We start from the raw sequence: 113,419 nt of genomic DNA, 5'->3' as shown, positions 1-113,419 counted from the left end.
CCCTGGGGCATCTGGTGGTCGACGTGAATCAGGGCTCGCTGCCCGCGATCCTGCCGTTCCTCAAGGCGGCCCATGCGCTGTCGTACGCGCAGGCCGGCATGATCGTGCTCGCCGCCACCATCGCCTCGTCGATCGTGCAGCCGGTCTTCGGCTATCTCTCGGACCGCACCGCGCGGCGCTGGCTGCTGCCCGTGTCCGTGCTCGTGACCGGCGTGGGCCTCGGCCTCATCGGCGTGGCGCCGGGGTACGGCACGCTGCTCCTGCTCGTCATCGTCATGGGGCTCGGCGTGGCCGCGTACCATCCGGAGGGCTATCGGACGGCGGCCAGCGTGGCCGGGGATCGCCGGGCCACGGCGCTCTCGTGGTTCTCGCTGGGCGGCAATGTCGGGGTCGCGCTCGGGCCGCCGGTGATGACGGCGCTGCTCGCCGGGATGGGGCTCGCCGGCAGCCTGGGCATGCTGGTGCCCACGGCCGCGATGGGAGCGCTGCTCGTCGCCGCGCTGCCCGTGCTCGGCCGGCCGGCCGCCGGCGCGGCGGGAGCGACGCGCGCGGTCAGGACCGGAATCGACATGCCGCAGGCCATGGCGCTGCTGATGCTCATGGTGACGATCCGCTCCTGGGCCCAGCTCGGGTTCATCACGTTCGTCCCCTTCTACTACATCGACTACCTGGGGGCGGATCCCCGGCTGGTCGGCCCGCTGCTGTTCGTGTTCCTGGGCGCGGGCGCGCTCGGCACGGTGATCGCCGGCCCGCTGGCCGATCGCTGGGGGCCGCGACCGCTCATGAGGTGGGCGCTGCTCGTCGCCGCCCCGCTGGGCGCCCTCTTTCTCGTCTCCCGCGGGATCTCCGCCTTCGTCGCGCTCGGACTCTTCGGCGCGGCGCTGGTGTCCAGCTTCACGGTGTCCGTCGTGCTGGGCCAGGCCTATCTGCCTCGCCACGCCGGCATGGCGGCAGGCCTCATCGTGGGGCTCGCCATCGGCGCGGGTGGGCTCGGCGTGGCCCTGCTCGGCGTGATCGCCGACCACTGGGGGCTGCCCGCGGTCCTGTGGACCTGCGCGCTGATGCCGCTGGCGGCGTTCGGCGTGACCCTCGCCCTGCCCGCCCCTCGTCACGGCCAGTGAGCGAAGCGCTGCCCTTCCAGGACGGCGAGCAGGTGCTGCTGATCGACCAGCGCGGCAATCGCCATCTGCTGTTCCTGCGCAAGTCCGAGACCTTCCATTCCGACCGCGGATGGATCTCGCACGACGCCATCATCGGCCAGCCGGAGGGGAGCTGGGTCCGCAGCTCGCTCGGCCTGCGCTACCTGGCCCTGCGGCCGACGCTGGCCGAGTTCGTGCTCGAGATGCCGCGGGGCGCCCAGGTCATCTACCCCAAGGACCTGGCCATGATCCTGTTCTGGGCCGACATTGGCCCCGGCTGCCGGGTGCTGGAGGCCGGCACCGGCTCGGGCGCGCTCACGCTGGCCCTGCTGCGGGCCGTCGGTCCCGAGGGCCACGTGGTGACGTACGAGCAGCGCGACGAGTTCGCGCGCCGGGCCCTGGCCAACATCCACATGCGACTGGGCGAGGTGCAGAACCTCACCGTGCGGCTGCGGCCGGTGGAGGACGGCCTCGCCGACGAGGCTCCCGTGGATCGCGTGCTCCTGGATCTGCCCGAGCCGTGGACCCTCACGTCCCTGGTCGCCCGCGTCCTGCGGCCGGGCGGGATCTTCGTGGCCTACGTCCCCACCATCATTCAATCGCACCAGCTCTGCGAAGCGCTGCACCGGGAACCCTGCTGGGCCCTGGTCGAGACGTTCGAGACGCTCATGCGCCCGTGGAACATCGAAGGGTCGTCGGTGCGGCCCTTTCACCGCATGGTGGCCCACACCGGCTTCATCACGGTCGCGCGCCGGGTGGTCCCCGAGGAACCCGTGAGCAAGGAGTCTCGATGATCACGTTCATGCGCCGCTACCGCCGGACCCTCCAGGTCGCGCTCTTCGTCGTCATCGCGGCCTTCATCGGGTCGCTGTTCATCTTCGGCGCCATGGGCCCGGACGGCGCCGGGCGGGACAGCGTGGCCACCGTCAACGGCGAGGAGATCTCCACCGAGCGCTACCAGCGGCGCTATCAGGAGATGCTCGACATGTACGCCCAGGTCCTGCGCGACCGCTTCTCGCCCGAGATGGCCGAGCGGTTCGGGCTGGCCCAGCAGGTCGTGGACGACCTCGTGCAGGAGACGCTGGTCGCCCAGCGGGCCGAGCTCGAGGGCCTGGCGGTCGGCGACGACGAGCTGAACGCGCAGATCCACGCGATCCCGGCCTTTCACGAAGGGGGGCGCTTCACCCTCAAGCGGTACGAGGACGTCCTGCGCCGGCGCGGTTACGGCAAGGGCGCCTTCGAGCAGGAGATGCGCCGGCGGCTGACCCGGATCAAGGTCGAGCGGGCCGTCCGCAGTGGCGTCCGGGTCAGCGACGCCGAGGTGGCCAACGCCTTCGTGGAGCAGCGGGAGCAGATCCGCGCGGCGTGGGCCCTGGTGGAGCTGGCGCCGTTCGTGGCCGAGATCACGCCGAGCGAGGCCGAGCTCACTGCTTACCTCAACGGACACGGGGACGAGTTCCGGCTGCCCGAGCGACGGCGGGTGCAGTACGTGGCGTTCCACCCGCAGAGCTTCCGGGTGGCGGTGAGCGAGGCCGACGTGGAGAAGCACTACGCCGAGCACGGCGCCGAGTTCGAGGAGCCGCGGCAGGTGCGCGCCGCCCACGTCCTGGTCCGGGTGGCCGAGACGGGCGGAAGCGAGGCCGAGGACCAGGCCAAAGCCAGGATCGCCGACGTCATCCGGCGCGCCAGGGCCGGTGAGGACTTCGCCAAGCTGGCACGGGAGGTGTCGCAAGATCCGGGCTCGGCCCCGCGCGGCGGCGAGATCGGCTTCATCAAGGCGGGAGAGGTCGTGCCCCAGTTCGAGACCGCCCTCTTCGCGCTCAAGAAGGGCGAGGTCTCGCCGGAGCCGGTGCGCACGCCCTTCGGCTTCCACGCGATCAAGGCACTGGAGGTTCGCGAGGGAGGCAAGAAGCCGCTGAAGGCGGTGGCCGGGCAGATCAGAGATCGGTTGGCCGACGAGGCCGCGGACCGGGCGGCCCGGGCCAGGGCCGAGGAGGTCCGCACCACGCTGCGGGGGGCCACCGACTTCCTGGCCGAGGCCCGCAAGCTCGGCCTCACGCCGGTGGAGTCCACCATCTCCCGCCAGACGGCGGGCCCGGCCGGTCTGGCGCCCGTCGATCCGCTCGAGACCACCGCCTTCGAGCTGGCCCAGGGCGGCGTGTCCACGCCGGTCAAGACTCCCGCCGGCTGGGTCGTGCTCAAGCACGTCGAGCACCTGGCGTCCGCCGTGCCGCCGCTGGCCGAGATCAAGGACAAAGTCGCGGCGGCCGTCAAGCGTGAGCAGGCCGAGGTGCGCGCCCTGGCGCGGGCCAGGCGGCTGAGCGCGGAGGCCCGGGACGCCGACCTGGCGGCCGTGGCCAAGAAGCGGGGGGCGGTCTACGGGGAGACGGCGCGCTTCTCGCGCAGCAGCCCTGACAAGCGGCTGCCCGGCGACGCCATGATGGTCGCGTTGCGGACGCCGGCCGGAACGCTGAGCGAGCCGGTGAAGACCGGGCAGGGATACTATGTGCTCCGCGTGCTCGAGCGCGTGCCGCCCGGCATGGAGGCGCTCGCCGGCGAGCGCGACAAGATCGCCGCCGATCTGCTGGCCCGCAAGCAGGGGCTAGCCTGGGACGCCTGGGTGGGCGCCGCCCGAACCAACGCGAAGATCGACATCTCCACGCGGCTCCCGGCCGTTCGCGGCTAGCGGGGGCGAGCGCGGAGGACGGCCCGTGGCCGGACGACGTCGTCGACCCCCGGCGCCATGGTAAGGTAGGACGCCCATGACGATCCAGCGCACGCCCATGACGCGGGCGGGGTACGACAAGCTGGCCGCCGAGCTGGACCGGCTCAAGCGCGTGGACCGGCCCGCCATCACCCGGGCCATCGCCGAGGCGCGGGCGCACGGCGATCTCAGCGAGAACGCCGAGTACCACGCCGCCCGGGAGAAGCAGTCGTTCATCGAAGGCCGGATCGCCGAGCTGGAGAGCAAGGTCGGCGCGGCCGAGGTGCTGGACCCGCCCAGCGAGGGGGATCGCATCACTTTCGGCTCCACCGTGCTGCTGGAGGACGAGGCCGGCAAGCAGTACCGCTACTGGATCGTGGGCTCCGACGAGGCCGATCCGGCGCGCGGCAAGATCTCCGTCCTGGCCCCGCTGGCCCGCACCCTGATCGGCAAGCACGTCGGCGATCGGGTCACCGCCCAGGTGCCGGGCGGCACGCGCACCTTCGACATCATCAGCGCCAATTTCGCCTGGCCCGAGTAGGGGGACCGATCACCATGCCGAAGGTCCGCATCGACGACGGCGTGAGCCTGTACTACGAAGAGATCGGCCAGGGCACACCCCTCGTGTTCGTCCACGAGTTCGCCGGCGAGATCGCCAGCTGGGACCCCCAGGTGCGCTTCTTCGCCCGCCGCTATCGCACCATCGCCTACAACGCCCGGGGCTATCCGCCCTCGGACGTGCCGGACGACGTGGCCGCCTACTCCCAGGATCGGGCAGCGGACGACATCCGCGGCGTGCTCGACGCGCTCGGGATCGCCCGGGCCCATGTCTGCGGCCTGTCGATGGGCGGCTACGCCACGCTGCACTTCGGCCTGCGCCACCCGAGCCGCGCGCTGTCGCTGGTGGTCGCGGGGGCCGGCTACGGCAGCGTGGTCGCCGAGCGCGAGCGGTTCCACCAGGATTCGGCGCTCATCGCCAGGCGGCTGGACGAGGAGGGCATGAAGGTGGTCGCCGAGTTCTATGCGCGGGGGCCCAGCCGCGTGCAGTTCCTCGACAAGGATCCTCAGGGCTGGCGCGAGTTCTACGAGCGGCTGGCCGCGAGCTCGGCCCGCGGGCACGCGCTCACCCTGCGCGGCGTGCAGATGACGCGGCCGTCCGTCTTCGAGCTGGGCGACCGGCTGGAGCGGCTCGAGGTGCCCACGCTGATCATGACGGGGGACGAGGACGAGCCGTGCCTGGAGCCCGCGGTGTTCATGAAGCGCAAGATTCCCACCGCCGGGCTCGTCGTTCTGCCCAAGGCTGGTCACACTATCAACCTCGAGGAGCCCGACCTGTTCAATCGGGCCGTGCTCGATTTCCTCACTGCCGTGGACGCTGGCCGCTGGTCGCGCCGCAATCCCGCGTCGCGGAGCGGCTCGGCCACGCTGCCCGCTTCGGTCGGAGGCCGCTCATGACGCTCCCGCTGGCCCACATCAAGGTGATCGACCTCACCCGCGCCCGGGCCGGCCCGACCGCGGTGCGCCAGCTGGCCGACATGGGCGCCGACGTCATCAAGGTGGCGAGCCGGGAGATCGTGGAGGGCGACTCCACGTCGATCGGCTTCGACTTCCTCAACCTGCACCGGAACAAGCGGGCCATGACGCTCGACCTCAAGCACCCCCGTGGCGTCGAGGTCCTCAAGCGCATGGTGGCGCGCGCCGATGTGCTGGTGGAGAACTATCGGCCGGACGTCAAGCACCGGCTGGGCATCGACTACGAGGCCCTGTCGGCGATCAATCCCCGACTGGTCTATGGCTCCATCTCGGGCTTCGGGCAGACGGGGCCGTACCGGGACCGTCCCGGCTACGATCAGATCGCTCAGGGCATGGGCGGGCTCATGTCGATCACCGGGCTCCCGGGGCAGGGACCCGTGCGCGTCGGCATCCCGGTGGCCGACCTCACGGCCGGCCTGTTCCTGGCCCAGGGCATCCTGGTCGCGCTCCTGGAGCGGGAGCGATCGGGACGGGGGCAGTGGGTGCACACCTCGCTGCTCCAGGCCATGGTGACCATGCTCGACTTCCAGGCGGCGCGCTGGCTCATCGACAGCGAGATTCCGCCCCAGGCCGGCAACGATCATCCCACCGGCATTCCCACCGGCGTGTTCACCACCGCCGACGGGCACATCAACATCGCGGCCTCCGGGCAGGTCATGTACCGGCGGCTCTGTGAAGCCATCGGGGCCACGCACCTGATCGACGATCCGCGGTTCAAGACGATGGCCGACCGCTCGCGCCACCGCAAGGCCATGAACGAGGAGCTCGACAAGGTCCTGGTCGCCCGGCCCAGTGCCGAGTGGATCGAGGCCCTCAACAAGGCCGGCGTGCCCTGTGGCCCCATCCTCAACGTCGAGCAGGTCTTCGAGGATCCACAGGTGCAGCACCTCGGGCTGGCCCAGCCCGTTCGCCATCCCGAACGCGGAGAGATCCGCGTGCAGGGGCTGCCCGCGGCGCTCTCGCGCACGCCCGGAGCCATCCGCCGGGCCGCGCCCGCCCACGGCGAGCACACGGACGAGATCCTGGCCGAGTTCGGCTACTCGCGGGAGGAGATCGCCGCCCTTCGTCGCGACGGCATCGTCTGACCGGTGCCGGCGGCGGTCGAGCGCCTCGAGGTTCCCGGCGCCGACCTGCCTGCCGTTCGGGGCTTCGTGCATCGTCCGCCCTTGCCACTTGGCGAAGGGCTGGTTCTGACCCACGGCGCGGGCGGGGATTGCCAGGCGCCCATTCTGGTCGAGCTGGCCGGACGGTTCGCCGAGGACGGCTTCGTCGTGATCCGCTGTGATCTGCCCTACCGCCAGGCGCGTCGGCGTGGTCCGCCGGCCCGGGGCGGCGCGGCCCGTGACCGCCAGGGGCTCCGGCACGCCGCGCAGATCGCCGGCGAGCTGGTGGGCGGGCGCGTGTCGCTGGGCGGCTTGTCGTACGGTGGCCGCCAGGCCTCGATGCTGGTTGCCGACGACCCCGGGCTGGTCGGCGCGCTACTGCTCCTGTCCTACCCGCTGCATCCCCCGATGCAGCCGCAGCGCTCGCGGACCGAGCACTTCCCGCGGCTGCAGCGACCGACGCTGTTCGTCCACGGCGACCACGATCCATTCGGCTCTCTGGAGGAGCTGGACCGCGCGCGGGCGCTCATCCCGGCCAAGACCGATGTGCTGGTCGTCAGGCCGGCCGGCCATGATCTCGGCTATGCCCGGGCGGCCGGGGGTGTTCAGCCGGCGTTGTCGTCGCGCGTCGTGGCGGCCTTTCGGTCGCTGCTCGCCTGAGCTGGCGCCCGGAGGCGGCCCGCCCGTCAGTCGGCGGCCGGATCGGCGAGGCGGGCCGTGTCCGCCGCGTCCGTGAAGACGAGCGACTCCGAGTTCACGCAGTAGCGCAGCCCGGTGGGCGGCGGGCCGTCGTCGAAGACGTGGCCCAGGTGGGCATCGCAGCGCGAACACAGGATCTCGACGCGCACCATCCCGTGGCTGAGATCCTCATAGGTGCTCACGTTCTCCGGGGCGACCGGCTGGAAGAAGCTCGGCCAGCCCGTCCCGGAGTTGAACTTGGTGTCGGACTGGAACAGGGGCAGACCGCAGCACACGCAGCTGTACACGCCGGTCCGCTTGTTGTCGAGCAACGTACCGCAGAACGGGCTCTCGGTGCCCTTGCCGCGTGCGATCGTGAACTGGGCCGGCGTGAGCTGCGCCCGCCATTGCGCGTCGGTCTTTCTCACCGGGGCGCTCTCGACGGGGCCGACGAGCTGGCCCTTTCGGTTGAACACTTTGACCTTCATCGTTGGTCTCCCTGCCCGAGTATACCCGCTCGCTGTCGCCGCAGCGTCAGCCCAGCGGGCCCAGCAGGAGAACGATCGGCAGGGTGAGGATCAGCGCCGAGAGCAGCCACCAGGCGGACGCCGGGTCGTGTCGCCGGCTCGCCCGTATGCTGGCACCCGCCGTCACGCACGCGGCGATGCTCGAAGCGAGGACGACGGCCAGCGCCATCAATCCCCGATTGATGCACCCGAATAACAAGACCGGCGTGAAATACAGCCCCACGATCGCTGCCGGGGCGATGGCGGGCAGGGCCACGTGTCTGGCGAACAGGTTCATAGCTCAACGCTACCTCAGCGGAACCCGGAACTCGGCAGGGAGTCGCGCTAGCTGAGCTGATTGCCTCAGCCCGAGGCGGCGGATCTCAGGCGGGGCCGCGGCTAGCGGAGCGCGTCACGCAGCTCGCGGGCCAGCAGCTCGACGGTCCCGCGCGTGCCGCCGGCGAGCTTGCCCTTCCACTCGCCCTCGGTCTCGAAGCGGCGATCGCGCAGGCGCTCGGCCCAGGGCTTGATGGCCTCGCGGATGGCGTGGAGCTCGAACGGGTCGCGCCTGAGCTCGCGCGCCCGCGCCATGACATCGGGCGTCACGCGGATGAAGGCCCGCAGCGCCGCGCCCGTCTTGATCGAGAACTTGCGCCCGGCCCACGCGGTCGGGAACGTCGTGGAGATCGCCTTGACGTAGTTGAGAAAGAAGCGCTTGGCTCCCTGCCGCAGCTCCTGCGTCCGGGCGGCCCCCCCGATCTTCTCCACCGTGTCCAGCAGGTCGACGATCTCCTCGGCCAGCGGCGCCTGGCTGACCCGGCCCCGGCCCGTGCCCAGCATCTTGATCTCGCCGTGCAGGGGCGAGCTGTCGTCCTCGTTCAGGGAGCGGATGACGTCGTGCGCGAGGGCCTGGTTCGGGTCGGGATACAGCTTGCGTCCGGACAGGCTGATGATGTGCGAGGGATTGAGCCGGGTGTGCTTGGCGTTGATCGTCACGAACAGCTCGACGATCTGGCGAGCGTCCAGGGTGTCGAAGAGCACCGCGGGCACCTCGATGCCCATCTGCTCGCCGCTCTGACTCAGCGTGTGCAGGGCGAGCAGGCGGTGCTGGCCGTCCAGCACCCGGAGCACGCCGTGCTCCTCGGGGATCTGCAGCAGCCCGATGTCGTGATGCCCGGCGATCGGGGTGAAGGTGAAGCGCTTCTCCGAGGTGATGATGACCGCGCCGGGGATGGGCGGCAGCGTCCCCGCGTCCTTGCACTCGCGGTAGTAGCTCACCAGCTCGTCGATCTTGCGCCGGATCACCGGGCGCTGATAGGCGGTCTCGCTCTCGCTGATCCGCTTCTCGAGCGCATCCCAGTTGACCCGGGACCGTGCCTTGGCCCGACTCTTGGGCGGCTCTTCCTTGGGCCCCCCCGAATAGCCGAGGACCTCGAACTTGACCAGACGATCGATGTCCTTGGCGCTGAGCCCGGCCTGGTAGAACTCCACACCGAACTGCTTGATGCGTCGCGCCGGCACCGTGATCATGGGGGCCTTAGGGTAACTGACCCCCAAATGCTTGTCAATAGAGGGGTTTTTGGTTCCCACCCAACCCGTAGTTCCTCGTCCCCGAGCCGGCCACTACCTACTGATATACACAGCCTACTTGAGGCCGAACCGCTCGAGGGCCAGCCCCGCGATGTGGCGCCCGATGGCCAGTGAGGCCGTGGCGCCGGGGGAGGGAGCGTTGAGGACGTGGATGGCGTCCGGGCTGTCCACGATGCGGAAGTCGTCGACCAGCGCGCCGTTGGGATCCACGGCCTGGGCCCGGACGCCCGCTCCCCCGCGGGTGACGTCCTCGGGGCGCAGCTCGGGAACGAGCCGCTGCAGCGCGCGCACGAAGGCCGCCTTGCTGAGGGAGCGGTAGACCTCGTAGGCGCCCGTGCGCCAGTACCGCCGCGCCATGGCCCAGAAGCCGGGATAGCCGAGGGTGCCCAGCAGGTCGCCCGCCCGGACCGTGCCGAATCGATAGCCCTCGCGGGCGAAGGCCAGGACGGCGTTGGGACCGGCCTCGACGTCGCCGTGCACGGTGCGGGTGAAGTGAACGCCCAGGAACGGGAATTCCGGATCGGGCACCGGGTAGATGAGTCCCTTGACCAGGTGCCGGCGCTCGGGCTTCAGGAAATAGTATTCCCCCCGGAAGGGGATGATCTTCACGCTCGGCGTGGCGCCCGCCATCCGGGCGACGACATCGGAGTGCAGGCCCGCGCAGTTGATCATGTGCCGCGCCCGCACGGTCAGGCGTGGCGTGGCGAGCTCGAAGCCGTCGGCGGCGCGGGCGATGGCCACGACCTTGGCGTCCGTCTCGATCGTCACGCCGCGGCTCGTGAGCTCCGAGGCCAGGCTCGTCGCCACCTGCGTGAAGTCCACGATGGCGGTGCCGGGTGAGTGGATCGCCCGGAGGGCGGAGGCGTGGGGCTCGAGCTCGCGCAGGCGGGCGGCGTCGATCAGGGTCAGGCCGGGCACCCCGTTGGCGATGCCCCGCTCGTAGAGCATGGCCAGACGCGGCACCTCCGCCTCGGTGGTGGCCACGACCACCTTGCCGCAGCGCTCCACGCGGATGCCCTGAGCGGCGCAGAACTGCTGCATCAGCCGGGCCCCCTCCACGCAGAGGCGCGCTTTGTAGGATCCGGGGCGATAGTAGATGCCGGAGTGGATCACGCCGCTGTTGTGACCCGTCTGGTGGCGACCGAGGCGGGATTCCTTCTCGAGAATCACGAGCCGCGCGCGGGGGGCCTGCTCCGAGAGCGCCGCGGCGACGGCCAGGGCCACGATGCCGCCCCCGACGATGGCCACCTGGTGTTCGTTCACGCGACAGTGATAGAGGCGGGGCCGGTGCCTGTCAAGGGGTGCCCGGTGTACCATCGCGGCGATGGCGGGCAAGTACTTCGAGGAGCTGGAGGTGGGTCAGGTCTATCGCCACCAACCGGGGCGGACCATCACCGAGGCCGACAACGTGTTCTTCTCCTGCCTCACCATGAATCCGCAGCCCCTGCACGTCGATTTCCACGCGGCGGCCCGCGCCGAGTTCGGGCGGCCGCTGGTGAACAGCCTGCTCACGCTGGGCGTGGCCGTGGGCCTCTCCGTGGGCGAGACGACGCTCGGCACGACGGTCGGCAATCTCGGCTTCGACAAGGTGGAGTTCCCCCGGCCGGTCTTTCACGGCGACACGATCTACGCGGAGACGGAGGTCGTGGACAAGCGAGTATCGCGAACGCGCCCCCAGTGGGGCATCGTCACGTTCGAGCACCGGGCGCGCAACCAGGACGGCGAGATCGTCATGCGGGCCCGCCGTCAGGCCATGATGCGCAAGCGGGCCGTCGGGGAGCCGGCGTGAGCGCGCGCCGCCGCTCGCTGCACTTCGTGCCCGGCGGCAACGAGAGGATGATCGCCAGGGCGCTCACCCTGCCGGCCGACGGCCTCATCCTCGATCTCGAGGACGCCGTGCCGCCCGAGCGCAAGGCGGCCACCCGCCCCATCGTGCGCGGGTGGCTGGAGAAGCTCGACTTCGGCGGGCGGGAGCGCTGGGTACGCATGAACCCCCTGGTCACGGGGCTGGGGCGCGCCGACCTCGAGGAGACCATCGCCGGCCGACCGGAAGGCTACGTCGTGCCCAAGCCCGATTCGGCCGCCGACGTGCAAGCCGTCGCCGCGCACCTGGACCGGCTGGAATCCCGCCACGGGATCGCCCACGGCACGACCCGCCTGGTCCTCATCGCCACCGAAACGCCCCGGGGGCTGCTCAACATCAAGGAGATCACAGCGGCGAGCCCCCGGGTGGTCGCCGTCTCCTGGGGGGTCGAGGATCTCGGCGCCGCCATGAGCCTGGGGCAGGTGCGCGATGCCGAGGGCCGCTATCTGGACATCCCGCGGTACGCCCGGGTGATGTGCGCGGTGGCGGCGGCCGCCGCCGGGGTCGAGGCCATCGACACCGTCTACACGGACATCGCGGACCTGGATGGGCTGCGCCGGGAGTGTGTCGACGCCGTGCAGATGGGGTTCACCGGCAAGATCTCCATTCACCCGAACCAGATCGCGGTGATCAACGCGGCGTTCACGCCCGCCCCCCAGGAGGTCGAGGAGGCGCGCGCCCTGGTGGCCGCCTTCGCCGACGCCGCGCGCCGCGGAGCGTACGCCTTCACCTTCCGCGGTCGCATGGTCGACGCGCCTCACCTGCACCGGGCCCGGAAGATTCTCGCCCGCGCCGGCGAGGCCGCCGACCTCGCGTGAGGTAAGGCGCGGGTCGATCGCTGGGCGATGCTGGCGATGCAGCTCCGCGCTCCAGGCCCTGTCGAGGGGCGGCCCCTGGAGGCGACGTCGCGGCCGGTCCCCGAGCCCGCTCCCGGCGAGCTCCTGGTGCGGGTGGCCGCCTGTGGCGTCTGTCGCACCGACCTTCACATCGTGGAGGGCGAACTGCCGCTCCCCCGGCTGCCCATCGTGCCCGGCCACCAGGTCGTCGGCCGCGTCGAGCGGGTGGGGCGTGGTGTCGCTCGCCTCGCGGTCGGCCGCCGCGTGGGGATCGCCTGGCTGCGCTGGACGTGCGGCGAGTGCCGCTTCTGTCGCCAGGACCGGGAGAACCTCTGCGAGCGCGCGCAGTTCACCGGGTATCACGCCGACGGCGGGTACGCGGAGTACGCCGTGGTGCCGGAGGCGTTCGCCTATCCCATTGCCGACGTCTTCGGCGACGCCGAGGCGGCGCCGCTTCTGTGCGCCGGCATCATCGGGTACCGCGCGCTGCGGCGGTCGGGCGTCAAGCCGGGAGGTCGGCTGGGCCTGTACGGCTTCGGTTCGTCCGCCCACCTCACGCTGCAGGTGGCGGCGGCTCGCGGCTGCGAGGTCTACGTCTGTACCCGCGAGGCGACGCATCGCGCGCTGGCCCGCTCGCTCGGCGCCGTCTGGGCGGGGGGCGTTGCCGACCCCATGCCGGTGGCCGCCGACGGGATCATCATCTTCGCGCCGGCCGGCGAGCTGGTTCCCCTGGCGCTGCGCAACCTCGCCCCGGGCGGCACCCTGGCTCTGGCCGGCATCCACATGACGCGCATCCCGGCGATCGAGTACGGCGACCTCTATCGGGAGCGCGCGGTGACCAGCGTGACCGCCAACAGCCGCGCGGACGGCGAGGAATTGCTGAGCGAAGCCGCCCGGATCCCGCTTCGACCTACCGTCACCAGGTTTCCGCTCAGCCAGGCCAACCAGGCGCTCGACGCGCTCAAGCGCGGCGCCTTCGCCGGCTCGGGCGTGCTGGTGCCGGATCGCGTATGATGATGCATCATCCTGTCCCAGGCGAGGGAGCCCATGAGTGATCTCGGCGACATCGTGCAACGAGCCGCACGCGTCTTCCCCGGCGGGGTGCTGGGCAGCCACCGCAACGGTCCCGGACTCGAGTTCGTGGTCCGCGAAGCGCGCGGCGCCCACCTGTGGGACACCAACGGCCGACGCTACATCGACTTCTTGCTCGGCTCCGGCCCGATGCTCCTGGGGCACGCCCATCCCGCGGTGGTCGAGGCGGTCCGCGGGCAAGTGGCCCGCGGCAGCACCTACATGCTGCTCAACGAGCCCATCATCGAGCTGGCCGAGGAGCTCGCCCGGGCGGCGGCCTGCTGCGAGCAGGTGCGGTTCACGTCCAGCGGAAGCGAAGCCACCTTCTTCGCCCTGCGGGTGGCGCGGGCCTATCGGGGGCGGGAGAAAATACTGAAATTCGAGGGGGCCTGGCACGGCACCCACGACTACGGGGCGATCAGCGTCAGCACCCGGTCCCCCAAGGCGTTTCCGGCGCCGACCTTCGAGTCGGGCGGCATCCCTCATGCGGTGGGCGAGACGGTGCTCGTGGCCCCGTACAACGACCTGGCCACCACCGAGGCCATCATCGCCGCCCACCACAATGATCTGGCCGCGGTGATCGTGGAGCCCTATCAGCGCGTGATCGTGCCGGCGCCGGGCTTCCTGGCCGGGCTCCGGGACGTGACGCGCCGGTACGGCGTGCTCCTCGTGTTCGACGAGATCGTCACGGGGTTCCGGCTGGCCTACGGGGGCGCCCAGCAGTACTACGGCGTGGTGCCGGACCTCGCCACGTACGGCAAGGTCCTGGCCGGCGGCTTTCCGCTGGGCGCGGTGTGCGGTCGCGCGGACATCATGCACCACTTCGACCCGGCGCTGGAGGGTACGCCGAACTACGTGTGGCAGACGGGCACGCTCAACGGCAATCCCATCGCCGCCGCCGCCGGCCTGGCGACGCTGGCGGAACTGCGGAAGCCCGGAACGTACGAGCGGTTGCATCGAGTGGGAACGCGGCTGCGTGACGGTCTCGCCGAAGCGGCCCGGCGCCACGGGCTGGCCGCCCGGGTAAGCGGTGAGCCGCCGGTGTTCGACATCCTGTTCACCGACCGTGACATCGTCGACTATCGCGCGACGCTGACGGCCGACCGCGAGCGCATCCGGCGCTTCAACGACGAGTGTCTGCGCCGCGGTGTCGTGAAGGCGGTCAACAAGATCTACGTGTCGCTGGCCCTGACCGACGCCGACGTGGAGGCGGCGCTCGGCGTGTTCGACGAGGCGCTGGCCGCGGTGGCAGCCGGCTGACGTGGTGCGGCCGGGGGACTTGACTGCCGTCCGTGCCGGGGGTACAGGTCGAGTACGGCGGGGGTAGGACCCCGCCGTTGTGGCAGCAACTCCCAACCCGGAGGGATTGGGTATGGAGAGCACGCCACCGGGCTCAGAAACCGCGCCGTCCGGCGCTTGAGCACAGCACCGAGCGGCGCCGCCGAGGTTCGTGAAACCTGAATCCCGGTTTTCTGCCGGGATGCGCAATGCGAGTTGCGCGACAATCCAAGGGGGATGCCGTGGGCGGGCTTCGTCCCGTCCACGCCCCCCGCCAAAGCCCTTGACGACTGATCTCTTCGTCGTCGCGTCCGGCGTCGGTCGGACCGCGCTCGCCGGCGCTATGCCTCCCGGTTGCCTGCGCGAGGTGGAGCCGGCGCCGCCGCCCGTTCGCGCAGGGGCGGACATCTGGCTGGAGGCGGGCCCCTGGCGGCCTCGTTCGGCAGCGCGTCATCTGCTGCCCGCCTTCAGCGCAATCTCGGCCATCGATTACAGCCTGCGATTCGAGGTCTCGGTGCTCGCGCCCGATGGCTGGTCGCCGTGGGCGACCAGCGAGACGCTGGGTTCCGCCAGCTTCAGCCCGCTTCCCGCCCGCGCCGCGGGTCTGCACGCCGACGTGGATGTGTTCACGACGACCGCGCCGATCGAGGCGGTGCGCTTGCGCGTGCGACTCCCCGCAGCCGATGCCGCCACGGTTCTGGCGACGCCGTGGTTGCTGACGCTCTCGGCCTGCGACCTCGCCCCCCCGGGCTCGGATGGCGGCCCTGCCGCCTCGCCAAGGCTCGAAGTTCCGGCGCTGAGCCAGATGCGTGAGGGGGGCGCGTTGGGGGCGCGCGTCTGCTCGCCGACGAGCGTGGCTATGGTGCTCGCCTACTTCGGGATCACCGACTCGGTGCCGCGGTTGGCGGCCGAGATGTTTCACCCCGGACTGGACCTCTATGGCGTGTGGCCGGCCGCCATCTGCGCCGCCGGCCGGCGGGGCGTGCTGGGCTACCTGCTACGCTTTCCCGACTGGACAGCGGCGCGGTGGTGCCTCGACCACGGTCTGCCGATCATCGCTTCGGTCCGCTACGCGGCGGGTGAGCTTGCGGGCGCGGCGGTCGCGGCCACCGTCGGTCATCTGCTCGTGCTGACCGGTTACGAGGGCGAGCACGTGCTCGTGAACGACCCCGCGGCGCCGGATGCTTCGTCGGTTCGCCGGCGCTACGCGTTGTCCGAGCTCACCCGAGCCTGGCTCGAGCGCACCGGCGTCGGCTACGTACTGTTTCGCCCCTGATGTCGAGTGCGAGATATACCGGGGCGGGGATTCCGGCGGGGCACGGGCGTGGCGAAGCCCGGGTGCCCGGCAGAGGCAACACGGGACAGCGTCGCGCAGAGTCGCGACTCAGATCGGCTGGTCGATCAACCGCGGCGGGCGGTTGCGGCGGGGCACGGGCGTGGCGAAGCCCGGGTGCCCGTGCCCTGTTCAAAGATGCGTCAGGCGCTCGCGTTCCGGAGGCGCCTCGCGGCGCAGGCGGCGGGCCAGAAGCTGACGGGCGACGTGCCGCCCGCCGAGACCGAAAGCCAGAGCCAGAGCGAAGACCAGACCGCCGAACGAGATGCCGAAGGCGACCAGCACCATTTCCTTGCCGATACCCAGGTGGGTCAGCGCGGTAGCCACGGCAAAGAGCAGCACAGCCCAGTGCGCGGCGCGCGCGAGCACCCGAGCCTCGGGCAGCCCGGCGTTGACCGCGGCGATCAGGAGCCCCTGGCTCAGGAAGTTGGCGATCGCCCAGCCGACCACGACGATGAGCAGGGCGGTGAACAGGGGCGGCAGGAACGAGAAGACGAACGCCGTGGCGCCACCGCCCACCGGGCCGCGTAGCGCATCGACACCGAGGCTGGCGAACAGGATGAAGATCGCCCAGAACACGATCATGCCGAGCACGTCGGCAGGCGTGCGGATGAGGCCGGCCCGGCGCAGCGCCGGAGCGGCGCCCCACCGCTCCATGTAGCGGTCGAAGCCCACGGCCCGCGCCACCCGGGTGAGGATCGAGCGGGCGATCATGCCCAGGATCAGCCCGAGCGCGATCAAGGTGATCATGACGAGCAGCCCGGGGAGGACCGTGGCGAGCCGGGCCCCCAGGTCCATCAGTGCCGTCCAGACGCCCCGCCCCCAGCCGGTCTCCATGCCAGTTCCCCCTAGACCATACACCCAGTACAATCCCGGGGGGAATGGTGAGTCGATCGCTGCTCCTGCTCCTCGGGCTCGGCGCCGTCCTGGCCGGGTGCGGAGGCTCCGGCCAACGTGAGTGGCTGAAGCCCGACCAACCCTACACCGCCGCGGAATTCCGGCGCGACATCGCGGCTTGCTCGCCGGACGGCAAGGTCGACGACGCCTGCATGAAGAGCCGGGGCTGGATCAGCGTCAGCCCGCCCAAGGCCGAGAAGCCGCCGCCGTCCCCGGTTGCTCCCAGCGGGACCCCCCGCTATTGACGGCGGCTCGGCCGTCCGCCGTCCTCCTCGACTTCGGGGGCGTCCTGTGGAACATGCGCTGGGATGTGGCCCGAATCCTGGAGTCGGCCCACGGCCTGCCGCCGGGCGCCCTGCGCGCAAGCCTCTACGGCAGCGAAGCCTGGCAGGCGGTGGAGCGAGGTCGCGGGGATCGTGAGGCCTGGCTGGCGGCGGCGCACGCCGAGATCGAGCGCCTGGCCGGCCGGCCCTTGCCGCCCCTGCACGTGGAGTGGCGGGCCTCGCAACACCTGATCGCCGACACGGTCGAGCTGGCCCGCGCGCTGCGTCCCTCGTATCGCCTCGGCGTGCTCAGCAACGCGGATCTGACGCTGCGGGCGCGGCTCAGCGACGGGCTCGGCATCATCGGGCTCTTCGACGACGTCGTCTGCTCGGCCGAGGTCGGCTGCGCGAAACCCCAAGCCGAGATCTACGCGCTGGCCTGCCGCCGCCTCGGTGTGCCGCCCGGCGCGTGCGTGTTCGTCGACGACCATGACGCCAACGTGGCCGCGGCCGAAGCCGTGGGCATGCGAGGCATCCTGTACCGCGTGGACCGGGATGACGACCTTCGCGCGCAGCTGGCCGCTGTGGGCGTGGCCGGGTGCCCGCCGTCCGGGAAGGGCTGAGGCCGATGCGATTCGGACTGTTCACGAGCCTGACCAACACGAGCTGGGCCGAGGTGCTCGGCCTCTGGCGCCATATCGAGGCCACCGGGTGGGATGTCGCCTGCGTGACCGATCACTTCATGCCCAACACGCCGGAGCGGGTGGGCGACGTGCTCGAGTGCTGGACCACGCTGTCCTCGCTGGCCGCGCTGGTGCCCCGCCTGGCCGTGGGCACCATCGTCGTCGGCAACACCTACCGTCATCCCGCGATCGTCGCCAAGATGGCGGCGAACGTGGACATCGTCTCGGGCGGCCGCCTGATCCTCGGGATGGGCGCGGCCTGGCAGCAGAACGAGCACGAGGCCTACGGCGTGGCGTTCGGCACCGTCGGTGAGCGGCTGGCGCGGCTGGACGAGGCCTGTCAGGTGATCAAGCTCCTGTGGACGCAGGACAAGACCACTTTCATGGGGACGTACTACCGGCTGCAGGACGCCCCCTGCATGCCCAAGCCTGTGCAGCGCCCGCATCCCGAGCTCATGATCGGTGGCGGCGGCGAGCGGGTCACCCTGCGTCTGGTGGCCAGGCACGCCGGCCACTGGAATGTCTGGGGCGGCCCCGCGACGCTGGCCCACAAAGGCAAGATCCTGGACCAGCACTGCGCCGAGCTCGGACGCGACGCCAAAGCGCTCCGGCGATCCGCGAACATGCCGCTGCTGATCAGCGAGAGTCGCGACGACGTGGCCCGGCTCGCCGCCGCCGTGAGCCGACGGATGGGATTCCCCGAGGCCTTGACCAGCGACGTCCTGCTGGCGGGATCGGTGAGCGCGGTGCGCGACAAGCTGGCTCGCCTCCACGAGGCCGGCGTGGAGACGCTGTTCGTGCCCAGCATGTTCCTGCCCAAGGACCCGCGCCCCCTCCTGGACCGGTTCATGAGCGACGTGGCGCCCGCCTTCCGCTGAGCCGGCCGCCGGCCCTCGGCGCCAATGCCGTCGGCGATTTACAGGACGCGCGAGATCGGTCGCATACCCACATCATCGACGGCGTTGCGGGCTGTCCCGGTCCGGCTGGTGGTGGTGGAATCTTGAGCAGTCGGGTTGGGGACAGTACCATGCTCGGCATGGATCCCCTGGCCCAACTGCTCGGGACGAGTCCCGAGATCGTGGCAGTTCGCGAGCAGGTCCGGGGGCTTCTGAAACGCCAGGCCGAAGCCCGTCGATTACCCCCGATTCTCATTCAGGGAGAGACCGGTACCGGCAAGGGGCTGGTCGCCCGCGCGATGCACTCGGCCAGCGTGCGTGCCAGCGGGCCGTTCGTCGACGTCAACTGTGCGGCCATCCCCGAGACATTGCTGGAGGCCGAGATGTTCGGCGTCGAGCGGGGCGCCTTCACGGACGCGCGACAGTCCCGGCCCGGCCTCTTTCAACTCGCCCACCGGGGCACCATCTTTCTGGACGAGATCGGGCTCCTGCCCGAGGCCCTGCAGGCCAAGCTCCTCAAGGTCATCGAGGAACGGGAAGTCCGCCGGCTGGGCGGCACTCGCAGCGAGCCCATCGATGTCTGGGTGGTGGCCGCGACCAATGAGGATCTGACCGCCGCCGTCTCGACGCGACGGTTTCGCGCCGACCTCTATCATCGGCTTGCCGTTGTCACCCTCTCGCTGCCGGCGCTGCGAGACCGCCGGGGCGATGTCTTGCTGCTGGCCGAGCACTTTCTGGCCCGCGCCTGCGCCGACTATGGCTTGCCCGCCAAGACGCTCGGCGCCGACGCGCGGGGTGCGCTGGTCCGCTATGCCTGGCCGGGCAACGTCCGTGAGCTGAGCAACGTCATGGAGCGCGTGGCGTTGCTCGACGCCAGCCGCGAGGTCGGCGCCGCCGCGCTGGCCCTGCCGGAGAGCCGCCCGGCGCCGGCGCCCTCGCCGCCAACGGCCCCGGTCACGCTGGAAGCGGCCGTCGACGACGTGGAGCGGGCGACCCTGCTCGATGCGCTGACGGCGACGAACTGGAACGTGAGCCAGGCCGCGGCTCGGCTCGGCATCTCGCGCAACACGTTGCGATACCGCATCGAGAAGCACCGCCTGCGACCGGGCGCGGCAGCGCCGTCGCGGCGGGGCCGGCGGCCCGTCCCGGCCCGCGAAGCGGCGCCGCCCGAGCCGGCCGCTGTCGTTCCCGGTGTCCCCGCCCGGGCGCACCGTCGTGTCACGCTGCTACGTGTCGTGCTCCTCATTCCGGCCGGCGCCGAGGGCTCGGCCCTGGGTCGGCGAACGCTCGCGCTGTTGAGCGACAAAGTTCGCGTGTTCGGCGGCAGGGTGGAGGACGTCAATGCGGCCGGAATGGTGGCCGTGTTCGGGGTGGAGCCGGTCGAGGACGCGCCCGCCAGGGCGGCGCACGCCGCCATCGCCGCGTTGAATGCGGTGGAGCGGGCCCGGCGGGACGAAGCCCGGCAGGTCCAGGTCAAGGTCGCCATCCACGTCGACCAGTTTCTGGTGAATCTCGGCCCGGGGCCGGCCATCGAGCTGGAAGCGCGGCCCCACGCCTGGGCGTTTCTGGATTCCCTCCTGGAGACGGCCAGGCCGGACGAGGTGGTGGTGAGCGAGGCGACCGCGCCGTTCCTCCGCCGCAACTTCGACCTCACGCCGACGCCGGAGGGACACGCGTTTCATCTCGGGGCGGGTGAGCGGGCCGGCCTCGGGCTCCGGCGTCGCTTGGCGACCTTCGTGGGCCGCCAGCACGAGCTCGAGCTGCTCCGAAGTCGCTTCGCCGCGGCCGCGAGCGGCCGCGGTCAGGTGGTCGGCATCGCCGGCGATGCCGGCATCGGGAAATCCCGTCTGCTCCTCGAGCTGCGTCATCACCTGGCCGGTCAGCAGGTCGAGTATCTCCAGGGCCAGTGCCTGTCCTACGCCAGCGGGATTCCGTACCTCCCGGTCCTCGACATGCTGCGGATCACGTGCCGCATCGCGCGCACCGACGCGCCCGACGTCGCGGCGGAGAAGGTGCGTACCGTCCTGTATCGCCTCGGCATGGACCCTAGCGAGCGCGCGCCGTATCTGCTTCATCTCCTTGGGTTGAAGGACGGCGACGATCGGGTTGGGGGGCTGAGCCCCGAAGCCTTCAAAGCCCGGATCTTCGGCGCGCTGCGCGAGCTGACCCTCCGCCAGAGCCAGCAATGCCCTCTCGTGCTGGTTCTGGAGGACCTGCACTGGATCGACGAGTCGTCGGAGGAGCTCTTCACGTCGATGGTGGAGGCCATCCCGAGCGCCCGTATCGTGCTGGTCGCCACCTACCGACCCGGGTACCGGCCGACCTGGATCGACAAATCCTACGCCACGCAGATGGCCCTCCAGCCTTTACCCCCGGCGGAGAGCCTGAGCGTCGTTCGCGCGCTCCTCGGCTCGTATGACGTCGGTCCCGCCGTCGTGGACGCCATTCTCGGCAAGGCCGAAGGCAACCCGTTCTTCCTCGAAGAGCTCACCCGGAGCGTCCGGGAGCAGCGGGTGACGGCGCCCCCGCTCGCCGTGCCCGACACGGTGCAAGAGGTGCTGCAGGCCCGTATCAACCGGCTGCCGCCGTCGGCGCGGCAGCTGCTCCAGACCGCGGCGGTGCTCGGCAAGGACGTGCCCGTCTCGCTGCTCGAGCGCGTGGCGGGGATCGCTCCGGACGACCTGAGCGCGGGCATGGCCGAGCTGCGGGCTGGGGAGTTCCTCTATGAGACCAGCCTCGGTGCGGAAAGCGAATACACGTTCAGGCATATCCTGACGCACGAGGTCGCCTACGAGAGCCTCGACCCCGACCTGCGCCGGTTCCTGCACGCCCGCATCGTGGACGTGATGGAGGATCTCTATCCACAGCGGCTGGTCGAGCAGAGCCAGCGCCTCGCGCATCACGCCTATCAAGGTGGACTGTGGGCGAAGGCGGCGGACTATCTACGCCAGGCTGGTCGACAGGCGGCCGTCGCCTGCGCCCATCGCGAGGCCGCAGCCTGCCTGGACCAGGCGCTGGCGGCGCTCGCCCACGTGCCGGAGACCCCACAGACGCGCGAGGCGGCGGTCGACATCACGTTGCAGCTGCGAAACTCCCTCCTCCCGCTGGGCGAGTTCGCCGCGATCTTCGACAAGCTGGAACGGGTCCGCCCGCTCGCGGTGGCGCTGGGCGATCGCCGGCGGCTGGCGTGGATCAACGTGTACCTGACGGACTACTTTCGCCAGATGGGCGAATACCGTCGGGCCCTCGAGTCGGGACGGCTGGCCATGACCCAGGCCGACGAGGTCGGCGAGCCGCCGCTCCTGGTCGCCGCGCGGACCTATATGGCCCACGTCGACCACGCCCTCGGCGAGTATCGGGCCGCGTCCGAGCTCTTGGCCAGCAATGTCGCGCTGCTGCACGGTGATCTCGCTCCGCAGCACATGGGGTTCCCCTACCTGCCCTCCGTGCATTCGCGCACCTGGCTCGCCCTGTGCCTGGCCGAGCTCGGCGACTTCGCCCGGGCCATCGCCGTCGCCGAGGAAGCGGTGACGATCGCGGAGAGCGCCGACGATGCCATCAGCCTCGTCCTCGGCTGCTGGGGTCTGGGCCGGGCGTACCTCCAGAAAGGTGATCTGATTCGTGCCGTGCCGATCCTGGAGCGCGGGCTGGAGCTGAGTGAAGCGCGGGGGATTCCCTATTTCTCCCCGGCGACGGCCTCCGACCTGGGCCTGAGCTACGCACTATCCGGACGAGTCGAGGACGCCATCGTGCTCATCAAGAAGGCGGTATCGCAGCACGCCTCGATGCGGAGAACGGCTGGGCAGTCCAACCGTCTGGCCGCCCTCGGGCGCGTGTACCTGCTGGGCGGCTTCAGCGAGGATGCCAGAGACGTGGGGCAACAGGCCCTGGCCCTCGCCCGGGAGCACCACGAGCGCGGTCACGAAGCCCACGCCCTTCAGCTCCTGGGGGACATCGAGTCGCGCCAGGATCGTCCGGAACGCCGGGAGGCCGCCGCGGCGAGCTATCAAGCCGCCTTGGCCCTGGCCCGGGAGCTCGAGATGCGGCCGCTGACCGCCTCTTGCCGCCTGGGCCTGGGCCTGCTCCTCGAGCGGGCCGGTGCCCGAGCCGAGGCCAGGGAGCACATGTCGGCGGCCCGAACGATGGCCGGCGAGATGGACATGCAGCTCCTGCAGCCGACGTAGGCTCGGCCGGGCTGCTCAGGCGCCTGGCTGCGGCCCTCCTGCCTCTACCCGGCTCCCGGTCGGCTCCAGACCGAAGCGCCGGGCCAGCCGAATGAGCTCGATGCGCAGCGCCTCAGCGCCGTGGCGGTCGACGTCGACCGCCACACTCACGATGGCCGCGCTTACTTCTTGGTCTCGAACGTCATTTCGGTCACCTGGCCCTGATACTGCGTCGCGAGCGCCTTCACCGCCTGCTTGAACTGTGCCCATGTCGTGGGATTCCATCCTCCTGTGGGTGGAGGAATCGTGACGGTTACGGAGTGCGTTACACCACTGCCGGGCTGGTCGTCGCTCATCGCGGCTCCTCCTGCCTGCTGATGGTCATGGCCCGCTCGGTCGCCGGCCATCGCGCATCCGCGATCCCCATGAACAGCTCGTCGGCGTGAAAGATCGCCGGCACGGTATCCACATCACGCATGAAGTAGTGCTCCTCGTCCACGTCGTAGTCATCGCCCCCGTCGACCGGTTCCCCAAGGGCCAGGGCGACGTAGGTCGCCGTCATGCTGCGTTTCCCGGTGAAATCGAACAGGTTCATCATGGTGATGAAGCGCCCGGCGTTGATCTCGGTGATCCGGGGCAGGCCGAAGGCATCCTCCTTGAGATCAACACTGAAGGCGCCAGAGACATCGGCGCCGAGGGCGCGGATGGCGGCGACGCAGATGTCGCGGACACCCGGTTCGTACACCGTCTTGGCCAGCGCGGCCACCGACGACACCCCGCTGGGACGGCCGGCGCCGCCGAAATAGGACAGGCGCTCGCAGGTCTTCGTCAGCACGGGCACGCCCGACCGCCACAGCATCTGACAGGCGAAATCCCGACCCGGCAGGTACTCCGAGAGCACAAAGGCGTCCGGCGGGACGCCCCGCATGTCCTGCCAGTAGCTGATCCAGGCTCGGGCCTGCTCTACCGTTCGGACCGGCGTGGCGCCGACGGAGCCGCTCCCGGTCCGCACGCGACACCAGAGCGGTGAGCGTGGCGCCAGCCGAGCGAAGACTTCCTCCACGGGGCTTGGCGGCGTCACCGGGTACGTCAACGGGACCGGCACGCCGCGGGCGGCCAGCCACGTGTTCAGCCGATACTTGTCCTGGCACAGCTCGATGACGTCGGGAGGCGGCAGGAACACCCGGCAGGGAAGCGCTTCTCGGAGCCGGGAGGCGAGCTCGACGTCGTCGTCGGTATGCGGCAGGAACAGATCGGCCCGCTCGTTCCGGATCACCCGACACAGCGCCTCCGTGAAGTGCTGGTGGCCGACTCGTGGCACCAGGCAATTGGCGTCGGCCGCCGACTTCCGGAGGACGAACGGATCGTGATGGCACCCGATGACGTACACGGGCCGGCCGCCGGCGCGGAGACTCCGGATCAGATTGTTGGCAGCGCCGCTTCCCGCGCGATTGACGACCACTCGTGCTTGCATGTCGCTCTCGGCGGGCGGAACTCTAGGTCCCGGGCCCTGCGCTGTCAAGCGCGCCGCCCTTCCACGGTCGGGCCGAATTGCAGCGAGACCCCGCCGAGGAGCTGGCCGCCGGAGTACTGGGCCACGTGGACGAACCGGGGGCCGGCATCGGTCCGAGCCTGCACGTGCAGCCGCGCTGGCATGCGGGCGCCCTCGATCAGCCGGAGGGATCGCAGCACCAGCGCTCGCTCGGGCATGGCCCGGATCCGGGCGATTCCGTCATGCACTTCCAGGGCCGTCGCGCCGACGACATCGATACGCTCCTCGGCGTCCGGCCCCTTCAACACCGTCTTCACGGCCCGCAACGGATCGGCCGCCCGCAGACCGTACGGCGGGCGCGGGCCGTGCCGCTCGAGCAGCCGGCGATCCCGCCAGGGCAAGGCGGCGATCGGGATGTCGAGAACGATCTCCGCGTCCTGGGGACGGATGATGAGGCTGTCGTGATCGGCGGACCCCACGATGTAAAAGGCCATGCCGGACGCTACCGGCTGAACCAGGACGTTGCGGAGCGCGATGTTGTTGCGTGCGGTGATCGGCGACCAGCCGCCGGCCCCGACCCCCGACGGGTCAGCTTCGTTCTCGACCCGCACCAGCAAACAGAAGTGGTTGTCCTGGCGCAGGTTCGATCCCGGCGCCGGCGGCGCCCAGGCGAACTGGACCTGCGTCGACGCGCCCGGGGCCAGCAGCGGGATCACCGCCACATTTCCCTGCGTCGTGAAGTTCGGCGCGCCGGTGTAGATACCCGAGGCACTCCAGGCCGAGGGATACGGGATGTTCGTCGCGGGATCGGCCCAGTACAGAAAGACCTCCGTGTTGCGGGCAGGCTGGGTGCCGCGATTGCGAACAGTCACCCGGACGAGGTTGTTGAAGCGGTTCGTCGGATGGAAGCTCGGATTGGCCACCGGGGTACCGGCGGTGTCGAGAATCTCGATGTCCGGGCTGAGCCACGCGACCGGCCCGGTGAACGGCTCGATTCCGGTGTCGGTGAGGTCGTCGCGCAGCCAGACGTCGGTCGCCGGCGCCGCCACCGCGCAGGCGTTGGCCACGCGCAGGGTGCCGAAGCCGAACCCGGCGTGCGGGATGGCCGTGCTCGTCGGGCCGGCCGTGTTCTCCAGGATCTGCTTGAGGTTGGCCCAGGTGGCGCTGGCGCCGCGGCACTGGAAAAGCAGCGCGCACGCCCCGGCCACGAGCGGCGCCGCCCGGCTGGTGCCCGACCCCCAGTCGTACGGGCTGCCGAAGAGCGCGTTCTGATTGCGGGACCGGGGCGCCATCATGCTGCCCACGGCCGCGATCTCGGGCTCGACGCGGCCGTCCCGGCTCGGGCCCCGGCCACTGAGCTGATCGAGCGCGGGCGGCGGACCGGAGGTGTCGTGGTTGCCGACCGCGATGACGCGCCGGGCCGTGGCCGGTGTGCCGAGCGTGCACTGATTCTCCTGGACGTGCGGGAGCTCCCACCAGGACTGGTCGCGATTGTTGCGATCGACCCAGGCGTGGAAGGTCCCGTTGATCACCACCGTACCGGTCAGCCGAACCGTCCAGTCGCCCGGGGGGATCTGCTGGTTCGGTCCCGGCTCGATGATGATGGTGATGACGTTGTCATGGTTGCGCGGATCATCCTGGGTCGAACTGACCCGGAGCGTACCGCCGCCCGGCAAGGGCGTGCTGTCGGTCGTGTTCGGCGCGACGGATGAGACGGTCACGGGAGGGCTGGTCGGCGCCGTCACCGTCACCGTGAACTGATCGTGGCCGTCGTACCAGATTTCCGCGGTGTCACCGTTCACGGCTCCCCCCACGTAGTGGAGGGTCAGAGTCGTAACACCCCCCGGCGCCACCGTCCCGGCGGCGTGGGACGCGTTGAGGTTCGAATTGCCCGCGGCCACCGTGATGGCGCGACCCGGGACCGTCAGGAACTCGTCGAGGTGCCGCTCGCCGAGGGCGGAGCCGTCGTGGGGCCCGAGATCGTCCGTGGCGCTCATGTTGACGACGCACGGCCGGCTGCCCGCCCGACTGAAGATGTAATGAAAGGCGTCGGCGACGTAGGCGCTGTCCGCGAAGATATCCGTGCGGGTTGGTTCGAACAGGCGTACGTAGATGATGTCGGCTTCGGGCGCCGCGCCCACGAAAGTCCCCGACTGAGCCCGCCCGTTTCCGGCAGCGATGCCGGCGACGAACGTGCCGTGGGAGGCCACGTCGCCGCCGTGCCTGACGATCCTGTAGGCGGGCGTCACCGCCGGATGGTTCAGCTCCGTATCGATCGTCGTCTGGTCGTATTCGACGCCGTAGCTTGCCGACAGACCGGTGACCGCCGGCGGAGCTTCCTCAACGAGGTCCTTGTCTGCCGCATCCAACCTCTGGTCCCACAGCCACAACACGCGTGTGGCGCCGGTCGCTGTCCGGAAGTCGTCATGGTAAATGTCAAGAATCTCCAGATCGACGATACCCACCACGACGCCGGCCCCGGTGACGGCGGGGGTGGCGTTGTGAAGGGTATCGATCTGGGCGTAGGGAACGGCCTGGTTCAGGGCGGGAAAGACTGGTCGAGCCAGCTCCACATAGCGGATGACCGCGGACGCCTCCAGCCGGGCGATGGCCGATACGGGTACGAACGCCGTGAAGACGTCGCCGACCCGGCTGCGCACCTGCACCCCCATGTCCTCGAGATCCGCGGTGCCGGCATCGCTCAGAATGAATGCCGACACGAACGGCTCGGAAAATCGAGCGGGCGGCACGCCGGCGGAGCCGTCAGGCACATGGAAGCCGGTCGTGAGCGGAGCGAAGCGCCGTCTTTCGGCAGCCTGGAGCCGTTCGCGGGCCCGCGATTTTCCCGCTTCGCTCTCTTCCCTCTCGACGGCCATTCGGGCCTCGCGGAGTTCGGCCGCGACCTCGTGGAGCCGCCGGGTTTCCGCCCCCCGCAGCTCGCTGAGCCGCTCGGCGGGCAGGGACAGAAGAAATTGCAAGCGGCCATCGAGCTTGTGGCGGTTCGGGCGCCGCTCGGTCGAGGGCCCAGTACGGCGAGTCCCTTTGCGCGGCATGATGTACCTCCTCCGGGCGGGCGGCGCCCGTTTAAGCCGACAAACGCGCCTCGGCCAGGTCGACGGGGATGTCGTCGGTGACCTGGTGGACCGGCCCCGGTCGGATGAGATGGCGGGGCAGCAGGCAGCGATCGGCCCGAATCGTGTGGCCGCGGCCGTCACGGAGCAGCCAGGCGCCGGTGTGGAGACGAAGAACAGAGATGTCGGCCGGCATGCCCACGCGGAGACTGCCCCGGCGGTCCTCCTGGCGAAGCACCCGAGCCGGGGTGCTGGTCGTCATCCTGACCACGTCCTCGACCGTCATCCCGAGGGCCATCATCTTGGCGATAGCCCCCCACAGCGTATAGGTCAGATGTCTCGTGCCCCAGGCCACCCGCCGCTCGCCGTGGACCTCATGGTGGGCGTCGCTGCTGATGATGTGTGGCGTCAAGCCCTCGTCGAATGCCCGCCGCGCCGTTTCCAGGTTGAAGTGAGTCCCGTGCGCCAGATCGAAGAGCACACCGCCGGCGTACGCGTCGCGCACCTCGGGCTTGACCTTGCCGTGCTCGTCGAGCAGGCCCCCAGGGTTGTTGGTGTAGGGATGCACCAGGATGTCGCCGGGGTCGAGCAGGGTCAGGGAGTCGCGGAGGGCGTCGTCCGGGGAATCGCTCGCCGGCCTGGCGGCTTTGAACAGGTTTCCGATGTGGGCAGCCAGAGGCACGCCGGCTTCCATGGCGGCCAGCTTGGCCAGCGCCAGTGGCTTGGTTCCCCACCGGGAATACAGGCCCAGCTCGGCGTGGGCCTTGATCCCGCGCACGAGATCGGGGTAGTCGCGGCACACCTGCACCGTCCGTTTCACGTTCGCCGTGTCGGGGCTGTGCAGGTCGTGCTGCCCGCCCTTGGGGTCTCCGGCCACGTGGACCGAGAGGTAGCAGAGCACGTCGGTCTTCGCCGGCCGAACGATGAAGTTGCGAAACGCGGGGAACGTCGCCGCGCCGACCGTCCCCTGTTCGACCACCGCGCTGACCCCCTGGCCGACGCCGACGACATCCGCATGCACGCCCATGTCGGTGAAGTGCTCGAAGCAGTGGACGTGGTGATCGATGACCGCCGGCGTCACCAGGCAGTCCGTGGCGTCGAGCACGTGCGTTCGGGGGCCGCCGGCGATGTGCGGAGCGACCGCCGCGATGCGGTTGTCGCGGACGGCGACGTCGAGGACGGCGTTCAGGCCTTGCTCCGGGTCGATGACCCGGCCACCGCGCACGATCAGGTCGTAGTCGGAGGCGAGGCTCATTCCGGGGACGGCTCTTCGCGGACCTCCGCTCGAACCTCCAGGCCAAATCGCTTTGCCAGACGCGTGACCGCGATCCTCAGGGCCTCGGCCGACTGCTGGTCCAGGCCGCTGATGCTGATTCGCTCGGCCGGCGGCGCGTCCTGGCCCGGCTCAGGCCGCGCTGCTCGGTCCGGGCGCTCGCTGCCGCCGTCGCACGTGCCCGGTGATTCCATCACCAGAAAGTCGGACTCTAGGCGCGGCATCGGGTGATGTCAACACGCACGGGGCATCACGGCCGCTCCCCGGCGAAGGCCCGGCGGTGGAGATTCTCGCCGACCGTCCGCACCCGGGCCAGCCCGCTCTCGCTCGGCTTCGCCAGCTCCGTAGCGACGCTCAGCCACTGCTGGGCCGCTTCCCGATCCCCGAGCCCGGCGAACGCCTGGGCGGCGCTCAGGATGCCCTCGAGCGAGCGGAGCCGTCGCGCCCGGAAGGCCGCCGTCATGTACGCCGTGCGCGCGACGGTGATGTTCCCGGCGCGCCGCGCCGCATCGCCGACCTCGATCATCCCCTCCCACCGCCGGCTCCCGAGCGCCGCCCAGTGGGCCTCGCGCAGGGCCCAGTCGGCGACTCGACGGTCCCCCGCGGCGAGAGCGTCGTCCATCGCCTGCAGATGCGCCACCCAGGGCGGGTCGGGTTCTGGTCGAGCCTGACCGCCCAGTGCCTCGACGATCGCGAGCGCACTGAGGACGACGGCGATGGCCAGTGCCCCGAACGGCAGAGGCCCGCGAACACCGCGCCAACTCGCTTCGTTCATGGCTTCCCCGCTTTCACTCGCGCTACAGGCGCGAGCGGCCTTGTCTAACGCACGGCGGATGCCAAGGGAGAAGGCAGGAAAGACGCTGAGTTGCGGCGCGGGAGCCGATGGCGCCCCTGGTGGTGGTGGTGGAAGGCTGAGCGCCTACGCCCGGCCCTCCAGCGCGCGCCGGAGCTGGTCCAGGTGGTTGTCGTCGTGCCAGGCCATCAGGGTCAGGAAGTCGTCCGCCGTCATCCGCCCGCGGGTGGGATGGAGGCCGGCCCGCTGCCAGTCGGGACCGAGCTTCTTGAGCATCGCCAGGGTCTCACCGCGCCGGCGCCGGAACGCGGCGAGCGCCTGCTGCACGTCGTTCCTCAAGTACTGCCGCTCCTCGGCCCAGCGGTCCGGGGTGTCGGGCGCGAACGCCGCGAGCTTGGGCTCGTCATTCAGCGCGATCAGCTGGAAGCGGCTGTCGAAGAGCTCCTCGGTGTCTCGCAGATGGCAGACGACCTCCTTGGGCGCCCAGCTCTTCGGATCCGGGCGCCGGGCCAGCACGCTCTCCGGCTGGCCCTGCAGTGCGGCGGCCAGCTCCTCGGGGGTGCGCTCGAGGCGGGTCAGGCGCTGGGCCAGAGTCTGCTTGGCGTACTCCTCCATCGTCGGCATGGCGGCGGTCCTTTCCGGGACGAGCTGGTGGAACAGGCTCGACTCCCGCTTGTAGAAGCCCTCGGTGTGGAACGAGTCGCGCAGGCGCAGCTTCGTGTAGTCCAGGTGGTGGCCGAGCTCGTGCAGCAGCGTGCGGAGATAGGTCCGGAAGGCGACCACCCGACGCTGCTTGGCGGTGCGCATCCAGAGCTGGATCTTCGGCGTACGGCCCGCCTCGGCGGTATAGAGGCCGTGCAGCTCCCCCCAGCGCCGGTGCGGGCGGGCGGCGAGGACCTCGACCTGCACGGGCGGCACGCCGAGCTCCCGGGCCAGGCCGCGCAGGAGCCGATCCGAGGCCTGCCACGTCTGGTCGCGACTCTCGGAGGCCAGCGCCGAGGCCACGTCCTCGACGAGGGGATGGAGCAGCTCGGGGCGGGGCAGACGGATCTCGCTCACCTGGTCGCTCTTGCGGTAGATCGCCTGCTGGGCGCGGCTCAGACGCTTGTAGTACGCGAACGTCACGTCCCCGTCCAGCGCGGCCGGCGCTTTTCCAGGAAGGCCCGGGCGCCCTCGAGGCGGTCCTCGGTGGTACGGAGCAGCGTCGAGAGGTCGCTTTCCAGGCGCAGGCCGTCGGCCAGCGGAAGCTCCAGCCCCTTCACGACCGCCTCCTTGGCATAGCGCAGGGCGACGGGCGCCTTGCCGGCGAGCTCGCGAGCCAGCGCCGTCGCCTGCTGCCGCACCTCGGCCGCCGGCACCACGCGCTCCACGAGGCCCAGACGCCGCGCCTCGGCCGCGTCGATCCGGGCCCCGGTGAGGATGAGCTCGAGCGCTTTGCCGCGACCGAGCAGGCGGGGAAGGCGCTGGGTGCCTCCGCCGCCGGGGATGATGGCCAGGTTGATCTCGGTCAGCCCGAGCTGGGCGTCGTCGCCGGCCACGCGGATGTCGCAGGCCAGGGCCAGCTCCAGCCCTCCGCCCAGCGCGTAGCCCCGGATGGCGGCGATGATGGGCTGCGGACAGCGGTCCATGACTCGGCGAAAGTCCACCAGCCGGCGCTGGTCCCGGAAGCGCACGGGCGTCTGGGGCGCGACGAACTCCCGGACGTCGGCGCCCACCGAGAACGCGCGCTCCCCGGCACCGGTGACGACGATCACGCGGACCTCATCGTCGGTCGCCAGCGCGGTGAAGCGACGGGTGAGCGCCTCGCGCATGCCCTGGTTCATCGCGTTCAGCACGTCGGGGCGGTTGAGCGTCACCGTGGCCACCCCGTCGGCAGCCTCGTAGCGAAGCGGCTCTTCCGTCATCGGATCACCTTGGCCTCGCGGAGCTCGGCGATGGCGTCGGCCTCGTAGCCGAGCTCGCCCAGGACCTGGTCGGTGTGCTGCCCGAGCGCCGGCGGCGGGCCGGGGTCGGCAGCCCGGGTGTCGGAGAAGATGAGCGGCTGGCCCAGCAGGCGCAAGCGCTGGACGTCGGGATGCTCGTAGCTCCGGCTCATGTCGTGATGGCGCACGGCCGGGTCGTCCATGAACTCCATCAGACTCTGCACCGGCGCGGCCGGGATGTCGTGCTCGGCCAGGAGCTTCAACCAGTGGGCCCGCGGCTGGGTGGCGAAGGTGCCTTCGAGCAGGGGCAGCAGGGCCTCGCGGTTGTCCAGGCGCAGGACCCAGGAGGCGAAGCGCGGATCGTCGGCGAGGTGCTGCAGGCCGAGCGCCGAACAGAGCTTCACCCAGAACGTCTGGTTGCCGCAGGCGAGGAAGAACCATTCCCCGTCCCCGGCGCGGTAGAGCCGATAGGTCGGATTGTCGCGGAAGATGTGCTGCTTGCCCGGGTAGTCGACGAAGTTGCCGGACTGCAGGGCCATGGCCGCGTGCAGCAGCGAGGTCTCCACGCGCTGCCCGCGCCCGGTTCGCTCGCGCACGAACAGCGCGGTCAGCACGGCCTGAGCGCCCAGCGCGGCCGCGTAGTAATCGGTGATGGCGATGCGGATGTACTGGGGCGGCCCCCCGAAGCCCTGGATGGCCATGGCCCCGCTCATGGCCTGGAGCAGCGGATCGAAGCCGGGCCGGTCGGCGTAGGGCCCGGTGGAGCCGAAGGCGGTGACCGAACAGTAGATCAGCCGCGGATTGATGGCCGAGAGCGCCGGCCAGCCGAGCCCCAGCCGGTCCGCCACGCCCGGCCGCATGTTCTCCATCACGACGTCGCCCCGGGCGGCGAGTTGTTCAGCGATGGCGCGGCCCCGGGGCGTCTTGAGGTCCACGGCCAGCGAGCGCTTGCCCCGGTTCCAGCCGAAGAAGCCGGGCAGCTCTCGGAAGGGATCGCCGGTCAGCGCCTCGACCTTGACGACGTCGGCGCCGAGGTCGGCCAACATCATCGCCGCGTAGGAGCCGGCGATGTAGCCGGTGAGGTCGACGACTTGGATACCGTGCAGCGGGGCCGAGGACACCGGTGTCAGGCGCCCGCCTCAGCTCGCGAGGCGGCGGACGATGAGCTCGCGATGGTGATCCGCGTCCCCGTACATGGTCTCCAGGGCCTTGGCGCGCTTGACGTAGAGGTGCAGGTCGTACTCCCAGGTGAACCCGATGCCTCCGTGCACCTGGATGGCCTCGCCGCACACCTGGCGGGCCGCGTCGCCGACGTAGGCTTTGGCCACGGAGGCGGCGAGGGCCGCGTCCTCGGCCCCGGTATCGGTGGCCCACGCCGCGTAGTAGGTGGCCGCGTGCGCGTTCTCCACCTCCATGAGCATCTCCGCGCACTTGTGGCGGATGGCCTGGAAGGCCCCGATGGGCTGACCGAACTGCTCTCGCACCTTGGCGTAGGCCACGCTCATGTCCAGGCAGCGGCGCGCCGCGCCCAGCATCTCCGCCGCCGCGCCGACCGCTCCGCGCTGCAGCACCCGTTGCAGCAGCGCTTCCCCCTGGGCGGGTGGGCCGAGCGCCGCCTCGGCGGCGACGGGGACCGCGTCCAGCGTGAGGGTGGCCCAGCGGGTGCCCAGGTCTATTCCCTGGATGGCGCCCAGGGTCAGGCCCGGCGCCGCACGCTCGACGAGGAACAGACTCAGTCCCTCCGGTGCTTGCGCGGGGACGATGACCACGTCGGCCACGTGGGCCCAGGGCACGAAGCGCTTGGTCCCGGTGAGCGTGAAGCCGCCGGTCGCGCGAACCGCCCGGGTGGCGATGGCCGCGGGCTCCCAGCTCCAGTCGGTGTCGAGCACGGCGACGGTGGCGCGCGCGGCGCCGGCCGCGATGGCCCCGAGCCAGCGGCGCTGCTGGTCGGGGCTGCCCGCCTCGGCCAGCGCGGTGGCGGCGAGGACGGTCGACAAGTACGGGCCGGGATAGGCGGCCCGGCCCATCTCCTCGAGGAGGATGGCCGTCTCCACCATGCCCAGCGCGCTGCCGCCCACGGCCTCGGGGAGCGTGAGGCCGAGCCAGCCGAGCTGGGCCATGTCCTTCCACATGCTCTCGCTCTCCCCGCGGGCGTCGTCCCACAGGGCGCGCACGACGGTGGACGGGCAGTGGGCGTCGAGGAAGCCGCGCGCGGAATCTCGGAGCAGCTGCTGATCGGGGTTGAAGGCGAAATCCATCAGACCTTCACCCGGTCGGCCCGCGGCTCCTTGGGGAGCCCCAGCACGCGCTCGCCGATCACGTTCTTCTGGATCTCCGACGAGCCCGAGTAGATCGTGCCCGCCCGTGACCACAGAAACGCGTAGGGCCACGTGTTGCCGTGGCCGGAGGAGCCGACGACGGGCAAGGTGAGGTTCGCCGGCAGGCCCGAAGACGCCTGGCCGTAGGGTCCCAGGATCTCCAGCGCCACCTCGTAGAAACGCTTCTCGAACTCGCTGTAGGAGAGCTTGGTGATGGAGGACGCCGGTCCCGGAGACTCGCCCTTCTCGAGCGCGCTCAGCACCCGGAGCGCCGCATAGCGCTGGACCTCGAGCTCGGCGTAGAGGCGCCCGAGCCGGCCCCGGACGACCGGATCGTCGAGCAGGGGCCGGCCGCTCCGGCGCAGGGTCCTGGTCGATTCCACCAGCTGGCGGAAGGCCATGGCGTAGCGGGTCACGCGGGCCAGCGAGTTGCCGCCGCGCTCGTAGGACAGCGTGGTCTGCGCGATCTCCCAGCCCTGCCCCAGGCGGCCGATCAGGTCGCTCTTCTCGACGCGGGCCTGGGTCATGAACACCTCGGCGAACTCCGCGCTCCCCGTGATCTGCTTGAGCGGGCGCACCTCCACGCCGGGCTGGCGCAGGGAGATGAGGAAGCAGGAGATCCCTTTGTGCTTGGGGACGCGAGGGTCGGTGCGGGCCAGGAGCAAGCCCCAGTCGGCGATGAGCCCGCCACTGGTCCAGATCTTCTGGCCGGTGACCTCGAAGTGATCGCCCCGATCCTCGGCGCGCGTCCTGAGGCTGGCCAGGTCCGAGCCTGCGTTGGGCTCGGAGTAGAGCTGGCACCACAGTTCCTCGGCACTGAGGATCTTGCGGAGATAGCGCTGCTTCTGGGCCTCGGTGCCGTGCACGATGATGGTGGGCCCCACGATGCCGATGCCGAGGCCGTTGATGGTGGGCGGCGCGTTCACGCGCGCCATCTCGTCCGCCACGATCGCCTGCTGCATGGGCGTGGCGTCCCGCCCCCCGTACTCCCGCGGCCAGCCCATCCCGACGTAGCCGGCCTCGTAGAGCGTGCGGTGCCAGCTCCGGCGCTGCTCCAGGGTCGTCAGCTCGTGGCGTGGCGTGTTGGCTTCGAACCAACGCCGCGCCCGCTCCCGGAACGCGAGGTCCTCGAGCGAGTACGTCAGATCCACGGCGGCCTCCTCGGCAGAGCTTCCCGGCGAATCGATAGCGCCGGCGCCCCGGCGCTCTCCCGTCGCGCGCTCACGGTTCTAGCACGCGGTCCTTGCCGAAGCAACGACGGCCGGACTCGCGAGCTGTGCCCTCCGCCGGCATTGTGATGGGACACCATCCGGTCACAGCCGCCTGACGAGGACGGCGCGAGCGTTCCCGCTGGAACGTCCCCAGCGCCAGGGCCGGCGGATTCACGTGCCGCGCGCCGACCATCTGAAGCCGAATCGCGATTTTCTGGCCGCGCGCTACGAATTCTTCAAGAAGGCCGGCTGACTCGCGGTGTCCGGCAGCCGATAGATCGCGGTGTGGATGATGTGAGCGACCGGGCGGGCGCCGACGGTGATCAGCAGATCCAGCTCGACGTAGTCCCGGTCCTTCTTGGTCCAGAGCGAGCGGACCCGGCCCCGCGTGCTCAGGCGCTCGCCGACCCGCGCGCCGCCCAGGTGGCGGACCCGGCTCGACACGTGGATCCAGAGGCCGGGTCGCACGTTGCGGTCCAGCGCGCGGTTGGCCTGATCGAGGTAGAACGCCGGATGGACCCAGCCCTGGGCCGTTCGGTAGAGAGCCAGCCCGTCGGCCACGCTCTCCAGATAGGCGGCGGCGCGCGCTTCGTCGTAGAGGGCCTCGGGCGTGCCCAGCGGGCCGGGACGCTCGAGCACCTCCCGGCTCACGGGCGGCCGCTCGGCGGGCAGGGGCGCCTCCGGATAGAGGGCCGCGTTCACCGGCGTCGGCGAGCCCGCCGGCACGGTCACGTCGGCGACGGCGCACTCTCCTGCCGCGGTCGTCGACGCGGTCACGTGCGCGCTCAGGCCGGTGGCCTCGCGCGCCGTCACGGCGCCGGCGACCCCGACTTCCTCACCCTCGAGCACCGGCTTCACGAAGCGCACGCTGGCGGTGCCGCGGGCCAGCCAGGCGGTCCCCAGCGCGCTCGCCAGCGGCTGGGTCAGATAGGCGTAGACGGTGACGCCGGGCACGAGGCCGCCGCGAAACCCGTGCTGGCGAGCCACGGCATCGTCGTGGATGAGATTCTCGCCCCCGGCCCACGTGTTCCGCGCCTTCACCCGGTATTCGGGCAGCGGCTCGAGCATGGCGCGAAGTCTACGCCGGCCGCGCGTATAATCTCAACCATCGTGGCACGCGGGACGCTCATCGCGCTGGTGATCATCGGGATCCTGGTGGTCGCCGTGGGCGGCTGGGCGATCGGCATCAACAACCAGCTGGTCCGACTCGATCAGGACGTCAGCGAGAAGTGGGCGCAGGTGCAGAACGTCTACCAGCGCCGGGCCGACCTCATCCCCAACCTGGTGGAGACGGTCCGGGGCTTCGCCGCCCAGGAGCGAACGGTCCTCGAGGAAGTGACGAAGGCGCGGGCCAGCGCCAGCAGCATCCAGCTCACCCCCGAGGCCCTCAACGACCCCAAGGCCCTGGAGCGTTTCCAGGCCGCTCAGCAGCAGCTGAGCGGAGCGCTCAGCCGGCTCCTGGTGACCGTGGAGCGGTATCCCGAGCTGAAGTCCAACCAGAACTTCCTCGCGCTGCAGTCGCAGCTGGAAGGCACGGAGAATCGGATCGCCGTCGAGCGACGGCGGTTCAACGAGTCGGTGCGGGAGTACAACACACGGTTGCGGGTCTTTCCCGCCAGCCTGGTGGCCAACCTGGTGGGCTTCCAGCCCAAGGCCTTCTTCGAAGCGACTCCCGATGCGGCGACGCCTCCGAAGGTGAAGTTCTAGTCTGTTCCCGGCCGTACTGCTCGCCCTCGCTCTCCAGATCCCGCCAGCGCCCACGGCGCGGGTGAACGACTATGCCGGGCTCCTGTCCGCGGCCGACCGGGGGCGGCTGGAGAGCCTGCTGACCGAGCGCGAGCGCGCCACGGGCGCCCAGATGGTGATCGCCGTCTTTCGTTCGCTGGAGGGCGAAAGCCTGGAGGACTTCGGGATCCGCCTGGCCGAGCGCTGGCGGGTGGGGCAGCGCGGGCTCGACAACGGCGTGATCCTGGTCGTCGTCCTGGCCGAGCGCCGCGTGCGGCTGGAGGTCGGGTACGGTCTGGAGCCGGTCCTGCCCGATGCCGTCGCCAGCACCATCATCTCGGAGGTCATCGCGCCCCGGTTTCGGGAAGGGCGCTACGCTTCGGGCCTGGAGAGCGCGGTCAATGCCGTCTTCGCCCGCATCGAGAATCGCAACGCGCCACCGGCGGCCCGGGGGGGCACCCCGCCCGAAGCCTGGCTGCCCTTCGTGGCGTTCGGCGTCGTCACGCTGGTCCTCATCGTCATGATCGCCTCCGCGCTCTTCGGTAATCGCCACGTCCGGCGCTTGGGCCCGGGCCGGCGCGGTTACACGGGGGGACCTCGCGGCTGGTACGTGCCGCCGATCTCGCCGGGCTGGCGGGGCGGCAGTGGCGGGGGCGGCTTCTCGGGTGGAGGCGGCGGGGGCTTCTCGGGTGGAGGCGGCAGCTTCGGTGGCGGTGGCGCCAGCGGGCAGTGGTGATGGCTTCCCCTCCACGCTGGGTCAGACGCGTGCTCAGCCACGACGACCTGAGCGCGGTGAGCGAGGCCATCGCCCTGGCCGAGGCGGGGACATCGGGCGAGATCCGCGTGCATCTCGAGCCGCGGCTGCCGGCGGGGGACGCCCTGACGCGCTCGCGCCAGGTCTTCACCGAGCTGGGCATGCACCGCACGCGCGAACGCAACGCCGTGCTCATCTACGTGGCCCTGGACGACCACCAGCTGGCTGTCCTGGGCGACGAGGGGGTCCACGCCCACGTCGGCGACGGCTACTGGGACCGGATTCGCGACCTCCTGGTGGAGCGCTTGCGCGCGGGCCGCCCGCGGCAGGCGCTGGTGGAGGCGGTGGCCGAAGTCGGTCGAACGCTGCAGGCTCACTTCCCCCGCCGCCCCGACGACACCAACGAGCTCAGCGACCAGGTGAGCGCTCCCTGACGGTCGGGTGTAGCCTATCGCTCCGAGGAGGCCGGGGATGCGCGTGGGGATCGTGGTCGTCGGCGTGGCCGTGGCGCTCGGCGGCTGCGCCGCGGCTGATCAGTCGGCGTCGCCGGTCACCAGTCTCGAGACCCAGCTCACGCGCAAGCGCTTCGTGGTGCTGCCCCGGCCGCCGGGCCAGGCGGTGGAGGACGACGTCGCCGCGGTCGTGACGGAGCTGGAGGCGGCGCGGCGGCGTGGGGCCCTGATCGAGCAGGTGCTGGAGCCGCCGAGGCGGCCCGACCTCGACGACGCGGTCTCCGGCGGGATCCAGAGCCGCAACCTCGGGCGCGCCATCGGACGCTGACCGGGATCAGCCGAGCAGGAACTCCTGGGCAGCGGCGAGGCCGGCGCCGGGGCGGAAGGACAGGCCGCGCTCCTTCAAGGTCATCTCGACACCCGCCAGCCCTCCCAGCAAGTCCAGCTCGTTGAGGCTGCCCAGGTGGCCGATCCGAAAGACCCGGCCCTTGACGTCGCCCAGGCCCAGCCCCAGGGAGAGCTCGAGCCGTTGCCAGGCCCGGTCGACGACGGCGTCGGCGTCCGTGCCGGGCGGCATCACCACCGCGGTGATCGTGTTCGAGCAGGCCGCGGGGTCCCGACAGAGCAGCTCGAGCCCCCAGCCCCGCACGGCCCGCCGGCACGCCTCGGCCAGCCGGGCGTGACGGGCGAACACCTGTGGCAGCCCTTCCTCCTCGAGCATGGCCAGGGACTCGCGCAGGCCGAAGAGCAGCGTGGTGGCCGGGGTGTAGGGAAACTGGCCGCGTCGATTTCGCTCGAACACGGGCTGCCAGTCCCAGTACGCGCGCGGGCAGCGGGCCTTCTCGCTGGCCGCGATCGCCCGATCGCCGGCCGCGAGGATCGCCATGCCCGGTGGCAGCATCAGGCCCTTCTGCGGTCCGGTGAGCGCGACGTCGACGCCCCAGGCATCGAAGCGAAAGTCGATCGACGCCAGCGACGAGACGGTGTCGACGAGGAGCAGCGCGGGGTGACCGGCGCGCTGCAGCGCGGCCCTCACGCCGGCCACGTCGGAGGTGACGCCCGTCGAAGTCTCGTTGTGGACGATCAGCACCGCCCGCAGCTCGCGGGCGTCGTCCGCGCGCAGGCGCGCCTCGACGCGGTCCACGGGCCCGCCGGCGCCGTACGGCACCTCCAGGCGCTCGACGTCGAGGCCGAAGGCGGCCGCGGTCCGCGCGAAGCCCGCCGCGAAGAAGCCGTTGACGCAGGCCAGGACCCGGTCGCCGGGGGAGAGCGTATTCACGATCGCCGCCTCCCAGGCTCCCGTGCCCGATCCGGGAAAGAGCGCGATGTGGCCGCGTTCGGTCTGGAACACGCGCTTGAGACCGTCCAGGCAGTCGCGGACGAGCGCTTCGAAGCGCGGGCCCCGGTGGTCGATCACCGGCTGGGACATGGCGCGCACGACGCGCTCGGGAACCAGCGTGGGGCCGGGGATCTGCAGGAACGGCCGTCCGGGCATGGCGCCGAGTCTAGCACGGGCATCGTGATACAGTGGGCGCCCGGCTATGATGCGTGACGAGATCCCCACGCCCGCATTGCTCCTGGACCTGGACCGATTCGAGCGCAACCTGACCCGGATGGCCGAGCACGTCCGGCGCTCGGGCAAGCACCTGCGCCCGCATGCCAAGACCCACCGCTGCCCCGAGATCGCCCGGCGCCAGGTGGCCGCCGGCGCCCTGGGCGTCGCCTGCGCCAAGCTCGGCGAAGCCGAAGTCATGGCCGCGGCCGGCGTCCGCGGCCTGCTGATCACGACCGAGATCGTGGCGCCGCTGGCCATTACCCGCCTGGTGCGGCTGCTGGCCGAAGCGCCCGACACGATGGTCGTCGTCGACCACGAGGACAACGTGGACCGTCTGGCCGCGGCGGCATCCGCGGCCGGCCGCGTCCTGGACGTGCTGGTCGACGTCGACGTGGGCGGCCGCCGCACCGGCGCGGCGCCCGGGGCGCCCGCGCTGGCCCTGGCCCGCCGGGTGGCCGCACAGCGCGCGCTGCGGCTGCGCGGATTGCAGGGCTATGCCGGGCACTGCGCCCACGTGGTCGGCTGGAAAGCCCGGAGGGACGCCTCCCGGGCCGCCATGGCGCCGCTGATGGAGACGCGCGCGCTGCTGGAGAGCGCCGGGCTACCGCTCCAGATCGTGGCCGGCGCGTCGACGGGCACCTACGACATCGACGTGGAGTTGGACGGGCTCACCGAGCTGCAGTCGGGGTCGTACTGCGTGATGGACCTCGAGTATCGCCGGATCGGGGGGCGTGGGGGCGACGCCCTCACCGACTTCGAGCTGGCCTTGACGGTGGCGGCCACCGTCGTCAGCGTGCCGACCGCCGCGCGGGCCGTCGTGGACGCCGGGCTCAAGGCCTTCTCCACCGACAAGCCGTTTCCGCCCGAGCCCGTGGAACGCCCGGGGATCAGCTACGAGTTCGCCGGTGACGAGCATGGCCGGCTCACCGTCACCGATCCCGACCGGCGGCCGCAGCTGGGCGAGCGCATCGAGTTCTTCCCGCCACACTGCGACCCCACGTTCAACCTCTACGACCGCGTCTGGGTGGTGCGGGGTCCGCAGGTGATCGACGTGTGGCAGATCGCCGCGCGAGGCCGTTCGGACTGACTTACCAGGCGCTCCAGAAGAGCGCCTGCACACTGGCGGGGTCGGAGGCGGCGAAGAGCTGCGCCCGGAGGCCCGCGCTGCCGGGCAGCCCGGCCGAGTACCAGGCCAGGTGCTTCTTGAGCTGCACCAGCGCGTCTCGCGGGGGCAGAAGCGTCCCGATCAGCTGGCAGTGGCGCCGGATGATCCCGGCGCGCTCGTCGCGGCCGGCCGGGGCCGGGCGGAAGACCCAGGGCGCGCCGAGCGCGCCGCGCCCCACCATGACGGCGGCGCACCCGGTCGCCTGCGTCATCGCCAGCGCGTCGGCTCGGCATCGCACGTCGCCGTTGCCGGTGACGGGGATGGCGACGGCCGAGACCACCTCGGCGAGGACGTCCCAGGGGGCCCGGCCCGTGTACTGCTGGCTGCGCGTGCGCGGGTGCACGGTGAGCGCGTCCACCCCTTCGGCCTCGGCGATGCGCGCGATCTCGGCCGCGTTCACCGTGCCCTCGTCCCAGCCGCCCCGCATCTTGACGGTCAGCGGGACGTCCACGGCCTTGCGCATCGCGCGCAGGACGAGGGCCGCCTGCAGCGGATCCCGCATCAGGGCCGCGCCCTGTCCCTTGGCCACGATCTTGGGGACCGGGCAGCCCATGTTGAGGTCGATGGCGTCGGCGCCGCGCGCCTGCAGGCGGCGAGCGGCCTCGGCCAGCACGTCCGGATCACAGCCCAGGAGCTGAAAGGCCAGCGGCCGCTCCTCGGGCAGGTAACGGGTGAGGAGCTCGGTTCGCAGATTGCCCTCGACGAGGGCGCGCGCGTCGATCTCCTCGCTGGTGAGCATCCCGGCGCCGCAGGCCCGGGCGATCAGCCGGAACGGCGCGTTGGTGACGCCCGCCATCGGGGCCAGCCGCAGATCGAGGGTGTCCGGTCGCTTCACAGCGCCTGCTTGATCAGACGCCCGCCCCTGATGATGACCTTCAGGTTGTCGGCGTTCTGGAAGATCCTCAAGTTGCGGAGCGGATTGCCGGCGACGACGATGAGGTCGGCGTACTTGCCAGGCTCCAGCGTCCCGATCCGATCCTCCATGCGGAAGAGCTCGGCGTTGACCCGCGTCGCTGACATCAAGACGTCCATGGGGCGCATGACCTGGCCCTTGAGCTCGAGCTCGACCGCCCGATGCGCCGCCATATCGCCGAGGAGGTCCGAGCCCGAGCCGATCTTGCAGCCGGCCCGGTAGGCGTGGGTCAGCCCCTGCACGCTCTGCTCGCGGGCCAGGGCGATCTTCTGGATCTGGTGATCGCCGATGCCGTAGCGCTTGCCTTCCCGATAGATCGCTTCGTAGGTGACCATGGTCGGGACGAGGAACGCCCCCGCTCCGTGGATCGCCTGGGCGGCGGCCTCGCCGATCAGGTTGCCGTGCTCGATGGAGCGGATGCCGGCTTCGACGGCGCGCCGGACGGCGCTGTCGGAGTAGGCGTGGGCCAGGACATAGGTGCCGGCCGCTCGCGCCTCTTCGGCGGCGGCTCGCAGCTCGGCCACCGAGTACTGGGTGGTGTCGAGCTCGTCGGCCGGCGACATGGCCCCGCCCGACGCCATCACCTTGATCTGGTCGGCGCCGCGCCGGAGCTGCTCCCGCACGGCTCGGCGCACCTCGTCCTCCCCGTCGGCGATGGCGCCGATCATCCCCAGGCAGCAGTCGACCGGCCCGGTCGTCTCGGCCGGGCGCCGCACGTCGCCGTGGCCGCCCGTCTGCGAGATGTAGTGGCCCGAGACCAACAGGCGCGGGCCGTGGAAGTGGCCCTCCTCCAGGACCAGCCGGAAGCCGGAGTCGGCCCCGCCGGCGTCGCGCGCGGTGGTGAAGCCCTGCATCAGGCACTCCTCGGCCCGACGCATGGCCCGCGCGGCGATGTAGCTCGGCGGGTAGTGCCGGTGCTGCTCGAGGACGTTCTCCGTGACGGCGCAGATGTGGACGTGGGCGTCGGTGAGCCCGGGCATCAGCGTGGCGCCCCGGCAATCGAGCGTGGTGACGGCGCCCGGTAGGGGACCGACCCGGCCGGCGGGCGCGACGTCCTTGATGCGATCGTCCTCGACGACGAGCGCCGCGCCCTCGACGGGATCGCGGCCGGTGCAGTCGATGAGGAAGGCGTTGGTGAGGACGGTGAGGCTCATGCGCGTCGGCCCGGCGACATTACAGTATCATGCTCGCGCGGGCCCGGCACCGCCCGCGGAGCGCATGGTCACGCACCCGGCATTTTTTGTCGATCTGGCGCTGGTCTTCGCCGCCGCCGTTCTGGGCGGGACGCTGGCGCGGTTGGCGCGGCAGCCGCTCATCCTCGGCTACGTCCTGGGCGGCGTTCTGGTGAGTCCGCTCACGCCGGGGCCCTCCGTCTCGGACATCCGTACGTTCGAGCTCTTCGCCGAGATCGGGGTCGTGCTCCTCATGTTCTCCATCGGCATCGAGTTCACCCTCAAGGACCTGGGGCGTGTGAAGTGGGTGGCGCTCGTGGGCGGCCCCCTGGGCATCCTGCTCACGATCGGCCTGGCCATGGGAGTCTGGGGCCTGCTGGGCGCGCCCCTGCTGCAAGGCGCGGCGGTCGGCATGGTGATCTCCGTCAGCAGCACGATGGTGCTCATCCGACTGCTGCTCGACCGGGGCGAGCTACACTCCCGCCACGGCCGAATCCTCATCGGCACCGCGCTGGCCGAGGACCTTGCCGTCGTGGTCCTCATCGTGCTCATGCCGGCTCTCGGCGCGTTCCAGGGGCGCGACCTGGGCGAGATCGGCCTGGCCCTGTTCCGAGCGGCCGTCATCCTGATTCCGTTCGCCTATCTGGCGGCCCGGGCAGTGCCCCATCTCCTGACGCGGGTGGCCCGCACCCGCAACCCCGAGCTCTTCCTGCTGGTGGCCCTGGGCGTGGGCCTGGGGCTGGCGGCGTTCACCCAGGCCGTCGGGCTCTCGCTGGCCCTGGGGGCCTTTCTGGCCGGGCTCACGATCAGCGGCTCCGACTACGCTCACGAGACGCTGGCCCGCCTGCTTCCGCTCCGCGACGTGTTCGTGGCCTTCTTCTTCGTGACGCTCGGCGTCCTGCTCGATCCGTCTCAGCTGCTCTCCCAGCCGGCGCTGCTGGCGCTGGTGGTCGGCCTGATCGTCCTGGGCAAGCTCACCATCCGCTCCACCATCACGTGGCTGTTCGGTTATCCGGTGTCCGTGGCGATCCTGGTCGGCCTGGGGCTTGCCCAGATCGGTGAGTTCTCGTTCGTGCTCGTCCACGTGGCGCGCAGCGTGGGCGCCGTCGGCGACGACATCTACAACGCCACCCTGGGCGCCTCGCTCCTGACGATTCTCATGAACGCCGGCCTGGTGCGGGTGGCGTCCAAGTGGGCGGCCGAGGGACGCTTGCGGAGGCCCTCCACGGCCCTGTCCGAGCTCCCCAGCCGGCTGCAGGATCACGTGGTGCTGTGCGGGTACGGGCGGGTGGGGAGCGCGGTCGGCGAGGCCCTGGAGACGTTCCACCTCCCGTACGTGGTCATCGAGATGAATCCCGACATCGTGAAGGGCTTGCGTGCGCGGAAGCTGCCGTGCATCTTCGGCAACGCCGCCCAGCGTCGCATCCTGGAGGCCGCGGATGCCGAGGACGCGGCGCTGGTCGTCGTCACCGTGCCGGACGACCAGCAGGCCGGGCTGACCGTGCGCAGCGCCCGGGCGTTGAACCCCAGGGTCCCCATCGTGGCGCGTGCCCACAACCGCGCCGCCGACGAGGCGCTGCGCGCCGCCGGGGCCACCGAGGTGATCCAGCCCGAGCTGGAAGCCGGCCTCACCCTCATTCGCCACGGCCTGGGCCATCTCGCGCTGCCCAAGGACAGCCTGATCGCCTATCTGGAGGTGCTGCGCGAGGCGCTGAGCGGCGAGCCGGATCGCGCTCGCCAGGCGCGCCAGGGACTGCCCGAGGTCCGCGAGATCAGGGTGGGCAGCGACGGGATCTCCGATCAACCGCTGGCCGAGGCGCGGCTGCGGGAACGCTTCGGCATCGTGGTGGTGCGGATCGAGCGGCCGGACGGGGTGGTCGTGATGAGCCCCGACGCCGAGACCATCCTGCGCCCCGGCGACCGTATCCGCATCTTCGGCCTGCCCCGCCAGATCGAAGCCTTCCTGGCCGAGACGGGCCTGCGTCAGTAAGATGCCGGCCACGATCAGACTGGCCGAGGCCGGCGACGCCGCGGCCGTGGCCGCGATCTACGCCCCGTTCTGCGAGGCGACGGCCGTCTCGTTCGAGGACCGGGCGCCCTCGGCCGCGGAGATGGCGACGCGGATTCTCGGGCTGGTCCCCCGGCTGCCCTGGCTGGTGCTCGACGCGGACGGGGTCATCGCCGGCTACGCCTATGCGAGCCAGCATCGGGACCGGGCCGCCTACGGCTGGGCGGTCGACACCAGCGTGTACGTCGCACCCGAGTACCGGCGCGGCGGCGTCGCCCGGGCGCTCTACACGACGCTGTTCGACGTGCTGCGCTCGCAGGGCTACTTCAAAGCCTACGCCGGTATCACGCTTCCCAACCCGGCCAGCGTCGGTCTGCACGAAGCGGTGGGCTTCCAGGCGGTCGGCGTCTATCGCGGCGTCGGCTACAAACTCGGCGCCTGGCACGATGTGGCCTGGTACGGGCAGGCGCTACAGGCCGAGCGTCCGGACCCCGCTCATCCGGTGCCGCTCACCCGCATTCACGGCTCCCCGGAGTGGCGCGACGCCGTCGCGCGCGGCTTGCGCTACTATCGGCCGGGCCGAGAGAACGTTACGCGCGCTGGGCCCGCAAGCGCCGGCGATGGCCCCGGTAGCGCAGGTTGAGCATCTCCACGAAGAGCGAGAACGCCATGGCCGAGTAGATGTAGCCCTTCTCGACGTGCCGGCCCATGCCCTCGGCGACCAGCATCACCCCGATGAGGAGCAGAAAGGCCAGGGCCAGGATCTTCACGCTGGGATGCCGCTCCACGAAGCCGCTCACCGAGTTGATGGCCAGCATCATCACGATCATGGCGATGACCACGGCGATCACCATGGTGATGAGGTGCTCGGCCATGCCCACGGCGGTGATCACCGAGTCCAGCGAGAAGACGAGGTCGATCACGGCGATCTGGGCCACCACCCAGATCAGCCCGGCTCGATCGCCGCCGCGCCGGTGCGGCTCGTCGGCCTCGACCTTCTCGTAGATCTCGTGGGTGGCCTTGAAGATGAGGAAGAGGCCGCCGGCGAGCAGGATCAGGTCGCGCGCGGAGATCGCGCGCCCGAGCAGGGTGAAGAGGGGCGCAGTGAGTCCCATGATCCAGGTGATGGCGAACAGCAGGACGATCCGGGTGCCCAGCGCGAATGCCAGCCCCAGGCGCCGGCCCAGCGACCGCTGCGACGGCGGCAGGCGGCCGGTGAGGATGGTGATGAAGACGATGTTGTCGATGCCGAGAACGATCTCCATCGCGGTGAGCGCGATCAGCGCGATGAGGCCGTCGGTGCTGAGCCACTCCATGGTGATCTCCTGGGGGTGGGCGGGCCGCCCTCAGCCGCCGCGGTTCATCCTCTTCTCGATGCCCCGCCACATGAGCTCGGCCCACCGCGCGTAGCCGGCGTCGGAGGGGTGATACCCATCTCGGGACAGGAGCTCGGGGTGCCGGGGGACCTCCTGCCGGCTGGCCGTGTAGAGGTCCACCAGCTCGGTGCCGTACCGCCCGGCGGCTCGCCGGAGCGCCCCGTTGAACTCCACCGACAACCGGGTGACCCGCTCGGCGTGCGGGCTGCCGCGAAAGCGCCCGGTCACGCCGAGATCGGGCAGGAGGTTGACCACGATCACGGCCGGGGTGTTCCGGGACAGCGTCTCGAGGGTCGTCCGCACGTTGCGCTCGTACTGCTGGACGGACACGCCCTGCGTGATGTCGTTGGGGCCGACCGAGAGCGTGACCAGGTGAGGGCGGAACTCGACGGCGGGGTGAAGCTGCCGGTCGCGCACGTCGGCGGAGGTGGCGCCGCCCACGCCCAGATTCCGCATCACGGCGGCCGGGTATCGCTCGCGCAACCGGGCGTGGATGCGGCTCACGTAATTGAGCTCGCGGCGGCTGGCCCCGACCCCCTCGACCGTGCTGTCACCCAGCGCCACGTAGCGGACTTCGGCTCCGGGCTCGGCGGGAAGGCCGCCCGCGGCGTTCGGTTGCGAGGAGCAGGCGACGAGCAGGGCCGCCAGCGACAGCCACCCGGCCCTCACCATCCCGCGGCCGCCTCCAGGGTCGGCTGGTACCACGGCGCGTCGGGAAAGGTGACCGGGCGCACCGCCGGCAGGGTCACCCCGGCCTCCCGGTAGGCCTGGACGTAGGCGTGGGCCGCCTCGGCCCCGCCCACGGCGCCCAGCGCCTGGGCCAGCTCGACGGGGGGCTGGCCGTCGCGGTCGAACTGTGCCAGCGCCGCGGCGAACCCCGCGCGCGCCAGCATGGCGCGGTAGAAGGGCTGCTCGAGGTAGCGCGTGAGCTCGGCGCGGAAGGCGGCCAGCGCGGCGGTGTGGTCGTGGGTGATGGCCAGGGGCACCGCGGCCACGATCTCGAATCCGTCCAGCGTCTTGCCGGCCCGCCGGCGCCCGCGCTCGAGCGCGGGCACGGCCACGTCGCGCACGTACCCGGGCGGGGTGAGCCAGAGCACGACACCGTCGGCGATCTCCCCGGCCAGCTCCAGCATGCGCGGAGACAGCGCCGCCAGCAGCACGGGCGGAGCCTGTGGGCGGACGGGGAGCCCCATGCTCCAGCGCACGCGGAAGTGCTTCCCCGCGAACGCGGCGCCCGCCCCCAGGGCGCCGCGCAGGACGGCGACGTACTCGCGCATCACCGCCAGCGGCTCCTGCAGGCTCAGACCCAGCATCGCTTCCATGGAGGCGCGGTGGCTCACGCCGATGCCGAGCCGGAAGCGCTCCTGGGTGGCCTCGGCCAGGGTGAGGGCGGCCTGCGCCATCGCCACGGGATGGCGAGGATAGATGGGCACGACCCCGTTGCCCAGGCCAATTCGCGTGGTGGCCGCGCCGTACGCCTGGAGCACGAGGAAGGAGTCCCGGCCCAGACCGTGCGTGACCCAGACGCTCTCATACCCGAGCGCCTCGGCGCGCGCGACCAGCGCGACGGCGGCCGGCACGTCGCGCCCCGGGATGATGTAGGCGCCCAGCTTCATCGGCGCGTTTTCAGTCCCGGATCCAGGACTCGGCGAGCGGGATGTCTACCGGCCGCCGGCGCCGGACCTTCCCGGCGCTGCGCCCGCCGCTCGGGGCCAGCCGGAGCAGCCCCTCGACCTCCGCGCGCCGGTACAGTCGCTGGCGCTTGATCCCCTGCCGGTAGCTGCGCAGCACGCCCCGGCTCACGTAGGCGTAGAGGGTGGCGGGCTTGATCCCCAGCAGGCGGGCGGCCTCTTTCACCGTCAGGAACTCCTCCCCCTCGAGGACGACCATCGCGTCCCACCGTACCAGGGACCGGGCCCCAGGTCCATCCGAGTACTGTTGTATCAATATAAATCATGTAATATAGAGCCACGGTCGCCGGCGGGGCGTCACGCCAGGATGCCGGCCGGGGGAGGGACGACGATGGCGGCAGAGTGGAAGACGGGTCTGGAGGACGTGATCGCTGCGCGCTCGGCCATCTGTCAGGTGGACGGCGCAGCCGGGCGGCTCTACTACCGCGGGTACGAGATCGGCGAGCTGGCCGGGGCCGTGCCCTTCGAGGACGTCACCGCGCTCCTGTGGCTCGGCGAGCTCACGACGCCGGCCACCGAGTTCCGGCAGCGCCTGGCCGCCGCGCGCGGGCTACCCGCTGCGGTGGCCGATCTGCTGCGCTCGCTGCCCCGGGATACCCATCCGCTCGACGCTCTGCGGACGGCGGTTTCCCTGGCGGCCAGCGTGGATCCGGACGCGCGGGCCGGCGACTCCGAGGCCAACCTGAGAAAGGCGGTCCGGCTCATGAACCTGGTGCCGGAGACGGTGGCCGCCTGGCAGCGGATCCGGGCCGGGCGCGAGATCGTCCCGGCCCGGCGCGAAGGCTCCCACGCCGCCCACTTCCTCTATCTGCTGCGCGGGGAATGGCCGTCGCCCGAGGTCGAGCGGGTGATCGACGTCGTGCTCACCTTGCACGCCGACCACGAGTTCAACGCCTCCACGTTCGCCCTGCGCGTGGCCGTCGCCACCCTGGCCGACCTCCACGCGGCCGTGACGGCGGCGGTGGCCACGCTCAAGGGCCCTCGCCACGGCGGCGCCAACGAGGACGTCCTGGCCATGCTGCGCGACATCGGCGATCCCGGCCGGGCCGAGGCGTTCGTCGCCACCCGGCTCGGCGCTCACGCGGCGCTGGGCCGGCGCGAGCGCAGCGACCCCCGCGCCCGCATCCCCGGGTTCGGTCACCGCGTGTACCGCGTCGACGACGCGCGGGCCCGCGTGCTGCGCTCGATGGCGCAGGCCATGGCGGCGGCGACGGGCCGGGCGCGGCTCTTCGAGGTCGCCGAGGGCGTGTACCAGGCCATGCGCGCGCGCACGGCGTTGCCGGTGAACGTGGACTTCTTCTCGGCGGTGGTCTACGACGCGCTCGAGCTCCCGCCCGACTTCTGTACTTCGGTCTTCGCGGCAGGCCGCGTGGCCGGCTGGTGCGCCCACGCGCTGGAGCAGTTCGCCGACAACCGACTCATCCGGCCGCGGGCGGAGTACGTCGGCCCGGCCCCGCGCCCGCTGGCCCGAGCCGGCTGACGCTCGGGGCGTCGGCGCCGGTCCATCAGCGCGAGCATCCGAGGCGCCATCCGGGTCACTCGGAGCGGGGGCGGCGGGAGGCGACGACGTCGGGGACCGGGTAGCGGCGCTGCCACGGGCCGGCCTTGACGATCTGACCGGGCAGGACGCGGCCGACGATGTCCTGCACGCGCCGCGACGCCGCGATCAGACGGTCGAGGTCGATGCTCGTCTCCACGCCCATCGCGTGCAGGCAGTGCACGAGATCCTCGGTGCACACGTTGCCGGAGGCCCCGGGAGCGAACGGGCAGCCGCCCAGGCCGCCGATGGAGGCGTCGAACGCGGTCACGCCGCACTCCATCGCGGCCAGGATGTTGGCGATGGCCATGGCCCGCGTGTCGTGCGTGTGCAGGACCCACTCGATGCCCGCGAACCGCGGCATCAGGCGCTCCAACGTCCGTTGGACCTGCCGGGGGTTGGCCATGCCGGTGGTGTCGGCCAGCGCGATGGCGCGCGCCCCGAGATCGACCAGACGGCGCACGATGCCCTCCAGCCGGGCCAGCGGCACCTCGCCCTCGAAGGGACACCCGAACGATGTGGAGATCCCGCAGCCCACGGGGACGCCCGCCCGCCGGGCGACCTGCATGACCGCCTCCAGCTTCGCCAGGGACTCGGCGATGGTCATGTTGACGTTGGCCAGATTGTGGCTCTCGCTGGCCGAGACGACGGTGTGTAGCTCGTCGACGCCCGCGTCGATGGCGCGCACGGCCCCTTTGTCGTTGGGGACCAGGGCCGCGTAGCGGGTGCCTGGACGCCGCCGAATGGCGGCCATCACGGCCTCGGCGTCGCGGAGCTGGGGGACGACCTTGGGATGCACGAACGAGGTCACTTCGATACGGGGCAGCCCGGCGGCCGAGAGGAGATCGACCGCCTCGACCTTGTGCTCGGTCGGGATCCAGTCCGGCTCGATCTGGAAGCCGTCCCGAGGCCCCACCTCGCAGATCACCACGCGCGCCGGAAGCTTCATGGCATCATTGGTCCCCCGGGCGCCGGGGGCGCCCGGGTGCCCGTGAGTCTAACATGGCGGAATCCCGCGGCCGCTGGTGGACATCCAAGAGATCGGAGGCAGCCATGAACGTCAACATCGGCATTCCCAACGACAAGCGTGACGCCGTCGTCACCGTCCTCAATGCCGTGCTCGCCGACGAGTACGTGCTCTACACCAAGACGCGGAACTATCACTGGAACGTCGTCGGCCCGCAGTTCAACGATCTGCACAAGTTCTTCGAGGCTCAATACGAGGAGCTGAACGACATCGTGGACGAGGTGGCCGAGCGCGCCACGTCCCTGGGCGGCAAGGCCGTGGGCACGCTGGCCGAATTCGTCAAGACGACCCGGCTGCGGGAGCGCCCCGGGGAGTATCCGGACGCCCGGGGGATGCTCGGCGACCTCCTGGCCGACCACGAGACGGTCATCCGGCAGCTCCGGGCCGACCTGGTCGCCGTCATGGACAAGCACGGGGACGCGGGCACCAATGACTTCCTCACCGGCTTGATGGAGAAGCACGAGAAGATGGCCTGGATGCTGCGCGCGTTCGTGGCGAAGTAGCTCCGGGGAGGGGCGCGACCGGGACGACCCGGCCCGGCTGACTCCGACCCGGGAGCAGCGTACAATGCCCGGGATGAACCTGTCCCGGCTGGCGCTGCTCGTCGCGGTGTACCTGTCGCTCGATGTCTCCAACCCGATGCTTCCAGGCGCGCTGAGCTTTGGCGTGGAGGATTCGGTGGAGGTGCGCCAGGCGGACCGCTTGCGCGGCCCCGACGACGCACCCCCGCTGCCGCCGGCGCGGGGGGCCGAGCGCGCCGCCCTGTCGGAGCGCCCGGTCGCGCCCGGCCGCGCGCCCACGCCTCCGATGCCCCGTTTCCGCCGGGCTCGAGCGACGCGGGCGCAACTGCCGCTCCACGCCCCTGCCCCGTCTCCCGAAGACCACTGAGCGGTTTCCTCCGCCCCGTCGCCTAGAGCGCCGCTGCCCGCTGGCGTCTTTGCGGGACGTCGTGGTCACCGCGGGGCGGGCGCGCTGGTTCCAGTTCACGAGCATCGGTCATCAGGGAGGATTCGAACATGAGCAGCTGGCCACCACGCCAGGGAATACCCGATTTCAACGAGCAGCTCGAGCCCCTGCGGCGTGTCGTGCAGCGCTGGGGCCGCCGCCGGCTTCTCGCCGCCGCCGCCGCTGTCATCGTGGTCCTGTGGCTCGCCTCCGGTCTGTACATCGTCGGACCCGGCGAGCGGGGCATCGTCCTCCTGTTCGGTCGCGTCGTCGGGCAGACGGAATCGGGGCTGCGCTACCGCCTGCCGGCGCCGATCCAGTCCCACCGCATCGTGGACATCGCCACGGTGCGCCGGGTCGAGGTCGGCTTCCGCTCCACCCGCGGTGGCGCCCGGCCCATCCCCAGCGAGTCGCTGATGCTCACGGGCGACGAGAACATCGTCGACGTCCAGCTCTTCGTCCAATACCTCGTCCGGGATCCGCAGAAGTTCTTGTTCCGGGCCCGCGATCCGGAGCTCACGCTGCACTCCTCGGCCGAGGTGGCGCTGCGGGCCGCGGTGGGCGAGACCAACATCGACTACACGATGACGGAGGGCCGGGTCGAAGTGCAGGACCGCGTCAAGAAGCAGCTGCAGGAGCTGCTGGACCTGTACGGCACGGGGCTGCTCGTCACCGAGGCCCGCCTGCTCGTCGTCGATCCGCCCCAGGAGGTCCAAGAGGCCTTCCATGACGTCGTGCGGGCCTGGGAGGATCGTGAACGTCTCATCAAGGAGGCCGAGGGCTACGCCGAGGGCGTCGTGCCCAAGGCCCGGGGCGAGGCCGTCCAGATGCTGCGCGCCGCCGAAGCGTATCGCGAGCAGCGCCTGATCCGCGCCCGCGGCGACGCCGACCGGTTCCTGCGCATTCTCGCCGAGTACCGGAAGGCCGAGGCCGTCACGCGCGACCGGTTGTACCTCGAGATGGTCGATCGCGTGCTGCCGCGCACGAAGACGGTCGTGGTCGACTCGCGCGGTGATCGGACCGGCGTGGTGCCGCTGCTGCCTTTGGGGACCTTCCTGCCCGAGGCGCCGGCGGCCAAGACCAACAGCGGCGCCCCGGCCTCGAAGCCGGCGGCGACCACGGGAGGGCGATGATCATGGCCTGGCGGATCGCTATCGTCGTGCTCGTGACCACCGTCCTCGGCGGGGCGACCTACGTGGTGCCCGAGTGGCAGCAGGCGATCGTGACGCAGTTCGGCCAGCCGATCCGCACCGTGCGGGAGCCGGGGCTGTACTGGAAGCTGCCCGTCGTGCACACGGTCACCTTCTTCGACCGACGCGTCCTGGCCGCCGACACGGGGGGCGCCGAGTATCTCACCCTCGACAAGAAGCGCCTGCTGATCGATCACATCTCGCGCTGGGAGATCGTGGACCCGCTGGAGTTCTACCGGACCGTTCGCGACGAGCGGGGTGCCATGGCGCGCCTGGACGACATCATCACGGCCCGGCTCCGGCAGGAAGTGGGCAAGGAGATCTTCAAGGAGATCATACGCGAGAAGCGCGAGACCATCATGGAGACGGTGACGACGGAAGCGCGCACCCTGTCGGCGCCCTTCGGCGTGCACGTGCTCGACGTCCGCGTGAAACGGGCCGACCTGCCGCCCGAGGTCCAGGCCAGCGTCTTCGCCCGCATGCAGGCCGAGCGCCAGCGGATCGCGCTGCGCTACCGCGCGGAGGGCGAGGAGAAGGGGCGGGAGATCCGCGCCAACGCCGACAAGCAGCGGGAGATCATCCTCGCCAAAGCGTATCAGGAGAGCCAGGGGCTGCGGGGCGCCGGGGACGCGGAGGCCACCGCCGTCACCGGGCAGGCCTTCGGGCGCGATCCCGTCTTCTACGGCTTTCTCCGGAGGCTGGAGTCGTACGAACGGGTCTTCTCGCCGGAGACGACGATCGTGCTCCGGCCCGACTCCGACCTGCTGCGCTACCTGGACTCTCCGCGAGAGAGACGGTAGCGCGATGCCGTGGCGGCCCAGCGCTAGAGCTTCGGGATGCGGAGTGTCTTGCTGACCATCAGCGAGCCGGAGAGTGCCCAGAGCAAGGTCAAGGGGTGAAGCTGCCCGGGACCCAGGCGAACCGCGCCGAACACGAGGGCGTCGCCGAGGCGGCCGAACCAGGCTGAGACGGCGACGATCAGGACCAGGACGACGCTGGTCGGGATGGGAGTGCCCTCGAAGTATTCGACCTTGTCCGTCCCGGCGGCGAGCTCTTCGGCCGTGACGTTGAAGCGGGCCAGCCGGCTGACGCCGCAGGCGACGAAGTAGACCAGGATGACGACGTCCCACAGCCCCTTCATCCCGGCGCCGTAGGCGATCGCTGCGGGGGCCATGCCGAACGAGATGACGTCGGCCAGCGAGTCGAGCTCGCGCCCCATGGCGGAGTGCCGCCTGCGGCCGCGAGCGACCCGCCCGTCCAGGATGTCCAGGACGAGGGCGAGCGGCACGAGCCCCGTGGCGATCAGGAGCCGCTGGAGATCGCCCGTTTCGACGTACCGCATGACCGCGAAGACGGCGAGCACGCCGCAGGCGGCGTTGCCGAGCGTGAGGAAGTCCGCCAGGTGGAACCCGCGGATCATCGACAGATGGGTACGCCGGTCGCCCGTCCTCGTCATGCGGCCGGCCGAGGCTACGCCGGGCGCGACGGTGGACGCTGGTCGCTCGTTCTGAGCCGGGCTTGCTTCAGCTCGGCCTCCCGGCGCCGACGTGCCAGACGGCGGAGTCGTTGGACGGCGTGACGGGTCTTCGAGTGGGTGGCCATCGCGCTCCTCCTTTCCCTCCACCATAGCCGATCGATCGCCCTCCAGCGCAGCGTCAGAAAGCGTCCACACTAGGCCCGACGGGCCCGGTCGGCTATGATCGCGCCATCATCCAGACCGAGTTCCTGCACGAGACCATCAACCGCGTCTGGGGCTACGATCGCTTCCTGCCCCTGCAGCGCGAGGCCATCGCGTGCGTTCTCGACGGGCGGGACTCCGTCGTCGTGCTACCCACGGGCGGCGGCAAGTCACTGTGCTACCAGGCGCCCGCCGTGTACCTGCGTCGCCTGGCCGTCGTGGTGTCGCCGCTCATCGCCCTCATGAAGGACCAGGTCGACGGCCTCGCCCAGGCGGGCGTGCCAGCGGCCTTTCTCAACAGCAGCCAGAGCGGCGCCGAGCGCGCCGCGGTCGCGGCGGGCCTGGCCGCCGGTCGCCACCAGCTGCTCTACGTGGCGCCGGAGCGGCTGGTGATGGACGGCTTCCTCGAGCGGCTGGGCCGGGCTCGGCCGGCCTTCTTCGCGGTGGACGAGGCGCACTGCATCAGCCAGTGGGGCCACGATTTCCGGCCGGAGTACCGGCAGCTGCGCGTGCTGCGCGAGGCGTTTCCCGACGTGGCCGTGCACGCGTACACGGCGACGGCCACGCCACCGGTGCGAACCGACATCGTGGCCGAGCTCCGATTGCGGGATCCCGCGGTGCTCGTCGGCTCCTTCGATCGGCCTAACCTCATGTATCGCGTGCAGGCGCGGACCGACCGGCTGGCCCAGGTGCTGGCCGCGATCGGGCGCCACCGCGGGCAGGCCGGGATCGTCTACTGCATCCGACGTGCCGAGGTGGACGAGGTGACCGCCGCGCTCGCCCGTCGCGGCCTGCGGGCGCTCCGCTACCACGCCGGGCTGGCCGACGACGAGCGGCGGGCCAATCAGGACGCCTTCGTCAACGAACGGGCGGACATCGTGGTGGCCACCGTGGCCTTCGGCATGGGCATCGACCGCTCCAACGTGCGCTACGTCATCCACGCCGGGATGCCGAAGTCCCTCGAGCACTACCAGCAGGAAGCCGGCCGCGCCGGCCGAGACGGCCTCGAGGCCGAGTGCCTGCTGCTGCACAGCGGAAGCGACTACGGCCTCTGGAAGTCCGTCCTCACCGCCGGGGGCGTCGAGCCCCCGCCGGCCGCCCTGCGCAAGCTCGGCGAGATGTACGCCTTCTGCCAGGACGCGGTCTGCCGGCACCGGGCGCTCGCCACCTACTTCGGCCAGCCCTACGAGGGCTCGAGCTGCGGCGCCTGCGACGTCTGTCTCGGCGAGACGGTGGCGGCCGACGACGCCGGCTCGGTGGCGCTCAAGATCCTCGCCGGCGTCGCCGAGCTCCGCGGCCGCTTCGGCGCCACCCACGTCGCCGACGTTCTGGCCGGCGCCGCCACCGGCCGCATCGGCCAGCTCGGCCACGATCGGCTCGAGGCCTACGGAACCCTGCGGGGCGAGAAGAAGAGCCAGGTGCGCGCGTGGATCGATCAGCTCATGGCCCAGGGTCACCTGGCGCGCTCGGACGACGAGTATCCGACGCTGCTCATCACCGAGAGCGGTCGCCGGGCGCTGGGCGGCGAGAGCCGTCCGGCTCCCCTGACCACCGCGGGCAAGGCTCCGGCGCCCGTCGGTCCCGCGCCGGCACGGGGCCCGACACGCGAGGGCCGTGTCGATCGTGCGGCCGAGGTGTCTGACGGCGAGCTGTTCGAGACGCTCCGTGCGCTGCGGCGTCAAGTCGCCGAGGAGCGCGGCGTGCCGCCCTACCTGATCTTCTCCGACGCCTCGTTGCGCGACATGGCGCGGCGTCGGCCAGCGACCCCCGAGCAGTTCCGGGACGTCAAGGGCGTGGGTGACTGGAAGCTCGCGACGTTCGGCGAGCGGTTCCTGGCGGCGCTGCGCGACGCTGGCGCGCGGGTCGTGTCCGTGCAGCCGACGCAGGACGCCGGAGGGAAGCTGTCCTAGACGGCGGCGCGCGGGCTCAGTACGAGCGCGGCATGCCGAGCACGTGCTCGCCGATGTAGGCCAGCACCAGGTTGTTGTTGACCGGGGCCGTCTTGTAGAGACGGCACTCGCGGAACTTGCGCTCCACGTCGTACTCCTCGGCGTAGCCGTAGCCGCCGTGGCAGTCGATGCACGCGTTGCCGGCCTCCCAGGCCGCCTCGGCGGCCAGGAACTTGGCCATGTTGGCCTCGGGGCCGCAGGGCTCGCCCGCGTCGAAGAGCGCGGCCGCCTTGTTGCGCATGAGCGCAGCCGCTTCCACCGCCATGTGGGCCCGGGCGATGGGGAACTGCACGCCCTGGTTGGCCCCGATGGGCTGGCCGAACAGCACGCGCTGGCCCGAGTAGGCCGCCGCCTTGTCCACGAACCAGCGACCGTCCCCGATGGACTCCGAGGCCACCAGGATCCGCTCGGCGTTCATGCCGTCCAGGATGTAGGCGAAGCCCTTGCCTTCCTCGCCGATGAGCGCCGTGGCCGGGACTTCCATGTTGTCGAAGAACAGCGCGTTGGTGGAGTGGTTCATCATCATGCGCAGTGGGCGGACCTCGAGGCCCTTGATGCCCCGGATGTCGACGAGGAACACCGACAAGCCTTCGGTCTTGCGCCTGACCTGGTCGACGGGCGTGGTGCGGGCCAGCAGCAGCATGAGATCGGACTGCTGCACGCGCGAGATGAACATCTTCTGGCCGTTGACCACGTAACGATCGCCGCGGCGCACGGCAGTGGTCTGCAGCTTGGTGGTGTCCGAGCCGGCGTTGGGCTCGGTAACGCCGAAGGCCTGCAGGCGCAGCTCCCCGCTGGCGATCTTCGGCAGGTGGGCCCGCTTCTGGGCCTCGCTGCCGTGCCGCAGCAGGGTGCCCATGATGTACATCTGGGCATGACAGGCGGCGGCGTTGCCCCCGCTGGCGTGGATCGTCTCGAGGATGAGGCTGCCCTCGATGATCCCCAGGCCGGCGCCGCCGTACGCCTCGGGGATGAGGGCGGCCAGATACCCGGCCTTGGTGAGGTCGTCGACGAAGGTCTCGGGATACTCGCGGCGGGCGTCGAGCGCCCGCCAGTATTCGCCCGGATAGCGCTTGCAGATCTCGGCCACGCCGTCGCGCAGGGCCCGCTGCTCGTCCGTGAGGGTGAGGTTGATCACCGCCATGACTACCTTCCTTTGAACTGCGGCTTGCGTTTTTCGTTGAACGCCCGCACGCCTTCCCGGCGGTCCTCGGTGAGGACGGTGGCGTTGTAGGCCTCGATGGCCAGGATCATGGCCGTGTCGAGATCGGTCTCCAGCCCGTAGGCGATCGCCTTCTTGGCCTGGCGCACGGCGACGGGACCGTTGCCCGCGATGGTCGTCGCCAGCTCCAGGGCCAGCGCTCGGGCCTGGCCGCGGGGCACGAGGTGGTTGATGAGACCGGTCGCCTTGGCCTCGTCGGCCTTCATCCGCCGCCCCGTGAAGATCAGCTCTTTGGCCAGCGGCGCCCCCAGCAGGCGGGGCAGGAGCTGGGTGCCGCCAATGCCGGGAAAGATGCCGAGCGTGGTTTCCGGCACCCCGAAGACGGCCGTCTCGCTGGCCACGATGAAGTCCGCGAGCACGGCCAGCTCGCAGCCGCCGGCCAGCGCGAAGCCTTCCACGGCGGCGATGACGGGCACGGGACAGCGCAGCACCGCGAAGGCGGCCTGCTCGAAGATGACGTGCTGGGCCCGCCAGGCCTCGTCGGTCATCGCGTTGCGCTCTTTGAGATCGCCGCCGGCGCAGAAGGCGCGATCGCCGGCGCCGGTGAGGACGACCGACCGGACCTGGGCATCCCGGGCCAGCGCCTGGAAGCACGCCAGGAGGTCTTCCCCCATGGCCGTGTTCAGCGCGTTCATCTGCTCGGGCCGATTCAGCGTGACCGTCGCCACATACCCATCGTCCGTGCGGTCCACCAGCAGGTGACGATAGGTCATTTGTAGCGGGGTCCGCCAGCTCGGCTAAGGCCGAGGGTGGGCTGTTCTAGGTGCGGCGTGGCTCCGTGCGCTTTCATACGATGACGCGCTGGCTGCGGAGCCCGCGCACGTCGTCGCGCGTGTAGCCGAGCCAGGTCAGGACGTCCTCGCTGTCCTGGCCCAGGCCGGGCGGCGCCCGCCGCACGTCGGGGCGGCGACCGTCCCACTGGATGGGAAGCCCCACGCCGGTGAGCTCACCCAGGCGGGGGTGCGTCGCGGTCACCAGGATCCCGCTCTCGCGGGTGTGCGGCTCGGCCAGGACGGCGTCGATGGCGAGGACCGGCGCCGCGGGGACGCCATGACGTCGGAGCGCGTGCACCAGGTCGGCGACCTTGCGCTCGCGGGTGCGCGCGGAGAGCGCGTCGACGAGGACCGCGCGGTGGCGAACGCGGCCGGGATTGTCGCGGAACCGCTCGTCGGCGGCCAGCTCCGGCGCCCCCAGGGCCTGGGCCAGGCGGGCGAAGATGGCGTCGGAGCCGGCGGCGATCATCACGTGACCGTCGGCGGCGGGGAACGCCTGGTACGGCGCGATCATCGCCGTGCTCGATCCCTGGGGCGTGGGCACCGTGCCGGAGCCGAGATAGCCCATGACGTGATAGCAGACCCACATGAGCGCGGTGTCGAACAGCGCGGTGGTGACCTCCACGGCGCGTCCCGTCGCCTCCCGCTGGCGCAGGCCGGCCACGATGCCCAGCGCCGCCCACATGCCCGTGCCCATGTCGACGATGGAGGTCCCGACGCGAGCCGGCTCCTGCCCGGGATGACCGTTGACCGACATGAGCCCGCCGTAGGCCTGCATCATCGGGTCGTAGCCGGGCAGGTCGCGCAACGGGCCCCGGGTGCCGAACGCCGTGATCGAGCAGTACACGAGCCGCGGGTTGAGCGCGCCGGCGCCGGCGAAGTCGAGCCCCAGCCGGGCCACCACCCCGGCCCGCAGGCTCTGCACGAAGACGTCGGCGCGCGCGACCAGCCGCCGCAGCACCTCCAGACCGCCCGAGGCTTTGACGTCGAGGGCCAGGCTGCGCTTGTTGCGGTTGAGGCTCAGAAAGGTCGCGCTCTCGTCGCCCCAGTACGGGGGAGCCCAGGCCCGGGCGTCATCACCGCGCCCCGGGGGCTCGATCTTGATCACGTCCGCGCCCATGTCCCCCAGGATCTGGGTGCAGAAGGGGCCGGCGACGTTCTGGGTGAGATCGGCGACGATCAGGCCTTCCAGTGGCAGGGCCACGGCAGCGAGTCTACCTGATTTGTCCGGCAGCCGCCGCCGGCAGGTCCGCCGGCGGCCATTAGCGACGTCGCGCGAGGGCCTCCCGCACCGTGCGGTGGATGTCGTCGAGGTCGAAGGGCTTGTGCAGGGCCGGAGCGCCGATGCGGGCCAGGAACCGCTGGGTATCGGGATTGGTGGAGTCCCCCGTGATGAAGATGACGCGCGGCAGCAGCGCCGGCCAGCGTCGCTCCACCTCGCGGTATAGCCCGAACCCGTCGAGCTCGGGCATGCGGACGTCGGTGATGATCACGTCGTAATCGCGCCGGGCCAGCTGGCTCAGGGCGGCGCGCCCGTTGTCGGCCGTGTCGACGCGATGGCCCTCAGCGGCGAGGATCTTGGCCAGCATGTCGGCGAGCCGACGGTCGTCGTCCACGACGAGGATTGCGGGAACCGTGGCGGGCGTGCGCGCCATTCGCGCTCGAGGGAGCAAGAAGCGTACCGGACGCCGCCGCGCTCGCGCCCGCGCTGGGGCGACGCGACGTCGTGCTAACCCATCGCGGCGCCGGGTGATTTCGCGGGCGCTCCGACGCAGCTGGCGCCCCGGCGCGCTGACAAATCACGTCGCTGGTGTGACTGGGTGTCAACCGGTGACGCCCAGCTCCTTCCTCACGAGGGCGGCGCCGGCGGCGAGCGCGCGTAGCTTCTGATTGCACATGGACCGCGGCGACCAGCCGAAGCCGCAATCCGGATTGACGGTCAGCCGCTCGGCCGGACACACGTGCAGGACGCGACGGATCCGCCGCGCCACATCCTCGGCCGTGTCTTGCTCGAAGCCCTTGACGTCGATGACGCCGGCGCCCAGCTGGCGTCCGTCGCCGTACTGCTTCCACAGCTCGAGCTCGCTGAGCTCCCGGCCGGCGAACTCCAGCACGAACTGGTCGGCGCGCGCCTTCAGGAGGCCCGGGAAGTACGGCGCGTACGTCCGGGCGAAGCGGGAGCGCCCGTAGCGGTTGCCGAAGCAGATGTGAAAGGCCAGCCGGGCCCGGACGCCCTCGGTGGCCCGGTTGAAGAGCCGGGCCATCTCCTCCCCGGTCACGTTGCCGCGGGCCGGCTCGTCGATCTGGATGAAGTCGGCGCCAGCGGCCGCGAGCGCCTGCAGCTCGGCGTTGATGACGTCGGCGAAGCGCTCGGCGATATCGACGACCCCCGCGTACACCGTGCCCGGGAGGATCCGCGACCCGAAGGTGAGGGGTCCGGCGCAGGTGGCCTTGGTCGCCCGCGTGGTGCGGGCGCGCAGGTACTCGAACTCCTTGACGATGCCCAGGCCGCCGGGCGGCGTTTCGATGGGCCCGACCGCCTCGTAGCGCGTCTGCTGATCGTAGCCCCAGGGCCCCAGCTTGCGGCGGACCGGCAGCGGGCGGATGCCCTTGATGATGGCGTAGTAGGAGTCGACGTAGCCGTCGAGCCGGCGCACCTCGCCGTCGGTGATGATATCGATGCCGGCCCGCTCCATGTCACGGATGGCGGTGTCGGCGGCGTCATCGAACATCTCCTCGACATCGGCGGGGCCGGCCTCGCCGGCCTCGTAGGCCTTCACCACGGTGAACCACCAGCCGGGCTTGCCGTGGGAGCCGACGACGGCGGTGGGAATCAGCGGCAGGGATGGCATCAGGGTCCTCCTCCGATGATGCGCAGGACGGTCGGGTCGCGCCGGGCGTCCTGCGGCTTGCCGGCAAAGATGATCTCGCCGCGCTCGATGACGTACAAGCGGGTGGCGTGCTCGGGCACGTGGTGGACGTTGGACTCGGCGATGAGAATGGCCACGCCGAGCCGGGCGATGTCCGAGATCGAGGCGGTGATGAGCGGGATGATGGCCGGGGACAGGCCTTCGAACGGCTCGTCGAGCAACAAGAGGTGCGGATCCAGCGCCAGGGCGCGCGCCACCGACAGCATCTTGCGCTCGCCCCCGGACAGCTGCGTGCCGCCCCGGGTGGCGTACCCCCGCAGTCGGGGGAACACGTGGTAGGCCCGCTCGACGCGCTCCGCGGGCGGGCGCCCCGTCGGCCGCGTCCACGTGGCGATCTCGATGTTCTCGGCCACTGTGAGGTCTCCGAACACTTCGCTCTCCTCGGGAGCGAAGCCGATGCCGCGCGCGGCGATGGCGTGCGTGGGCAGCCCGACCAGGCTCTCGCCCCGGAACGTGATGGCGCCGGCGGCCGGCCGCAGATACCCCATGATCGTCCGCAGCGCGGTCGTCTTGCCGGCGCCGTTGCGCCCCACCAGGCAGACCAGCTCGTGCTGGCTCACTTCCAGACGGATGCCGCGCAGGACCCGGCTGGCCTGGATGTCCACGGTGAGGTCCCGCACCTCGAGCATTATTGGAGCGGGTGACGCGCGCTCGGGTCGGACCGCGGGTGGGCTGCTCCAGGCGCGTGCGGCTCCGTGCGGCCCAGCACGGTGGCGACGACCTGGGCGTCGGCCCGAATGCGCTCGGGCGGGCCGTCGGCGAGCACGCGGCCCTCGTGCAGGGCCACGATCCGGTCCGAGTAGCCGAAGACGATATCCATGTCGTGCTCGACCTGCACGATGGCCTGGATGCCGATTCGCCGGGCCGCGCTCACGAGCGTCTCCATGATCAGGTGCTTGTCGCCGGTGCTCACGCCCGAGGTCGGCTCGTCCAGCAGGATGATGTCCGGATGCAGCGCGAACGCGCTGGCGACGTCGAGGAGCTTCTTGTCGCCCTGGGGCAGGGTTCGGGCCGGCCTGCCCAGGTGCCGATCGAGACCGAACAGGCGGGCGACCTCGTGGACCTCGGCCCGTACGTCGGCGTCCGCGGCGAGCCGCGCCCACAGCCGGCCTGCGCGTCCCAGGCGCGACAGCGCGGCGGCCGCGATGGTCTCCTCCACGGTGAGGCCCGGGAAGATCGTCACGAGCTGGAACGAGCGCGCCATGCCCAGGCGGGCCAGGCGGGCCGGCCCGATGCCGACCACGTCCCGGTCCTTGAAGCGTACGGCGCCGCCCGACGGAGCGGTCAGCCCCGCCAGGACGTTGACCAGCGTGGTCTTGCCGGCCCCGTTGGGGCCGATGATGGAGACGAACTCGCCCGCGCTCACCCTCAACGACACGCCGGCCAGCGCGCACACGTCGCCGTAGAACTTGGTGACCTCCACCGCCTGCAGCAGCGCCATCGGGTCAGGCTCCCTCCGAGGACCAGAGCCCCATGAGCCCGCGCGGGAAGAAGATCACGACGACGGCCAGGATGGCGCCGAACACGAAGCGCCAGTATTGCGTGAACGACATCACCTGGTCTTGCAGGAAGATGAAGACCAGGGCGCCCAGGATGGGACCGAAGAAGTTCGCGAAGCCGCCCAGTAACAGCATGAACACGAGATTCCCGGAGTGGGTCCAGTAGGCGAGCAGCGGATCGGCCAGCCCGGTGGGCACGGCGAGCAGCACGCCGCCCACGCCGCCGAAGACGGCGGCGATCACGAACGCATAGAAGCGGTAGCGGCGCGCGCTCAAGCCCAGCGCCTCGGCCTTGGCCGGGTTCTCTCGGATGACGCGCAGGCACAGGCCGAACGGGGACGAGACGATCCGCCACATCACCAGCGCGGCCAGGATGAGCAGGCCCAGGCAGTAGTAGTAATAGGGGCCGACGAGGAACGGCACGGTGTCCATCCCGGCCAGCGGCTGGCCGAGCAGGACGGGCCGCAGCACCCGCATGCCCTCGTCCCCCCCGGTGAGATGGTAGAACTTGAAGAGGAACGAGTAGAACAGCATGCCGAAGGCCAGCGTCAGCATGCCGAAGTAGATCTTCACGTAGCGCACGGCGACGAGGCCGGTAGGCACGGCCACCAGGGCGGCCGTCCCGGCGGCGGCGAGCAGGATGAGCTCGAACTGCCGGACCCCGAAGACGCCGGTCAGGTAGGCGGCCGTGTAGGCGCCCACCGCGACGAACAGGGCGTGGCCGAACGACAGCAGGCCCGTGTAGCCGAACAGGAGGTTCAGCCCGAGCAGCGCGATGCCGTAACCGAAGAACGGCAGCATCAGCGTGGCGTAGTAGTCCTGCCCGGCCAGCGGCACCAGCGCCACGCCGACCACGGCCAGGGCCAGGACGAACCGGGGGATCACGTCGCGGCCCTGGCGAACAGGCCGGCCGGCCTCAGGATGAGCACACCGATGACGATCACGTAGATGGCCAGCATCTCCACCTCCGGGTAGGTGGCGATCGCCACCGCCCGGAGGATGCCCACGACGAGCGCGCCGGCGAAGGCGCCGCGCATGCTACCCAGGCCGCCGATCACCACCACGGCGAACGCCTCCACGATGAGGTCGATACCCATCTCGTTCACCGCCGCCGTGGCCGGGATGACCAGGGCGCCACCCACCGTGCCCAGCGCCACGCCGAGGGTGAAGACCCGCGAGTACACCCACCCCATGTCCACGCCGAGCGCCTCGGCCATCCGGCGGTTCTCCGCCGCCGCCCGCACAATGCGCCCGAAGCGCGTGCGGATGAGCAGCCAGCCCATGCCGGCGGCGATGGCTCCGCCGGCCGCGATGACGATCAGGTTGTAGACGGGAATGGTGAGGCGGCCGAGGGTGAGCTGGCCGTACACCAGATACACCGCCCCGGCGAGTTGATGGGGCGCGCTGCCCCAGAAGAACCGGATGACGTCCTCGAACATGAGCACCAGCGCGAAGGTGAGCAAGAGCTGCAGGCTCTCGTCACGGTCGTAGATGGTCCGCAACAGACGCTCGATCGGCGGGCCGAGGACGGCCAGCAGGACGCCGGCGGCCACCAGCACGAGGACGAACAGCGGGGCGGGCAGGCCCGCCCCCAGCGCCCACGAGACCAGGGAGACGCCGAAGTACGCCCCCAGCGCGTAGAACGAGCCGCAGGCTAGATTGAGGATCTTCTGCACGCCGAAGACGAGCTGCAGCCCCGCGGCCACCAGAAACAGCACGGCGGCGTGGAACACGCCGCCGAGCACGATGTTGAGACTCTGGGCGATCAGGACGTCGCGGCCCTCACGCTTTCCAGGAGTTGATCCAGTCGTAGAGACCCATGCCCGACGGCTTCTGAATCTGCTTGGTGGACATGACCTCCACCGGGTCGATGGTCACGAAGTCGTGGCGGTTCTTGTGGGTGCTGATGCCCTGAAAGAAGCTGCATTCCATGATGTGATCGGCCCGATAGCCGCGCCGCCCTGACAGCGACTCCACCTCGATCCCGGCCAGCGCGTTGATCACGGCATCCGACGTGGGCCACTTCCCCGCGCCCTTGCCCGCCTCCTCCACGGCGGCCTTGTATGCCATGACCGTGAAGTAGGCGTGGTCGGACTCGTAGTTGGGCCACTCCTTGAACTTAGCGTGGTGCCACTTGGTGAACTCGCGCAGCAGGGGGCTGGCCCCGGGCGCCTCGAAGTACATGGAGTTGTAGCCGAGGATCATGCCTTCGGGGGCGAAGTCCTTCTTCAGCGACTCGTGCACGCCGCCGGCGGTGGTCATGACGAACTTCGTCGAGCGGGTGAGCCCGGCCGCGTGGGCCTGCTTCAATAAAATCGGCGCGTCGCCCGACCAGAAGGAGCAGAAGACGAGATCGGGCCTGGCCTGGTGCAGGGCGGCGACGTGAGAGGTGAAGTTGGTCTCGCCGAGCTTCGGCCACAGGTCGGCCACCGGCGTCACCCCCATCCCGAACTTCTTCATGATGGCCAGGAAGGCGGCCCAGTTGTCCCGGCCGTAGGAGTAATCGTTGTTGATCCCGGCCACGGTCTTGATCTTGCCCTTGAAGTGCCGGGCCGTGAGGATCGAGGCCATCACCGCCTCGGCCTCGTTGTCGACGCTGCGGAAGGAGTACTTCGGTTTCGGCATCGACTCCTCGACGCCCTTCTGGGTGGTGCCGTCCCAGGCCAGCCAGATGGTCTTCAGCTCCTCGGCCACCGGGCCGATGGCGAGCCCCACGCCCGTCGACGCGACGCCGGTCACCGCGTCGACCTTGCTCTGGAGCGCGAGCTTGCGGAAGCGCTCCACGGTGTCCTTGGGGTTGGATTCCTCCTCGACGACCAGTTCGATCTTCCGGCCCATGATCCCGCCCGCGGTGTTGATGCGGTCGACGGCGAATTGCGTGCCACGGAGGCCCGATTCGCCGACGGGGGCGGTGACCCCGGCTTTGGCGGCGAGCACGCCGATCTTGACGGGCCCGGCCTGCGCGAAGGCGGGCGGACTGTCCAGTCGTGTGGCCAGCGCGGCCGAGGCACCACCGACCAGTTTGAGGAAGCTGCGTCGCGTCGTGCTCATCGTCTCGACCTCCTTGCGCCCTGAGGCGGAGCGCATTCTAAGCTATCTCCGGCCCTTGCGCTCCACGAAGGCCCGAATCCGCTCGCGCGCTTGCGGGCTGGTGCGCAGCGCCGCCCCGTAGGCCTCCGGCTCGCCTCCCCGCGGGCCCGCCCGCAGGCTGCGCACGATCGCCTTCGTCGCCGCCAGGCCTTCGCGCGGCGAGGCGGCGATCTCGGCGGCCCAGGCGCCGGCGCTGGCCTCCAGGGTGGGCGGCGCCACCACCCGGTTCAGCAGACCCATGCGCAGCGCCTCGCTGGCGTGGACGGTGCGGCCGGTGAGCAACAAGTCGCGCGCGTGGCCGCCGCCGGCGATGTCGAGCAGGCGGGCGATGCCGTAGGCCGGATTGAAGCCCAGCGTGACCTCGGGCAGGCCGAAGCGCGCCCGATCGGAGGCGATCCGCACGTCCTGAGCGAGCGCCAGCATGAGGCCGCCGCCGAGGGCGTGACCGTCGATGGCGGCCATCGTCACCTGCGGCAGCTGGGAGAAGCGGTCCATCAGGGCGGCCTGACGGGTGGCCAACGCCGCCGCCGCTTCCGGGGACAGCGAGCCCATCTCGGCCAGGTCGTTGCCGGCGCAGAAGGCGCGGCCTCGCCCGGCCACGATCAGCACGCTGACATCATCCTGGCCGGCCACTCGCTCCAGCGCCTGCTCCAGCGCCTCGGTGAGCGCGGTGCTGAGCGCGTTGAGCGCGTCGGGCCGGTTCAGACGGAGCCAGGCCACGCCGTTGTCCGTCGTGACCTCGACGAGCAGCATGATGGCTCGGCTACCGCCGGGGCCGGAGCCAGGCGAGCGCGGCCAGCCCGAGGCCGGCCGCTGCGGCCAGCCGCCAGAAGTCCGTTCTCAAGAAAGGAATGGCGTAGTACGGCGAGGGCCGGGCGGTGGGACCGAGCCGTCCATCGAGCAGCGCGTGGACCAGCCGCATCGCCTCCGCCAGCAGCACCGTCGTCGTGGCCCTGGCGAACGCCGGGTCGGCCAGCGCCGGGTGGCCCACGTACCCGGCGGCGCCGTCGCGGAGCGGATAGTTGGGGACGAGCCGTTGGGGCAGCGAATAGGTGGCCGGGGGCAGGTCGCGCCACGCGCCATCCACCAGTTCCGGGCGCAGCATCAGCATCATCGAGGTCTCCCACCAGCCGGCATGGGCGTCCTCCGCGAAGGCGCGCCGCTCGGCATCGGCGAGCGGCCGCCCCAGCGCGGTCTCGACCTGGTCGAGGAAACGGCCGGAGCGGAATTGCGCGATGAGCCCCCCGGACAGCGAGGCCATGCGGATCCCGTGGCGGCCCGAGACGGTCGCGGCCGCCTCATCGAGGGCCGCCAGGTGGGTGGGCCCGGCGTGGCCGTTGGCCACCACGACGTAGCGGAACCCGGCCCGGGCGAACGCCGTGCCGAAGTCGACGACGGCGTCGCGGACCACGCGCTGCCGTACGGGAACAGTGCCGACCGCCTCGAAGGTGAAGGACCCCAGGTGCAGCGTGGGCGCCAGCACGGCCGACCATCCCGGCCGCTCGGCAGTCAGGCGCCGGGCGATCTCCTCGGCGAAGTGACGCGCCGTGAAGGCGTCGACGCCGAGCGGGAGGTGAGGCCCGTGCTGCTCCAGCGGGCTCACGGTGAGCACGACGACGGCCCGCTCGCGATCGAGCGCGTCGAGCGCCGGCATGGTGATCTCCTCGAGCCGATGGACGTTCACGGTCGAGGCTGCCATCAGAACGATGAGCCCCGCGTGGCCGCCAGGTAGCCCTCCCGCGCCCGGTCCAGCTCGGCGATGATCTGCCGGCGCTCGGCGAGCAGGTCCCGGGCGACCGCCCCCCGGGTCAGCGCGAGCAGGCCGAGCCGCATGCCGTGCCGGAGGGTGTCGATTCCCCTGAGATAGTGGTAGGCGACGAGCCCGCTCAGGGGCAGCGAGAGCGCGAAGAGCGCGCCCCACAGGACACCGGCCAGCCGGACCACCAGCCAGATCTCCAGACCCCAGAACAGCGGCAGGGCGACGATGCTCGCCAGCAGGCGCGTCGTCGCATAGTCGGTCTCCTTGCGGGCCCGCCGCCGGGCCAGCCAGCGCGGCACGAAGTAGGGCAGGGCGTTGACGAAGGCGCCGTAGGCGAACAGCGGGAACACGGCAACGGCCTCGCCGGCGCTCAGCACGCGCCGCCGGATCGTGCGCCGCCCCAACCGGGCCTGCACGGCGTCATCCGTCACCTGGTAGCGGGCCAGGAGCGCGCGGTAGGCCTGGATCCGCCGCCAGAGGCGCTCGACGCGCTGAGGGTCGCGCTCCTTGAAGTGCTCGACCGCCTCCACGATCGAGCGGGAGATCCGAAAGAGGTCGACCTCATCTTCGGCCAGGCCGCGCTCCGCGCGCAGTTCGCGCACGAGGTGGCTGCGGTACAGCTCCTCGACCGCCCGCACGACGGCCGCGGTCTCGATCCGGTCGACGTGGACGACCTGCGCCTCCATGGCCCACTGGATGGCCGCGGTCAGCTCCTCGACGGCCTTGACCGGATCGACCCGGTAGGCCCGGCCGTACGCCGTCAAGGCCGCCGGCTCTCCGAAGGAGACGAGCACCCGCGCCGTGAACGACTTGCGCGCCTCGAACGACAGTCCGACCGGGATCACGCTCAGGGTCTCGGGGCGCTGCGCCTCGAAGCTCAGGGCGATCCGGGCGGCGCCGGTCTTGATGCGCTGCACGCGGGCCTCGGCGTGGGTGGTGCCCTCGGGATAGATGGCGACGACACCGCCCTGGTCGAAGGCGGCGTGACAGGCGGCGAAAGCCTCGGCATTCGATGCGGAGGCCGAGGGCTCATCCTGCTTGCGATAGATGGGGATCACCCCGGCCCCCGGCAAGAGCCGTCGTAGCAACGGCCGCCGGAACAGAGTGGCCGTGGCCAGGAAGTGCACCTTGCGCGGCATCACGGCGCCCACCAGCAGCGAGTCGATGAGGTTGTTGGGGTGGTTGATGCAGAGCATGACCGGCCCGGTCTGGGGGACGCGCTCGAGGTGCCGGACGTGGACGCGTTTGAACAGGAACCACAGCCAGAACCGGGCCACCAGACGGAGGAACGGGTAGAAGAACTCCCGCTCGCTGGCGAGGCCGGCGACGGCAGTCGTCATCGCGCGCCATGGCGCTGGAGCAGGGCGTCGAAGTCCTCGTCGGCCACCGCCTCGGCCCACTGCATCGCCTCGGCGTCGCCGTACGCCTCGGCCATGTAGGCTACCGCGGCAGCGCGGGAGGGGAACAACCGCCACAGATGTGCGACACCGCCACCGCGGCGACGCAGGTGGAACACGGGGTCGCGCGGCGACGTCGGCTGATAGGCCACCCGCTCGCCGAAGCGATCGAGCGTCACCCAGGCCACCGCGATACCGTGCCCCGACAACACGCGAGCCTTGAGCGATTCCTCGGGCGGGAGGGAATCGAGGTCGCGCAGACGCGGCCCGTAGTAGATGGCCACGCTGGACGCGGGCAGGCCGAGCTCGACGGGCACCGGCTCCCCCAGCGAATCGAGGAGGGTCTTGGACTCGGCGCCCAGCCAGAAGCGCCCCGGGACGTACAGATCGCTCCAGGTTTCGATGACGCTACCCGCCGGCAGGCGCGCGCGCCGGCGGGCGATCTCTTCGCCGGCGGCGACGCGGTAGAGCTGGCTCACGGCACTCTCACGAACCCTTCCATCAGGCGGCGCGCCGTTCGATACACGGTCACGCGCTCGGCATACGGTTGGCCGTCCCGGGTGACGACGGAGGCGGCGATGGGCAGGATCCCGGAGGGGTGACCGAGGCGGATATCGGTGGACCGGGAGGCGTCCGGCGGTGTCACGCACTCGTGGACCACCGTCCCCTCGATGCGGGCGGCCACGGCCAGGCACATGGATGCGGTGAGGGCGAAGGCCCGGTGACAGTTCCCCATGGACATGACGCGGGCGAGCAGGTCGACGCTGTCGGCGTCCCCGGCGCGCCCGTCGAGCGTGGTGAAGGGGACGGCCGGCGCCACGAGGGCGATCATGGGGACGGCCGGGCTGCCGACGACGCCCATGAGCGCTGCGGCCTCGGTCCGGATGGCCAGCAGGCGCGCGACCAGCGCCCGGTCGGCGTCGATCGCCGCCGGCATCTCGGTGCCGCCGAGCTTGAGATCTCGCGCCCGGACGAACACGACGGGATTCGTGGCGTCGACCAGCGAGGCCTCGTGCCCGCCGACGACGTCGCGCGGCCGCCCAGTGGGCAGGAGCCGTCCCGTGACGGCGCCGCCGGGCTCCAGGAAGTCCAGCGTGATCCGGGCTCCGCGACCGGGTACGCCGGGCAGCTCGAAGTCCCCCGTCACCGCCGCCAGCCCGTCCTCCAGGGGCACGCGGGCGACGATGCGCTTGCGCGTGTTCGTGTTGTGGATGCGGACAGCCGCCGGGCTGGCGGTGGGCAGGACGAGCTTCTCGTCGATGGCGAACGGCCCCACCGCCGACGAGCAGTTGCCGCAGTTGCCCGTGTAGTCCACCAGCGGGCTCTTCACGTCGATCTGGGCGAAGGTGTAATCGACGTCGGCCTCGGGGTGGCTCGGCGGGCCGATGATGCACGCCTTCGACAGCGACGAGATCCCGCCGCCCAGCCCGTCGAGCTGCCGGCCGTAAGGATCGGGGCTGCCCAGCGCCGCCGACAGGATCTGGTCGCGGGCCACGCCGGCCGGAGGCAGGTCCTCCGTGTGAAAGACCAGACAGCGGCTGGTCCCGCCTCGCATGTAGACCGCCCGGATCCGCCGCTGGGTCACGATGACCCTGACGCCGCCCGTGTGTGGGCGAGGAGCCCGCCGGCCAGGAGGATGTCCCGCTCGCGCGGCGTCAGCACGCACGACGCGGTGAACGAACGCCCCGAGCGGAGGTTGGTGACGCGGACGCGGTGGCCCTGGGCCAACGCCGCTCTCAGGTCCTCCAGGCGCAGCCGGTCGTCGCGCTCCAGCTCGTCCCAGACGCTGGGGTCGTCGAAGACCAGGGGAACGACACCCCAGTTGATCAGGTTCGCCCGGTGGATGCGGGCAAACGACTTGACGATGACGGCGCGGACGCCGAGGAACATCGGTCCGATGGCCGCGACCTCGCGCGAGGAGCCCTGGCCGTACAGCTCGCCGGCCACGATGATCCCGACACCCGACCGGCGGGCGCGGGCCACGAACTCGGGATCCACGTGGCGAAAGGTGAATTCCGCAATCGCGGGGATGTTGGAGCGAAACACCAGGACCCCGGCCCCCGAAGGCGAGATGTCGTCGGTGGAGACCTTGTCGCCGAGCTTGAGCAGCACCGGCGCCTCCAGGGTCTCCGTGACCGCCTCCCCGAGCGGCACGGCCTTGATGCTCGGCCCGCGCACGACCTCACCTCGCCCGTCCGGCGCCACGAACCCGACGGTCGAGGAGGCGAATTGGGCGGGGAGCGTGACGGGAGGCTCGGGGCCGAGCGTTCGCGGATCGGTGATCGCGCCCGTCAGGGCGGAGGCCGCGGCGGTCACCGACGAGCAGAGATAGACCTGGTCGTCCTTGACCCCGCTGCGCCCCGGGAAGTTGCGATTGAAGGCCCGCAGGCTCTTGGCCCCGCTGGCCGGCACGTGACCGATCCCCGGGCATGCGCCACAGGTCGACTCGGACACGGTCGCCCCGGCGGCCAGCAGGTCGGTGAGCAGCCCCTCCCGGGCCATCGTCTCGAGGATGCGGTGGCTGCCCGGGAAGAGGATGAAGGAGACCGAGGGGTGCACGCGGCGGCCGCGCATCACCCCCGTCACCGAGGCCATGTCGTGCCAGGAGCCGTTCGTGCACGAGCCGACCATGACCTGCTCGACCGGGGTGCCGGCCACCTCGACCACCGGAACCACGCGGTCCGGCGATCCGGGCAGGGCCACCAGCGGCCCGATGGCGCTCAGATCCAGCTCGATCTGGTCGTCGTACGAAGCGTCGTCGTCGGGCAGGGCCGGCCGCCAGTCCTCGCCACGGCCGAGACGGGTCAGGTACGAGCGCGTGACGTCGTCGCTCGGAAACACGCTCGTCGTCAGGCCGAGCTCGGCGCCCATGTTGGCGATCGTCATCCGCTGGGCCAAAAGCAGGCTCTCGAGACCGGGGCCGCCGTACTCGAAGATCTTTCCGGTGCCGCCCCGCACGCTCAACCGGTGCAGCAGCTCCAGGATGACGTCCTTGGCGGTGACCCAGGGGCCGAGGCGGCCGGTGAGCCAGACGCGGACCACGGCGGGCATGGGAAAGAAGTAAGGTCCGCCGCCCAGCGCCACCGCCACGTCGAGCCCGCCGGCCCCGATGGCCAGCATCCCGGCGGCGCCGCAGAGCGGGGTGTGGCTGTCCGACCCCAGCAACACCTCGCCGGGGACCGCGAAGCTCTCGACGTGCACCTGGTGACAGATGCCGTTGCCGGGCTTGGAGAACACGGCGCCGTAGCGACGGGACACCGTCTGCAGATACCGGTGGTCGTCGGAGTTGCGGGAGTCGAACTGGTAGACGTTGTGGTCGATGTAGGTCACCACCCGGCCCGGCTTGACCCCCCCGAAGCCCATCGCTTCGAACTGCAGCCAGGACTGGATGCCGTTGGTGTCGGTCAATAGGATCTGGTCGACGGCGATGCCGATCTCCTCGCCCACCGACGGCTTGCCGGCGACGAGGTGCTCGTCGATCAGCTTGCGGGTGAGGCTGCGCCCCGCGCTCATCGCTTCTCGAGGGGCAGCCAGGCGCGGCGGCCGGGCCCCTGATAGTCCCCCCGGGGCCGGATCAGCCGGTTGTCGCGGTGCTGCTCGATGATGTTGGCCGTCCAGCCGGCGACGCGGCCGGCCGCGATGACCGGCGTGAACAGGTCGACGGCGATCCCCAGCGAATAGAAGAGTGGGGCCGAGTAGAAGTCGACGTTGGGGATCAGGCCCTTGGCCCGGTTGATCCGCTCGTGCAGCCGCACGGCCATCTCGAACCACTTGAACTGCCCGGACTGCCGGCAGGCCTCCTCGGCCATCCCCTTGAGGATCGCCGCCCGCGGGTCGCCCGCCTTGTACACCCGATGGCCGAAGCCCATGAGCCGACGCCGGGTGGCCAGCGCCTGCTCCGTGAAGCGCTCGACGTCGGCGACGTCGCCGATCTCCATCAGCGTGCGCATCACCGCCTCGCCCGCCCCGCCGTGCAGCGGGCCCTTGAGCGCGCCCACCCCGCCCGCCACCGCCGAGTGCATGTCGGACTGGGTGGAGGTGATGACCCGGGTGGTGAAGGTGGAGGCATTCAGCTCGTGCTCGGCGTAGAGCGTGAGGCTCGCGTCGAAGGCCTTCGTGGTGACCGGGGTCGGCCGCTCGCCCGTCAGCATGTACAGGAAGTTGGCGGCGTGGCCGAGATCCTTGACCGGCGCCACGGGCTCCTGGCCGCCGCGAATTCGATGTTGCGCGCAGATCGCGGTGGCGAGCTGGCTGGTCAGCCGGACCGCCTTGCGCAGGTTGGCCTCGTGCGTGTTCTCGGTGGCGTCCGGGTCGTGCATGCCGAGGATGGCCACCGCCGCCTGGAGCGTGCGCATCGGATCGGTGGCCCGGGGCATGAGGACGAACGTTTGCAGCAACTCACGCGGCACGGGGCGGGCCGCCACGAGCTCGGCCTGCAGCCGATCGAGCTGCGCGCGGGTCGGCAGCTCGCCGTGCCAGAGCAGGTGGGCGACTTCCTCGAACGTGGCCCGGCGGGCCAGGTCGTCGATGTCGTAGCCGCCGTAGGCCAGGCGGCCGTTGGCGCCGTCGAGATCGCACAGCCGGGTCTCGGCGGCGACTACACCTTCCAGCCCGCGGATCAGGCCGCCTCCCTCGGTCATCGGATTCTCCTCATCGAGGGCTCTACGGTAGACCGAGGGGCCCAGCGGCGCAACTTACTCGATCGGCTGATCGGCGCGGACCAGCACCGTCGCCGGGATGGCGAGAGCGAGCGTCCGGGCGGCCTTGACGTCGATGACGAACTCGAACTTCGTCGGTCGCGGGCAAATCGGCCGGCTTGGCCCCGAGTCGCTGTTGACACGGCCAGCGTGCGTAGAGATGTCTACGTAGGCCGCCGTACGCCGGTAGAGGTCGGGCCGGCTCGGCCCGTACGCCATCAGGCCGCCCTCGTCCACGAACAACAGGGTGAGGCCGGTGACGTTCCCGCCCGGCCGGGCCGGACTCGCCACCAGGCCGGCCTTGACCGGTTCAGGCCTTGGCCACGACCTCCTCGGCGAAGCGGTGCAGGGCGTCCCAGTCGTAGGGGCCCTGTCGGAAGGCGATGTTGAGCCGCTGCACGCCGGCCTCCCGATAGGCCGCGATCATCGGCAGGATGTCCGGGGGCGTCCCGCGCAGGAACCCCGTCCGCGCCCGGGGGTCCTTGCCGTAGTGCGTCTGGAACAGCGCTTCGCCGCGGGCGGCGCCCCTGGCGTCGGCCCCGAGATAGAAGCCGACATTGACGCTGCGCTGGATACTCCGCGGGTCGCGCCCCTGCCGCTCGCACCAGGCGTCCAGCACGTCGCTCTTCTTCTTCCAGGCCTCCGGGCCCAGATAGGGCGCGTTCCAGCCGTCGGCGTGGCGGGCCGCCGCGCGGAGCGTGCGCTTCTCGCCCCCGCCGCCGATCCAGATGGGCAGTCGCGGCTGCAGCGGCTTGGGATTGTTGGGCGCGTGCTCGAGCCGGAAATGCGTGCCGCTGAAATCGGCGCGTTTGACGGCCGGATCGAAGAGCAGGCGGAGGCACTGCACGTACTCCTCCAGCATGTCCTCGCGCGTGCCGATGGACGGGAAGGGCAGGCCGAAGGCCCGGGTCTCCAGCTCGTGCCAGCCGGCCCCGAGGCCGCAATCGACCCGTCCGCCCGAGAGGTGGTCGATGGAGGTCAAGGCCGAGGCGAAGACGCCCGGGTTGCGGTAGAGGACGCTGTAGACCAGCGAGCCGATCCGCACGCGGCGGGTCTCCAGGGCCGCCGCCGCCATGATGGTGGTGGACTCGAAGCAGTCGATCTCGCCCCCCTGTGGCGGCGACTCCTGGAAGTGGTCGGAGACCGAGAACCAGTCGAAGCCTCGCTCGTCGGCAAACCTCCAGAGTCGCCGCATCTCGTCGAGCGGCCCCCCCATGTGGCCGACGTGGATGCCGAAGCTCATGGCCATCGCGATCTGCCCGCTCGGTCTCAACCCATGAGCAGCTTGCCGGGCGTCTCCCGTCCCATCACCTTGATCTGATCCTTCGTGATGCCCTGCCCCAGCAAACCGGCCACGAGCATCGCGTAGCCGTCCGGCTGCGACGGGTTGCCGGTCTGCCCCAGGTCCGTGGACAGGACGAAGTGCTGGGCCCCCACCGCCTTGACGTGCTCGGCCGACTCCTTGTACGTGACCTGACGCCAGTGGCGCATCCAGGCCAGGTGGGCACTGGGTCCCATCAACGGCCCCATGGCGCAGATCTCCAGCTTGGCGCCCATGGCGGCCGCCTTCTTCATCTGCTCGACCGACATGTTGACGACCTCGAACTCGGCGTGGGTGACCACGATGCGGTCGCAGCCGGCGTCGCGGGCGGCCTCGATGATGGCCAGCGCTTCGACGGGCGAGGCGTGGCCGGTGCAGACGACCAGCTTCTGTTGACCGCAGACCTTCAGTACCTCACGGACGGCCGGCAACGCCTTGCCGTCGCCGCCGACCACCTTGATGCCTTCCGGCGCGTCCTTGAAGTGCTTGACGTGGTTGTCGGCGTCGAAGGTGGGGAACCAGACCAGACGGCCGTAGCCGCCCTGCATGCGCCACATCCACTGCACGGCATCGGGGTTGATGCCGCCCAGGGCGCCGTTGAGCACGACCCCGCCGAACGCCTTGAGGCCGGGGGTGTGCTTGCGCAGCAGGAACGCCCGGCCGGCGGTGGACACCACGTGGTTCTTGAGGACGACGGCCTCGGCCTTGCGCGCCATGTAGAGGGCGGCCGACTCGTCGTCGTCGATCGCCCGCCCGAACACGTCGGGCGCCGAGTGCACGTGGAAGTCGATCAATCCTTCGATGGGGCTCACCGCGGGCGGGGGTGGGGGGAAGACTCGCACCTGCGCGGCCGCCGCGCGCGGCAGGGTGCCCAGCGCGGCCAGCCCGGCGGCGCCGGCCGAGGCCGTCTTGAGAAACGCGCGCCGGCCGGCGCTCTCGGCCGGCTCGGCGACGGGTGGCCGATGGCCCCAGTGGTGACCGCAGCAGCTGATGAACCGCCATCGCGGGAGCTGGAACGGCTTCATGGGTCTCCTCCTCTGGAACGAGCGGGCGCTACTTGAACGCGGAATCGAGGCGGGCGTCGATGAGATAGGGCCCGCCGCTCTTGAGCCCCCGGGCGAGCGCGGCACCGACGTCGGCCGCCTTGTCCACCTGCTCGCCGGGCACCCCCAGCGAGCGGGCGAGCCCCACGTGGTCGATGAGGGGCCGGTCGAGGTCCATGCCGACATAGTGATCGTCCTCGGCCGAGAAGCCCTTGAGGGCGTGGGTGCGCTGCTTGAGGATCCGGTAGGACGCGTTGTTGAAGATCACGTAGACGACCGCTAGCGACTCGCGGGCGGCGGTCCACAGGGCCTGGCACGTGTACATCGCGCTGCCGTCGCCGATGAGCGCGATCACCGGGCGGTCGGGGAGCGCCAGCTTCACGCCGAGCGCCGCCGGCAGTCCCCAGCCGATTCCGCCGCCGCGCAGGCCGAAGAAGCTCTTGGCGTCCTCGCAGCGAAAGAAGTGACGGACCCCAGCCCCCGACGAGATCGTCTCGTCGATGATCGTCGCGCCGGGCGGCGTCGCCTGGGCCACGGCGTGGACCAGGCTCAGCGCCGGCATCGGATTCTGACCGGCTCCCCGCTGCGCCTTCTGCTCCAGCTCCGCCCGCTCCGTCGCAAACGCCAGCGCCACCGCCTCCCGGCGCTTGGCCGCATGCGGATGTCCGGCCTTGCCCGTGAGCCGGCGCACGGCTTCGCTCAGCTCGGGCAGCGTGGCCTTGGGATCGCCCTGGATGCCGACGGCCGCCGGGTAGTTCTTGCCGATCTCCCACGGATCGACGTCGATGTGGATGATGTCGAGGCCATGGGGCACCGGCTCCACATCGGACGGCAGCGAGAGCGTGAAGAGATCGCCGCCGATCGAGCAGAGCAGGTCGTAACGCATGAGGAACGCCCGGATCGGCGGGGCCAGGCGGGGGAACGATCCGCTGTAGAGCGGGTGCGAGAAGGGGAAACTGCACGTGGAGGCCACACCCTCGGTCACGACCGGCCCCCCCAGCAGCTCGGCCAGCTCGACCAGCTCGGCGAGCGCGTTCGAGTGGGCGACGGCGTCTCCGGCCACCAGCAGGGGCTGTTCGGCGCGGACCAGCCGCCGGGCGGCCTCCTCGATCGCCGCGCGGTCCCCGACCAGCCGCGGGGCCACTCGCGTGGAGGCGCCGAGATCGACGTCGCGCTCCGCGTTGAGCACGTCCACCGGCAAGGAGAGGAACACGGGCCCGGTCGGATGGGCCAGCGCGGTCTTCACCGCGCGCCGCACGATGCGCGGCAGGTCCTCCAGCCGATGCGCCTCGGTCGACCACTTGACGTAGGGCCGGGCCACCGGGGGCAGATCCGACCAGAGGATCGGCTCGGTCACCGTGAAGCACTGGTCGTGCTGGCCCGCGGTGAGCAGCAGCGGCGAGCCGGCCTTGTACGCGTCGTAGAGCATGCCCATCGCGTTGCCCAGGCCAGGGGAGACGTGCACGTTGACGGCGGCCAGGCCACCGCTGGCCTGGGCGTAGCCATCGGCCATCGCGATCGCGGGCGCCTCCTGGAGCGCGAGCACGTAACGGATGTCGGCCTGGCGGGCGAGGCCGTCCATCAGGGGCAGCTCGGTCGTGCCGGGATTGCCGAACATCACCGAGACACCCTCGTCACGGAGGATTCTCAAGAACGCCTGCTTGCCGGAGATGAATGGCATAGTGGCGGCGATCATAAACCCCGCCGACCCTTGATTCCAGGGGTGCCCGGATGCGACCCTGTCCGACGTGCCTGCCCCGGAAACCCCGCTCCTCTTGCGGGCCGCACGCCGCGAGCCCACGCCGGTGACACCGGTGTGGCTCATGCGCCAGGCCGGTCGTTTCCTCCCCGAGTACCGTGCCCTCCGCGCTCGCCACGGGTTTCTCGAGCTCTGCCGCGATCCGGCCGCCGCCGCCGAGGTCACGCTGCTGCCCATCGACCGGCTGGGTGTGGACGCCGCCATCCTGTTCGCCGACATCTTGTTGCTGATCGAGCCGCTGGGCGTCGGCCTCGAGTTCGCCCAAGGCGAAGGGCCCGTGATCCAGCGGCCCATCCGTACCGGCGCCCAGGTCGAGAGATTGGCGCCCATCGACCCGGCTACGGCCGTGCCGTTCGTCTTCGAAACCGTCCGCACGGTCGTGCGCGAGCTTGCTGGCCGGCTCCCCCTCATCGGCTTCGCCGGCGGCCCGTTCACCGTGGCCTCCTACCTCATCGAGGGCGGTCCCTCGCGCGACTACCTGCACGTCAAGCGGTTCATGTACGAGGAGCCCGAGGGGTGGCACCGGCTGATGGACTTGCTCGGCGAGGCGACGGCCCATTACCTCAACGGCCAGATCGCCGCGGGCGCCCAGGCCGTCCAACTCTTCGACTCCTGGGCGGGCGTCCTCAGCCCGGCCGATTACCGGGCGTTCGTCCAGCCCCACGTGCGCGCCCTGTTGGAGAAGGTCACGCCCGGTGTACCGATCATCCACTTCGGCACGGGGACGGCCGGCTTGTTGCCGTGCATGCGTGATGCGGGCGGCGACGTGATCGGGCTCGACTGGCGCGTGGATCTCGATGCCGCCTGGAGTGTCCTGGGTCCGGACGTCGCCGTGCAGGGCAATCTCGATCCGGCCGCGCTGCTGGCCCCGCCGGTCCTCTTCAAGCAGCGCGCCCGGGACGTCCTGACCCGCGCCGGCGGCCGACCCGGACACATCTTCAACCTCGGTCACGGCGTGCTTCCCCAGACGCCGGTGGACCACGTTCGGGCCCTGGTCGACATGGTCCACGACCTCAGCTCCAAGTGAAGATACAACGGAACCACGCCGCACCTTGAACAGGCCATCCTCGGAGCTGACCGAGCGGGCGGGCCCCGCTGCAATCGACGCCGTGCTGTTGATCGCGTTTGGCGGCCCCACGACGCCCGACGAGATCCGCCCCTTCCTCGAGACGGTCACCCGTGGCCGAGGGATTCCGCCGGCGCGACTCGAAGAAGTGGCCCGCCACTACGAGCAGATGCCAGGCGGTCGCTCGCCGCTGAACGAGCTGACCGAGGCACAGGGGCGCGCCCTGGGCGCGCGGCTGGCCGCCGAGGGGCTGGCGCTCCCCGTGTTCGTGGGGATGCGCAACTGGCGCCCCTGGCTGCGCGACACCCTGGCGGCGATGGCCAGGCAGGGGTGTCGGCGCGTGCTCGGCGTGATCCTCTCCGCCCTTCGGACGGAGGCTTCGTGGGAGCGCTACATGGCCGACGTCGCCCGGGCGCGAGCGGAAACTCCTGACGCCCCCGACGTCGTCTTCGCCCCCGCCTGGTTCGACCATCCCGGCTTCGCCGACGCGGTGGCCGACCGCTGTCGTCAGGCTTTCGAGCAGGTGCCCGCGCCCGCGCGCGCGGCGACGCCGCTGGTTTTCACCGCCCACAGCGTCCCGGTCGCCATGGCGGCGGTCTCGCCCTACGTCGCCGACTTCACGGCGGCTTCGCGCGAGGTGGCCACCCGGCTCGGCCACGCCCGATGGTCACTGGCCTACCAGAGCCGGAGCGGTAGCCCCGGCAAGGCCTGGCTCGAGCCCGACGTGAACGACGTCCTCCGCGCGCTGGCCGGCGAGGGTGTCCGGCACGTCGTCGTGGCGCCGATCGGCTTCGTGTGCGATCACGTGGAGGTGCTCTACGACCTCGACGTGCAGGCGCGCGCCACCGCCCGTGCGGCGGCCCTGACGCTGCACCGCGCACAGGCCGTGAACGACCACCCCGCGTTCATCGCTGCGCTCGCCGATGTCGTCCGCCGTCACGTGGCCGGCGGGTCGTCGGCGCGGCCGTCCGGTGGGGCTGGGCGGGGATGAGGCTGGTTGTGATCGGCGCAGGCATCGCGGGGCTGGCGGCGGCGCATCGGGCCGTCGAGCTGGCTCGCGAGCGCGGTATTTCGCTCGAGCTTACCGTCCTCGAGGCTCGGGAGCGCCTGGGGGGCACGATCGAGACCGAGCGGGTGGACGGTTTCCTCGTCGAGGCTGGGCCCGACTCGTTCCTTTCCGAGAAGCCATGGGGGCTGGCCCTGTGCCGGCGCCTGGGCCTGGAGCACCGCCTGGTCGGGACCGACGACCGCTTCCGGCGCACCTTCGTGTGGTTCCACGGCCGACTGCATCCGCTGCCCGAGGGATTCCAGCTCCTGGCGCCCACCCGGGTACGTCCGTTCCTCGCCTCGCAGCTCCTGTCCTGGCCGGGCAAAGCCCGGATGGCTCTCGATCTGCTCTTGCCCCGCGGCGCGGCCGGGGCCGACGAGAGCCTGGGGGCATTTGTGCGTCGCCGCCTGGGGCGCGAGGCGCTGGAGCGCGTGGCCCAGCCGCTGGTGGCCGGCATCTATACCGCCGACCCCGACGAGCTCAGCTTGAGAGCGACGATGCCGCGCTTCCTCGAGCTGGAGCGAGTTCGACGCAGCCTCATCATCGGGCTCTGGCGGGCGAGCCGGGGCGGGCCGGCTGCCTCCGGCAGCAGCGGGGCGCGCTGGAGCCTCTTCGTCACCCTGAGTGGCGGGATGAATGAGCTGGTGCAGGGCCTGGCCGCCCGGCTGCCGGCGGGCGCCGTCCAGCTCGAGCGGCGCGTCAACAGCGTCGTCCGGCGCGGCGCGAGCTGGGCTGTCGACGGTGGCGGGTCGGTCATCGAGGCGGATCGCGTGATCGCCGCCGTCGAGGGCCACGCGGCGAGCCGTCTGCTCCGCTACGTCGATCCCCAGCTGGCCAGCCTCCTGCAGGGCATCCCGTACGCTTCGTCGGCGACCATCTCGCTCGGGTACCCGCGCGCCGCCATCCGCCATCCGCTCGACGGCTTCGGGTTCGTGGTGCCGCGGGTAGAAGGTCGCGCGCTGCTGGCGTGCACGTTCTCCAGCGTGAAGTACCCGGGGCGGGCCCCCGCCGGACACGTCCTGCTCCGCTGCTTCCTCGGCGGCGCCTTGAACGCCGGCGTGCTCGAGGCGAGTGACGACGAGCTGGTCCGGCTGGCGCGCGAGGAGCTGGCCGCGGCGCTCGGCGTCGCCGGCGATCCCATGCTCGTGCGGGTGGTCCGGCACCCGGCCGCGATGCCCCAGTACGTGGTCGGTCACCTGCGGACGCTGGAGGCGATCGCCCGGCGCCTGGAGTCGTCGCCCGGCCTGCTGCTGGCCGGTTCCGCCTACCGGGGGGTCGGCATCGCGGACTGCATCCACTCCGGCGAGACCGCCGCCGAACAAGCGCTTCTGAACGACGCCACGCGTGCCGTGCCGTGACGCCGGTGCCGGGCGCGGACGTGCCAGGGCTCGATTTTCGCCGGCGGCTCGCATAGGCTAGCCACCGTGGCCGAGCCACTGAGCCCCAGCGCGCAGAAGGTCCAGGACGCGCTCACCGCCCTGGGCTTCCCCTATCAGGTGGTGGAGTCTCTGCAGCCTACGCGGACGGCGGCCGAAGCCGCCCGGCTGGTCGGCTGCCAGGTGGATCAGATCGCGAAGTCGCTGGTCTTCAAGGGGCGGCAGTCGGAGCGGCCAGTGCTCGTCATCGTCAGCGGGGCCAATCAGGTCAACGAATGGCGCATCGGCGTGCTGCTGAAGGAAGCGCTGGACAAGGCCAAGCCGGCCTTCGTCCGCGAGCACACCGGGTATGCCATCGGCGGCGTGCCGCCGATCGGCCATCTCAAGCCGCTCGAGACGTTCATCGACCAGGATCTGATGACGCACGCGGAGGTCTGGGCGGCGGGCGGCACGCCGAACGCGCTCTTCCGGCTCACGCCTCAGGATCTGGCCAAGATGACTGGCGGCCGCGTGGTGAAGGTCACCTAGCCGCCATGCTCCAGGTCGTCACCATGAAGGAGATCGACGCGATCTTCGCCGTCACCGACGCCCTGGGCATCCATCGCGAGATGCTGGTGATCCCCCTGGGACCGGCGTCCCCCGGGCGGGTGCGCCGGTTGCCCGCAGGCAAGCTGGAGATCACGGTGGAGGGGACCCGGCCCATCGAGGAGTGGCTCGAGGAATTGCCCGCGCTCATCGCCGCCGCACGGTGAGCCGAGGCCGGTGATGAGCGGGGCCGTCAGCTGCGCCGTCTATGCCGGCGGCCGCCGCAGCGCCGATGTGGCGCTGGACGATATCAGCGAGGTCCTCAAGCAGGACGACGGGAAGTTCATCTGGATCGATCTGCACGAGCCCGACGAGCCCCTGCTCCGCAAGATGCAGGACGAATTCGGGCTGCACGACCTCGCCGTCGAGGACGCGCTGCAAGCGCACCAGCGGCCCAAGCTCGAGCTCTACGACGGCTCCCTCTTCGTGGTGCTGCGCACCGTCCGCGTGGGGCCGGACAGGCGGCTGGAGACCGGCGAGACGCACATCTTCGTGGGCCCTCGCTACGTCGTCTCCGTTCGCCACGGCTCGTCCCTGTCCTACGAGGCCGTCCGGGTCCGCGGCGAGGCCAACCCCGAGCTGCTGAAGCTGGGCCCGGGGTTCGTCCTCTATGCGCTGATGGATTTCATCGTGGACCACTACTTTCCGGTCGTGGAGGCCCTGGAGGATCAGCTCGAGAGTCTCGAGGAGGAGATCTTCACCGAGCACTTCGACCGGTCCACGACGACCCGCATCTACCGGCTCAAGCGCGAGCTGCTGGCGCTCAGGCACGCCGTCTCGCCCCTCGTGGACATCACCAACCGGCTGATGCGCTTCGAGCTGGCCCTGATTCCCGAAGCCGCCCGCCCGTACTTCCGCGACGTCTACGATCACGTCGTGCGCATCAACGAGATGCTCGACACCCTGCGCGAGCTCCTCAGCGCCGCGCTGGAGGCCAACCTCTCGCTGATCTCGGTGTCACAGGCCGACGTGGTCAAGCGGCTCACGAGCTGGGCCGCCATCATCGCCGTCCCCACGCTGATCGCCAGCATCTACGGCATGAACTTCCGCTTCATGCCAGAAGTGACCTGGTGGTTCGGCTATCCCGTCGCGCTGGCCCTCATGCTGGGCGCCTGCTCCTTCCTCTACTTCCGTTTCAAGCGGGCAGGGTGGCTTTAGTCGGAGCGGGCCATCGTCACGCGGGCGGGGAGGTCTGGAGGGGGCGCGTCCCCGCCGGGGGCACAGGCAGGTGAGACAGCGACCGTAGTGACACCTGACGCGAATGGGGAGGTCTGGAGGGGGCGCGTCTCGTGCCCTCTCCAGCATTAAAGATTGTCGTCGATGATGGCGGCGAGGGAATGGAGGCTGGCGAGCGAGTAGACGTAGGTCCGCCAGCCGATCGCGATTCCGTCCGGCGGCTCGCCTGGCCGCTGCGCCGGGTAGATGGTGACGCTCACGTTCGGTCCGCTCCCGCTGCAGCCGCCGGCGCAGGCCTCGCGGACCCGGATGCGATCATCCAGGCCACGCGCTCGGATCAGCTCCTCGAGGTGTCGTCGGATCGCCCGGGCATCCATCCGTACCGCCCGGAGCCCTGTCGTCACCGGCAAGCTGACAGACCCGGCTTCCAGGGGGCATACGTTGATGACGAGCCGGCGCGACCGGGCGCCGGCCTTCCGACGTCGCGTCACGTTCGTCGGGCCCGGCCAGCCCCTCGGCTCGCCGTCCGGCGAGGCCGCGCGGGCGCTGCCAGACTGGCCAGTCTGGCCGCAGCCGCCACGGGCGCCTCGCGCGGCGGCTGCCAGCGCGCCGGCAAGCCGGCGCGCCGAACCGCCCGCTTGAGGCCGGCGCGGAACCACCGATCGTCCAGGACGCTGCCCGCCCAGCTCAGTGTCACGGGCCGATCCAGGCGCAGCCGTTTCGCCACGTCGGCCGCTTGACTGGCCAGATGGGCTTGCCCGGCTCGCACGATGGCCCGGGCGCGGGCGTCGCCCGCTCGGGCGCGCCGGATGACGACGGGTGCCAGGGACGCGATACGCATCACGGGATTCGGACCGGTCACCAGACGTCGCGCGGGATGAAAATCCTCGCCCCTCGTCGTGAGGCGCAGCCACTGCTGGCCCAGCCAGAAGCCGGAGCCCTCGTCACCCAGCAACGGTCCCAGGCCGCCGGCCCGTGCCCAGCGGCCGCGGGGGCTTCGTCCGATGACGATCGATCCGGTGCCGCTCAGGACGAGCACGCCGGGCCGGCCTCCGAGCGCGCCGAGATGGGCGGCCTGGGCATCAGAGAGGACGACCACGCGGCGGGCCAGGCCGCCGAGCCGGTAAGCGAGCGCGCGACGCTCGCCGGCCGTCCACACGCCGCGCGATGCCACGACCAGCGCCCCGACTCTGCCCGACGTCCAGCCGCGTCGGCGCCAGAGCGCATGAAACAGTTTGCCGATTTCCGACACCGGCGCGGCCCGGGAAGTGAATGGCGCCAGCGGCTTTCCCCGGCGCCGCGCCTGGACGCGCACCCACGTCGCGCCCAGATCGGCCCCGACCACGAGGTCGGGGCCACCACACTGGCCCTGTCTAATCCTGATCATGCGCGTGCCTTCTTGTCCGTATTCTCGGTCACCGGGGGCCGGACGATCACCGGGAAATCGGGCGTTTAAACCGGCGCTCGCGTGGCACGCCCGATGCTCCACTAGGGTGCTCGACCGGCATCGGACAAGGGGAAAGAAAATAGGCAGGGCATTGGCCGCATGGCTGTTGATCGCTAGCGCAGGGGCGCAGGGCATCGCGCCACGCGACGTGGTGCAGTCCGCCGTGACCCGGGTGATCCAGACGCTCGATGCTGCGCAGCAGCGCCCCCGGCTCGCCCGGGCCGGCCGCCCTCAGACCGATGGCGCGCGAACGGAGATCCGACGGATCGCCAGCGAGCTCTTCGACTTCGACGAGGTTTCCCGCCGGGCGCTGGGCCGTCACTGGACCGGACGGAGCCCGGAGGAGCAAGCCGAGTTCGTCGCCCTGTTCACCGAGCTCCTGGAGCGCGCGTACGTGGGAAAGATCGAGGCGTATTCGGGCGAGCGGATCCTGTACACGAGCGAGGTCATCGACGGCGAGTACGCCACCGTGCGCTCGCGGGTCCAGACGACGCAGCGGAGGGAAGTCGGGCTCGACTACCGGCTGCACCTGACCGACGGCGGCTGGAAAGTCTACGACGTCCTCATCGACGGCGTGAGCTTCGTCTCCACGTACCGCAGCGAGTTCAACCGGATCATCAAGCTCGACTCCTGGGATGAGCTGATGGACCGGTTGCGCAAGAAGCAGGTCCCCGCCCGCACCATCGTCGATCGCAGCTGACGGGCGTCTCCGCAGTATGATGGGGCGTGCCCGCGGTCGTGCCCGGCCTGGCCTGGTCTGACTACGCGGTCCTCGCCTTCTGCCTGGCCCTGCTGCTCCTCATCGGCGCCGGCTTCAGCCGCCAGCGCGACACCGTCGACTTCTTCCTGGCCCGGCGCCGGGTGCCCTGGTGGGCGGCCTGCCTGAGCTTTCTGGCCACCGAGATCAGCGCGGTCACGATCATCTCGGTCCCGGCCACGGCCTACAGCGAGAACTGGCAGTATCTGCAGTTCTTCGTGGGGTCCTCGCTGGCCAAGTTCGCGGTGGCGTGGTTGTTCATTCCCGCCTTCTATCGACACCAGGTCGTCACCATCTATGAATTCCTGCGGGATCGCTTCGGGCAGGCCAGCCAGGTGACCGCCGCGCTCTTCTTTTTCGTCACCCGACTGCTCGGCTCCGGGGTACGCCTGATGGCCGCCGCCCTGGCCGTGTCGATCCTGCTCGGCTGGCCACTCCTGCCCACGATCGCCATCTTCGTCGCGGTATCGATCCTCTACATCGCCGCCGGCGGCGTGAAGGCCATCGTGTGGACGAACGTCTTCCAGGCGCTGGTGTTCCTGCTGGCGGGCGCCGCCACGCTGGGCTGGGCCATCGCTCAGGTGGAGGGGGGTATGCCTGCCATCGTGGCCCTGGCCGGTGGGGCCGGGCGCCTGGACATCGTCAACTGGGGGCCGCCTCCCGGCGACTCCCACTTCTGGCGTCAGGTGTTCTCGGACCCGAACATCATCTGGGTGGCCGTGCTCAACGGCCTGGTGGGCTCCATGGCCGCCTTCGGCACCGACCACGACCTCATGCAGCGCTTGCTGACGGTCGAGACGCGCCGCCGAAGCCAGATCACCCTATCCCTCACGCCGCTGGGCACGCTCCTCACCCTCGTCATCTACCTCGGGCTGGGGGCCGCGCTCTACACCTTCTATGCCCAGCACCCGGAGCTGCCGGTGTCCCGGCCCGACGAGATACTGCCGCACTTCGTGCAGCAGACGCCGGCTGTGTTGCGGGGCCTCATGTTGAGCGCTATCGTGCTGGCCTCGATCGACTCGCCGCTCGGCTCGCTGTCCGCCTCCTTCGTGACCGACATCTACCGCCCGCTGCTGGCCCCGCGACGGTCGGAGCGCCACTACCTGCTCGTCTCCCGGGGAGCCGTGGTGGTGTTCGGGCTCGTCCTCGGCGGCATCGCCCACGCGTTCTCGGCGTTCGATCAGATTTTGTGGCTGGCCTTCAAGATCGCCGGGGTGACGTTCGGCTCCTTGCTGGGCGTGTTCCTCCTGGGGCTGGTCACGACCCGTCCGGTGCGCGACTGGGCGAACGTCGCGGCGATGCTCGTCATGGCCTCGCTGAATCTCGTGCTGCTCGTGCTATCGGAAACCGGTGTCGTCGCCTTCGCCTGGTCCTGGCTCGTGATCATCGGCACCGCCGGCACCATCCTCCTCTCCCTAACCGCGACTCACGCCTACCAGCTGATGAACCGCCGCGGGTGATTCCGTCGGGCATGGGCGTGGCGAAGCCCGGGGCCCATGCCGGCTCAGAGACTCCCCAGCCGGGCGATCACGGCGTCCAGCTGACAGCGTCGGAACCCGAACGCCGTGATTCCGAGCACGCCCGCCTGGAGCAGCGCCGCATCGTAGGGATCCCGCAGCAAGACGACAGCCAGGTGTCGGGCTCGCGCTTGCAGGGCATCGAGCAGCGCCCGATTCGAAGCGTACAGGTGGGCGTCGTAGAGAAAGAGGATCGTGCCGTCGGCCACCGCGGCCGCCCCCGCCGCCGCCTCGATCTCGGCCGGAGCGGGCTCGATGCCGACCAGCACGGCATCCGGCTCGATCCCGATCGTGGCGAAGGTCCGTGAAAGGTACTTCTTTTCGTCCATCAGCTCGGGCTCGATCGTGATGCGGGCGGCCAGGTCGGACAGGCGTGGAAATACGACGGTGGCCTGCCCGTTCAGCCGCCTGGCAAAGCCGCCTGGTACGGAAGCCACGAGCGTGACGGCACGGGTGGCCATCGCGCCGGCTAGCGCCGGGCCATCCGGCTCGGCGTGCGGTGGCCCTGGCGTAAAGCGCGGGGAGTCGGGGCGGCACAGCCGGCGGATTCGCTCCGCCGCCGCGTCCAGCTCGTCTTTGGACAGGGTCCCGGAGCGGTACGCATCGACAAGCGCCCGGGCGGCGGCGCGCTGAGCGCCCTCGGTGTGGCACACGAGGAGCAGATCGTGCCCGGCCGCCGCCGCCCGCACGGTGGCCTCGGCGATGGGACAGGTCTCGGTGATGGCCCCCATCTCCAGATCATCGGAGACCACGACGCCCGAGAATCCGAGCTCTCCACGCAGGCAATCGGTCACGATGCGTCGTGAGAAGGTCGCCGGCACGCCGGATGGATCGAGGTTCCGGTACACGGGGTGAGAGGTCATCACGCACGCCACGCCGGCGGCGATCGCTTCCGCGAACGGCACCAGGTGGATCGCGCGCATCTCGTCCCAGGTGGAGTCGATGCGAGGCAAACGCAGGTGGGCGTCCAGGGGAGAGTGCCCCTTGCCGGGGAAGTGCTTGGCGCACGCCGCGAGCCCACCCTCGGCCATGCCTCGAATGCGAGCGATGCCGTAGCGGGCGACACACGAGGGATCCTTACCGTACGAGCGGATGCCGATGTTCGGGCTGTACCGCTCCGTCAGCACGTCGAGCACGGGGCCGAGGTTGAGGTCGACGCCGAATCGGCGCAACTCCCTGGCTTCGTACAGTCCTTGACGATAGGCGAAGGCCTCGTCCCCGGCGGTGCCTACGGCGAGGTTATCCGGGAAGACGGTGACGTCTCGGCCGAGCATGATCACGCGACCGCCTTCGTGGTCGGTCGCCACGAGCAGCCTCCGCTCGAGCGCGTCCTCCAGGTCGTGGATCAGGCGAACCACCTGGGCCGGGCTCTCGAAGTTCCGGCGATAGAGGATGAGCCCGGCCGCTCTGGTCTCCCGGAAGAGGGCGATGTCGGCGGGGGACAGCGTGGGGCCCGGCAGCCCGAACATGAGCTGTTCGCCCGCCAGCGCTTCGATGTCGGCCACGACGCGATTCTATCCTCCGCCGGGGCCAAGTTCGGCGCACTGCTGGCGACATTCGTCGACGAGGTGACACAGAAGCTGGCTGGCCCGACCCGGACACGCCGCGCAACTGCCCGTCGCAGCACGACTCCTCGACTCTGGCATGCGTGCTGCAAGACTCGATCGCCATGGGCAACGCGACCGGAATGGGACGATGGCTGATCCTTGGACTGATCACGATTCTCATGCTGGCCGAGGTGCTTCTCGGCGCAGTGATCTCACTCGCCTAGGCCGTATTCCGAGGGAGCGGCATGCTCGACGATCGATGGAGTCTCTGGACGCTTGGGGCGATCGGCATGGCCATCGTCATGGCAGCGGCGCTCGTATCGGGGCTGGTGGTTGCGAACTGGAGTGGCTCGGGGCCGATGCCGATATTGCCGGCGGCTGCGCCGGAGACGTCGCCGCTGGGGCCACCCGCGGCGGGGAGGCTGCTGCCCACCAGTACAGCGCCCCCGACGACGCTGGAGCCGGCAGGTCTGTCGGAGGCGATCGATAAAGCGTGCGAGGAGTACGCGACCAGACTGGATGAGGTCCAGCCGGTCGGCTCCGCCGCGGTGTACGCGATCTGTCTCCGCGCCCGCGGCTACCCTCGATAGCCGGTAGTAGGCTTCATGCAGCGAGAAGCACAGCGGAGGTTGCCATGAACGCATTCGTCAGCGCGCTGGCCCTGGCGATGACCATCGCATGGGCGTTGCCCGGCTGGGCCGCCGATGACCGCAAGGTGAAGGCGGCGACGGGGCAAGTGGAGTCCGGGGCCCGGAAGATCGGCAAGGGGAAGATCGGCGAGGGCGTCGAGGAGACAGCGAAGGGAATCGGCAACACGGTGGTCGAGGGAGCCAAGTACAGCGGCGAGAAGCTGAAGGAGGCCGGCAAGGCCGCCGAGCCCAAGGCCAAGACGACCTGGCAGCACGTCAAGGACGGCGCCTCGTCCTTCGGTCAAAGCGTCAAGAACTTCTTTTCGAACCTCTTCTGAGAGGCGCGCCGCGCTCCGCGGCGTCAGCCCTTCACCGGTACATGAGAAACGGCCGGCGCGATCGCATCCACGCGGAGAGCGCCGGCCGCCACCGGCGCTCGAGCGTGGCGAGGGCGGTATTCCGCTGCAGGCCCTGCCGGATCAGGTCCGTGCCGAGCAGGATGTCGATGGGCAGGCGCCTGGGCTCGAACTCGTACGGTGGCTGCCGCCACGCGAAGCTTCGCGGCGCCTGCCGCTGCGCCACCGCGAGCAGAGCGAGACCGGAGAGGAACGGCTTGAAGCGGCCGCGATCCGTCACGTGGAGCTGGACGCCACCGCAGAGTCGCCCTGCCCACTTGTGGAAGGTGGGCCGGAAGCGCAGGGGCCGGAACCGCACGCCGGGCAGCCCGAGACGCTCGAGAGCCGTCGCGTAACGGCGAGGATCGAGGTAGGGAGCGCCGATCCATTCGAACGGACGCGTCGTGCCCCGGCCCTCGGAGAGGTTCGTCCCCTCGATGAGGCACCCGCCCGGGTAGACACGGGCGGTGTCGGGCGTGGGCATGTTCGGCGACGGAGCGACCCAGGGCAGCCCGGTATCCTCCCAGAGCATCTGGCGGCGCCAGCCCTGCATGGCCACCACGGTGAGGTCGCAGCCGAGGCGGTGACGGCTGTTGAGATAACCCGCCAGCTCTCCGATCGTCATGCCGTGTCGGGCCGGCAAGGGAAAGAGGCCGACGAATGACGCAAATGCCGGATCGGGGATGTTGCCCTCCACAACTTCACCGCCCAGCGGGTTGGGACGGTCCAGGACGATGACCGGCACCTCGGCGCGGGCGCAGGCCGACATGGTCAGCGCCATCGTCCACACGAAGGTGTAGTAGCGGGCCCCGACATCCTGAAGGTCCACGACGACGGCGTCGAGCCGCCGCAGCGTTCCTGCCGCCGGCGATCGCCGTCGGCCGTAGAGGCTCAGCACCGGCAGCCCGGTCATCGGCTCTCGCGTGCTGGCGACCGTAGCGTGGTCCTGAGCCGCTCCCCAGAGGCCGTGCTCGGGGGCGAAGAGCCGGACGAGCCGCCCGCCCGGCGCCCCGCGCAGCAGGTGGGCGGCGTGCTCGAGACCCGAGCTGACCGAGGCCTGGTGGGCCAGGAGCGCGATGTGCCGACCCCGGAGGAGCGCTCGGCGATCTCTCAACAGCACCTCGAGGCCGGAACGCACCCGGAGCACGCGTCGATAGTATCCGGCTCGTGACCGCCCGGCCAGAAATCCGCGGTACGATGCGGCCCAGCATGCGCCGGGGGCCCTGGGCCGGGCTGTCCACGGAACGCGCAAATCCTGCGAGTCGCGCGCTCGACCGCATGACGGCGCTCGGCATCGCTCGCTTGATGAACCGCGAGGATCAGGCGGCCGTACGGCGCGTGCGACACGCTGTACCCGCCGTCGGCCGAGCCGTGGATCTGATCGTCGAGGCGCTGTCCCGAGGGGGACGGCTCTTCTTCATGGGGGCCGGCACTTCCGGGCGCCTCGGGGTCCTGGAGGCCGCCGAGTGCCCGCCGACGTTCGGGACGCCGCCGGGCCTCGTACAGGCCATCATGGCGGGCGGTCGGGCCTCCGTCTTCCGTTCGCGCGAGGGGGCCGAAGACGATGCCAGGGCGGCGGCACGGACCGTGCGGCAACGACTGCGGGCGGGCGATGTCCTGGTCGGAGTCTCCGCCAGCGGCGTCACCCCCTTCGTGCGGGCAGGGCTCGCCGAGGCGCGCCGGCTCGCCGCTCGCACGGTGCTCGTCGTGTGCAATCCGCGCCCCGCGCGCACGGCCGCCGAGGTCGTGATCGCCGTGGCGCCTGGGCCGGAGGTGCTCGCCGGCTCCACCCGCCTCAAGGCGGGCACCGTCACGAAGCTCGTCCTCAACACGCTGACGATGGCCAGCATGGCCCGGCTGGGCCGGGTGCACGGGAATCTGATGATCGACGTCCAGCCGCGGTCGGCCAAGCTCCGAGCCAGAGCGTCGCGTCTCGTCCAGCAGTTGGCCGCCGTCTCGCCGCCGGCCGCTCGTCGCGCGCTACGGGCTGCCGGCGGCCGTGTCCGGCTGGCCGTCCTCATCGCTCGCACCGGGCTCGAGCTCGCGCCGGCCCGACGGTTGCTCCGTGAATCGGGGGGATCCCTGAGAGATGCGCTCGAGCGTCACACAAGACGGCATCGGCTTGCACATCCGCGCCCCCGGGGCGGCCGTCGGCCCTGAAAGGCCGCGCAATTCGCGACCGCGTGTCAAGGCACGTGACTTGCTCCATGGTGTGTCGTGGTCCTGAAGCGTTGCGTCTGGCACCGCCGCTATTTCCGGTATCCCCGGGTGTACGGTGTCGCCTCCTGGAAGGGCCGCGGCGTCGTCCTCGCCGACGGCGTCTGTCCCCGTTGCACCGGCCGGATCCGTCGAGACCTGACCAGCTGGCGGGCGACCGGGCTCTCCCGCTGGGAGGCCCCGATGGCGCTGCCCCCCACGATCGTGATGGTGATCGCGACGATGGTGATCGTGGTGGCCGCTCGCCCGCTGGACTGGACCCCGCCGGTAAGGGAGTCGCTCACCGCACGATCCGAGCTCCCGGCGGTGGACGAGCAGGACGCCCGCCCGGTTCAGCGGGTGCGTCGTGTCCAGGCCCCGGTGCCACTCCCGGAGCGGGTCGTGTACGTTCGGGGCTGGCGAGCGGCCACGACAACGGCGGGGGCGGCACCCTCGAGAGCGACGGTCAGATCGGCAGTCGGCGGCCGCCGCGAAGCGGCGAGACTGGACGATACGGGCTGGTCGTGGGCGCTCTCGGCCGTGCAAGCGCCCTGACGGACGCTCTTCAGGTGTGCGAGGGGCCCGCCGTGTCCTCGACGCGTACGGGTGTCTGGCCGCGCAGGAAGTCGAAGTCGCATCCTTCGTTCGCCTGCAGGACGTGGTCGAGGAAGAGCTTGCCGTAGCCTCGGGTGAAATGTGGCGGGCGCGGGCGCCAGACCGCGCGCCGCCGGGCAAGCTCGTCTTCCGTCACCAGCAGCGTCAGCCGCCGGGCGGGGACGTCGAGCTCGATCTCATCGCCGTCGCGGACCAACCCGAGCGGGCCGCCGATGGCCGACTCGGGCGCCACGTGGAGCACGACGGTGCCGTACGAGGTGCCGCTCATGCGGGCGTCCGAGATCCGCACCATGTCCCGCACGCCCTGCCGCAAGAGCCGGGCGGGGATCGGCGCCGCCCCCCACTCCGGCATGCCCGGCGCCCCTCGCGGGCCGGCGTGCTTGAGCACGAGCACGGACTGCTCGTCGATCGGCAGCCCGGGATCGTCGATCCGACGGTGCAGGTCGGCATGGTCGTCGAAGACGACGGCGCGGCCGCGATGCCGAAGCAGTTCGGCCGACGCGGCCGACTGCTTGAGGACCGCCCCGTCCGGACAGAGGTTCCCCGAAAGCACGACGGTGCCCCCCTCCGGGGCGAGCGGCAACGCCAGCGGGCGTATGACGTCGTCGTTGTAACACCGGGCGGTGCTCACGTTGTCGGCCAGCGTGGCCCCGTTCACGGTCAAGGCGCCGCCATGGAGCAACGGCAAGAGCTGGTTGAGCACCGCCGGCAGCCCGCCGGCGTAGAAGAAGTCCTCCATGAGGTATTTGCCCGACGGCCGGACGTTCACCAGCAGGGGCGTGCCCCGCGACAGCGTGTCGAACCGGGCCAGCGGCAACGCCAGCCCGAGGCGGCCGGCGATCGCCACCAGGTGGATGATCGCGTTCGTCGATCCGCCGATGGCCATGTCGGCGCGGATGGCGTTGTCGAAGGCCTCGGCGGTCATGATCCGGGACGGCGTGGGCCCCCCGACCAGGGCCATCTCCACGGCGCGGCGTCCGGACAGCTCGGCCAGGACGAGCCGGCGGGAGTCCGAGGCCGGAACGGCGGCGTTGCCGGGCAGCGTCATGCCGAGGGCCTCGGCCATGGACGCCATCGTGGATGCGGTGCCCATCACCATGCAGTGGCCGGCCGACCGGGACATGCATGCTTCCGCCTCGCACAGTTCCTCGTCGGTGAGCCGCCCGGCCCGTCGTTCGGCCCACAGCCGCCAGGCATCGGTGCCCGACCCCAGCTCTTCGGTGCGCCACTTGCCCCGCAGCATCGGCCCGCCGGTGACCATGATCGCCGGGATGTCGGCGGAGGCCGCGCCCATCAGCATGGCGGGGGTGGTCTTGTCGCAGCCGGACAGGAGCACCACCGCGTCCAGCGGATAGGCCCGCAGGCACTCCTCGACGTCCATGGCCATGAGGTTGCGGAACAGCATGGTGGTGGGCTTCATGAGGACTTCGCCCAGCGAGATGGTGGGGAACTCCAGCGGGAAGCCTCCCGCGCTCCACACTCCGCGCTTGACCGCGTCGGCGACCTGGCGCAGGTGGGCGTTGCAGGTGGTGAGCTCGGACCAGGAGTTGGCAATGCCGATCACGGGGCGGCCGTCGAACACGAGGTCGCTGAACCCCTCGGTCTTCAGCCAGGAGCGATGGACGAATCCATCGAGGTCCCGGCGCCCGAACCAGTTGCGGCTTCTGAGCGGCTGTGCTGTCATTGGGCCTCCCGAAGGCTTGGAAGGCTTGGATTATAGGAGATCGGAGGACGCGCATGCGGCTCAGCGGCAAGGTGGCGATCATCACGGGCGGAGGCAGTGGCATCGGGCGGGGGATCGCGATGGCTATGGCCCGCGAGGGCGCGGACATCGCCATCCCCGACATCCAGGTCCTGAACGCCGAGAAGGTCGCCGACGAGATCAAGGGGCTGGGCCGGAAGGCGATGGCCATGAAGGCCGACGTGACGAGCGCCGCCGACGTCAAGACGATGGTCGACCGCACGCGCGAATCGTTCGGCAAGATCGACATCCTCGTGAACAACGCCGGCATGGCCGCTCCGCCCGGCATGCCCTTCACCAACAACACCGAGGAGGACTGGGATCGGACCTTCGCCGTCAATACCAAGTCGGTGTTCCTCGCCTGCAAGGCCGTCGCGCCGTACTTCATCGAGCGCAAGGCCGGGCGGATCATCAACATCGCCTCCATCGCGGGCCCCCTGGCGGCGGTGACCATGCCCGCCTACAGCGTGGCCAAGCAGGGGGTGATCACGTTCACGCGGGTGGTGGCCAAGGAGCTGGCCGCCCACCGGATCACCGTGAACGCCATCTGTCCCGGCGTCCTGTGGACCGACTTCTGGCAGAAGCTGGCCGCCCACATCGCCCAGACCAACCCGGCCTTCGCCGGCCTCACGCCGCGACAGGTGTTCGACAAGCGGGTCAGCGACATCGTGCCGATGAAGTGCGAGCAGGAGCCGGAGGACATCGGCGCGGCCGCCGTCTTCCTGGCCTCCGACGAGGCCCGCTACATCACGGGCCAGGCCCTCATGGTCGACGGCGGGTGCGTGATGTGGTAGTGCGAGCCGCAGGACGTCGCGGGGCGGGGGCCCCGTCGTCCGAGGCGAGCCGATGGACAGGTCGTGCGAGCCGCAGGACGTCGCGGGGCTGGGGCCCCGCCGTCCGAGGCGAGCAAATGGACAGGTCGTGCGAGCCGCAGGACGTCGCGGGGCTGGGGCCCCGTCGTCCGAGGCGATCCGCCGGGACAATCGCGGCGGGAGGAAGACTGATGGACTTCGATTTCACGCCGGAGCAAGAGGCCTTCCGCAAGGAGGTCCGGCAGTGGCTCGAGCGCACGCTGCCCGACGATCTGCGCGGGCGGGGCTTCGCCGCCTCCCGCGCCGATCAGGCCGAGATCCGCAAGCTGCGGGCCTGGCAGAAGACCATGTACGAGGCCGGCTACGTCGGCATCGACTGGCCACGCGAGTTCGGTGGCCGCGGGGCCACGCTGGTGGAGCAGATCATCCTCTACCAGGAGATGGCGCGCGCCGAGTCGCCCCAGCCGGTCAATCGAGGCGGGCTCTCCATGCTCGGCCCGACTCTGATGAAGTACGGCACTCCCGCCCAACAGCAACGGTTCCTGTCCCGGATCCTGACGGCGGAGGATCTGTGGTGTCAGGGTTTTTCCGAGCCGAATGCGGGATCCGACCTGGCCAACCTCCAGACACGGGCCGGGCGAGACGGTGACACGTTCGTCGTCACCGGGCAGAAGGTCTGGACGAGCATGGCGCACGTCGCCGACTGGTGCTTCCTCCTGGTCCGCACCGACCCGCAAGCGCCGCGGCACAAAGGCATCAGCTTCCTGCTGGTCGACATGCGCTCGCCCGGGATCACGGTGCGGCCGTTGCGCCAGATGACCGGGGAGGCCGAATTCAACGAGGTGTTCTTCGACGGCGTGCGCGTGCCCGCCGAGAACCTGGTCGGCCGGCTCAACGAGGGGTGGGCCGTAGCCATCACCACGCTGGCCTACGAGCGCGACCTCCTCACCTTCATCCGGCACGTCTCGCTTCGCACGGCCGTCCAGCGCCTCGTGCGCCTCGTGCAGGAGCACGGCCGGGCCCCGGATCGCGTCGTTCGCCAGAAGGTCGCGGGCCTGTGGATCGGCGAGCAAGCGCTGCAGCTCAACGCCTATCGCAGCTTGACCAAGATCCTGCGCGGCGGCCAGCCGGGGCCGGAAGGCTCGACGTCCAAGCTCTTCTGGAGCCAGGTGGATCAGGAGCTGGCCCAGACGGCCACCGAGGTGCTGGGGCCCGTCTCGCAGCTCACCGCCGGCTCCCGGTGGGCGCTCGACGAGGGGCAGTGGGAATTCTATGCGCTGCTGGCCCAGGCCAGCGGGATCCGGGCCGGCACGTCGGAGATTCTGAGAAACATCCTGAGCGAGCGCGTGCTCGGCCTGCCCAAAGACTGAGCGGCGCGGAGGCGCGGATGAGCGATCTGCTCTACGAGGTGAAGGACCGTATCGCCACCATCACGCTGAACCGGCCGGACAAGCTCAACGCGTTCACCGGCCCCATGATCGACGCCTGGGCCCGCTCTCTCGCCGAGGCCCAGGCCGACGACGCCGTGCACGTGGTCGTCGTCACTGGCGCCGGCCGCGCCTTCTGCGCCGGCGGCGACGTCGGACGCATGGGACAAGGGGCGCCGACCCCGCTCGAGCACAAGAACCAGCTCTGGGAGAACATCCACCGCGTGCCCCGGACCCTCGAGGCGATGGACAAGCCGGTCATCGCCATGGTCAACGGCCTGGCCGTCGGCGCCGGGATGGGCATGTGCCTCATGTGCGATGTGCGCGTGGCCGTTCAGGATGCGCGCTTCTCGACGGGCTACGTGAAGGTCGGGCTCGTGCCCGGCGATGGCGACACCTACTTCCTGCCGCGGCTGGTCGGGCCCGCCAAGGCCCTGGAGCTGCTGTGGACGGCGGACTTCATCGAGGCGGCCGAGGCGCTGCGGCTGGGCATCGTCAACCGCGTGGTCCCCACCTCCGAGCTGGCCGAGGCGACCTATGCGCTCGCCCGGCAGATCGCCGAGGGCCCGCAGATCCCGATCCGAATGATCAAGCGCCTGGTCTACCAGAGCCTCCGCCTCGACCTCCGCACGCATCTGGATCTGGTCTCCTCGCACATGGCGGTGGTGCGGCAAACAATTGACCACGCCGAAGGGGTGGCGGCGTTCAAGGAGAAGCGGGCCCCACGCTTCCAGGGGCGCTGACAACCCTGTCGACCCGCGATCGGCGCCTGCCAGGCTGACACCCCGACGACACCGATCCGACGCCCAACTAGCTGAAAGGACGAGGCCGCAGGCGGCCTGACCCTGGCCCTCCTCTTGCTCTCTGTCGTGACCGTGGACGTCACCGAAGCCAAAGACCGGATCGCGATGGCCCTGGTGGAGTCGATGTTCCGCCGCGCTCGCTACCAGGTGAAGGCGCTCCTCCCCGAGCGTGCACGGTTTCGCTTCGTCCGCGACGACATCGTCCCGCGCTTGAGCATCAACGTGCCCGACGCCGATGGTGTGGAGCGCGAGGTGCCGCTGGGCGTCACCTACAAGCCGTTCGTCGAAGCATTCATCGCGCTGGAGAGCCAACGGCGAGGGTCGTCTCTGTTCGCGATCGCGCGCCGTCGGTGTCCGATGCTCCAGCTCATCGTGGTCACCGACCATCCGGCGCCGGGGCGCTCGTGCTTCCAGGCGATGGCGACGGCCGGCGGGGACGCTCTGCACACCGTCGACCTGATCACCCTCACCCAGCTGCGACTGTTCCCTCACAACATCGCCGACCACGAGACGTTGCTGCGCCGGATCTTCGCCCTGCTCTCGGACGAGCAGGTCGTTACGCGGGTCAGCTAGCCGCCGCGGGCCGAATCAGGTGATGGCCTGGGCGATGGCGAAGGCCACCCCGGCGGCGACGCCGCCGATGAGGGCGGTTCCCAGAGCGCTGGGGATGGGTGGGGCGCCGGTGAACCGTCCTTTGACGTACCCGAACACGAGCAGGGCGACGATGGTCACCGCCGAGGAGACGGTCAGCGCGGTGATGACGTGCCCGATCACCATGTACGGCCACAGCGGGATGAGGCCCCCCAGGACGTAGGCGCCGCCGATGGTGATGGCGCTGCGCAGCGCCCGCCGGGGGTCCGGGCGCTCCAGCCCGAGCTCGAAGCGCATCATGAAGTCCACCCACCGATCGGGGTCGCGCTGCAGGGCCTGCACGAGCGGTGTCGCCGCTTCGGCCTTCACGCCGTAGGCCTCCAGCACTGCGAACACCTCGGCGGCCTCGGCCTGGGGCTTGTCGCGCACCTCGCGCTGCTCCCGGCGCCGCTCGCTCTCGTAGTGCTCGGCATCGCTGCGCGCCGCCAGGTACCCGCCCAGCCCCATGGCGATGGCCCCGGCTGCGATCTCGGCGAGCCCGGCCACCACGATGATCCACGTGGTGTCGATGGCCCCGCTGAGCCCGGCGGCCAGCGCGAAGGGCACGGTGAGGCCGTCGGCCATGCCCAGCACCAGGTCGCGGACGGCGCGATTGCCGGTGAAGTGTCGCTCGGGATGGATGAGCGTCATGCGTCGACGGGGCCGACGCCGGCCTTGTGTCGCTGGGCCAGCGCCTGGTAGCCGCTGGGATTGGCGCGTACCCAGAACTCGGCGGCCGTGCCGGCCAGCGGCCCCTTCACTCGTGCCGGCGCTCCCACGGCCAGGACGTCGGCCGGGATGGCGGTACCGGGCGTCACCAGCGCCCCGGCCGCCACCATGGCCCGCGCCCCGATGCGCGCGCCGTCGAGCACGGTCGCGCCGTTGCCGACCAGCGCCTCGTCCTCCAGCACGGCGCCGTGGATGACGCAGGTATGGCCCACGGTAGCGCCGGCGCCGATCTCCACGGGATTCACGGGGGTGACGTGAACGACCGCGCAATCCTGGACGTTGGCGCCGCGCCGGATGACCACCGGCCCGAAATCCGCGCGCACGACGGCGTTGTACCACACCGATGCGTTCGCTTCGACGGTGACGTCGCCGATCAACACGGCCGTCGGTGCGATGAAGGCAGAGGGATGCACCCGTGGGCGCTTTCCTTCGAAGCTGAACAGTGGCATGGAACGGGCCCTCGCAGTATCCTCGGGTCTGTCGACCCAATCTTACGCGAACCTCCCATGTCGAGCGAGACGCCCATGACGTATCCGCGGGTTGCGGCGGTGGCGACGGCCTCGCCGCCGCATCGCTTCACGCAGGCCGACCTCCTCGCCCTGGCCGGCTACGCCGATGCGCAGCGCCGCGGCTTCTTCGAGCGCAGCGACATCGAGAGCCGGTACCTGTGCATCGATCCCGCGCGGTTCAAGCCCGACGAGACCGTGGACGAGATGCAAGCCCGGTTCGCCGAGGGGGCGCTGGGGCTGGGAGAGGCGGCGGCGCGCCGGGCCCTGATGCGCGCGGGCTGGGGCGTCGGCGACCTCGATCTTCTGGTGACCACGACGTGCACCGGGCGGCTGACTCCCAGTTTGGATGCGCACCTGGTCGCACGGCTGGGCTGTCGTCCCGATGTCCAGCGCGCCCACATCGGCGACACCGGGTGTGCGTCGGCGATGGTCGCCCTGCAGCAGGCCTGGAATCACCTGCGGGCCTTTCCCAGTCACCGGGCGCTCGTCGTAGCCGTCGAGATCTGCTCGGCGGCGTACTATCTGGACCACCGCCTGGAGTCGGCGGTGGCCCACGCCATCTTCGCCGATGGCGCCGGCGCCCTGGCCCTGACCGTCGAGGCCCCGGGACCAGCCATCGTGGTCCACCGGACGCTCTTCCGCCCGGAGCACCTCGACGCGATGGGGTTCGAATACCCGGGCGGCCGTCCCCGGATCGTGCTGTCCAAGGAGGTGCGCCGGATCGGGCCAGCCATGCTCAAGGACATGGCCCGGGTGCTCATGGAGGCTCAGGGCCTCAAGCAGGAGGACATCCGCTACTGGGTGCTGCACTCGGCCGGCCGCCGGGTGCTGGAGCGAGCGGCCGGCCTCCTCGGCCTCGGCGAGGACGAAATGACGCATGCCCGGACGGTGCTGCGGAAGTACGGCAACATGTCCTCCGCGACGATTCTCTTCGTCCTCGAAGAGACGCTGCGGGCCGCGTCGCCGATGCCCGGCGATTGGGGCCTCATGATCGGGCTCGGCCCCGGCTTCACGGCCGAGGGCGCCCTGCTGCGCTGGTGACGAAGCCATGCTGTCTCGCCGACACGGCGCCCGCGAACATCTGGATGGCCCGGTGCTCCGAGCCGATCGCGAGGCCTCGCTCGCCGACATCCATCGTCTGAACAGCTGGTTCGGTGGCTATCGCCTGAGCGAGCGGGCAATCGACCGATTGATCGCCACGGCCCCGCGCGGCGCGCCGCTGCGGATCATCGACGTGGGCGGCGGCCGGGGCGATCTGGCCACGCGCCTGATCGCCCACGCCCGACGCCGCGGCCGAGCGCTGGCCGCGATCGTCGTGGACCGCGACGGCCTGGTTCGCCCGCGGCCGGGGCTGGCGGCAGTGCGGGCGGACGCCAGCGCGCTGCCGTTTCGGCCGGGCGCCGCCGACGTCGTGACCTCGTCGCTGCTGCTCCATCACCTCGAGCCCGACGCGGCCGCCCGAAGCCTCGCCGAGATGCGCGCGGCCGCCCGCCGGGGCGTCGTCATCAACGATCTGCTGCGGAGTCGCGTCACCCTGGCCCTGGTGTGGCTCGTCACGCGGCTGTTCACGCGCCACCCGTTCGCCCGCCACGACGGACCGCTTTCGGTCCGCCGTGCCTATTCCCCGCAGGAGCTCCGGTCGATCGCCTCCCGGGCCGGCGTGAGAGATCTCGACGTGCGACGTTACCCCTGGCTGGGGCGCGTCGTGGCGGTGGCGTCATGAGCCCGAGCTTCGACGTCATCGTCGTGGGCGCGGGGCCGGCCGGCGCCGCCACCGCCATCCTGCTCGCCGAGCGCGGACTGGAAGTCGTGGTGCTCGATCGGGCTCGGTTTCCCCGGCCCAAGCTCTGCGGGGAGTACCTCAGCCCCGAGGCCGCGCGCATCCTCGACCGGCTGGGGGTGCTCAAGACGGTGGACCTGGCCGGCGCGGCGCCGCTCGTGGGCATGCGCATCACCGCGCCCGACGGCACCGTTGTGACCGGTCGCTACCATGCCGTCGGCCCCTTCAGACCCTATCGTGATCACGCTCTGGGCCTCAGTCGCACGATCCTGGATGCGGTGCTGGTGGATCGCCTGCGCGCGCTTCCGGTCGACGTCCGCGAACAAGCGCGGGTCAGCGACCTGCTCTGGGAGGGCGGGCAAGTGGTTGGCGTCACCGCCGTGGACACGGCCGGACGCGCTCAGCCCCTGCGGGCCCCTCTCGTCGTCGGCGCCGATGGCCGCGGCTCGGTGGTCGCGCATCAGCTGGGCTGCCGCCGGCCCCACCGGCTGCAACGCATGGCGCTCGTGGCCTATGTCCGGGGACTGGCCGACTGCCGCGACGTCGGCGAGATCTTCGTCGATCCGCCGGACTACGCCATCCTGAACCCTCTGGGGCCGGACCGGGTCAACCTGAGCCTGGTCGTGCCGCTGCAGCACGTCGCGCCCTGGAGCAACCGGCTCGACACGTTCTTCGCGGCGCGGATCAGGCAACTCCGCCATCTGGCCCGGCGCCTGACGGGCGCGTCCTGGAGCGCGCCGGTGCAGGCGATGGGGCCGCTGGCCTATACGGTCACCCCGCCGCAACACGGTGGTGTGCTCCTGGTGGGCGATGCCGCCGGCTTCTATGACCCGTTCACCGGGGAAGGGGTGTTCAGCGCCTTGCGGGCGGCCGAGCTTGTCGCCGAAACCGCGACGCGAGCCTTCCGCCTGGGCGACTGGTCGTGGGCCGCGCTCGCCGGCTACGAGCGGGCCCGCCGCGCGGCGTTCGGAGGCAAGGAGCGCTTTACCCGGGCGCTGCAATTCGTCGTCCGGCGTCGCGGGCTCGCCGACCTCGTCGCGCATCTCCTGGCCAGGCGACCCGCGCTGGTCGATCTCTTGCTGGGCGTCGCTGGCGACTACGTGCCGCCGCGGGCGCTGCTCGGCAATCGGGTGTTTCCCAGGGCCTGACGCGCTAGGGGCCTAGCGAGAACCTGCCGCGGCGGCGGTGACGCCCGCGCTGGCCAGCGGCGCCCCGATCCGATCGCGGATCCACTTGGCGTCCCACCACTCGAGCGGCGTCACCGAGATGCCGTGGACGAGGACCTCGTAGTGCAGGTGGTCGCCGGTGGCGAGACCGGTGGTGCCTGTGCGGCCGATCTGCTGTCCCCTGGCCACCTGGTCGCCGACTTTCACCGCGATCGACGACAGATGGCCGTAAAGGGTCATGAGGCCCAGCCCGTGGTCGATGATGACCGCGTTGCCGTAGATGGTGAGCGGGCCGGCGAAGAGGACCACGCCGGTGTTGGCAGCGGGGACGGCCGCCTGCTTGGTGGAGGCCAGGTCGTAGCCGAAGTGGATCTGGGTGTCGATGGTCCGCCCCTGGTACCGGTAGGTCCGCGTCTCGGCGAAGTTCGAGAAGACCTTCGTGTTCTTCGGCTGCACGAAGGCCCCGTTCCACAGGGGTCGGTCGGCGGTGCCCCTGGCCAGGCGCCGCTTTTCCTCCTCGGCCTGCCGACGCTGATCGCGATTGATCACCAGGAAACCATCCACGAGCGGCTGCCCGGCCGGGTGCTGAGGCAACAGCTCCGGCACCTTGACCTGCAGCAAGGCCTCGCTGACGTCGATCGTGTCACGGCGGAACCGCCGGGGCAGCACTTCCGTCGCGATCCCGCGGGCCGCGGTGTTGCCGGCCTCGTCCAGGGCGTTGACGGTCAGCGGGCTGCCCCCGGCGAAGTTGTGAGGCAAGGCGAAGAGTCCGACCCGGGTGCCGGGAGGCCCGTACGCGAACGTGGGGAAGCTGAACGTGCCCACCCGGATGTCGGCCCGGGTCGCGTCGCCGGCGCGTAGCACGACCAGCCCGGCGCCACCCGGCGCCACGTAACGGGTGTTGGCGATGATCTCGAGCTTGGGCGGCGTGAAATCGACGACCACCGGATAGCTCGCGGCCGCGCGTGGAGTGCGCGGCAGCGGCCGCCAGAAGTCGTCGCCCGCCCAGACCTCCAGCCGGCCCGCCCCCTCTTTGATGTCGGCCCCCGGCGCCAGCGTCGCCGCCAGCTCCAGCCGTGGCGCCGGCTGGCCCTCGTAGCGATTCACGACGGTGACGGCATCGCCCTGCACGAGGCGGAGCTCGGCGCCGGCGACGTTGCCGCGCGCCGCCTCCAGCAGGAGCTTCACCGACGTGCGCGTGCCGACCGCGCGGGGGGGCGCACCGGTGACGCGGACGCCGGGCACGAATTGCCGCCAGATCAGGTAGGAAACGCCCCCCATGACGGCCAGGACCAGGACCACGAGCAGGAGCAACCCGAGCTTTACGCGAGACCGCCGGGGCACGATGCATCATAGCACGCCGCGTCTCCGGCTCCGTTGCTTGACACCGCCACCCCCGGTGGCTAGAGTGACGCGGTGTCCACGGCGGTCTGGTTAGTTCCCGCATGTCCGCTGCTCGGCGCGCTGCTCAACATCCTCGGGGGACGCTTCATCGGCCGGCGCGCCCACTGGATCGCGGTTCCCGCGCTCGCCGCCTCCTTCATCGCTGCCTGTGTCGTGTTCGCCCGCGTGTGGCGGGCTCCGGCAACGACCACCGCGCTCTTTCCCTGGATCGCCGCCGGCGAGTTCGAGACCTCGGTGAATGCGCTGGTCGACCCGCTCACCGCGGTCATGCTGCTCGTCGTGACCGGCGTCGGCTTCCTCATCCACGTGTATTCGGTCGGCTATATCCACGACGATCCGGGCTACGCCCGGTACTTCGCGTATCTGAACCTCTTCGTGTTCTCCATGACGATGCTGGTGCTGGCCGGCAACTTCCTGATCCTCTACGTGTTCTGGGAAGCTGTCGGCCTGTGCTCGTATCTGTTGATCGGGTTCTGGTACACGCGCCCGGCCGCGGCCCAGGCCGGCAAGAAAGCGTTCGTCGTCAACCGGGTCGGCGATTTCGGCTTCGGCCTCGCCGTGATGTGGCTGTGGGTGTCGCTCGGGACCCTGGACTACGGTGAGGTGTTCGCCCGGGCCGGTGACCTTCCACCGGCTACGGCGACGGGGATCGCGCTCCTGCTGTTCATGGGCGCCTGCGGCAAGTCGGCCCAGCTCCCGTTGCACACCTGGCTGCCCGACGCCATGGAGGGGCCCACCCCCGTGTCGGCGCTGATCCACGCGGCCACCATGGTGACCGCCGGCGTGTACATGGTCGCCCGCAGTCACACCATCTTCCAGCGCTCCGGGGTTGCCCTGGAGGTGGTCTTGTGGGTCGGGGTGGCGACGGCGCTCTTCGCGGCGACCGTTGCGCTCGCGCAGACGGACATCAAGCGGGTGCTGGCCTACTCCACGATCAGCCAGCTCGGCTACATGTTCGCGGCGGTCGGACTGGGCGCCTACGCGGCCGGCATCTTCCATCTGGTGACGCACGCGTTCTTCAAGGCCCTGCTCTTTCTCGGCGCCGGCAGCGTGATCCACGGCCTCGGCGGCGAGCAGGACCTGCGCCGGATGGGCGGTCTGGCCCCCAAGATGGTCACGACCACCATCACCATGACGGTGGGGGCGGCGGCCCTGGCCGGGGTCCCCCCGCTGGCGGGGTTCTTCTCCAAGGACGAGATCCTGCACGCCGCATTCCTGCACGACCCGGCGGTCTGGGTGCTGCTGCTCCTGGGCGCGTTCCTGACCGCCTTCTACACCTTTCGATTGATCTTCCTCGCCTTCTTCGGGCCCCCGCGGATGGCCCGGGAGGTGGTGCACTACGTCCACGAGTCGCCAGGCGTGATGACGCTGCCCCTCGGGGTGCTGGCCATCCTCACCTTCGTGGCGGGCTGGGCCGTCGGCGTGCCCTCGGCGCACGGCACCCGCTTCGAGCGGTTCCTGGCTTCCGTCTTCCCGGCGCACGAGGCCGCGAGTAGCGGCATGCTGACGCTCGGGCTGGGCATCCTGAGCGTCGCGGCGGTAGCCTCCGGGATCGTCGTCGCCTGGTTCCGTTACCTGGCGACGCCCGTGCGGGCGGACAGCATCGGACGCCCGCGCTCGGCGGTGCACGCGCTGCTGCTCAACGCCTATTACGTCGATCAGCTCTACGACCGGGCCATCGTCCGTCCCCTGCAGGCGCTCTCGGTGTTCCTGGCGCACCGGGTGGACCTCGGCATCATCGACGGCATCGTGAACGGCGTGGGCCGGGCCGTGGTGGCCGGAGCGGCGGCGGGCCGGCGCCTGCAGACGGGGTACGTGGTGAACTACGCCGTGACGATGCTCGTCGGCGCGGTGGCCCTGGTCGGCTTCCTCCTGATGCGATGACGCCGGGGCTCCTGACGGCGGTGACGTTCCTTCCGGCCGCGGGCGGGCTCGTCCTGGCCTTCGTCCCGCGTCGACGGCAAACCCTGCTGCGCGGCGGGGCCCTGACCGTAGCCCTGGCCACCTTCGTGCTGTCGGTGCCGCTGTACCTCGCCTTCGACGGGGCGTCCGCCGACCACCAGTTCGTGGAGCACCTGCCGTGGATTCCCACGCTGGGCGTCGGCTACCACCTGGGCCTCGATGGCATCAGCCTCCTCCTCGTGCTCTTGACGACGTTCATCACCCCGCTGGCCCTGGGCTCCGCCTGGCGCGCCATCGACGACCGGGTCAAGGAGTTCGTGGTCACCATGCTGGTGCTGGAGACGGGGATGGTGGGCGTCTTCGTGAGCCTCGACCTGTTCCTCTTCTACGTGTTCTGGGAAGCCATGCTCATCCCCATGTACGTGATCATCGGCGTCTGGGGCGGCGCCGAGCGCATCTACGCGGCCGTCAAGTTCGTGCTGTACACGATGGCCGGGTCGCTCCTGATGCTGGTGGCGATCCTGGTCCTCTACTTCCAGCACGGCGCCGCCACCGGCACGTACACCTTCGACGTTCCCACCCTGGCCCGGTGGGTCGTCCCGCCCGGGCCGACCCAGAACCTCATGTTCGCGGCCTTCGCCCTGGCCTTCGCGATCAAGGTCCCTCTGTTCCCGTTCCACACCTGGCTGCCCGACGCCCATGTGGAGGCCCCCACGGCCGGATCCGTCATCCTGGCCGCGGTCCTGCTCAAGATGGGGACGTACGGCTTCTTGCGCTTCTGCCTGCCCTTCTTCCCGGACGCCAGCCTGACCTTCGGTCCGCTGATGTTCGCGCTGGCCGTCGTTGGCATCGTCTACGGCGCCTGGGTGTCCACCGTCCAGCCCGACCTCAAGAAGCTCGTCGCGTACTCGAGCGTCAGCCACCTGGGCTTCGTCGTGCTGGGCATCTTCACGCTCAACGTGCAGGGCATGACGGGCGGCCTGATCCAGATGGTCAACCACGGACTGTCCACGGGGGCGCTGTTCCTGCTGGTCGGCATGATCTACGAGCGCCGCCACACGCGCCGCATCGCCGACTTCGGCGGCCTGTGGCAGGTGATGCCGGCGCTGTCCGCGGTGTTCCTGGTCGCCGCGCTGTCCTCCCTGGGGCTGCCCGGCCTCAACGGGTTCGTGGGCGAGTTCCTCGTCCTGGTCGGCGCCTTTCAGGTCAACCGGCTGCTCGCGGCGGTGGCTACCACGGGCATCATCTTCGCCGCCGTCTATCTGCTGTGGATGTACCAGCGGGTCTTCTTCGGCGAAGTCCAGCACGAGGACAACCGCCGGCTCCCCGACCTCGACCGGCGCGAGTGGGCCCTCCTGGCGCCCGTGGTGGTGCTGATCGTTTGGATCGGCGTCTATCCATTGACGTTCACCGGGCCCACCGAGGCCTCGCTGAAGGCGCTCATCGCCCAGGTGGAGTCCAAGACCGGCGGGACCCGCGCCGCCGCGAGTCGATGACCCCGATCGCCGCGCCTCCCATCGCGCTCGGCACGGTCCTGCCCACGCTCATCGTGCTGGGGACCGCCGTGCTGGTGCTGCTGGCGGATCTCCTGCCCCCCCGAGACCGCAAAGCGCACCTGGGGTTGCTGGCGCTGGCGGGCTTGATCGGCGCGCAGCTGGCGACGCTGGCGGTGTGGGGCGGCCGGGGCCCGGGCTTCCGGGGCATGATCGTCCTCGACAACTACGCCCTGTTCTTCCACCTGGTGGTGACGTATGCGGCGGCGCTGGCCGTGCTGATGTCGCTGGACTACCTGCGCCGCGCCGGCGCGGACTCGGCCGAGTACTACGCGTTGGTGCTCTTTGCGACCTCGGGCATGCTGCTCCTCGCCTCGGCCAACGACCTCATCGTGGTGTTCCTGGCCGTGGAGCTCATGTCGCTGTCCCTCTACGTGCTGGCCGGCGTCTTCAAGCGGCGGCGGGACGCCGGCGAGGCGTCGATGAAGTACTTTCTGCTGGGCGTCTTCGCCTCGGCGTTCCTGCTCTACGGCATCGCGCTCCTGTACGGGGCGGCGGGCTCCACGAACTTCGATCGCGTCGCCGCCACGCCGCGCACGCCGCTCGTCCTGATCGGCCTGGGCCTGCTGCTGGTCGGCTTCGGCTTCAAGATCTCCTCGGTGCCGTTCCACATGTGGGCGCCCGATGTCTACCAGGGGGCGCCGACCAGCGTCACCGCCTTCATCGCCACCGGCTCCAAGGCCGCGGTGTTCGCGGCCCTCATCCGGCTGGTGGTAGCCGGGCTGCGCACGGTCCAGGCCGACGCCACCCCGGTGTTCTGGGCGCTGGCCGCGCTCACCATGACGGTCGGCAACGTCGTGGCCATCGCCCAGTCCAACCTCAAGCGCATGCTGGCCTACTCCTCGGTGGCCCACGTGGGCTACATGCTGGTGGGGGTCGTGGCCGGCGGGCCGTCGGGCGCCGGCGCCGTGCTCTTCTACCTGCTCGCCTACACCTTCACCACGGCCGGCACGTTCGGCGTGATCGCCCTGTGCGAGCGGGCCGGCGAGGAGGCGGTCAACGTGCGAGACTATGCCGGGCTCGGCCGGCGACACCCCGTGCTGGCCCTGGCCCTGAGCCTGTTCCTCCTCTCGCTGATCGGCATCCCCCCGCTGGCCGGCTTCGTGGGGAAGGTCTATCTCTTCGGGGCCGCCGTCCGGGCAGGATTCGTCTGGCTCGCCGTCATTGCGGTGCTGAACTCCGCGCTGGCCGCCTACTATTACCTGCGGGTGATCGTTCAGATGTACATGCGCGAGCCCGAAGGCGCCACCGCCGCGCCGACGCCGTCGTTCGCCGGCGTGCTCGGATTGACCATCGCGCTGGTCGGCATCGTGCTGCTCGGCGTCGTCCCGGCGCCCTTCGCCGACCTCGCGGCGGCCGCGGTCGCTCCGCTGCTGCGCTAACGGCGTCGGGATGGCCGGTGGGCGCTCGCCGTGACCGCGCTGTTCCGGCAGCTCCCCCACCGCGGCTGGCTCTTCGACCTGGACGGTACCGTGTACCGGGGCGACGCCCTCATCCCCGGCGCCGCTGACGCGATCCTGAGCCTGCGCGAGGCCGGCCGCCGCGTCGCCTTCCTCTCCAACAAGCCGCTCCAGACGCGCGCGGATTACGCCGGCAAGCTGACCGCGCTGGGCATCCCCACCCGGGCCGAGGACGTGATCACGGCCACGCTGGTGTTGGCTCGCCACCTCCACGCCCTCGATCCGGGGGCGCCGGTCTTCGTCATCGGGGAGCCGCCGCTCATCGCCGAGCTGGCGGCGCACGGCTTCGAGGTGCGCCGGGACCATCACGTGCGCTGGGTGGTGATCGCCTTCGACCGCACCTTCGACTACGCCAAGCTGAACACGGCCCTGCAGGCCGTTCGCCGCAGCGGTGCCCGGTTGATCGCCACCAATCCCGACCGCACCTGTCCCACCGAGGACGGCGAGATCCCGGACTGCGCTGGCATGATCGCCGCGGTGGAGGCCGTCACCACGCGAGTCGTCGACATCGTCGTCGGCAAGCCCTCCCCCATCATCCTGGACGTCGCGCTGGCCGCCCTGGACGTGCCGGCGACCGATTGCGTGATCGTGGGCGATCGCATCGAGACGGACATCGTGATGGGCAAGCACCGGGGGCTCGCGACCGTGCTGGTGCTGAGCGGTGTCACGGGCGGCGACGATCCCCGCATCGCCGAGGTGGCGCCGGACGCCGTGATACGATCCATTCGGGACCTTCTCGAGCCATGGCGCGGGCAATCGAGCTGACCGATGGCGACTACGATGTCATCATTCTCGGCGGCGGCGTGGCCGGGGCCGGCGCCGCCCGTGACCTCGCCCTGCGCGGCGTGTCGGTGGCCCTGCTGGACAAGGGGGATTTCGCCTCCGGCACGACCTCGCGATCCTCGAAGCTGATCCACGGCGGTCTCCGCTACCTCGAGCTGTTCGACTTCGGGCTGGTGCGGGAGTCGCTCCGCGAGCGCGAAACGCTCAGGCGGCTGGCTCCCCACCTGGTGCGTCCGCTGCCCTTCCTGGTGCCGGTGTACCGAGAGTCCTCGCGCAGCGTCATCAAGGTGCGGATCGGGCTGCGGCTGTACGACTGGCTGGCGCCGCGGCGCGGGCGCGAGCGCTCCCGCGTGCTGGCCCCGGTCGACGCCCTCAGTCTGGAGCCGGCGCTGCGCGCCCGCGATCTCAAAGGCGCCGGCTACTACTTCGACGATCTCCTGCTGTTTCCCGAGCGGCTCTGCCTGGAGAACATCCTGTCGGCCTGCCGTCACGGGGCCCGGGCCTTCAACTACGCCGAGGCCGAAGAGTTCCTGCGCGACCGCCACGGAGGCCTGGTGGCCGTCAAGGCGCGTGACCTCCTCACCGACCGGATGGTCACCTTGCGGGGTAAGGTGATCGTCAACGCGACGGGGCCGTGGGTGGACCTGATCCGCCAGCGGGCCGGCATCACCGAGCGCGGGGCCCGGATCGTGAGGCGGACGAAGGGAATCCACTGCTTGCTGCCGCGGCTCAGCGAGCGGGCGATCTATCAGAGCACGAGTGACGACCGCATGATCTTCGTGATTCCGTGGCGCGACTTCTCGCTGGTCGGCACCACCGACACCGACTTCGACGGCGACCTCGACAGGCTGGCCGCGACGCGGCAGGAAGTCGAGTACCTGCTCGGCGAGGTGCGCAAGACCGTGCCCGACCATCGCGTCAGTCCCGAGCAAGTGGCCTACACGTATGCCGGAGTCCGGCCGCTGTCCTGGGAGGAGGGCGGACGCGCCTCCGACGTGTCTCGGGTCCACCGGATCGTGCCGGAGGCGGCCGGCACGCTGCTGTCGATCACCGGAACCAAGCTCACCTGCTACCGGAGCCTGGCCGCGGAGCTCGGCGATCGAGTCCTCAGAACGCTGGAGCGTTCGGTCGCCGGTCGGACGGACCGCCTCATGCTCGATGGCGTGGATGGCGAGGTGGGCCGTGTGGAGACCCGGACCTGGCTCGACGTCACGCCGGAGATGGCCGCCTCCGGTCTGGGTCGCGAGACACTGGAAGTGCTGGTGGCGACCTACGGTCGCGGCTACCGGCGGGTCATGGAGCTGGCCGGTAAGGTGCCGGGCGGGGCGGAGCTGCTCTGTCCGCAGAATCCCGAGATCGTGGCCCAGCTCCACACCGCGGTGCACGACGAGCTGGCCGCTTCGCTGCAAGACGTGCTGCTCCGCCGGACCGGGATCGGTACCAGCCGCTGTCAGGGTCTCGACTGCGCCGAGGCGATCGCGCGGCGCATGGCCCAGCTGGCGGGATGGACGCCGCGGCGCCTGCAGGCCGAGCTCGACGCCTATCACGCCCACGTCGCACGCGCCCGGCGCTTCCGCGACTAGGCCAGCACCGCGCGTGCTGACGACCGATCGGCCCGACCTCGCCAGGCGAATACCGGGACGATGATGAGCGGGCTCGCCCTGTTCGGTCTGACGCTGGGGTCCGCGCTCCTGCCCGCGGGCGGGGCCGGCCCCCGGGTGGCGGCTCACCGGGGCGGCGCCCTCCTGTGGTTGGAGAACAGCCTGGCCGCCTATCGCAACGCGCTCGCCCTGGGGGTCGACGACGTCGAGACCGACGTGCACCTGACCGCTGACGGCGAAGTCGTGGTGCTGCACGACGCCACCCTGGACCGCACGACCAGCGGTACGGGAGCAGTCGGCCGGACCCGCCGCGCGGATCTCCTGCAGTGGCGGCTCCGGGCCCCGGACGGAAGCCTGACCGAGGAGCCCATCCCCGCCCTTGGCGATCTCCTCGAGATCGTGGCCCCGAGCCGGGCCGGCCTCTTGCTGGAAATCAAAGTCGACGAGCGCGGCCGGCGGTATCCGGGTATCGAGGAGCGCGTGCTGGCCCTCCTCGGCGAGCACGGGCTCGCCCGGCGAACCCTGATCATGGCCTTCGAGCCGGCGACCCTGCGCCGCGTGCGCGACCTGGACGCGACGGTGCGCACGGTGCTCCTCGTCGAGCGGGGCGGGGTCGGGTGTGAGCGGGTCGCTCCGGGGGCGACGGTCGCCCGGGCCGTCGACCTGGGCGCGGCCGCCGTCGGCGTCGACCACCGGCTCATCGATGTCGCGATGGCGACGGCGGCTCGGCGGGCTCGCTTGCTGCTGGCCGCGTGGACGGTGAATGCGGAGGCCGATCTCCGCCGGGCCATCGGACTGGGGGTGGACATCGTCATCAGCGATCGACCCGACCTGGCTCTGCGCGTGGTCGGCCGATGACAGCAGGCGGCCTGCCGCCGGCGCCGAGGCTCGGATGACGCGGCCCTACGTGCTGGCCCTCGACCAGGGCACATCCGGCTCGACGGCGCTGATCGTCGATCCCGAGGGTCGGGTGCGGGCCCGCGGCTACGCGGAGCTCCCTCAGCACTTTCCCCAACCCGGGTGGGTCGAGCACGATCCCGCCGAGATCTGGGAGACGACCCAGCTGGCGGCCCAGGCCGCTCTCAAGACCGCCGGCGTCGCCGGCCGTGAGGTGGGGGCGGTCGGGATCACCAACCAGCGGGAGACGACGCTGCTGTGGGAGCGGGCGAGCGGCACGCCGGTGCACCGGGCGATCGTGTGGCAGTGCCGGCGCACGGCCGAGATGTGCGATCGTCTCCGCCGAGACGGTCACGAGGCACGCGTCCGCCGGACCACCGGCCTCGTCCTGGATGCCTATTTCTCCGGCACCAAGCTGCGCTGGCTGCTGGACCACGTGCCGGGAGCGCGGCCGCGGGCCGAGCGCGGCGACCTGGCCTTCGGCACCGTGGACAGCTGGCTGCTCTGGAAGCTCACCGGAGGCGGGGTCCACGCCACCGACGTGAGCAATGCGTCTCGAACGCTCCTGTTCGATCTGGGCAAGGTCGACTGGAGTCCGGAGATGCTCGGCGTGCTCGGCGTGCCGGCGTCGGTCCTGCCCCGGGTGCAGTCGTCGGTGGGGAGCTTCGGCGAGAGCGTCGAGCTCGGGTGGCTTCCCCGAGGGGTGCCCATCACCGGCATCGCCGGCGACCAGCAGGCCGCGCTCTTCGGCCAGGCCTGCTACCAGCCGGGCATGGCCAAGAACACCTACGGCACGGGGGGCTTCGTGCTGCTCAACACCGGTGACGCGCCGGTGGCATCCGGGCACGGGCTGGTCACGACGATCGCGTGGCGCATCGGGTCGACGACGACGTATGCTCTCGAGGGCAGCATCTTCATCGCCGGGGCCGCCGTGCAGTGGCTCCGCGACGGGCTCGGGGTGATCCGCACGGCAGCCGAGAGCGAGGCGCTGGCCGGATCGGTGGCTGACACCGGTGGCGTGTACTTCGTCCCGGCCTTCGTCGGCCTGGGCGCGCCCTACTGGGACATGTACGCGCGGGGCACCGTGGTGGGCTTGACGCGTGGCACGACGGCCGCCCACCTGGTGCGGGCGGCGCTGGAGGCGATCGCCTACCAGAGCCGCGACGTGCTGGAGGTGATGGCGGCCGACGCCGGGTTCCCGGCTCGCCAGCTGCGGGTGGACGGCGGGGCGGCGGCCAACGATTTCCTCTGTCAATTTCAGGCGGACATTCTGGGCATTCCCGTGCTGCGGCCGGCGGTCGTCGAGACCACGGGACTCGGCGCCGCCTACCTGGCCGGCCTGGGCGCCGGCCTCTGGAGCTCGCTCGACGCGCTGGCCGGGCGGACGACGATCGCGCGCACGTTCGCCCCCGCGATGGATGCGGCCGCGCGGGCCGAGCGCTACGAAGGCTGGCGGCGAGCCGTGGAGCGGGCGCGGGCCTGGGCGCGTGCCCAAGACTAGGAGGAGACAAGCGATGCGACGATTCGGGATGCTCGTGCTCGCGGTGTTGCTGGTGCTCGGGGCCGTCTCGGCGGCGGTGTCTGCTCCCATCGAGGACGAGCTCGTGCTCATCACCCCGGTGTCGAAGTTCATCCACGACGCCGCCCTCAAGGCCTTCGCCGACTACGCCCGGCAGACCTGGAACGTCAACGTGAAGGTCAACGCGATTCCGGCCGGCACGCCGATCGCCTACGGACGCATCGTCGAGTGGAAGGGCCGGCCGGAGGCCGACATCTTCTGGGGCGGCGAATCGGCGCTCTTCGAGAAGCTGGTCGAGCAGAAGCTGCTCCAGAAGGTCGGGATCGGGCGCGAGGCCTGGGACTCCATCCCGGCCTCGATCGGCAAGCCCAAGCCCGTCCCCCTCAAGGACAAGGACGGCTACTGGGTGGGCACCGCCCTCGAGCCGTACGGGCTGGTCTACCATCCTCGGCGGCTGCAGCGGCTGGGTGTCCCCGAGCCCAAGGACTGGGAGGATCTCCTGCATCCCAAGCTCCGCGGTGAAGTGGCCCAGTGCGCCCCCACCCGCTCCTCGTCGTCGAATGCGACCTACGAGGTGATGCTCTCCATGCTGGGTGAGGAGAAAGGCTGGGCCTGGCTCAAGCGCCTGGCCGCCAACACCGGGCACTTCACCGCGCGCAGTCGTGACGTGCCGAGCGTGGTGGCCAAAGGCGAGTACGCGGCGGGCTTCGCCGTGCCTTCGTACATGGCGTTCGAGGAACGACTGGCCGGCTTCGACATCAAGTTCGTGGCTCCCAAGAACGCCTTCGTCACGCCCGAACCCATGGCGATCCTGGCCGGCGCCCGTCATCCCCAGGCGGCCCGCGCTTTCGTCGAGTTCCTGCTCACCGAGCGCGGCCAGAAGGTCTTCATGGAGCGCGGTCTGTTCCCCATCACGCCCCGCTTCCGCGTCCAGGGACCGCCCGGGTCCACGGCGGAGAAGGCCGTGGAATTCACCGGCGGTGTGCGGTCGTACTTCGACGGCGAGGTCGCCAACGTCTATGACGAGGCGGTGGCGGCCAAGCGATCGGAGACGCTCAAGCAGCGGTTCCGGGCCGAGATCGAGGCGGTGTGGAAGAAGCCCTGA

Annotated in this window: 111 protein-coding genes (1 of these 111 cut by a window edge); 56 read left to right on the top strand and 55 right to left on the bottom strand. The window is 70.8% G+C overall.

What is annotated here, in order from left to right:
- The 7 genes from VFR64_01570 to VFR64_01540 all read left to right on the top strand — a co-directional run.
- Positions 1 to 1,121, top strand: partial view of an MFS transporter gene (locus tag VFR64_01570; GenBank protein HET9488433.1) — the 3' portion only. Its footprint begins 103 nt before the window's first position; only the last 1,121 of its 1,224 coding nucleotides appear in the window; its start codon lies beyond the left edge, outside the window; its stop codon occupies positions 1,119 to 1,121.
- Complete coding sequence (locus tag VFR64_01565; GenBank protein ID HET9488432.1) at positions 1,118 to 1,933, top strand: tRNA (adenine-N1)-methyltransferase; 816 nt, start codon at positions 1,118 to 1,120, stop codon at positions 1,931 to 1,933. Before VFR64_01570 ends, VFR64_01565 begins: the two co-directional genes overlap by 4 nt.
- Complete coding sequence (locus tag VFR64_01560; protein ID HET9488431.1) at positions 1,930 to 3,825, top strand: SurA N-terminal domain-containing protein; 1,896 nt, start codon at positions 1,930 to 1,932, stop codon at positions 3,823 to 3,825. Before VFR64_01565 ends, VFR64_01560 begins: the two co-directional genes overlap by 4 nt.
- 82 nt (positions 3,826 to 3,907) lie before the next feature.
- Positions 3,908 to 4,384: a transcription elongation factor GreA gene (gene greA, locus VFR64_01555; GenBank protein HET9488430.1), complete on the top strand. Its 477-nt coding sequence runs from the start codon at positions 3,908 to 3,910 to the stop codon at positions 4,382 to 4,384.
- 14 nt (positions 4,385 to 4,398) lie between these two features.
- The gene (locus tag VFR64_01550; GenBank protein HET9488429.1) at positions 4,399 to 5,298 is read left to right on the top strand and encodes an alpha/beta hydrolase; all 900 of its coding nucleotides are present in this window, start codon (positions 4,399 to 4,401) and stop codon (positions 5,296 to 5,298) included.
- A complete protein-coding gene (locus VFR64_01545; GenBank protein HET9488428.1) occupies positions 5,295 to 6,461 on the top strand; it encodes a CoA transferase in 1,167 nt (388 codons plus the stop codon). Before VFR64_01550 ends, VFR64_01545 begins: the two co-directional genes overlap by 4 nt.
- Positions 6,462 to 6,464: 3 nt before the next feature.
- Positions 6,465 to 7,139 (top strand): alpha/beta family hydrolase, encoded by a 675-nt coding sequence (locus VFR64_01540; GenBank protein HET9488427.1) that lies wholly within the window; start codon positions 6,465 to 6,467, stop codon positions 7,137 to 7,139.
- A gap of 26 nt (positions 7,140 to 7,165) precedes the next feature.
- Here the strand turns inward: VFR64_01540 and msrB are convergent, their stop codons facing one another.
- From msrB to lhgO, 4 genes are all read right to left on the bottom strand, one after another.
- Entirely contained in the window at positions 7,166 to 7,645 is a 480-nt protein-coding gene (gene msrB, locus VFR64_01535; protein ID HET9488426.1) for a peptide-methionine (R)-S-oxide reductase MsrB, read from the bottom strand.
- A 46-nt stretch (positions 7,646 to 7,691) separates the two neighbouring features.
- A complete protein-coding gene (locus VFR64_01530) occupies positions 7,692 to 7,961 on the bottom strand; it encodes a hypothetical protein (protein ID HET9488425.1) in 270 nt (89 codons plus the stop codon).
- Positions 7,962 to 8,062: 101 nt separating this feature from the next.
- Complete coding sequence (locus VFR64_01525) at positions 8,063 to 9,193, bottom strand: DGQHR domain-containing protein (protein ID HET9488424.1); 1,131 nt, start codon at positions 9,191 to 9,193, stop codon at positions 8,063 to 8,065.
- 114 nt (positions 9,194 to 9,307) lie between these two features.
- A complete protein-coding gene (gene lhgO, locus VFR64_01520; protein HET9488423.1) occupies positions 9,308 to 10,516 on the bottom strand; it encodes an L-2-hydroxyglutarate oxidase in 1,209 nt (402 codons plus the stop codon).
- A gap of 61 nt (positions 10,517 to 10,577) precedes the next feature.
- Here lhgO and VFR64_01515 point away from each other — a divergent pair, with 61 nt between their 5' ends.
- From VFR64_01515 to VFR64_01495, 5 genes are all read left to right on the top strand, one after another.
- Positions 10,578 to 11,042, top strand: a complete 465-nt coding sequence (locus VFR64_01515; GenBank protein ID HET9488422.1) for a MaoC family dehydratase — start codon at positions 10,578 to 10,580, stop codon at positions 11,040 to 11,042.
- Positions 11,039 to 11,935, top strand: a complete 897-nt coding sequence (locus VFR64_01510) for a CoA ester lyase (GenBank protein HET9488421.1) — start codon at positions 11,039 to 11,041, stop codon at positions 11,933 to 11,935. Before VFR64_01515 ends, VFR64_01510 begins: the two co-directional genes overlap by 4 nt.
- A gap of 27 nt (positions 11,936 to 11,962) precedes the next feature.
- On the top strand, positions 11,963 to 12,967 hold the full coding sequence (locus tag VFR64_01505) for a zinc-dependent alcohol dehydrogenase family protein (protein ID HET9488420.1): 1,005 nt from the start codon (positions 11,963 to 11,965) through the stop codon (positions 12,965 to 12,967).
- A 33-nt stretch (positions 12,968 to 13,000) separates the two neighbouring features.
- Entirely contained in the window at positions 13,001 to 14,284 is a 1,284-nt protein-coding gene (locus tag VFR64_01500; protein ID HET9488419.1) for an aspartate aminotransferase family protein, read from the top strand.
- Between the two features lie 385 nt (positions 14,285 to 14,669).
- Positions 14,670 to 15,578: a C39 family peptidase gene (locus tag VFR64_01495; protein HET9488418.1), complete on the top strand. Its 909-nt coding sequence runs from the start codon at positions 14,670 to 14,672 to the stop codon at positions 15,576 to 15,578.
- 189 nt (positions 15,579 to 15,767) lie between these two features.
- Here the strand turns inward: VFR64_01495 and VFR64_01490 are convergent, their stop codons facing one another.
- Positions 15,768 to 16,472, bottom strand: coding sequence for a hypothetical protein (locus tag VFR64_01490; protein ID HET9488417.1), 705 nt, complete (start codon positions 16,470 to 16,472; stop codon positions 15,768 to 15,770).
- A 44-nt stretch (positions 16,473 to 16,516) separates the two neighbouring features.
- Here VFR64_01490 and VFR64_01485 point away from each other — a divergent pair, with 44 nt between their 5' ends.
- From VFR64_01485 to VFR64_01470, 4 genes are all read left to right on the top strand, one after another.
- Entirely contained in the window at positions 16,517 to 16,777 is a 261-nt protein-coding gene (locus tag VFR64_01485; protein HET9488416.1) for a hypothetical protein, read from the top strand.
- Positions 16,774 to 17,418 carry an HAD family phosphatase gene (locus VFR64_01480; protein HET9488415.1) on the top strand — a complete coding sequence of 215 codons (645 nt, stop codon included), beginning with the start codon at positions 16,774 to 16,776 and terminating at the stop codon, positions 17,416 to 17,418. Before VFR64_01485 ends, VFR64_01480 begins: the two co-directional genes overlap by 4 nt.
- 5 nt (positions 17,419 to 17,423) lie before the next feature.
- A complete protein-coding gene (locus VFR64_01475) occupies positions 17,424 to 18,356 on the top strand; it encodes a TIGR03560 family F420-dependent LLM class oxidoreductase (protein ID HET9488414.1) in 933 nt (310 codons plus the stop codon).
- Positions 18,357 to 18,514: 158 nt separating this feature from the next.
- Entirely contained in the window at positions 18,515 to 22,558 is a 4,044-nt protein-coding gene (locus VFR64_01470; protein HET9488413.1) for a sigma 54-interacting transcriptional regulator, read from the top strand.
- 15 nt (positions 22,559 to 22,573) lie between these two features.
- On the opposite strand, the gene VFR64_01465 is transcribed toward VFR64_01470, so the two are convergent.
- The 12 genes from VFR64_01465 to VFR64_01410 all read right to left on the bottom strand — a co-directional run bounded on the left by VFR64_01465 (position 22,574) and on the right by VFR64_01410 (position 35,685).
- Positions 22,574 to 22,708: a hypothetical protein gene (locus VFR64_01465; protein ID HET9488412.1), complete on the bottom strand. Its 135-nt coding sequence runs from the start codon at positions 22,706 to 22,708 to the stop codon at positions 22,574 to 22,576.
- An 11-nt stretch (positions 22,709 to 22,719) separates the two neighbouring features.
- The gene (locus VFR64_01460) at positions 22,720 to 22,893 is read right to left on the bottom strand and encodes a hypothetical protein (protein ID HET9488411.1); all 174 of its coding nucleotides are present in this window, start codon (positions 22,891 to 22,893) and stop codon (positions 22,720 to 22,722) included.
- Complete coding sequence (locus tag VFR64_01455) at positions 22,890 to 24,011, bottom strand: hypothetical protein (protein ID HET9488410.1); 1,122 nt, start codon at positions 24,009 to 24,011, stop codon at positions 22,890 to 22,892. Before VFR64_01455 ends, VFR64_01460 begins: the two co-directional genes overlap by 4 nt.
- Before the next feature lie 44 nt (positions 24,012 to 24,055).
- The gene (locus VFR64_01450; GenBank protein ID HET9488409.1) at positions 24,056 to 27,082 is read right to left on the bottom strand and encodes a S8 family serine peptidase; all 3,027 of its coding nucleotides are present in this window, start codon (positions 27,080 to 27,082) and stop codon (positions 24,056 to 24,058) included.
- A gap of 31 nt (positions 27,083 to 27,113) precedes the next feature.
- Positions 27,114 to 28,355 (bottom strand): amidohydrolase/deacetylase family metallohydrolase, encoded by a 1,242-nt coding sequence (locus VFR64_01445; protein HET9488408.1) that lies wholly within the window; start codon positions 28,353 to 28,355, stop codon positions 27,114 to 27,116.
- 268 nt (positions 28,356 to 28,623) lie between these two features.
- Positions 28,624 to 29,148 (bottom strand): hypothetical protein, encoded by a 525-nt coding sequence (locus VFR64_01440; protein HET9488407.1) that lies wholly within the window; start codon positions 29,146 to 29,148, stop codon positions 28,624 to 28,626.
- A gap of 144 nt (positions 29,149 to 29,292) precedes the next feature.
- Positions 29,293 to 30,291, bottom strand: coding sequence for a DinB family protein (locus VFR64_01435; protein ID HET9488406.1), 999 nt, complete (start codon positions 30,289 to 30,291; stop codon positions 29,293 to 29,295).
- Positions 30,288 to 31,070 (bottom strand): enoyl-CoA hydratase-related protein, encoded by a 783-nt coding sequence (locus tag VFR64_01430; protein ID HET9488405.1) that lies wholly within the window; start codon positions 31,068 to 31,070, stop codon positions 30,288 to 30,290. The genes VFR64_01435 and VFR64_01430 overlap by 4 nt, the downstream gene beginning before the upstream one ends.
- Positions 31,067 to 32,209: a CoA transferase gene (locus tag VFR64_01425; GenBank protein ID HET9488404.1), complete on the bottom strand. Its 1,143-nt coding sequence runs from the start codon at positions 32,207 to 32,209 to the stop codon at positions 31,067 to 31,069. The genes VFR64_01430 and VFR64_01425 overlap by 4 nt, the downstream gene beginning before the upstream one ends.
- Before the next feature lie 18 nt (positions 32,210 to 32,227).
- Positions 32,228 to 33,346 carry an acyl-CoA dehydrogenase family protein gene (locus VFR64_01420; protein HET9488403.1) on the bottom strand — a complete coding sequence of 373 codons (1,119 nt, stop codon included), beginning with the start codon at positions 33,344 to 33,346 and terminating at the stop codon, positions 32,228 to 32,230.
- Complete coding sequence (locus tag VFR64_01415; GenBank protein ID HET9488402.1) at positions 33,346 to 34,557, bottom strand: acyl-CoA dehydrogenase family protein; 1,212 nt, start codon at positions 34,555 to 34,557, stop codon at positions 33,346 to 33,348. The genes VFR64_01420 and VFR64_01415 overlap by 1 nt, the downstream gene beginning before the upstream one ends.
- Positions 34,558 to 34,842: 285 nt before the next feature.
- Entirely contained in the window at positions 34,843 to 35,685 is an 843-nt protein-coding gene (locus VFR64_01410; GenBank protein ID HET9488401.1) for a hypothetical protein, read from the bottom strand.
- 42 nt (positions 35,686 to 35,727) lie between these two features.
- Here VFR64_01410 and VFR64_01405 point away from each other — a divergent pair, with 42 nt between their 5' ends.
- From VFR64_01405 to VFR64_01390, 4 genes are all read left to right on the top strand, one after another.
- Positions 35,728 to 36,324, top strand: coding sequence for a LemA family protein (locus tag VFR64_01405; GenBank protein HET9488400.1), 597 nt, complete (start codon positions 35,728 to 35,730; stop codon positions 36,322 to 36,324).
- A gap of 61 nt (positions 36,325 to 36,385) precedes the next feature.
- Positions 36,386 to 37,078 (top strand): TPM domain-containing protein, encoded by a 693-nt coding sequence (locus VFR64_01400; GenBank protein HET9488399.1) that lies wholly within the window; start codon positions 36,386 to 36,388, stop codon positions 37,076 to 37,078.
- 29 nt (positions 37,079 to 37,107) lie between these two features.
- Entirely contained in the window at positions 37,108 to 37,530 is a 423-nt protein-coding gene (locus VFR64_01395; protein ID HET9488398.1) for a TPM domain-containing protein, read from the top strand.
- 37 nt (positions 37,531 to 37,567) lie between these two features.
- Positions 37,568 to 37,876 (top strand): hypothetical protein, encoded by a 309-nt coding sequence (locus tag VFR64_01390; protein ID HET9488397.1) that lies wholly within the window; start codon positions 37,568 to 37,570, stop codon positions 37,874 to 37,876.
- Positions 37,877 to 37,882: 6 nt separating this feature from the next.
- Here the strand turns inward: VFR64_01390 and VFR64_01385 are convergent, their stop codons facing one another.
- Positions 37,883 to 39,043: an aminotransferase class V-fold PLP-dependent enzyme gene (locus VFR64_01385; GenBank protein ID HET9488396.1), complete on the bottom strand. Its 1,161-nt coding sequence runs from the start codon at positions 39,041 to 39,043 to the stop codon at positions 37,883 to 37,885.
- 46 nt (positions 39,044 to 39,089) lie between these two features.
- Between VFR64_01385 and VFR64_01380 the strand changes: the two genes are divergently transcribed.
- Complete coding sequence (locus VFR64_01380; protein ID HET9488395.1) at positions 39,090 to 40,190, top strand: DSD1 family PLP-dependent enzyme; 1,101 nt, start codon at positions 39,090 to 39,092, stop codon at positions 40,188 to 40,190.
- A 1-nt stretch (position 40,191) separates the two neighbouring features.
- Here VFR64_01380 and dusB read toward each other — a convergent pair whose 3' ends face one another.
- Together dusB and VFR64_01370 are read right to left on the bottom strand one after the other, a co-directional pair.
- Positions 40,192 to 41,103, bottom strand: a complete 912-nt coding sequence (gene dusB, locus VFR64_01375) for a tRNA dihydrouridine synthase DusB (GenBank protein HET9488394.1) — start codon at positions 41,101 to 41,103, stop codon at positions 40,192 to 40,194.
- Entirely contained in the window at positions 41,100 to 42,335 is a 1,236-nt protein-coding gene (locus VFR64_01370) for an amidohydrolase family protein (GenBank protein ID HET9488393.1), read from the bottom strand. Before VFR64_01370 ends, dusB begins: the two co-directional genes overlap by 4 nt.
- 64 nt (positions 42,336 to 42,399) lie before the next feature.
- On the opposite strand from VFR64_01370, the gene VFR64_01365 reads away from it, so the two are divergent.
- Positions 42,400 to 44,343 (top strand): cation:proton antiporter, encoded by a 1,944-nt coding sequence (locus VFR64_01365; GenBank protein ID HET9488392.1) that lies wholly within the window; start codon positions 42,400 to 42,402, stop codon positions 44,341 to 44,343.
- 1 nt (position 44,344) lies between these two features.
- Positions 44,345 to 45,004, top strand: coding sequence for an arsinothricin resistance N-acetyltransferase ArsN1 family B (locus tag VFR64_01360; protein HET9488391.1), 660 nt, complete (start codon positions 44,345 to 44,347; stop codon positions 45,002 to 45,004).
- Here VFR64_01360 and VFR64_01355 read toward each other — a convergent pair.
- The 4 genes from VFR64_01355 to VFR64_01340 are packed head-to-tail and all read right to left on the bottom strand — an operon-like array spanning position 44,952 to position 47,627.
- Positions 44,952 to 45,677, bottom strand: coding sequence for a TerC family protein (locus VFR64_01355; protein ID HET9488390.1), 726 nt, complete (start codon positions 45,675 to 45,677; stop codon positions 44,952 to 44,954). The two genes, VFR64_01360 and VFR64_01355, sit on opposite strands and share 53 nt — an antisense overlap.
- A 30-nt stretch (positions 45,678 to 45,707) precedes the next feature.
- Positions 45,708 to 46,409 (bottom strand): SGNH/GDSL hydrolase family protein, encoded by a 702-nt coding sequence (locus VFR64_01350; GenBank protein HET9488389.1) that lies wholly within the window; start codon positions 46,407 to 46,409, stop codon positions 45,708 to 45,710.
- Positions 46,403 to 47,353 carry an LLM class flavin-dependent oxidoreductase gene (locus VFR64_01345; GenBank protein HET9488388.1) on the bottom strand — a complete coding sequence of 317 codons (951 nt, stop codon included), beginning with the start codon at positions 47,351 to 47,353 and terminating at the stop codon, positions 46,403 to 46,405. Before VFR64_01345 ends, VFR64_01350 begins: the two co-directional genes overlap by 7 nt.
- A gap of 10 nt (positions 47,354 to 47,363) precedes the next feature.
- Entirely contained in the window at positions 47,364 to 47,627 is a 264-nt protein-coding gene (locus VFR64_01340; protein ID HET9488387.1) for a helix-turn-helix domain-containing protein, read from the bottom strand.
- Positions 47,628 to 47,759: 132 nt separating this feature from the next.
- Here VFR64_01340 and VFR64_01335 point away from each other — a divergent pair, with 132 nt between their 5' ends.
- Positions 47,760 to 48,908, top strand: a complete 1,149-nt coding sequence (locus tag VFR64_01335; GenBank protein ID HET9488386.1) for a citrate/2-methylcitrate synthase — start codon at positions 47,760 to 47,762, stop codon at positions 48,906 to 48,908.
- A 55-nt stretch (positions 48,909 to 48,963) separates the two neighbouring features.
- Here the strand turns inward: VFR64_01335 and VFR64_01330 are convergent, their stop codons facing one another.
- A complete protein-coding gene (locus VFR64_01330) occupies positions 48,964 to 49,914 on the bottom strand; it encodes a hydroxymethylglutaryl-CoA lyase (protein ID HET9488385.1) in 951 nt (316 codons plus the stop codon).
- A 104-nt stretch (positions 49,915 to 50,018) separates the two neighbouring features.
- On the opposite strand from VFR64_01330, the gene VFR64_01325 reads away from it, so the two are divergent.
- From VFR64_01325 to VFR64_01310, 4 genes are all read left to right on the top strand, one after another.
- Complete coding sequence (locus tag VFR64_01325; GenBank protein ID HET9488384.1) at positions 50,019 to 50,495, top strand: DNA starvation/stationary phase protection protein; 477 nt, start codon at positions 50,019 to 50,021, stop codon at positions 50,493 to 50,495.
- A 73-nt stretch (positions 50,496 to 50,568) separates the two neighbouring features.
- Positions 50,569 to 50,880, top strand: a complete 312-nt coding sequence (locus tag VFR64_01320; protein ID HET9488383.1) for a hypothetical protein — start codon at positions 50,569 to 50,571, stop codon at positions 50,878 to 50,880.
- A gap of 128 nt (positions 50,881 to 51,008) precedes the next feature.
- Positions 51,009 to 52,070, top strand: a complete 1,062-nt coding sequence (hflK, locus tag VFR64_01315) for an FtsH protease activity modulator HflK (GenBank protein ID HET9488382.1) — start codon at positions 51,009 to 51,011, stop codon at positions 52,068 to 52,070.
- Positions 52,071 to 52,072: 2 nt separating this feature from the next.
- Complete coding sequence (locus VFR64_01310) at positions 52,073 to 52,927, top strand: protease modulator HflC (GenBank protein ID HET9488381.1); 855 nt, start codon at positions 52,073 to 52,075, stop codon at positions 52,925 to 52,927.
- 23 nt (positions 52,928 to 52,950) lie between these two features.
- On the opposite strand, the gene pssA is transcribed toward VFR64_01310, so the two are convergent.
- Positions 52,951 to 53,583, bottom strand: a complete 633-nt coding sequence (gene pssA, locus VFR64_01305) for a CDP-diacylglycerol--serine O-phosphatidyltransferase (GenBank protein HET9488380.1) — start codon at positions 53,581 to 53,583, stop codon at positions 52,951 to 52,953.
- 251 nt (positions 53,584 to 53,834) lie between these two features.
- Between pssA and recQ the strand changes: the two genes are divergently transcribed.
- Entirely contained in the window at positions 53,835 to 55,715 is a 1,881-nt protein-coding gene (gene recQ, locus VFR64_01300) for a DNA helicase RecQ (protein ID HET9488379.1), read from the top strand.
- Positions 55,716 to 55,731: 16 nt separating this feature from the next.
- Here recQ and VFR64_01295 read toward each other — a convergent pair whose 3' ends face one another.
- The 21 genes from VFR64_01295 to VFR64_01195 all read right to left on the bottom strand — a co-directional run bounded on the left by VFR64_01295 (position 55,732) and on the right by VFR64_01195 (position 77,166).
- Positions 55,732 to 56,898, bottom strand: coding sequence for an acyl-CoA dehydrogenase family protein (locus tag VFR64_01295; GenBank protein ID HET9488378.1), 1,167 nt, complete (start codon positions 56,896 to 56,898; stop codon positions 55,732 to 55,734).
- A 2-nt stretch (positions 56,899 to 56,900) separates the two neighbouring features.
- Complete coding sequence (locus tag VFR64_01290) at positions 56,901 to 57,689, bottom strand: enoyl-CoA hydratase-related protein (protein ID HET9488377.1); 789 nt, start codon at positions 57,687 to 57,689, stop codon at positions 56,901 to 56,903.
- A gap of 73 nt (positions 57,690 to 57,762) precedes the next feature.
- Complete coding sequence (locus tag VFR64_01285; GenBank protein HET9488376.1) at positions 57,763 to 58,953, bottom strand: CoA transferase; 1,191 nt, start codon at positions 58,951 to 58,953, stop codon at positions 57,763 to 57,765.
- Between the two features lie 58 nt (positions 58,954 to 59,011).
- Positions 59,012 to 59,404: a response regulator gene (locus VFR64_01280; protein HET9488375.1), complete on the bottom strand. Its 393-nt coding sequence runs from the start codon at positions 59,402 to 59,404 to the stop codon at positions 59,012 to 59,014.
- Between the two features lie 168 nt (positions 59,405 to 59,572).
- Positions 59,573 to 60,601, bottom strand: coding sequence for a methionine synthase (locus VFR64_01275; protein ID HET9488374.1), 1,029 nt, complete (start codon positions 60,599 to 60,601; stop codon positions 59,573 to 59,575).
- The gene (locus tag VFR64_01270; protein HET9488373.1) at positions 60,601 to 61,308 is read right to left on the bottom strand and encodes an ATP-binding cassette domain-containing protein; all 708 of its coding nucleotides are present in this window, start codon (positions 61,306 to 61,308) and stop codon (positions 60,601 to 60,603) included. Before VFR64_01270 ends, VFR64_01275 begins: the two co-directional genes overlap by 1 nt.
- Entirely contained in the window at positions 61,308 to 62,120 is an 813-nt protein-coding gene (locus tag VFR64_01265) for an ABC transporter ATP-binding protein (protein HET9488372.1), read from the bottom strand. Before VFR64_01265 ends, VFR64_01270 begins: the two co-directional genes overlap by 1 nt.
- 4 nt (positions 62,121 to 62,124) lie before the next feature.
- Entirely contained in the window at positions 62,125 to 63,063 is a 939-nt protein-coding gene (locus VFR64_01260) for a branched-chain amino acid ABC transporter permease (GenBank protein ID HET9488371.1), read from the bottom strand.
- Positions 63,060 to 63,944, bottom strand: coding sequence for a branched-chain amino acid ABC transporter permease (locus VFR64_01255; protein HET9488370.1), 885 nt, complete (start codon positions 63,942 to 63,944; stop codon positions 63,060 to 63,062). Before VFR64_01255 ends, VFR64_01260 begins: the two co-directional genes overlap by 4 nt.
- A gap of 16 nt (positions 63,945 to 63,960) precedes the next feature.
- Complete coding sequence (locus VFR64_01250; protein ID HET9488369.1) at positions 63,961 to 65,229, bottom strand: ABC transporter substrate-binding protein; 1,269 nt, start codon at positions 65,227 to 65,229, stop codon at positions 63,961 to 63,963.
- 42 nt (positions 65,230 to 65,271) lie between these two features.
- A complete protein-coding gene (locus tag VFR64_01245; GenBank protein HET9488368.1) occupies positions 65,272 to 66,021 on the bottom strand; it encodes an enoyl-CoA hydratase/isomerase family protein in 750 nt (249 codons plus the stop codon).
- A gap of 10 nt (positions 66,022 to 66,031) precedes the next feature.
- Positions 66,032 to 66,967, bottom strand: coding sequence for a creatininase family protein (locus VFR64_01240; GenBank protein ID HET9488367.1), 936 nt, complete (start codon positions 66,965 to 66,967; stop codon positions 66,032 to 66,034).
- Complete coding sequence (locus VFR64_01235) at positions 66,967 to 68,367, bottom strand: 1-acyl-sn-glycerol-3-phosphate acyltransferase (protein HET9488366.1); 1,401 nt, start codon at positions 68,365 to 68,367, stop codon at positions 66,967 to 66,969. The genes VFR64_01240 and VFR64_01235 overlap by 1 nt, the downstream gene beginning before the upstream one ends.
- Complete coding sequence (locus VFR64_01230; GenBank protein ID HET9488365.1) at positions 68,364 to 68,903, bottom strand: hypothetical protein; 540 nt, start codon at positions 68,901 to 68,903, stop codon at positions 68,364 to 68,366. The genes VFR64_01235 and VFR64_01230 overlap by 4 nt, the downstream gene beginning before the upstream one ends.
- Positions 68,900 to 70,009: a PrpF domain-containing protein gene (locus VFR64_01225; protein ID HET9488364.1), complete on the bottom strand. Its 1,110-nt coding sequence runs from the start codon at positions 70,007 to 70,009 to the stop codon at positions 68,900 to 68,902. Before VFR64_01225 ends, VFR64_01230 begins: the two co-directional genes overlap by 4 nt.
- Positions 70,006 to 71,937 (bottom strand): aconitate hydratase, encoded by a 1,932-nt coding sequence (locus VFR64_01220; GenBank protein HET9488363.1) that lies wholly within the window; start codon positions 71,935 to 71,937, stop codon positions 70,006 to 70,008. Before VFR64_01220 ends, VFR64_01225 begins: the two co-directional genes overlap by 4 nt.
- Positions 71,934 to 73,064: a citrate/2-methylcitrate synthase gene (locus VFR64_01215; protein HET9488362.1), complete on the bottom strand. Its 1,131-nt coding sequence runs from the start codon at positions 73,062 to 73,064 to the stop codon at positions 71,934 to 71,936. Before VFR64_01215 ends, VFR64_01220 begins: the two co-directional genes overlap by 4 nt.
- Positions 73,065 to 73,118: 54 nt before the next feature.
- A complete protein-coding gene (locus VFR64_01210; GenBank protein HET9488361.1) occupies positions 73,119 to 73,412 on the bottom strand; it encodes a hypothetical protein in 294 nt (97 codons plus the stop codon).
- Positions 73,413 to 73,431: 19 nt separating this feature from the next.
- Positions 73,432 to 74,370 carry an LLM class flavin-dependent oxidoreductase gene (locus VFR64_01205; protein HET9488360.1) on the bottom strand — a complete coding sequence of 313 codons (939 nt, stop codon included), beginning with the start codon at positions 74,368 to 74,370 and terminating at the stop codon, positions 73,432 to 73,434.
- 20 nt (positions 74,371 to 74,390) lie between these two features.
- Positions 74,391 to 75,467: a DUF6282 family protein gene (locus VFR64_01200; protein ID HET9488359.1), complete on the bottom strand. Its 1,077-nt coding sequence runs from the start codon at positions 75,465 to 75,467 to the stop codon at positions 74,391 to 74,393.
- Positions 75,468 to 75,495: 28 nt separating this feature from the next.
- Entirely contained in the window at positions 75,496 to 77,166 is a 1,671-nt protein-coding gene (locus VFR64_01195; protein ID HET9488358.1) for a thiamine pyrophosphate-binding protein, read from the bottom strand.
- A 67-nt stretch (positions 77,167 to 77,233) separates the two neighbouring features.
- Between VFR64_01195 and hemE the strand changes: the two genes are divergently transcribed.
- The 6 genes from hemE (at position 77,234) to corA (ending at position 82,477) form a co-directional block, all read left to right on the top strand.
- The gene (hemE, locus tag VFR64_01190) at positions 77,234 to 78,271 is read left to right on the top strand and encodes a uroporphyrinogen decarboxylase (protein ID HET9488357.1); all 1,038 of its coding nucleotides are present in this window, start codon (positions 77,234 to 77,236) and stop codon (positions 78,269 to 78,271) included.
- Between the two features lie 82 nt (positions 78,272 to 78,353).
- Positions 78,354 to 79,301: a ferrochelatase gene (hemH, locus tag VFR64_01185; protein ID HET9488356.1), complete on the top strand. Its 948-nt coding sequence runs from the start codon at positions 78,354 to 78,356 to the stop codon at positions 79,299 to 79,301.
- A complete protein-coding gene (gene hemG / locus VFR64_01180; protein ID HET9488355.1) occupies positions 79,298 to 80,716 on the top strand; it encodes a protoporphyrinogen oxidase in 1,419 nt (472 codons plus the stop codon). The genes hemH and hemG overlap by 4 nt, the downstream gene beginning before the upstream one ends.
- Before the next feature lie 66 nt (positions 80,717 to 80,782).
- On the top strand, positions 80,783 to 81,262 hold the full coding sequence (locus VFR64_01175) for a YbaK/EbsC family protein (GenBank protein HET9488354.1): 480 nt from the start codon (positions 80,783 to 80,785) through the stop codon (positions 81,260 to 81,262).
- Between the two features lie 5 nt (positions 81,263 to 81,267).
- On the top strand, positions 81,268 to 81,486 hold the full coding sequence (locus VFR64_01170) for a hypothetical protein (protein HET9488353.1): 219 nt from the start codon (positions 81,268 to 81,270) through the stop codon (positions 81,484 to 81,486).
- Between the two features lie 13 nt (positions 81,487 to 81,499).
- The gene (gene corA, locus VFR64_01165) at positions 81,500 to 82,477 is read left to right on the top strand and encodes a magnesium/cobalt transporter CorA (GenBank protein HET9488352.1); all 978 of its coding nucleotides are present in this window, start codon (positions 81,500 to 81,502) and stop codon (positions 82,475 to 82,477) included.
- 146 nt (positions 82,478 to 82,623) lie between these two features.
- Here the strand turns inward: corA and VFR64_01160 are convergent, their stop codons facing one another.
- Both VFR64_01160 and VFR64_01155 read right to left on the bottom strand, forming a co-directional pair.
- A complete protein-coding gene (locus VFR64_01160; GenBank protein HET9488351.1) occupies positions 82,624 to 82,986 on the bottom strand; it encodes a hypothetical protein in 363 nt (120 codons plus the stop codon).
- Positions 82,983 to 83,882 (bottom strand): BadF/BadG/BcrA/BcrD ATPase family protein, encoded by a 900-nt coding sequence (locus VFR64_01155; protein HET9488350.1) that lies wholly within the window; start codon positions 83,880 to 83,882, stop codon positions 82,983 to 82,985. Before VFR64_01155 ends, VFR64_01160 begins: the two co-directional genes overlap by 4 nt.
- Before the next feature lie 211 nt (positions 83,883 to 84,093).
- Here VFR64_01155 and VFR64_01150 point away from each other — a divergent pair, with 211 nt between their 5' ends.
- Both VFR64_01150 and VFR64_01145 read left to right on the top strand, forming a co-directional pair.
- Positions 84,094 to 84,642, top strand: coding sequence for an ABC transporter substrate-binding protein (locus VFR64_01150; protein HET9488349.1), 549 nt, complete (start codon positions 84,094 to 84,096; stop codon positions 84,640 to 84,642).
- A 26-nt stretch (positions 84,643 to 84,668) separates the two neighbouring features.
- A complete protein-coding gene (locus VFR64_01145) occupies positions 84,669 to 86,159 on the top strand; it encodes a sodium/solute symporter (GenBank protein ID HET9488348.1) in 1,491 nt (496 codons plus the stop codon).
- 44 nt (positions 86,160 to 86,203) lie between these two features.
- Here VFR64_01145 and nagZ read toward each other — a convergent pair whose 3' ends face one another.
- Positions 86,204 to 87,721, bottom strand: a complete 1,518-nt coding sequence (gene nagZ, locus VFR64_01140) for a beta-N-acetylhexosaminidase (GenBank protein HET9488347.1) — start codon at positions 87,719 to 87,721, stop codon at positions 86,204 to 86,206.
- Positions 87,722 to 88,008: 287 nt separating this feature from the next.
- Between nagZ and VFR64_01135 the strand changes: the two genes are divergently transcribed.
- The gene (locus VFR64_01135; GenBank protein ID HET9488346.1) at positions 88,009 to 88,353 is read left to right on the top strand and encodes a hypothetical protein; all 345 of its coding nucleotides are present in this window, start codon (positions 88,009 to 88,011) and stop codon (positions 88,351 to 88,353) included.
- Between the two features lie 44 nt (positions 88,354 to 88,397).
- Positions 88,398 to 88,730: a hypothetical protein gene (locus VFR64_01130; protein HET9488345.1), complete on the top strand. Its 333-nt coding sequence runs from the start codon at positions 88,398 to 88,400 to the stop codon at positions 88,728 to 88,730.
- Between the two features lie 31 nt (positions 88,731 to 88,761).
- Here the strand turns inward: VFR64_01130 and VFR64_01125 are convergent, their stop codons facing one another.
- Complete coding sequence (locus VFR64_01125; GenBank protein ID HET9488344.1) at positions 88,762 to 89,934, bottom strand: DUF1343 domain-containing protein; 1,173 nt, start codon at positions 89,932 to 89,934, stop codon at positions 88,762 to 88,764.
- Positions 89,935 to 89,996: 62 nt separating this feature from the next.
- Here VFR64_01125 and murQ point away from each other — a divergent pair, with 62 nt between their 5' ends.
- Complete coding sequence (gene murQ, locus VFR64_01120; GenBank protein HET9488343.1) at positions 89,997 to 90,947, top strand: N-acetylmuramic acid 6-phosphate etherase; 951 nt, start codon at positions 89,997 to 89,999, stop codon at positions 90,945 to 90,947.
- Positions 90,948 to 91,004: 57 nt separating this feature from the next.
- Positions 91,005 to 91,538, top strand: a complete 534-nt coding sequence (locus tag VFR64_01115) for a hypothetical protein (GenBank protein ID HET9488342.1) — start codon at positions 91,005 to 91,007, stop codon at positions 91,536 to 91,538.
- Positions 91,539 to 91,548: 10 nt separating this feature from the next.
- Here the strand turns inward: VFR64_01115 and VFR64_01110 are convergent, their stop codons facing one another.
- Positions 91,549 to 93,282 (bottom strand): IlvD/Edd family dehydratase, encoded by a 1,734-nt coding sequence (locus VFR64_01110; GenBank protein ID HET9488341.1) that lies wholly within the window; start codon positions 93,280 to 93,282, stop codon positions 91,549 to 91,551.
- A 53-nt stretch (positions 93,283 to 93,335) separates the two neighbouring features.
- Here VFR64_01110 and VFR64_01105 point away from each other — a divergent pair, with 53 nt between their 5' ends.
- From VFR64_01105 to VFR64_01090, 4 genes are all read left to right on the top strand, one after another.
- Positions 93,336 to 94,133 carry a glucose 1-dehydrogenase gene (locus VFR64_01105; protein ID HET9488340.1) on the top strand — a complete coding sequence of 266 codons (798 nt, stop codon included), beginning with the start codon at positions 93,336 to 93,338 and terminating at the stop codon, positions 94,131 to 94,133.
- 209 nt (positions 94,134 to 94,342) lie between these two features.
- Positions 94,343 to 95,521, top strand: coding sequence for an acyl-CoA dehydrogenase family protein (locus tag VFR64_01100; protein ID HET9488339.1), 1,179 nt, complete (start codon positions 94,343 to 94,345; stop codon positions 95,519 to 95,521).
- 17 nt (positions 95,522 to 95,538) lie between these two features.
- A complete protein-coding gene (locus tag VFR64_01095; GenBank protein HET9488338.1) occupies positions 95,539 to 96,321 on the top strand; it encodes an enoyl-CoA hydratase in 783 nt (260 codons plus the stop codon).
- 126 nt (positions 96,322 to 96,447) lie between these two features.
- A complete protein-coding gene (locus VFR64_01090; GenBank protein HET9488337.1) occupies positions 96,448 to 96,954 on the top strand; it encodes a hypothetical protein in 507 nt (168 codons plus the stop codon).
- A gap of 15 nt (positions 96,955 to 96,969) precedes the next feature.
- Here VFR64_01090 and VFR64_01085 read toward each other — a convergent pair whose 3' ends face one another.
- On the bottom strand, positions 96,970 to 97,662 hold the full coding sequence (locus VFR64_01085; GenBank protein ID HET9488336.1) for a VIT1/CCC1 transporter family protein: 693 nt from the start codon (positions 97,660 to 97,662) through the stop codon (positions 96,970 to 96,972).
- Positions 97,659 to 98,189 (bottom strand): gamma carbonic anhydrase family protein, encoded by a 531-nt coding sequence (locus tag VFR64_01080; protein ID HET9488335.1) that lies wholly within the window; start codon positions 98,187 to 98,189, stop codon positions 97,659 to 97,661. The genes VFR64_01085 and VFR64_01080 overlap by 4 nt, the downstream gene beginning before the upstream one ends.
- A gap of 75 nt (positions 98,190 to 98,264) precedes the next feature.
- Between VFR64_01080 and VFR64_01075 the strand changes: the two genes are divergently transcribed.
- The 3 genes from VFR64_01075 to VFR64_01065 are packed head-to-tail and all read left to right on the top strand — an operon-like array spanning position 98,265 to position 101,177.
- On the top strand, positions 98,265 to 99,290 hold the full coding sequence (locus VFR64_01075) for a 3-oxoacyl-[acyl-carrier-protein] synthase III C-terminal domain-containing protein (protein HET9488334.1): 1,026 nt from the start codon (positions 98,265 to 98,267) through the stop codon (positions 99,288 to 99,290).
- A gap of 52 nt (positions 99,291 to 99,342) precedes the next feature.
- Positions 99,343 to 99,972, top strand: coding sequence for a methyltransferase domain-containing protein (locus VFR64_01070; GenBank protein HET9488333.1), 630 nt, complete (start codon positions 99,343 to 99,345; stop codon positions 99,970 to 99,972).
- On the top strand, positions 99,969 to 101,177 hold the full coding sequence (locus tag VFR64_01065) for an NAD(P)/FAD-dependent oxidoreductase (GenBank protein HET9488332.1): 1,209 nt from the start codon (positions 99,969 to 99,971) through the stop codon (positions 101,175 to 101,177). The genes VFR64_01070 and VFR64_01065 overlap by 4 nt, the downstream gene beginning before the upstream one ends.
- 12 nt (positions 101,178 to 101,189) lie before the next feature.
- Here VFR64_01065 and VFR64_01060 read toward each other — a convergent pair whose 3' ends face one another.
- On the bottom strand, positions 101,190 to 102,539 hold the full coding sequence (locus VFR64_01060; protein ID HET9488331.1) for a M23 family metallopeptidase: 1,350 nt from the start codon (positions 102,537 to 102,539) through the stop codon (positions 101,190 to 101,192).
- 72 nt (positions 102,540 to 102,611) lie between these two features.
- Between VFR64_01060 and nuoL the strand changes: the two genes are divergently transcribed.
- From nuoL to VFR64_01020, 8 genes are read left to right on the top strand one after another with little or no spacing between them, the layout of a single operon-like run.
- Positions 102,612 to 104,483 carry an NADH-quinone oxidoreductase subunit L gene (gene nuoL / locus VFR64_01055; GenBank protein HET9488330.1) on the top strand — a complete coding sequence of 624 codons (1,872 nt, stop codon included), beginning with the start codon at positions 102,612 to 102,614 and terminating at the stop codon, positions 104,481 to 104,483.
- The gene (locus VFR64_01050) at positions 104,480 to 105,997 is read left to right on the top strand and encodes an NADH-quinone oxidoreductase subunit M (protein ID HET9488329.1); all 1,518 of its coding nucleotides are present in this window, start codon (positions 104,480 to 104,482) and stop codon (positions 105,995 to 105,997) included. Before nuoL ends, VFR64_01050 begins: the two co-directional genes overlap by 4 nt.
- The gene (locus VFR64_01045) at positions 105,994 to 107,436 is read left to right on the top strand and encodes an NADH-quinone oxidoreductase subunit N (protein HET9488328.1); all 1,443 of its coding nucleotides are present in this window, start codon (positions 105,994 to 105,996) and stop codon (positions 107,434 to 107,436) included. Before VFR64_01050 ends, VFR64_01045 begins: the two co-directional genes overlap by 4 nt.
- Positions 107,437 to 107,466: 30 nt before the next feature.
- A complete protein-coding gene (locus VFR64_01040; GenBank protein ID HET9488327.1) occupies positions 107,467 to 108,279 on the top strand; it encodes an HAD-IIA family hydrolase in 813 nt (270 codons plus the stop codon).
- Positions 108,258 to 109,880: a glycerol-3-phosphate dehydrogenase/oxidase gene (locus VFR64_01035; protein HET9488326.1), complete on the top strand. Its 1,623-nt coding sequence runs from the start codon at positions 108,258 to 108,260 to the stop codon at positions 109,878 to 109,880. The genes VFR64_01040 and VFR64_01035 overlap by 22 nt, the downstream gene beginning before the upstream one ends.
- A 60-nt stretch (positions 109,881 to 109,940) precedes the next feature.
- Positions 109,941 to 110,756 (top strand): glycerophosphodiester phosphodiesterase family protein, encoded by an 816-nt coding sequence (locus tag VFR64_01030; protein ID HET9488325.1) that lies wholly within the window; start codon positions 109,941 to 109,943, stop codon positions 110,754 to 110,756.
- A 34-nt stretch (positions 110,757 to 110,790) separates the two neighbouring features.
- The gene (gene glpK, locus VFR64_01025) at positions 110,791 to 112,296 is read left to right on the top strand and encodes a glycerol kinase GlpK (protein ID HET9488324.1); all 1,506 of its coding nucleotides are present in this window, start codon (positions 110,791 to 110,793) and stop codon (positions 112,294 to 112,296) included.
- A gap of 13 nt (positions 112,297 to 112,309) precedes the next feature.
- Positions 112,310 to 113,419, top strand: a complete 1,110-nt coding sequence (locus tag VFR64_01020; protein HET9488323.1) for an extracellular solute-binding protein — start codon at positions 112,310 to 112,312, stop codon at positions 113,417 to 113,419.

This window comes from Candidatus Methylomirabilota bacterium (assembly GCA_035709005.1).
In the GTDB taxonomy this organism is placed as follows: Bacteria; Methylomirabilota; Methylomirabilia; order Rokubacteriales; family CSP1-6; genus 40CM-4-69-5.
This window is presented reverse-complemented; position numbering and strand designations above follow the sequence as displayed.

Bases quoted from the DNA above. Each gene is read 5' to 3' on its own strand.
- VFR64_01560 (HET9488431.1), top strand. From the start codon at position 1,930: ATGATCACGTTCATGCGCCGCTACCGCCGGACCCTCCAGGTCGCGCTC.
- VFR64_01550 (HET9488429.1), top strand. From the start codon at position 4,399: ATGCCGAAGGTCCGCATCGACGACGGCGTGAGCCTGTACTACGAAGAG.
- VFR64_01545 (HET9488428.1), top strand. From the start codon at position 5,295: ATGACGCTCCCGCTGGCCCACATCAAGGTGATCGACCTCACCCGCGCC.
- msrB (HET9488426.1), bottom strand. From the start codon at position 7,645: ATGAAGGTCAAAGTGTTCAACCGAAAGGGCCAGCTCGTCGGCCCCGTC.
- VFR64_01530 (HET9488425.1), bottom strand. From the start codon at position 7,961: ATGAACCTGTTCGCCAGACACGTGGCCCTGCCCGCCATCGCCCCGGCA.
- VFR64_01525 (HET9488424.1), bottom strand. From the start codon at position 9,193: ATGATCACGGTGCCGGCGCGACGCATCAAGCAGTTCGGTGTGGAGTTC.
- VFR64_01515 (HET9488422.1), top strand. From the start codon at position 10,578: ATGGCGGGCAAGTACTTCGAGGAGCTGGAGGTGGGTCAGGTCTATCGC.
- VFR64_01505 (HET9488420.1), top strand. From the start codon at position 11,963: ATGCTGGCGATGCAGCTCCGCGCTCCAGGCCCTGTCGAGGGGCGGCCC.
- VFR64_01500 (HET9488419.1), top strand. From the start codon at position 13,001: ATGAGTGATCTCGGCGACATCGTGCAACGAGCCGCACGCGTCTTCCCC.
- VFR64_01490 (HET9488417.1), bottom strand. From the start codon at position 16,472: ATGGAGACCGGCTGGGGGCGGGGCGTCTGGACGGCACTGATGGACCTG.
- VFR64_01485 (HET9488416.1), top strand. From the start codon at position 16,517: ATGGTGAGTCGATCGCTGCTCCTGCTCCTCGGGCTCGGCGCCGTCCTG.
- VFR64_01475 (HET9488414.1), top strand. From the start codon at position 17,424: ATGCGATTCGGACTGTTCACGAGCCTGACCAACACGAGCTGGGCCGAG.
- VFR64_01470 (HET9488413.1), top strand. From the start codon at position 18,515: ATGGATCCCCTGGCCCAACTGCTCGGGACGAGTCCCGAGATCGTGGCA.
- VFR64_01460 (HET9488411.1), bottom strand. From the start codon at position 22,893: ATGAGCGACGACCAGCCCGGCAGTGGTGTAACGCACTCCGTAACCGTC.
- VFR64_01455 (HET9488410.1), bottom strand. From the start codon at position 24,011: ATGCAAGCACGAGTGGTCGTCAATCGCGCGGGAAGCGGCGCTGCCAAC.
- VFR64_01450 (HET9488409.1), bottom strand. From the start codon at position 27,082: ATGCCGCGCAAAGGGACTCGCCGTACTGGGCCCTCGACCGAGCGGCGC.
- VFR64_01445 (HET9488408.1), bottom strand. From the start codon at position 28,355: ATGAGCCTCGCCTCCGACTACGACCTGATCGTGCGCGGTGGCCGGGTC.
- VFR64_01440 (HET9488407.1), bottom strand. From the start codon at position 29,148: ATGAACGAAGCGAGTTGGCGCGGTGTTCGCGGGCCTCTGCCGTTCGGG.
- VFR64_01430 (HET9488405.1), bottom strand. From the start codon at position 31,070: ATGACGGAAGAGCCGCTTCGCTACGAGGCTGCCGACGGGGTGGCCACG.
- VFR64_01420 (HET9488403.1), bottom strand. From the start codon at position 33,346: ATGGATTTCGCCTTCAACCCCGATCAGCAGCTGCTCCGAGATTCCGCG.
- VFR64_01410 (HET9488401.1), bottom strand. From the start codon at position 35,685: ATGCTCGAGCCGCTGCCCGAATACCGGGTGAAGGCGCGGAACACGTGG.
- VFR64_01390 (HET9488397.1), top strand. From the start codon at position 37,568: ATGCGCGTGGGGATCGTGGTCGTCGGCGTGGCCGTGGCGCTCGGCGGC.
- VFR64_01385 (HET9488396.1), bottom strand. From the start codon at position 39,043: ATGCCCGGACGGCCGTTCCTGCAGATCCCCGGCCCCACGCTGGTTCCC.
- VFR64_01380 (HET9488395.1), top strand. From the start codon at position 39,090: ATGATGCGTGACGAGATCCCCACGCCCGCATTGCTCCTGGACCTGGAC.
- VFR64_01370 (HET9488393.1), bottom strand. From the start codon at position 42,335: ATGAGCCTCACCGTCCTCACCAACGCCTTCCTCATCGACTGCACCGGC.
- VFR64_01365 (HET9488392.1), top strand. From the start codon at position 42,400: ATGGTCACGCACCCGGCATTTTTTGTCGATCTGGCGCTGGTCTTCGCC.
- VFR64_01360 (HET9488391.1), top strand. From the start codon at position 44,345: ATGCCGGCCACGATCAGACTGGCCGAGGCCGGCGACGCCGCGGCCGTG.
- VFR64_01355 (HET9488390.1), bottom strand. From the start codon at position 45,677: ATGGAGTGGCTCAGCACCGACGGCCTCATCGCGCTGATCGCGCTCACC.
- VFR64_01350 (HET9488389.1), bottom strand. From the start codon at position 46,409: ATGGTGAGGGCCGGGTGGCTGTCGCTGGCGGCCCTGCTCGTCGCCTGC.
- VFR64_01345 (HET9488388.1), bottom strand. From the start codon at position 47,353: ATGAAGCTGGGCGCCTACATCATCCCGGGGCGCGACGTGCCGGCCGCC.
- VFR64_01340 (HET9488387.1), bottom strand. From the start codon at position 47,627: ATGGTCGTCCTCGAGGGGGAGGAGTTCCTGACGGTGAAAGAGGCCGCC.
- VFR64_01335 (HET9488386.1), top strand. From the start codon at position 47,760: ATGGCGGCAGAGTGGAAGACGGGTCTGGAGGACGTGATCGCTGCGCGC.
- VFR64_01330 (HET9488385.1), bottom strand. From the start codon at position 49,914: ATGAAGCTTCCGGCGCGCGTGGTGATCTGCGAGGTGGGGCCTCGGGAC.
- VFR64_01325 (HET9488384.1), top strand. From the start codon at position 50,019: ATGAACGTCAACATCGGCATTCCCAACGACAAGCGTGACGCCGTCGTC.
- VFR64_01320 (HET9488383.1), top strand. From the start codon at position 50,569: ATGAACCTGTCCCGGCTGGCGCTGCTCGTCGCGGTGTACCTGTCGCTC.
- hflK (HET9488382.1), top strand. From the start codon at position 51,009: ATGAGCAGCTGGCCACCACGCCAGGGAATACCCGATTTCAACGAGCAG.
- VFR64_01310 (HET9488381.1), top strand. From the start codon at position 52,073: ATGGCCTGGCGGATCGCTATCGTCGTGCTCGTGACCACCGTCCTCGGC.
- pssA (HET9488380.1), bottom strand. From the start codon at position 53,583: ATGACGAGGACGGGCGACCGGCGTACCCATCTGTCGATGATCCGCGGG.
- VFR64_01295 (HET9488378.1), bottom strand. From the start codon at position 56,898: ATGGCGGTGATCAACCTCACCCTCACGGACGAGCAGCGGGCCCTGCGC.
- VFR64_01290 (HET9488377.1), bottom strand. From the start codon at position 57,689: ATGACCTATCGTCACCTGCTGGTGGACCGCACGGACGATGGGTATGTG.
- VFR64_01280 (HET9488375.1), bottom strand. From the start codon at position 59,404: ATGGCGCGCACGCCCGCCACGGTTCCCGCAATCCTCGTCGTGGACGAC.
- VFR64_01275 (HET9488374.1), bottom strand. From the start codon at position 60,601: ATGCCATCCCTGCCGCTGATTCCCACCGCCGTCGTCGGCTCCCACGGC.
- VFR64_01270 (HET9488373.1), bottom strand. From the start codon at position 61,308: ATGCTCGAGGTGCGGGACCTCACCGTGGACATCCAGGCCAGCCGGGTC.
- VFR64_01265 (HET9488372.1), bottom strand. From the start codon at position 62,120: ATGGCGCTGCTGCAGGCGGTGGAGGTCACCAAGTTCTACGGCGACGTG.
- VFR64_01250 (HET9488369.1), bottom strand. From the start codon at position 65,229: ATGAGCACGACGCGACGCAGCTTCCTCAAACTGGTCGGTGGTGCCTCG.
- VFR64_01245 (HET9488368.1), bottom strand. From the start codon at position 66,021: ATGCTGCTCGTCGAGGTCACGACGGACAACGGCGTGGCCTGGCTCCGT.
- VFR64_01240 (HET9488367.1), bottom strand. From the start codon at position 66,967: ATGGCAGCCTCGACCGTGAACGTCCATCGGCTCGAGGAGATCACCATG.
- VFR64_01235 (HET9488366.1), bottom strand. From the start codon at position 68,367: ATGACGACTGCCGTCGCCGGCCTCGCCAGCGAGCGGGAGTTCTTCTAC.
- VFR64_01220 (HET9488363.1), bottom strand. From the start codon at position 71,937: ATGAGCGCGGGGCGCAGCCTCACCCGCAAGCTGATCGACGAGCACCTC.
- VFR64_01215 (HET9488362.1), bottom strand. From the start codon at position 73,064: ATGACCGAGGGAGGCGGCCTGATCCGCGGGCTGGAAGGTGTAGTCGCC.
- VFR64_01205 (HET9488360.1), bottom strand. From the start codon at position 74,370: ATGGCCATGAGCTTCGGCATCCACGTCGGCCACATGGGGGGGCCGCTC.
- VFR64_01200 (HET9488359.1), bottom strand. From the start codon at position 75,467: ATGAAGCCGTTCCAGCTCCCGCGATGGCGGTTCATCAGCTGCTGCGGT.
- VFR64_01195 (HET9488358.1), bottom strand. From the start codon at position 77,166: ATGCCATTCATCTCCGGCAAGCAGGCGTTCTTGAGAATCCTCCGTGAC.
- hemG (HET9488355.1), top strand. From the start codon at position 79,298: ATGAGGCTGGTTGTGATCGGCGCAGGCATCGCGGGGCTGGCGGCGGCG.
- VFR64_01170 (HET9488353.1), top strand. From the start codon at position 81,268: ATGCTCCAGGTCGTCACCATGAAGGAGATCGACGCGATCTTCGCCGTC.
- corA (HET9488352.1), top strand. From the start codon at position 81,500: ATGAGCGGGGCCGTCAGCTGCGCCGTCTATGCCGGCGGCCGCCGCAGC.
- VFR64_01155 (HET9488350.1), bottom strand. From the start codon at position 83,882: ATGATCAGGATTAGACAGGGCCAGTGTGGTGGCCCCGACCTCGTGGTC.
- VFR64_01135 (HET9488346.1), top strand. From the start codon at position 88,009: ATGCTCGACGATCGATGGAGTCTCTGGACGCTTGGGGCGATCGGCATG.
- VFR64_01130 (HET9488345.1), top strand. From the start codon at position 88,398: ATGAACGCATTCGTCAGCGCGCTGGCCCTGGCGATGACCATCGCATGG.
- murQ (HET9488343.1), top strand. From the start codon at position 89,997: ATGCGCCGGGGGCCCTGGGCCGGGCTGTCCACGGAACGCGCAAATCCT.
- VFR64_01110 (HET9488341.1), bottom strand. From the start codon at position 93,282: ATGACAGCACAGCCGCTCAGAAGCCGCAACTGGTTCGGGCGCCGGGAC.
- VFR64_01105 (HET9488340.1), top strand. From the start codon at position 93,336: ATGCGGCTCAGCGGCAAGGTGGCGATCATCACGGGCGGAGGCAGTGGC.
- VFR64_01100 (HET9488339.1), top strand. From the start codon at position 94,343: ATGGACTTCGATTTCACGCCGGAGCAAGAGGCCTTCCGCAAGGAGGTC.
- VFR64_01095 (HET9488338.1), top strand. From the start codon at position 95,539: ATGAGCGATCTGCTCTACGAGGTGAAGGACCGTATCGCCACCATCACG.
- VFR64_01085 (HET9488336.1), bottom strand. From the start codon at position 97,662: ATGACGCTCATCCATCCCGAGCGACACTTCACCGGCAATCGCGCCGTC.
- VFR64_01080 (HET9488335.1), bottom strand. From the start codon at position 98,189: ATGCCACTGTTCAGCTTCGAAGGAAAGCGCCCACGGGTGCATCCCTCT.
- VFR64_01075 (HET9488334.1), top strand. From the start codon at position 98,265: ATGACGTATCCGCGGGTTGCGGCGGTGGCGACGGCCTCGCCGCCGCAT.
- VFR64_01065 (HET9488332.1), top strand. From the start codon at position 99,969: ATGAGCCCGAGCTTCGACGTCATCGTCGTGGGCGCGGGGCCGGCCGGC.
- VFR64_01050 (HET9488329.1), top strand. From the start codon at position 104,480: ATGACGCCGGGGCTCCTGACGGCGGTGACGTTCCTTCCGGCCGCGGGC.
- VFR64_01045 (HET9488328.1), top strand. From the start codon at position 105,994: ATGACCCCGATCGCCGCGCCTCCCATCGCGCTCGGCACGGTCCTGCCC.
- VFR64_01035 (HET9488326.1), top strand. From the start codon at position 108,258: ATGGCGCGGGCAATCGAGCTGACCGATGGCGACTACGATGTCATCATT.
- VFR64_01030 (HET9488325.1), top strand. From the start codon at position 109,941: ATGATGAGCGGGCTCGCCCTGTTCGGTCTGACGCTGGGGTCCGCGCTC.
- glpK (HET9488324.1), top strand. From the start codon at position 110,791: ATGACGCGGCCCTACGTGCTGGCCCTCGACCAGGGCACATCCGGCTCG.
- VFR64_01020 (HET9488323.1), top strand. From the start codon at position 112,310: ATGCGACGATTCGGGATGCTCGTGCTCGCGGTGTTGCTGGTGCTCGGG.